Raw genomic sequence first — 115,343 nt, forward strand, 5'->3', positions numbered from 1 at the left:
ACGGGTGCAATGCTGCGCTATACCAATGTAAAGACGGTAGGCCTTTGTCACAGTGTTCAAGTATGTACAAAAGATTTATTTGATTCTCTTGGAATGGATCATGAAGGAATACAAGAGAAAATCGCAGGCATTAACCATATGGCATGGCTGCTAGAAGTAAAAAGAGATGGACAAGACTTATACCCAGAAATAAAGCGTCTGGCAAAAGAAAAACAAAGAACAAAGCATCACGATATGGTGCGTTTTGAGCTAATGGATAAGTTCGGTTATTATATTACCGAATCGTCTGAGCATAACGCAGAGTATCATCCATACTTTATTAAACATAAATATCCAAATCTTGTTGATCAGTTTAACATCCCTCTTGATGAATACCCGCGCCGATGCGAAGAGCAAATTAGCAATTGGGAATCAATGAGAGAAGAAATGGTTAACAACAGCCAGTTAACTCATACACGTTCACATGAGTACGGCTCTAGAATTATTGAAGCAATGGAGACAAACGTGCCGTTTAAATTTGCGGGTAACGTATTAAATACCGGAGGCTTAATTAGTAACCTGCCGACAAAAGCGTGCGTAGAAGTTCCATGTGTTGTAGACCGAAGCGGCATTATGCCGACTTATGTAGGAGACTTACCAGAGCAGCTTGCGGCGTTAAATCGCACGAATATTAATACGCAATTATTAACTATTGAAGCAGCTGTCACTAGAAAAAAAGAGCACATCTACCAAGCTGCGATGCTAGATCCTCATACAAATGCGGAATTATCTATGGATGACATCATTCGTATGTGCGATGATTTAATTGAAGCACACGGCGAGTGGCTGCCTGATTTTACAGGGAAAGTGAACCAATACGTGTAATAAAAGAATCCTCGGCTGAGATCAGCTGAGGATCTTTTGTACGTAGGAAAAGAAGGGAATATCATCCAAATGGATATTGACATTTAAAAATGTTCGTCATACACTGTAAGAAGCAAGTCATTTTATACTAAGAAAGGAAAGGTACCGTAGACAATGGATAAGTAATCCTATTTTTTTAGACATTCTTTTAAAACTTTATTTTAAATGAACATTTGTCTAGATAGGATTAGTCTGTACATTTTTAGGTGCCATTTCTATATGTCTTATATGAAGTGATTTCTCCCTTTTTTTACTCTATAAAAGGGTGCATATTTGCGTATGCCTAATTATGACCTCTAATCCTCTCTAGAAATCCTAGGGAGGTTTTTTTATGTTATTGTTAGAAGCTATAAATATTGAAAAAAGCTATGGAGATCGCCTGCTGTTTCAAGCAGAGAAACTTCAAGTACATCGCGGAGAGCGAATTGGAATTGTGGGAAAAAACGGAGAAGGCAAATCGACGTTGCTTCATATTTTAATGAAAAAAATGAGTCCAGATCAAGGGATTGTGCAAACATATGGCCGTGCCGCACTGATTCCGCAGATTGATGTTCAACCTACATCTGCCGTTTCTCCTGAGATGAAAAGTCAGTGGAGTGTGCCAACTGAAGCGGACTTTCTTAGCGGAGGAGAAGAAACAAGAAAGAAAATTGCAGCTGCTCTTTCATCCGGCGCAGAACTGCTTGCAGCCGATGAGCCAACCAGCCACTTAGATGTAAAAGGCGTAGAGAAATTTGAAGAAGAAATGAAGTCTTTTACAGGCAGTCTGCTGCTGATTTCACATGACCGAGAATTATTAAACCGCCTTTGTACATCTATTTGGGAAGTAGAAGGCGGCAAAATTCACTGTTATGAAGGCAATTATCAAGAATATGTGACGCAAAAAAAACACGCAGTTGAAAGACAGCAGTTTGAATATGAACAGTATGTAAAAGAAAAGCAGCGGCTTGAACTGGCGTCTGAAGAAAAAAGCCAAAAATCAAAGTCGCTTAAAAAAGCGCCGAGCCGCATGGGCAACTCTGAAGCGAGACTTCATAAGCGAGCGGTCGGAAAACAAAAAGCGAAGCTAGACAGAAGCGCAAAAGCGATTGAAACAAGAATTGAAAAGCTGGAGAAAAAAGAAAAGCCAAAAGAAATGGAAGAAATTCATTTTGATTTATCGCAGTTTCACCAAGTGCACAGCAAGCAGGTACTAAGCTTTGACAAAGTCTCAGCATCAGCTGGTAATCATATCTTGTTTCAAAACCTAAAAGGCGGTGTGAAGCCAGGAGCGAAAGTAGCGATTGTCGGCAAAAACGGCGCCGGAAAATCTACGCTGCTGAATATGATTGAGCAGCGAACAGAAGGAATCATGGTTGCGAAGCCTGTAAAACTCGGCTTTTTCCATCAGCGCCTTGAAAATCTAAATCCCGCTAAAAGCATTTTAGAAAACGTTAAAGAAGACAGTCCGTACACCGAGCAGTTTATTCGTACGGTGCTATCGCGCTTACTTTTTAAACGTGAAGACGTGTATAAAAAAGTAGAGATGCTAAGCGGAGGAGAACGAGTCAAAACGGCATTAGCAAAAGTCTTTTTAGGAAATTATAATGTTCTTCTTTTAGATGAACCGACCAACTATCTTGATCTTCATACAAAAGAAGCGCTTCAAGAAGTGTTAAAAGCTTATCCAGGGACGATTTTATTTGTGACGCACGACCGCTATTTTGTTAAAAAGCTTGCGACGCATGTTTTGACGTTAAAACAGTCTAAAGCGGAGCTCGCGGCGATTGAAGATACGGGTAAAAGCAAAAAAGCGTCACAGCAGCAAAATGAAGCGGAGAAACTTGCGCTTCAATTACAATTAACAAAAGTGATTAGCGAGCTTTCTATCACGCCAGAAGGAAAAGAAAAGCAGCTGCTTGAAAAAAGATATGAAGAGCTGTTAGAAGAAAGAAAACGATTAAATAGAAAGGAAGGGTAATATCACTTCGCCTAACAATGAATACAATGATGTTACTGAACATCAAAAGCGTATTGAAGGAAAAATAACGGATATGAATGTAAAAGGAACGCCCAAAAGAATAAAATAGATTGGCTATGGAATCATTATTTTCTTTGTGCTTCTTATTTTAACGATGATCACCGGCGTATTTATCAATTAAAACAAAAAACAGCCGCTTCAATGTTGAAGCGGCTGTTTTTTTATTTGCCTACTTTTGTAACAATGGCATCTCCGTTTTTTCCAACGCGTACAGTAGCAAAACGAGCTTCGCTTTCCACTTTGCTGCCGGTTCCTTCTGGAATAAAGTAATGTTCAATGCCGTACTGAATTCCCCAGTCGTGATAGCTGCCCGTAATGACAACGTCTTTCTTTTTAGAAGTATACGGCTTATTCCAGTCATCATCCGCTTGGTAGATTTTTGTGTATTCATACACACCTTGTTTGTTAGGGCGAAGAACGAGCTTCACTTTTTCACCGTCTTTTACATGAGGTAAGGTAACGTGCGCAATGTCGTAATTCAGCTCAACGTAATCGCCTTGCAGCAGCGAGCGTGGATCGATCGGCTGTAAAGCGAGCTTAATTTCTTTTCCGTTTTGAAGAAGCACTTCGTTTTTAGTGAAAATGCCGCCCAGCATAATAAGCTGAACAAGAATGATGATCCATACAGCGGTTCGGCTGCGGTCAAGAAACGACGGCTGGGGCTGATCAGGCGTTGACAGGTCCCATTTCCTGCTTAAGAAAAGAAAGATCAGACCTAAAATAACGAGCACAAGTGATTTATTAAATAAATCCCACACAAAGTCGTAATATTTCATCGCTAAAAAAACAAACCAGAAAATCATGCCAACAATAAAATCATATTTTGGCTCTTTTCGTACCGTCACAAATAAAAAGACGGTCGAAATTACAAAAAACACCGTGCAGTAAATAATATTTAAAAAAGAAGGTTCGCTTAATTCAGTCAGCGACAGTAAAAAGATAAAAGCAAGAAGCAGTGCTGCTTTTTTAAACGCGTGGTGTACGTTTATCGCGTACACAGCGGCATTTAATAGAAACAAAGCGAGCAGCACATAATCTATTTTGATAGTGTCATAGTAAGCAGTCGGAACCTTTATTAACAGGAGCCCTTGCACTAGCACAAAAAGCAACAGGCGAACGGGCGTATGCTTCGTGAATACTAAAAGCGCTACAAGTGCGATGACGTAGATAAAAAACGGAATGTCGTTCACAAAAAAAGAAGCGCCGCCGCTAATTAATACGCCCATCATTAAAAGCGTATATTTTACCGTTGGAATATCTGCTTTAATTAAATAACATGCCACAATCAGCAAAACGCCAATCACAAGCATTCCGTTTGTTGGGTACGTTCCTGTAATAAGTGTGACAAGTCCTCCTAAAGAGCTGCTGCCGATTACCGATGCAATGGCCGTAATCCCAATCACCGCTATACGTTTGATCACGCGGAGCGAGGTTTTTTGTGCTGAAGTGTTGGCAGTGAGCCATTTGACAAACCACACGCTTGCACCAATAAACAAAATCACGAACCCTAAAGCTAAAAACAGCGACCATTCAGCGTAGTGTTTAAAAATAAAAGAGAAAAACTGTTCAATAACAAATAAAGCAAATGCCACAATGGAAATCCCTAAAAATGACCTTTGCGGCTCCACTTTTGAAAAATAAAAAAAGGAGCTTAGTAAAAACAGCAAATAAAAAATAATAAGACCAATCCGTAAGCTAGAGCTGCCTGTGAAATCCGGCAGGGAAACAGTTAAAAAAATGTAGTGAAACAAACAAAACGCCGCATACATGATCACAGGAGACGAGCGTTGTTTCTTTTTTATGATCCAAAAGATGAGTAAGTTCACAAACGCCATTCCTGCGTAAAGTAAAAGCGTCTCGTGTTCGCCTCGCTGTGAGACTGCGCCTGTTGGTGAAATAAAAAAAGCCATGGTGAATTGAAATAAAACAAACGATAACACATAAAACGGCTGATACTTTGTAAAAAAGCTAAACAAAATAACTGGCACAAGCCAAATTAAAAACAGCCAGTACGATTCAGCGTGCGTGTTGTAAATTTGAGAAAGAAGCGCGATGCTTAATCCAAATGAAAGAGCGCCGGCCAAAAGCGTCCAGTGACTTAAAAACGCCTGCTGAGGAAGCAGCTTTCGCACCGAAAATGCACTTCCGTAAAACAGCAGCATCAGCCCCACACTCAGCGCAATTTTAGTGTAGCGGTCAAAGCCTTGCCAGTTCGATGCGAAAAAATATAAAATGCCGGACAAAACAAGAGCCAATCCCAGTAAATAACCGAGTCTTACGAGCTTTTCTCTCATACTCAACCTCCTCTTTATATTATGTATATACTAGCGCATGTTTAAATATTTGGAAATAGAAAGAATGAATGCGTTTTAACAAAAAAATTGTGTAAAAAGGCCTTTTAGTGGCATGGAAATAACAAGTGAAGTAGTCCAAAAATCTTGATAAATTGTCAATGGTAAGATAGTTTTGGTTATTTTATCCTGAAGATTGGGTATTGAACTAAAAACCTACATTATTCCCAAAAAATATAAGAAAACATGCCGATGTGCTCTCTTTCTTTATTTGATATGCTATAAAAGGGAATTACTGTTAGAAGAATCAAGAGATAGATATAAAGGAAGTGTCATCATATGAATGAGATGTTTGTTGCTCATCTGTATACCCAAGTGAAGCAGACACATGAAGATATCCAGCAGCTTACCGCTAGTAAAAACACGTTAACGGAAGTCAAAGGAGAGCTTGAACGTGCAAAGGAAAAGGTAAAAGAACCAGAGCTCACTTCCGCCACTTGGTCAGGCAGCCTTGCTGTTGGGTTTGAAGACATTCGTACGGCTATGTTAGATGAATACGATGATTTGCTGACCCGTCAGCTGACGGATGCCCTTACGACAATTGATGCAAAAATTACGGCGCTTCAATCGGATATACAAGGGATGGAACGCGCCATTAAAATGCAAGAAGACGAAGCAAAAGATAAGGTGTGATGCAATATGGCAGACGAAATTAAAGTAATAGATGGTGAAATTAATAGAACGCTTAGTGATCTAAGCGCTGCTGCGCAGCAGTTTCAGCCGCTTTTTCCGTTTCACGTAGGAAGCGGACAAGATCTAGCGGTGCTCGATGAATTAAACCAGCTGAACCAGCAGCTGCAAACGTTAATTGTGGACTACAAGCAAACGCTCCTCGATGATTTGAACGCCACCAAAAAATCCGTGCAGTCCATAAAAGAAGCAGATGAAAAAGCTGCAAACGCCGCTAAATAATGTTCATATTTTATATAAAGCTATCAAAAACAACCTTTCAAACACCATGAATTTAGCATTCAAATAAAATAAAAAGGTTTTATTTAGAGGATGATGCAAGCCTTGTAAAGAGGAGCATCCGCTTAGGTTTAGAAAAATGACGGGCGGTTGTTCGTTAACCGTTTGTTGTTTTTCTACATCGATACAGCTAGGAGGTTACAGATTATTGAAAACACTTGATGTCGATGCTTTTCACGAAAATATTCAAGCTATCTTAGACTCTATTAAAAGTCAAAAAGAACAAATTCAGAGCCTGATTTCACAGGTTCAGGCATTTTCAAGCTTAGATGATGCGTTTAAAGGAAAAGGAGGAGAAGCGATTCGGTCTTTTTACGAAACGGGACATGCTTCTTTTTTAACGCTGTATCATTCATTACTCACTTCCTATGAAGCTCGACTAACTCAAATCATACATGCCCTGCGCTCATTCGAACCGAGCGAAGAAGGCTACATCACGCAGCCCTTTCTGCAAGACACTATTCCTGCGCATTTAAATCAAACAAGAAATACAACCGTTTCGCTTGTCGATCAAGCGAATGCAGCGATTCAAAAAATCAGTCACCTTGCTTCTGTTTCAGCGCTTAACGATCAAGGTTTTTTAACAGAAGTAGAACAAGCAAAACACAAAGCGGACAAAACGATGAACGATTTAGTCCGTTTTGACGAACAGCAAACGCAAAGCCTTTCAGCCATTCAAGATCAGCTGACGTCTTTAAACTCGCTGCTTTCTAAAGTGAAAGCTGGGTTTCAAAATGGTTCCATTCAGCCGGGCAATGTAAGTGAGCTGAGTGCGTTGGCGAAAAAAGCGATGACCCATTCAGGAGGCGTCTCGGTTCTTGAAAAAGGCATTCAAACAACCTTGACAAGAAAAGAAAAACAAGAGAAAGTGATAAAGGAAGTAGGCCTTGAAAAACTGATTCAGCTTCAGGCGATGACGCCTGCTGAACAGTTAAAAGAAATTCACAAGCTTGAAAAAAACTCGCCTTACATAAGAGAAGTGCTAACGCAAATTCAGCAGGATACAGCACCTGCTAACATGAAAAAACTAGCGGAACTGTCACCTGCAGAGAAAGCAGTGGAACTTGAAAAAAGTCCATACCTGCAGGCGCTCAACGATTCTTCAACTGTGGGCATGCTAGCGTCTCAACAGATTCTTCAAAACGCTACGGGCGTTGAGGGAATGCTTATGCAGTCGGTGATGAGTCAGGGTCAGGTTAGAGATGTGACACCTGAAAAAACTGCTGAATCCTTTGACTTTACAGAAATCTGCGAGAACCCTGCGGCTAAAAAAGAAGAAACCGGTATAAAAGCTGTAGTCAAGGACGTAGGAGAAGGTGCTGTCACCTTAGCAAAAGGCACAGTTACGGGTACTAAAGGCGTAGCACAAGACGTTTGGGCCGGTATGGGGGAGAGAGCAGATAAACGGTACAACTCCTTGTATGACTTTGGAAACTATATAACGATGGGCGGATTTGATGGAGCTGTTTCCTTCAAAGAGGAGTTGAATGAACGAGGGGAAAAATCGTTTGATTCACCGTATGACTTTGTCAATCACGCAACGATGGGACTCTTAGATGTAGGGCAGCAGGCACTTAATCCGGACAAACCTCTTTCAAAAGAGCACTGGGAAAACAGCATGTTTCTGTTTGCGAGCGTCATTGGAGGAGCGAAACCCGCAGGAGCGGTAAAATCCGTTCCAAAAATAACAAACGTTCCGCGTGTACCTGCCCATAAAGCGACCAAAACATTAAGCGATATGCGAAATGTCGTCAGCCCAAAAGCAGCAAGCAATTGGTCGAAGAAGGTGTATGAACCGTTTCAAAAGCAGATCAAACCTTTACTAGATGCGGAGATGCCGACTTTACGTCCTCAACCTCAACTGGTAGGGATAGGAGAGACGTTACCTCGACAGACCTTGGGTGAAGAGTTACATGGGTTAACGACGTATAAGATGGAGAATGTTTCAAAAGGTCAGTCGAAAGCGTTGGAGAAAGTGGAAAATCCTGATAGTAAAGCGAATGTTGAAGGGGTTTATGATCAGGAAGCTGTTGCTAAGGGTACGGGAAAAGTGTATCCAACCAGACAAATAGATTCAGTTGCGGAAGCACATATAATTGATAGAGTGAAAGAGCTAAGAGGGAATTTATCAAGTAAATATAAAAAAGCTGGTAATTTTGCCCTTGCAGAGGTGGATGTTAATAGTTTAAACAAAAAGGAGTTTTATGCTTCAAGTAAAATAGATGAATTTAAAGGGAATTTAGAAGAAAAAGTTCCTGAAATTTCATTAAAACCAAATGAGCCAATTTTTGAGGCATCTCTAGCACCTGGTAAGGATGGAAAACCTTATATGCGAGATTCTGACACAGAGTATAAGATTTTGAATGAAATTGCTTTAAAACTGGGTAATGATGTAAATGCTACTGGTGAAATTAAGTTATTCACAGAACTAGATACGTGTGATAGTTGTAGCAAAGTAATAGCTGAATTTGCTGATAAATATAAGAATATTAAATTGGAAGTTATTCACAATAACGGTGAAAGACTTAAACCATAAAAGAGGAGTGACATCATGGAAGACTGGGAATATAATGAAATATTTGAGGCGATTAACGAAGACTATGATGATTATTTAAAATTAAATAGGGGACATGAATATGCAATAGCAAGAACTATTAATGAATATATAAATCTTGGAAAGGTAGAAGACTTTATTGTAGATACTGCTGTAGGTGAAATATTGTTATCCAAAAATAAGGTCTTTATTGGATATGCTGAAGGGATAACAAAGAGATTAAGTGTGTTTAAAGATTTAGATGTTACAAATGAACTAACACATGAAGAAATAGTAGACTTGACTAATAGGATAGAGAAAGTACTAGATGGTCTTAGTAAGGTTGAGATAGATTATAACCCTTATTCCGAGTAGTTATTTGCGAAATTGAACAAGAATATTTTTAAATTATAAATTAATGATGTAATTAACTAAAAAGCACTTGATTTCCTTTTAGGGAACCAGGTGCTTTCTATGTGATATTTTATGCTTTGGACAACACGAATGATGATATGCTGAAATTCAGAGCCCATGAAAGTAGTACCATCATGAAGTACAATGTGCAATGATAGAATAGAAAACAAAATACGAGCTTAGGCGAGATGACATTATACTGGGCGGTGAATATAAACACACGGAATGGATACTAAATTAACGAACTCGTACAACCCCGTAAGCTTTAAGGTAATGATTGTCACGACACATAAAGAGTGTCATATTGTTACTACAAAACTTACAAGTTTATGCTACTTAAAAACATATGAACTTAAAGCACTTGATTGTCGATTAAAGGCAACAAGTGCTTTTTATTGTAAAATAAAACTATATATTGGACTTAAAATGTTAATTTAACCGATTAAGCTGAAAAAGTAGTTCAGACAGTAGAAGTGGTGAAGACGTGTTTCAAAAGGCCAGTCGAAAACGTTGGAGAAAGTGGAAAAGCTTGATGGTAAGGGTACGGGAAATGTCAAGCAAGGAGATAAAAGCTCTCTAGCGCCAGGTGGTGGATTAGCTGTACATGAGTTAAAAGGTGAGCATTTAATAGAGAGGCATGTTAGGAAAACTGATGAACAACTTTTAGAAAGATTGAAAACTAATCCTAAAATTACTGGTTCTTCAACTTTTAAGAATAGAATGACAGCAGAAAAAGTTGCTAAAGGTTCAGCGAGACCTTGCTGCACTTTCTCATTCTAAAGCAAAATTAGAAAAAGAGTTGAAAAAGTATCCGTATCTATATGCGAATTATAAAAAGTCTGAAATTGCAAGAAGTGTATATGAAACGGAAGCCAAAAAGCAACAACAAGATGGTCTAGCAGCTGTTTCTTTTGTAGCGGATATGGTGCCTGTGGTTTCCAATGTAAAAGGTGGATAGGAAGCAAGTGTAGGATCCGATCCTAGTACTGGGAATGAACTATCTAGTTTTGACCGTTCTGTTTCTGGAGCAGGAATTGTCTTTGGCGGCTTTGCGAGAGTGCCAGGGAAAGTGGTGAAATACGGAAGCGAAGGAGCAGAATACGTACTTCGCGTAAACAAAGCAGAAAAGACCGTAACAAAGCAGAAAAGACCGTAACAAAGCATAAGGTTAAAGATGTTTCCAAGGGCGAGTCAAAAGCTGTGGAGAAGGTCGAAGGGAAAGGTAAAGAACAAGATAGAAGTATTGAGAATAAGGGTACGGCTAAAAATGCTGTTAAGGCTAATAAATTTAATTTTGTTGAAAAGGCAAAAAATCACCTAATAAATGTCGAAAATGTTAATACTAAAAAAGGTATTGTTGGTGGTCACAATATAGATGAATTTAATAAAGCGTTGAAAAGTCAAGGTTTCAATCCGGATGATTTAATTGTGTCTAAAAAATCACATCAATCGATTGAAGGAATTTATGAAGTAGAGTATAAAATACCTAGAAAAGATATGGCTGGTAATGTTGCAGACCCAGTATCATATAAAAATATCAAGGAACCTAAAACAGTTTATGACCCATTTAAGATTAGTGACGACAAAATTTATCGATTGGGACAGGAAGCAATGCAGAACGGAAAAGTAAATGGGAGACTTGTCGAAGGAACTGCTTCAAATGGTTTAAAATTTAGAGGGTATTTAAATGAGGCTGGTGAAATAACAAACTTTTTCCCTATTGTTGATTAACTAAAAATACGATGTTATTGGAGGACGAAAAATGAGTGGAGAATATCAAGTAAATGAAAGTAAAGAAGATATTGATAAATTAATGTTAACATATTTTAATTTTATAAATGGAAAATATCTAGAAAAAGCATTAAAAAGCTTTGCCGAAAGAGAAGGTTATGGACAGGAGATAGTATTTGCCTTTTTTCAGTCTGATTTAGATGAATATGACATGGCACAATTACCTAGACCTTTAGATGAAAAACATGTTTTGATAGAGCTAGGTTACCCAGCTGTTGAAATTGAACAAATAGCTTTTTTAGATTTTAAAACATTCTATGATTATTTGGATAAAAATGTAAATAAAGAAGTAGAGAATAAACCAGAGAAAACTGAGCTGATAGGTTTATTGGCAGAAGTGAAACGCAGTTTATGTGTATAATTTTTAATAATTAACTAAAAAAGGCACTCCATTATTTTAATGGGTAACTAAGTCACATAGCTTTATGACCTCCCTATAAAGTTTCAAATTACTGACAAAAATCTAGCTGTGTTGTATAAACTGGTACCGATTTCAAGGACATCAAACAAAGTCTTTATGTAACTAAGAGATAATCTCTATATTGAATGAGGATATTAGTAGATATATAGATATTGAAAAGTCATCATGTTCGTACAAAGCCTACTTCTGAGCATAATATTAGCTGTGACTTTAAAAAGGATATAGTGTAAGCTAAGAATATACGAGGATTTTGAGTAGGAATAGAGTAAGTTTATAACCTTGATTGGCTAAATGCCTTTCGAGGTTTTTTACTTTAAATTATATCGAATCAGCTGATATTTGAGTGAGACGAAGCAGTGCAAGGTGCAAAATTAAAATGGAGATGTTCACAATGTTTGAGGAAAAAGTTAGAGCAGTCTTAGGTGCACGAGTATTACTAGATGATAATGATCTAAGAATCGAGCAAAAATGGGCAGAGCTAATTGTTTCACGGACGAATTTGATAATTTAGGCAAGGTAGAAGATTTTATGGTGGATACATACTGCTATTGGAGAAATTGCAATTACCCATGAGCAAGTTTTCGTTGGGCGCATTAGAGGTATAACAGGGAGGTTAGGGAAATTTGACCTAAAAGAAGCGCAAGACGAGCTAACATTAGACGAAATAAAAGATTTATTGACGCGAATGAATAAAGTAATAGTAGGACTACAAAATGTAGAGATAGTAAAATTTTAAATTATCAAATAGATTTTGAGCGTTTAAAAGTAGAAGTGAAAGTGATGACAGAAAAAGAAAAACAAGTAAACATTCTGTTTAAAGATTTTTTGCTTTTCATTTTGAAAACCAGCTGCCTAACAGCATACTTTTAGATATAGCTGAAGGAGATGTTAATTCGTTTGCTTTAGATAATAAAACATTGTTAGATCAATCAAAAGATTATTGTTGGCCAATGGACTATGAGCATATTGAGGAACTGATTAATTATATTGAAGGAAATAATGACCATTACTACAAACTATAAGCTTCATACGGATTAAATGGATGGGTTCTTGCTAACAAGGTACTAATTGAATAATAATTCATCATGCGCAAAAGGAGTATTGTCTAGTGATAAACAAAAAACAGGGGAAGGTTTGCGACTAATTCATGAGTTTACAATTTATAACCACGGCTTAAATAGAAGACATATTGATTTTACAGAACTAAAGCAGTTGATTAATGAAATAATCAAAACGGATGATTTTGCGGAATTAGTCATTACACCTATATACCAAAATAGTAAAATTAATCTCGGTTTAATACGGGATTTGAGTTATTAGGTAACACATAGAGAACTAAAGACATTAAAAGAGCATTCTTTTGGATTGTGCTTATTTTAAATAGAGATTTATATACAAAGACAATTAGAGCTTGAATGCTATTAGCAATATATGAGTCTTGAATCAATGGTAAGCGGAAAATGGATATAACTTGAAACATAAGTAAGGTAAAATTAAATTGTTACTAAAAAATTGTCATAGGAGAAAGCTTAAATGGATAAAGAAGAATTATCAAATTTTATAAATGAACATAAGGAATTGGACGACTTTACAGGTGTAGTAGAGGAAGGTCAAATCAAATTTGTCCAAAATGAGTTAGGGGTAGAATTGCCGGAAAGTTATAAGTGGTTTTTAACTAATTATGGATCGGGTGGGCTATTTGGTGTAGACATTTCAGGAGTGGCCAAGGCAAATAAAGCACCCGTTATTGCCCATACACAGAGATATAGAAATTTAGGGATGCAAAAAAATTTAGTAGTTATTGAGGATATTGGGGAATATGCTTACTGTTTAGATACAAGTAATATAGAGAATGATGAGTGTCCAGTAATAGCGTGGAATAGAATAGGAGGACTGGATGGCTATAATACAGCAAAGAACTTTTATGAGTTTTTATCCCAAAGGTTATTGGATGCAAAAGAAGCATGGGAAGAAGATTTTTAACGAGAGAAATAACAGTGATAAGCTAGGATTCAATTAATGAACAAGTAGGAGAGGAAAAGTTTGATAACTTTTATGAGTACCTCTACTATCGAATAGATGAAATGTTAGATTAGCACAAAAATAAGTACGCTAGAAGTTGAGACATAACGAAACTACTCCAATCTCAAGACGAACAATCGATATAAACGGTAACAACCTACTCTGCCTTTTTCGCAGGAGTTTTCGCCTTGCTATTCAATTAATAATCTAGATGGAATGTCTTTAGCTGAGAATCTAAAAATGAACTTGGAGTGTAATAAAATGAATTTAAATGCTTTTGGTCAAGCAACAGAAGAATCAATAGGCAAATTAGAAGAAATTTTGGGATTTTTACTTCCCGAAGATTATAAAAAATTTTTAGGTGAATATAACGGAGGAACTTCGAAAGTAAGATATAGTAAATTTTTTGTTGAAGAATTAAATCAGGAAATTCCTTTAGATGTTTTGTATGGGATAGGTGTAACAAGAACGTTTGATTTAATTGAATGTTATGAAGAGTTTGAAGAAGATATCCTGCCGTGTAGTTTGGTAATAGGAGATGATCCTGGTTCGGGATTTATTGTACTTATTACTGATACGGAAAGGCACGGTGTGTATTACTGGGACCACTCTCTTTCATTCCCCCAATCTCGTGAAGAAGAAAATACATACAAAGTAGCTCATAATTTTAAGGATTTTTTAAACGAATTAATTCATCCGTGATAATAGGGCGTGAAGAAACAGAACTAACATATGCTGAACGATTAGAAAAAGTCTTGAGTGAAGGTAATGTTATTGGCAATGAAAGATGCTATGAGCAACTATTTTAAGGTAAGAAGAGAATATTTTGAAAAAGGTTTGGATTTCCTATTTAAAACATCCTACAACGAAAATGTTCAATCAATAATTTATCAAGGGGAAATGGATGAAGACGAAGAAATTTTATGGAACCCTGTTCAAAAAAATAATCATAGCGATATAAAACCACTTGAAGAAAGGTTTCATATTAAATTTCATTCTTCAATTGACTGCTATTTTAATTCCTACTGGTTTGCGGAGTTAGATGGTTTTATGGATGGGCATTACATTACGTTAGAGGCTGTATTACCGAATATTGAATTGGATACGTTTGAAAGGAATTTAAAGGGATATAAAAGAAATCACGATAAGCTTGATAAGGTTCCTATAGGTATAGAAGGCAATGGTTTGGTAGTTGTGATCCATAACATCAGCGGCAAAATCGAATTAGAAGATTTTGAACGAGGTTGTTTTAAAGAAATTGCAAACTCCTTAGAAGATTTAATTTCTAGCCTGCGTTTACAAAGATAACAAAAGTATGTACAAAAAAGAATTAAATCATCATCTACAGAAAGGGAAGGAATGGAATGAAGATCGAATTATTAAAAGTAGTGGACCAAGAGTTGGAAATGTACCCTGAAGCTTTTGGCGGTGCTGTTACTAGTGAGGAAGTGACACAAGCTGAAGCGAAGCTAAAAGTGAAACTTCCAGAGGACTTTAAAAAATTTCTTTTGAGGTATGGTTCGGGGGCAATTGGTGAAGCGGTTGTTTTAGGGTTAAGAGAGGCAGAATTTGTGTCTACACCGTCATTTGTAGATAAATCTCTACAGTTCAGAAATATGTTGCCTCTAGGATACGAGCATTTTGTTGTGATTGGAGTAGACAGTGCGGGAAATCCAGTAGGATTTCAATATCCTAATAAAGAAATCATCATAGTTGATTTTGACTTTGGCGGAAAAAAAGTTATAGCCGGAAGCTTTGAAGAATATCTAGAAAAATCGATTCGTGAAGAATTAAATATCCATTTCTGATTGGAGTTATGGAATAGTCCCTATTTATAAGGAGGAATTAGATGAGAAAAGATTTAGAGTGGGAATATGCTGATCGAGAAGTATCAGAAAATGAGGTTGAAGAAAGTGGAAGGCAATTAGGATTCCACTTACCTAAAGATTATATTGATTGTGTAAAAATAAATGGAGGTGCTAGCGTATTACCAGAAGAATTTAATGTAGGCAACGTAGAGCTTTGTTTTGGTAGTTTATTTAGCTTTGATAAGAAAAGCAGTGAGTACATTGTTCAAAAATATGAACTATATAGACCTATGCTTCCGAAAAAGGTTTTTCCTATTGCGAATGATCCCGCTCGAAATTTAATTTGTTTAGATTAAAAAAATAATATAGATAACCCGATTGTGGTATTTTGGGAACACGAAAATGTCCCTGAAAAAGAAGTGTTAATGGAAGAGAAAGGTTTAATTGAAGAACAAGTGGAAGAACGTGCAAGGAGCAATGTATTTTACATCGCAGATACGTTTACGGATTTCTTAAGTGAATTATATGATTAAAAAGCCTTTTGTAAGTGCACGTTGATTTGCTAAAGTCTCTAAGGGGTATTTTTGTGCAAATGCTTCATCAAAAAAATGCTCGAGCATATAAAAATATGTCACTCGTCAAAATTTGGAGAGTTTTCTTTTAAATATTCAAATATAGTTTATGTAAAAGTCAACATACATGTTAGGTTTTATAACATAAATTTCTGAATAATCATTTACTTATTCACTTATTTCATGGTATGTTATATGACATAGATATTGTAACTTGCAATATCTGTTGAGAATTAGCTGTTATAATATATACTTATTTTTCTAAATATGCATCTGGACGAGCGGGTGCTCTATACATATATGAATACATCTACGTATAACTAGTCAAAAAGAATGAAGGCATTTCTAATTATAGTGCTGTTTGTTCTTTCGAATGAGTATAGTTATAGTAGGTGAAATTTTCAAGAAAGTTATTTTGATTTTTAGCTTTAATTTTTAGAATAGTTTGTTATTTTATTAATCAATGCTTTGCCACTTAGAAGTAGGTATAAAAGTTTACTAATAAAAGAAAGTGCAGACGAAATTTAATAAGTTTTTTGGAATTTGTGGGCGGTTTTCTCACTTTTTTATCATTTTTGAATAGTTTATAATCATCAGACAATTATACTGTGATATAGTTATAAGTGAGACAGAAAAAGGTGTGTTCTTAGGTCGCACCTGAATTTTTTTACTACGTAAGCAGGAGCGCCTACATCTTTTTACAAATATAGGGGATGAGGAAGGTTATAATGAGCAACGTACAGAAAAAAACAGACGTTATCTTAATTGGTGCCGGAGTCATGAGCGCAACTTTGGGATCATTACTCAAAGAATTAGCACCTGAATGGGACATTAAAGTATTTGAAAAACTCGCAGACGCAGGGGAAGAAAGCTCGAACGAATGGAATAATGCAGGGACGGGCCATTCTGCGCTGTGCGAACTAAACTATACATCAGAAAAAGCTGATGGATCTATAGATATAACGAAAGCGATCCGAATTAACGAGCAGTTTCAGCTGTCAAGACAGTTTTGGTCTTATCTGGTAAGCAGCAAGTTGATTCGCAATCCGCAAGATTTTATCATGCCAATTCCGCATATGAGTTTGGTACAAGGGGAAAAAAATGTATCGTTTCTGAAAAAGCGTTTTGAAGCGCTGTCAAACAATCCGTTGTTTCAAGGAATGGAGTATTCCGACAGTCCTGACAAACTAAAAGAATGGATTCCGTTAATCATGAAGGGGCGCACGTCAAATGAACCGATTGCCGCAACTAAAATTGATTCGGGGACAGACGTAAACTTTGGTGCTTTAACACGCATGTTGTTTGACCACCTGAAGAATAAAGGGGTTCACGTTCATTACAAACGAAGTGTAAAAGATATTAAACGTAAAAGTGACGGTATGTGGGAAGTAAAAGTCGCAGATGTAGACAGCGGCAAAGTTGAGTACCACACGGCAAAGTTCATCTTTATCGGTGGTGGAGGCGGAAGCTTGCCTTTACTTCAAAAAACAGGTATTCCTGAATCCAAGCATATTGGAGGCTTCCCGGTAAGCGGATTATTTATGGTATGCAATAACCCTGAAGTGATTGCGCAGCACCACGGGAAAGTATACGGAAAAGCCAAAGTCGGAGCTCCGCCAATGTCAGTTCCGCACCTTGATACACGCTATATTGACAACAAAAAGACGCTGTTGTTTGGCCCGTTTGCCGGCTTTTCACCGAAGTTCTTAAAAGCAGGTTCAAACCTGGACTTAATCAGTTCTGTAAAGCCGAATAATATTTTAACCATGCTAGCAGCAGGCGTCAAAGAAATGGCGTTAACAAAATATTTAATTCAGCAGGTGCTGTTATCAAATGAAAAACGTGTGGAAGAACTGCGTGAGTTTATCCCGAACGCGAAAAGCGAAGACTGGGATATCGTTGTAGCAGGCCAGCGTGTTCAGGTAATCAAAGACACGGAAGCCGGAGGAAAAGGAACGCTTCAGTTTGGTACAGAAGTTGTAAGTGCCGCTGATGGTTCTGTTGCTGCACTTCTTGGCGCTTCTCCTGGTGCGTCAACGGCGGTTCACGTTATGCTAGAAGTATTGGAAAAATGCTTCCCAGAAAACATGAACAAGTGGGAGCCAAAAATAAAAGAAATGATTCCTTCTTATGGCATGTCGTTAGTTGATCATCCAGACTTCTTTAACGAAATTCATGCGTCTACTTCACAGACGCTTGGTTTAATTAAAAAAGAGTCTGTTTACAGCTAAAGATTTTACGCCGCAACAAACAGTACATGTGTATGTGAAGAAATCTACAGGCGTGCACAAACACCACCTTTTCTTGAGGTGGTGTTTTAATGGTCTTTATATGTAGAGTTTGATTTAAGAGCGGTATTGATTGCTTCCAGGCTGAAGTTTCAAATGCTTCCACGCCGCAATTGCATCATCGCGGCTTTTTCCTTTGTTTTTCGAATCGTTAAAAAAATCGCGAATAAAGCGGTTGTACTCAAACTGAGGCGCAATTTCTTTTTGATAAGAAGGCTGCTTTTTTCGTTTTTCTTCTTCATGCCACGCTTTTACCACATCTCGATAGGTTTTCCCTACATTTTCTTTAAAGTAGTTTTGAATATAAGTGGAAAAATGAAACGTAGGATGAATGGCTTCTTTAAAAAAAGCCCGTACTTCTTGACTGCAGCGGTGATTTTCCCCAATGACGGTATCTAATGTTAGCGGCGATTTCGTTTTAGAGGACGAGCGTCTTTTAGAAGGTGCTCCTGAGTGTTGAGTGTCACCGGTTGTTAAAAACACTTCAATTCTTTTTGAAAGTTCCATTTTAGATCCAGACGGGCTCATGTTGTTTTCTCGGCAAAATTGCTGCAGCTCGGTTTTGAGCCAGTAAAAATCGGTAAAGTCTTTGATGGGTAAATCTTTTGTAAGTTCAGGTCTCATCGTTTTTACCTCCATATATTTACTGTAGAACATTTGTTCTTGTTGGTCAATTGTTTTTAGAGAAGTACGAAGGAATGTCTTTTATGTTTCTTCCTACATAGTGAGAAGAAATAGGCTGTTTATTCACCTCTCTTGCCCAAATAGAAAGCTGGCCGATGTGATGGATTTCATGAATGATGATGTGATGCAAAATGTCGGCTTCCGTGTAAGAAGTAGAATCCCAAGGGACTGTTACGTACCTTTTGTTGGAAAAATTCAAATGACTTAGAAAGTCGGCAATTTCGGGTCTATGTGCGGAAGAGAGTGCTTGAAGCTTTTCGAGCGTATCGTGTTCTTCAAAAGAAAGAACGATATCTGGTTTACCTTGGATGGCGCGTATCCAGCTGTCTTCCACATCAATAATATGAAACAGAGTTTGTAAAATGCTGCCCGTTCCTCCAGTCCGCTTCTTCAACAGTTCTTCTCTAGAAAGTTGATAACACCAGCTAAACCATTCATCTCTCACTTGCCAATTATATTCAAAAAAATGAATCATCTACCACACCTCACATGTTTTTTTACCTCTTACTAAATTAGATTAAGGCTTGTAAATTCCTTTGTAAAAAGAAGAAAAAACGTCTAGGCAAGAGATCTCTTGCAAATTCTAAAATCAAACAATTACAATAATAGAAAGGAGCTGATCACATGACGCTACATAAAAAAGTACTTTCTACGATTCTAGGAGGAGCTGTCGGAGACGCTTTAGGCGTTCCAGTTGAGTTTAAAAAACGCGATTCATTTCGGATCACAACTATGACCGGCTACGGTACGTATAACCAGCCTGAAGGAACGTGGTCAGATGATACGTCTTTAACGATGTGCTTGATTGATAATCTACTAGAAAAACAAGATGAATATGATTTAATGCAAAAGTTTGAGAGCTATTGGGCGAATGGCTACTGGACGCCGTACGGAGAAATGTTTGATATAGGCATCGCCACAAGCGAAGCGATTCGCCGCTATAAAAGCGGACTTCCTAAAGGAGAGTGGGGAGGACAAGGTGAATACGACAACGGAAACGGAGCGCTTATGCGTATTGCTCCGCTTGCGTTTACACTATGTGATGAACCTAGTTTTACAAAAAGAAAAGAAGAAATAGAAAGAATTGCGCACGTCACGCACCGCCATGTGCGCTCTACGCTTGGCTGCATTATATACGTGGAGCTGCTTATTCGTCTTCTTGACGGCAACGAGCCTTTTGAAGCATATGAAAACGCGGTAAATCTCTGTCAAAAGCAGTTAACAGGTACGGAGTATGAAGCAGAGTTTTCTGCGTATGAACGAGTGTTAAACCTAAGCTTGCCGCACGCAGCGAGAAATGAAATCGGGTCAACTGGATACGTTGTCAGCTCGCTAGAAGCATCTCTTTGGTCTTTTCTGCAAAGTGATGACTACAAAGAAGCTGTACTTACTGCTGTGAATCTTGGAGAAGATACAGACACGATAGGCTTTATTGCAGGTACTATGGCAGGAGCATATTATGAGCTGGATGGTATCCCTAAAGAGTGGGTTTGTCAGCTTGCTAAAAAAGAAGAGTTAGAGAAGGCTTGTAAGAAGTTTGCGGATATATGTTAATGGATTATAAAAATTACTCAAAAGTTCGGAGGAGATAAAGTGAAATTTTGTATGGATTTTGGCGATACCAATTTTATCGGAGTGGCAAATGTAAAAGAGTACCAATCATTTGTAGATGAGGATTGGGAGCTAGACCAGCTTCTGAATCACTTCGGCAGTGAAATGAAAAAGAGAAATATCCTAGTATGTCAAATGACAGAAGAAGGAATTGAACACTCTTGGAACGTAGAAGTGAAGATTGGAACAGAGTCGGATATAGATACATACTTTAGGAAAGCAACAGGTTATATAAATGTAACCAATCATCAGCTTTATCTCGTAGATTATGACTGCCTTACGATGGCCGCCCAGTTTGAAGATCAGTTAGTGCCTGATAAAAACTGCTCCAAGTATAGAATTGATATTAAAAACGGTATGTACAAGCTCGAGCTTATTCAATTTTATAATGTTGACCAAGATGAGTATACAGGAAATGACCAAACGGATCTTTTATTGAACTTTATTAAGATGGAGCATGTTGAAGAAACAGTCGATGAGGTATTTTGGTGTACGTATTAAGTAGTAAACGTACCGTAGGCTACTAACTTAGAGGCGTAGTGTGCCGTTCTAAGGCATCCTATCTTGTTTATATATTCACTGAAACCCTCTGGCTTTGCGTCAGAGGGTTTTTATGGTCAAAATCATTTATAATATACTTTTACATAACATACAAACTTCACGTTAAAGAAAGGTGATCACAGTGCCAAACGCATGGGATGCAGAACAAATTGTATCAGCACCGTTTGCCAAAACGCTAATCGAGACGCAGTTTCCAGAACTTGCGCCCGCTACAATTTCACTGCTTGGCTACGGCTTTGACAATACGGTTTATCAAGTAAATGACCGCTTTGTGTTTCGGTTTCCAAGAAGAGAACTCGCAGTAGGACTATTAAAAACAGAAAATCAGCTTTTACCAAGTCTTGCTTCTCAATTGCCTCTGTCGATTGCCGAACCCATTTTTTTCGGTAAGCCGAATGGAGGCTATCCTTGGCCTTTTACGGGCTATCACTACGTGCAAGGAACTCCGCCTGCAAGATTAACAGAAGAAAAGCGCATACAATCTGCTTCTGTACTAGCAAGATTTCTTCGCATGCTGCATCACTATCCTCATTTAAAAGCGCAAAAGCTTGGCGTGCCGTTTGATGAGTTGAATCGACTTGATATGATGAAGCGAAAGCCGTCGTTAGAAAAGTATGTCAAGCAAATGAAAGAGCGTAGTCTTTATTCAAAACAAGAGATTCTTGAAGACTATGTAAATGACATACAAGAAATTCACTATCAAGAAAAACATGTACTAGTTCACGGAGATCTTCATATTAAAAACATGATTGTTGATCAAAACAATATGGTTTCAGGCATTATTGACTGGGGAGACGTTCATATTGGTCATTCGGCAGTTGACCTAGCGATTGCCTACAGCTTTTTACCTCCTAAAGGAAGAGCACGTTTTTTTAAAGAATACGGAGAAGTAGATGAAGAAACGCACAGGCTGGCAAAATGGAAAGCAGTGTTTACAACTGTAGTCTTAGTGGCACACAGCTACGATCAAGGAGACAAACAAACGTTAGAAGCGGCTCTAGAAAGCTTAAACCTCATTTTTCAAGAGTAATAAAACTGTAATAGAATTTCTGTTCAATTCCTGTATAGTTAAGAAAGGATAAAAATAAAAACAACAGGTGAAGCAAACGATGAATACAAGCCATTGGAATGAATCAGCAGCACATTTACTAGAAAGGTGGATACAGCTATATAAGGAAAAGGGATTTCTTATTGGAGAAACGGAATCTTTAAACATGCTAAAAGAAGAAGTAGACGGGATGGACAAAGAAAAATTTCTCTCCATAGTAGAACGTCATCTGCAGAAAGTGTATGACGAACTGGAAAAAGAACGTACAGAGTACAACATAAATAACATTGAATATATGATGTTAACGTTTCTTTCAAACGATTATCCGGAGTACATAAACAAGCGTCAAAGCAATATGGGACAGATTGAACAGTTAACAAGCATACATAGAAGTGTTACAGAGCTTTTAGGAAAAGAACTCATTTCTGAAGCGGATATGGTGGCGTTTAGAAACGACTTTTTTCAACTAACAGAAAAACACGCTAACGCGTCATCGTTAAAAGAAATGAAGGAAAACTGGAATACGTATTTGTCAGCGTTCGTTGACTTTCAAAAAAAGCATGAACATGTAAAACAAGCGATAGCCACATTACTCGAAGAAGACAAGAGCTTGAAGCAAGAGTGGCATCAGCTAAGCAAAAATAAAGTAGTGACCAAACAAAAAGCGACCGCCTTTCGCACAAAGCAGCATGAGCTAAATGAAAGTATTCGAAAAGCCACGACTGCACAAAAACAATTACTCGAACTTCACTGGCCTGATGTTCGTAGTCAGTTTGATGCCTTGCAAGAAAAAATGAGTAAGAGTCTTTCTACTGTGCTGAAAGAAACGCAACGCAGTATGGAAGTCATTAGCCAAAACGATGCAAATGAACACGCCAAGTTAAAGCAATCACTTAGTGATCTACACACAGTTCATCAAGTTGATATTCATCAAACGTGGTTAGCGGCTTTTATTAAAAAATCACGACCATTTTTTAACAAACTGAGTGAAGATATAAAGGCTACTCGATGTCGAGAACTGTGGAACCGAATTTACGGCATGTATAAAGGAATAGCAGTCAACGAGTTTATTGTTACATACGAAGAATTTTTAGCACTTCAGCCGCTTGGCAGTGTAAAAAGCATGGAAATACCAAAGCCATTAGCTCGGTTAAAGATAGATATAGAACCTGTTACGCTGCCATCCTACGCAGACTTTCCCGTGCTCAAAAAGCAGCAATCATCAAGACGAACTTTTCCTATTTTAATAGGAACTATTATTGGACTTCTCTTATTACTTACGATTGTATACATGAATCGTGACAATCAAACGTTAGAAACAGACTCAGACGTAAAAGCTACGGCCAGCACGAAGTCGTTAAAAAATGAAGAGACTAAACCAGCTGCTGTAAGCAAAACGGATCTTGAAAACTTTTTTATTTCTTATAAAGCTGCTTACTTTTCAAGCTTAAACAGCGGAGACTTTAGTGGGATGGCGCCTTATATTGACTCGGGTCAGCCAGTTTATAAACAGCTAAAAAGCTATATCACATCACTCGCCGGAAAAAACGTATCGTTTGCTAACGATCAGTTTCTTGTTACTAAAACAGAATCACATGACAACGGAACCTACGACATTTATACAAACGAAGTATATACGTTCACCGACTCATATGATGCAAGCACGCAGTTTAAGAAAGAACGAATTTATCATGTGAAAGCCGCTGGTAAAGACAAACTTCAAATTACTAAAATTGATACGTTAACAGATGAACAGAAGCCGGTGGAAGAGTGAATGGTTTCTGAGAGATTATGAATAACCGCTAGTTCCTTTGGAGCTAGCGGTTGTTTTGGTTGGAGGAGTTGGAAGTGGTTAGGGTGAACTCTACGCTGCCAGAGATAAACATGGCTTTGGATTATAACAGATTTAGTCTGAAAATATTGATATAACAGGCCTGGTTTTTTAGTGTATTTGATTTAGTAGGAAGTGATTGGGGACAGTTTGTTTATTTGTGTCCCCAGGTTGTCCCCAATATATAAACCATAAATTAAGTGTAAACTAATATAGAAATTAAATCTTGGATGCGCAGTCAGCCTTTTTATTTTCCATCTGAGCTATCTATTAATCTATTGAAATAGTGCTACTTTAATGTTCTTTTGATAGCTTTTTAACTGAATTAATTATCTATAACGCGCCATTAATGTTATGTGACTTGAAAATATACTGAAATTCTCCTAATTGTATCTTATTATCCAAATATTTTATCATTTTCTTTTTCGCAATTTTTACATTCGATAACACAATTATAGGATCAGCTCTTCCATGGCTATCAAACATCCCTGCGTAGATACATTGTATAATGTTTATTTTCGAATTTAACTTTGAAAACTAATTTTTATGTTATTGTTGCCACAATGAGTGATGTTGGAAACGTAACTAAATTGGGATATATGGAGCTATGGGAATTTGTCAGGGGATAGTAGCTATGAGGAGCCTAAATTAGTTTTTGCATGGAACAATAGAGTTTTAGGAGAACCGTAGTCCTTAAAAAAGTGAGAAAAAGAGTTGTGGAAAAGATGAAAGTTGTCTAATTGGTTTCTTTTATAATGTGAATCATATGATAAAATAGCTTGAAGGATAAATATTTTGGAGGCAAAAAATTTGGATACTAAGACCTATAATCAAATAGTGAGTTTTATATGGAGTATTGCCGATGACTGTTTGCGTGACGTATATGTTCGTGGTAAATATAGAGACGTTATATTGCCGATGACTGTAATTCGTCGATTGGATGCAGTTTTAGAACCGACAAAAGAAGCTGTGTTAAAAATGAAAGAGAAGTTAGATGAAGCCGGCGTAATAAACCAAACAGGGGCACTTTGTAGTGTTACGAGTCAAGCGTTTTGTAACTCATCTCCTTTTACGCTAAAGGATCTTAAATCAAGAGCAAAACAGCAACAGCTAAAGGCAGATTTTATTGCATACTTGGATGGTTTTTCACCTAACGTGCAAGGAATACTTGAAAAGTTTAAATTTAGAAATCAGATAGATACAATGGTGGAAGCAGATATTTTAGGAGCGGTTATAGAAAAATTTGTTAGTCCCACTATCAATTTGAGTGTGAACCCGGTACTTGATGATAACGGTGAAGTGAAAATTCCTGCTCTCGATAATCATACAATGGGTGTAATATTTGAAGAGCTTATCCGTAAATTCAATGAAGAAAATAATGAAGAAGCAGGAGAACATTTTACCCCCCGCGATGTTGTTGAACTTATGACGGATATTGCTTTTCTACCTGTAGTAGATAAAATTACTGATGGTTCCTATCTTATATATGATGGTGCTTGCGGTACTGGTGGCATGCTAACTATTGCAGAAAAAAGACTACAGCAACTGGCAGAAGAGTATAACAAAGAAATTTCTATAAACCTATACGGGCAGGAGATTAACCCTGAAACTTATGCAATAACTAAAGCTGATATGCTCATAAAAGGTGAAGGATTACAGGCTGAGAATATCGCTTATGGTTCTACCCTATCTAATGATGGTTTCCCAACAAAAAACTTTGAATTTATGTTGTCAAACCCTCCGTACGGTAAAAATTGGAAAACAGATTTGGAACGATTAGGGGGGAAAGGAGATATCTCAGATCCTCGTTTTAATGTATCTCACAACGATGAAGCTGATTTTAAAATAATTCCTCGTTCAAGCGATGGGCAAATGCTGTTCTTAGCAAATAAAATTAGCAAGATGAAACACGATACTGAATTTGGTAGCCGAATCGTAGAAGTGCACAACGGCTCTTCATTGTTTACAGGGGATGCAGGACAAGGTGAAAGTAATTTACGAAGATATATTATTGAAAATGATTGGCTTGAAGCTATCATAGCATTACCTGAAAATATGTTTTACAACACAGGTATTGCAACTTTTATTTGGGTTGTCACCAATAGAAAAGCAATGCATCGTAAAGGGAAAACGCAACTTATAGATGCTAGAAGTCTTAAAAGTCCACTTAGAAAAAATTTAGGTAACAAAAACTGTGAGTTCACTTCCGAAATAAGAGAACAGATTTCTAACATGCTTCTCACTTTTGAGCAAACGGATCATTCAAAAATATTTGATAATCAAGAATTTGGCTACCACAAGGTTATAATTGAAAAGCCACTACGTTTAAGTGTAGATTTATCAAAGGATAACCTGGAAAGCTTCGCAAAGGTTTGTGAAGAGCAAAAAGATAATGAGATAATGGCTGTCATTCATACTCTAGCAGAAGAATTCCATTATACAAGGTTAAGCGACTACAACCTTTTTCTAAAGGAATTAAGTAAAGTAGCAAACAAATTAAATGTAAAGCTTCCAGCTAAGAGAATAAATCTAATAAAAAATAATCTTGCAGTTGTTGATGAAAATGCTGAAAAAGTAATTAAGAAAGTACACAAGATTGGAAAAGTAGAAGTAAACTCACTTTATGGTTTATATGAGCAAAATGGAAATAGTGTAGTTGAGTATGAGCCAGACAACAGCTTAAGAGATACAGAGCAAATACCTCTTCTATATGATGGGGATATTGAGCAGTTCTTTAAAGATGAAGTGTTGCCTTTTGCACCAGATGCTTGGATTGATGAAAGCAAAACACAAATAGGTTATGAAATAAACTTTGCAAAATATTTTTATAAACCAGTACAATTACGCACTCTAGATGAAATAAAAGCAGAGATTTATAAGCTTGAGATTGAAACTGAAGGATTATTAGAGCAGATAATTGGGAGGAGAGAACTATGCTAGAGCCACTTCTCCCTTATTTGGAGTATAAAGATTCTGAGCAGCCGTGTTTTGGACAAATCCCCAAACATTGGAAAGTTCTTAGGAATGGTCAAATCTTCTCACAACGCAATCAGACAGGATTTCCTGACTTACCAATTTTGGAGGTATCTTTAAAAACAGGGGTTCGTGTGAGGGATTTTGAAAATTCGAAGCGAAAACAAGTTTTGAACGATCGTGAAAAGTACAAACGTGTAGTAAAGGGAGACATTGCCTACAACATGATGAGGATGTGGCAAGGAGCTGTCGGAGTTGCTCCTGTCGGTGGCTTGGTAAGTCCAGCATATGTAGTTGCGCGTCCCTTGTCAGAAGTGAACAGTCAATATTATTCATACCTATTTCGAACTCATACCTATATGAATGAAGTAAATAAATATTCACACGGAATTGTTACGGATCGTAATAGGTTATATTGGGATGAATTTAAACAAATACCTTCATTATTTCCACCTTATGAAGAGCAAAATCAAATCGTAAAATACCTAGATTTTCAACTTATGAAGATAAATAGGTTTATAAAGGTAAAGCAAAAGCTTATCTTAACACTGAAAGAAGAAATTGAATGTTATTTATACGGAAATCATGAAAAACTTGATACAATTATAGTTAAATCATGGGATACTGCTTTTCCAACGAATTGGCCATTTGTGAAATCTAAGAGGATATTTAAAGAAAGAAATATAAAGAACTGTATTGACAGTGAATTGTTAGCTGTAACTCAAGATAGAGGTGTAGTATACAAAAAAGATTGTGAACATAATTATGTGTCTCCAAGTGGTGAATTAAGTGGGTTGAAACTAGTTAGAAACGGAGATTTTGTTATTAGCCTAAGGTCCTTTCAAGGAGGGATTGAGTTTTCGAAAATTGAGGGAATTGTATCACCTGCTTATACTATTTTTTGTTTAAGGAACGAGTTTTCTTCCGAAGAATACAAGCTCTATTACAAGTATCTATTTAAAACAAAGGTGTTTATTTCCATGTTAAACACTTTAGTTTCAGGAATTAGAGACGGTAAGAACATAAACTACTCAGATTTCTCTAATAAATTTATACCCGTTCCACCTTTAAAAACTGTCGAACAAGTAGCTAAATTGGTAAGAAGGTACGAGATTATTAAAAAACAGTTTGAGAGTGAATTAGTATTGTTAAATGAATATCGAACTCGCCTAATATCTGATGTGGTAACAGGCAAGGTTGATGTAAGCGGCGTTATAGTTGAGGAAGTGGCAGCGGAAGATATAGTAATGGATATAGTTGATGGTGAAACAGAGAACCATCAGGAAGTTTTAGATCGTGAGGAGTGTGAGGTGTAGTGCCAACAAACACTAAGGAATCGGGACTAGAAGCCCTTATTGTAGATTATCTTGTTAGCTACAATGACTATCAGCGGGGACAAAATAGCGATTACAACAAAGCGTATGCCATCGATGAAAAACAACTATTTATGTTTTTACAGAATACTCAACTTGACAAACTTGACATGTTAGGTGTGCTTAATAGCGATATAAATAAAACTAAGTTATTAAATCGTTTGCAAGGAGAAATTGAAAAAAATGGTATCGTTAAGGTGCTCAGAAATGGCGTGAAAATTTACCCTGTCACTCTAGACTTGTTTTACCTTACACCATCAGAGCAAAATTCCAAGGCGAAAGAGTTATATGACAAAAATATATTCAGTGTAACAAGACAACTTATGTTCTCAAAAGATAACACAAAGCTTGCTCTTGATTTTGCCATATTTATAAACGGTTTACCTATTATTACTTGCGAGCTAAAAAATAGGTTGACGAAGCAAAACGTTGAAGATGCTGTATATCAATATAAGACGGATCGTGATTCCCGAGAACTTTTGTTTCATTTTGGGAGATGTATGGTTCATTTTGCGGTGGATGAAAATGAAATTAAAATGTGTACAAAACTTGAGGGTAAAAATTCTTGGTTTTTACCCTTCAATAAGGGTTATAAAAGGGGGGCTGGTAATCCCCCTAACCCGAATGGACTTAAGACCGATTATCTATGGAAGCAGATATTAAAAAAAGATGAGCTTTCTAATATTATTGAGAACTATGCACAAATAGTTGAGGAAAAAGACAAGGAAACAGGAAAAGTCAAAAGGACTCAGATATTTCCACGTTTTCATCAGCTTGCAGGAGTTAAATCTATTTTAGCGGACGTAAGACAAAGAGGTGTTGGACAAAGATATCTCATCCAGCATAGTGCAGGTAGTGGGAAGTCAAACTCTATTGCTTGGCTTGCTCATCAACTTGTGTCTATTACGAAGAATGGAAAAAATATCTTTGACTCAATTATTGTGGTTACTGATCGGATTAATCTTGATAAGCAGATTAAAAATACTATTAAAAGCTTTATGCAAGTTGCAAATACAGTTGGACATGCTGAAAGCGCTGGAGATCTTAAAAAGCTGCTTCAAGACGGTAAGAGAATAATCATAACAATTGTTCATAAATTCCCGTATATACTTAGGGATATGGGAAACGATCATAGAAAAAATAACTTTGCGATTATTATTGATGAAGCTCATTCTAGTCAAAGTGGAAATATGTCCGCCAAAATGAATATGAGTTTGTCTGAAAAATATGAAGAAAGTGAAAATGACACAACTGAGGATAAAATACTAAGCATATTAGAGGGGAGAAAAATGCTTACAAATGCAAGTTATTTTGCATTTACAGCTACACCTAAAAACAAAACATTAGAGATGTTTGGTATCCCTTATCCAGTTGATGGTAAAATAAAGCACAAACCGTTCCACGTTTACACCATGAAGCAAGCGATAGAAGAAGGGTTCATTATTGATGTGCTTAAAGATTACACACCAATCAAGAGCTACTACAAAATTTCAAAAATAGTCGAAGATGATCCTTTATTTGATAAAAAAAAGGCACAAAAAAAAATATGGAAATATGTAGAGTCAAATGAAACAGCCATAGGATTAAAAGTAGAAATTATGATTGATCATTTCCATGATCAAGTTACAGCAAAGGGTAAAATTGGAGGTCAGGCTCGTGCTATGGTAGTTACCAGCAGCATTGAGAGAGCTATTCAGTATTATTATGCTATATCATCATATTTAGAAAAAAGGAAGAGTCAGTTCAAAGCAATTGTAGCTTTTTCAGGAGAATATGAATTTAGGGGTAAGAAATTAACCGAAAGTTCTATTAATGGATTTCCAAGTAACGAAATTGAAAAGAGATTAAAAAAAGATCCCTATAGATTTTTAATCGTTGCTAACAAGTTCCAAACAGGTTATGATGAGCCGCTTCTTCATACCATGTATGTCGATAAAGTACTAACAGATATTAAAGCTGTGCAGACTTTATCAAGACTAAACAGGGCTCATCCTCAAAAATATGATACCTTTATTTTAGATTTTGCTAATGATACGGATACCATAAAAGAAGCTTTCTCAAGGTATTATACCACTACAGTTCTTTCAGATGAAACAGATCCAGATAAGCTTAATGATTTAGAAAATGATATAAAAGCCTATCATATTTTTACCGACTATCATGTGAATAAGCTAGTAGAGCTGTATTTAAATGGAGAAGACAGGGATAAACTTGATCCTATCTTGGATGTATGTGTTAAAAATTATGAAGATGAATTAGATGAAGACGGACAAATAGAACTTAAAGGCAAAGTCAAGGCTTTTACAAGGATTTATGGATTTTTAGCATCAATCCTACCGTACGGTAATGCAGAGTGGGAAAAATTATCTATATTTTTAAACATGCTAATACCTAAACTGCCTGCACCTAAAGAAGAAGACTTAGCAAAAGGTATACTTGAAGCAATAGATTTGGATAGTTATAGGGCTGAAGCACAAACAAAAATGTCTATCATACTAGAAGAATCTTCTAATTATGAAATAGGCCCTGTTCCAACCTCAGCTGATGCTGGAAGAGCAGAGCCTGAACTGGATTTGCTGAGTAACATTCTGTCGAGTTTTCATGACCTTTTTGGAAATATTCCCTGGAAAGATGAAGACCAGGTGAAAAAACATATTGCTAGCATACCTGAGATGGTTTCAAAGGATAAAGGTTATCAAAATGCTATGAAAAACTCTGACAAGCAAAATGCTAGGATTGAGAGCGAAAAAGCATTGAATAAAGCAATTATAGACTTAATGACAGATAATATGGAGATTTTTAAGCAGTTTAATGATAATCAATCCTTTAAAAAATGGCTTTCAAATATGGTGTTTAATGTTACCTATAATACAAACGGTGATGTTTATTCTGGCGATACGGCTTTATAACTCTCAATGGAATTTTTAACCAAATGAAGAGAGTGGAGTGTATTTGTGAAGATAGATGATCTAGATAATATACAAGTATAAAAGATATCATTAATCAATATTGCCATGTGTTAGCGTGTACCTGGGATCCCGATAAATCTAAAGCAACATTAATACTTCATAATCCACCAATCGCAGATCAATACTAATTAATTTTTCTTCTTGAGCTAAGTTTATAAACTTAAAAGAATAACCGCTTAATTATGAAAAAATTTCGGAAAGCTCCTGGAATCCAATTTTGGGGGTTTTTTTTCTTTTATTTTTTTATTACCATTAGCAAGAGTAACCACGGTTATCAAAATTAATTTCAATATTAGTATATAAAAATAGAAAATGTTACGAAACTAGATCAAAAAATCAGATCAATTTAATACGGGTAGCAACTCCTCCTCTATACAAATTACAACAAAATGAACAAATTTTAGAATATAACCTATGAATGGGGAGATTAAATATCAAGAAGAAATTTTTTATTTTGTATTGAGGGAATTGTACGTGGGGTTAAATCTTTAGATTAAGAGGATAGATAGGCTGTTGGCCTTCATTTTGGGAATAAAAAATAAATAATCAAGGTTTAACTTTAGTTTCACCTCCGTCTATTTATAGCAATGAACAAGATCTATCATCTAAAATATTTAAAGAAGGACAGCGCAGTGTGATATGTGCTTTATGTATTGCAAGAGAAAAAATATATAAATACAAATATTTCTCTGTATCATAAAAATTAAATTGTGATTTTAGAAAATTTATAAGGTCAGCAACTAAAGAAAGAGAGGTAATAAATGAATATTATTAAATTATTTGAGCCAGAGCTAAAAGATTTAAATACAAATTATTTTATTTTAGATACTAAAGGAAAACCAGCGGATTATGGGGATATAGATTTTGTTTCCTATGATTGGTCGCCTAGTAAATATAATAAAGTCAAAGAAGGGGACTTATTTCTCTATAGACGTCCAAGTAAAGCTTCAGAAACTCGAAAATTTTATTTTTTTGGAGCTGGAAAAATTGGAAAAATAGAGAAAATTGGTATAGATAGAGTGAGAGGGATAATTGAAAAAGCATTACCCTTTGAGAGGAAGCTTTCTCCTGAAGAACTTGACCTTTACATATGGAAATTTAAACAGAGGGGATTAAATTGGGAACACTTTTTTAATCAATATGGAATGAATCATATAGTCAAAGATGATTTTTTAGGAATTCTCGAAATAGCATTTAAACATGACTTAGAGGTACAAGATGCTAAGTTAGAGGTAAGCTTAATTCAGCAACAACAAAGAAAACACTTCTTTGTAGAAGATCAAGTAACAGAACAAAAAAGAAGAGTAGGTCACAAAGTATTTGCAGATCAAGTAAAATTAAACTATGGGTATCAATGTGCTATTACAGGAATTAGATTAAAAGAATTTCTAGTTGCTTCTCATATCATTCCTTGGTCTCAAAGTAAAAAAGATAGACTAGATCCGCAGAATGGCATTTGTTTATCGACATTAGTAGATAAGGCATTTGATAAGGGCTATCTAACAATTACATCTGAGTATAGAGTTCTTCTTTCACCGTTATTAGAAAAGGATGTTATTCTTTATAACCTATTAAAACCTTATGGGAATAAAAAGATTAAATATCCTAAATTTGCTCCACCTAAGAGAGAATTTCTCCAATGGCATGCAGAACATGTATTTAAGCATTATATTGAATAATGAAGCCAGTACATTTCTTTTTTATATTGAAATAGGTATTGACTTTAACTTTACTCGAATAAGTACAAATAGTGTAAAATATACTTTTCAATTTAATAGAGATGAAGTTGAAGATTTACAAAGCAGACGAATCAAAGAATTAATTAAAAAGACCATCAAGCTAGTCAGGAAATTTGGCGGGGAAAAATATGTTAAGCATCAGAATGATGAACTTGCTGATGCAGTTAAAGTAAGTTAGAAGAAGCAGAACGAGGTTATGGAATGAAAGCTTAGTAGTAAGATAGCAAGTCGTTTCACAATATTATGAGCCTTGTTCATTAGATTAAAGATATGCATAAAAGAGAGTATAAAATTCAATATAAAGAATCTATGAGTGGCAGCAAACTAAAATAGCAATTTAAATGTTCAGATATGTGAACGGCAGCTATTCTACCTCGTTGTATAAGCCAACTACTCAATGTGAGTGTGGGCTTTTTTATTTGTTTATAGTGTTATTAGAGATAAGATTGGCATTAAGGAGACTATAAGTTATTATTTAAGGTTCAAAATACAGCTTGACCTCATTTGGGCCAAAAATATAATAAATGACTAAATATTTAGCTTTATTTCAATTTATTAAAATGGAAGAAGGTAAATTAATTATTTACAAATCATCTAAAAAATTAAAAAGATGTATTTTATTTAATATTGTCTAGTAATTTACTCCTCGTAAAATTAAACTTAATATAGTATTTAAATAAAAAGAGGTGTAAGAAAGTGCAACATAAAGCTGATTATAGCTATTATGAATGGGAAAGGTATTGGTATAAGCGTGGTAGTCAACTTCCTTATACAAAAGGTTTTTTTAACCCAGATATTAACAAAAAGATATCTCCAAAAAATAATTTCTTTACTTTCGAAGAAATATCAGAAAACCCTTGCTTAATATTATTAGGAGAAGCAGGGCTAGGTAAGTCAAGAACAATAAAAAAAGTTATTGAAGAGCTTGAGAAAGACTTAGAGAATAAAAGTGATGAAGTTATATATTGTGATTTAGGACTTATAACTGGTGAGTATAGTTTAGATAAAAGAGTTTTTGAGAATCGTAAGTTTAATGATTGGATTAATGGTCAACATCAACTACACTTATTTTTGGACAGCTTAGATGAAGGTCTTTTACAAATTAATGTACTAGGAGAAATACTTATAGAAAAGCTACAAGGACTTGATTTTTCTCGACTAAGACTAAGAGTTGCATGTCGCACGGGTATATTTCCAATTTCATTAGAAAATCAGTTAATTAATTTATGGGGAGAAAAAAATGTATATGTAGTTCAATTAGCATCTTTAAGTTCCACTGATGTAATTACTGCATGTGAAAATCTAGACATTATTGGGAAAGAAAGAATAAAGGGTAAAGCCTTTTTAAAGAATGTAATTGATCAACAAATTCAACCATTTGCTAGTAACCCAATTACTTTGAAAATGCTCTTAAAAACGGCAGTGGCTAATCAAAAATTACTCACTACAAAAGTTCAATTGTATAAGAAAGGGTTGAGAGAACTTTGTAATGAAACAAATAAAGATAAACCGATTCGTAAAAATGTCTCTGTGGATAAGCTTTTAGAAATAGCCATGCTACTTGGAGCCATAACAATTTTTTGTAATAAAAGGACTTTTAGTAGAGATACGTTCGAAGAGGATAAAGTATCAATCGATGAACTATCAAAATTAACTTTTAGGAGCTTTTCCTATGGATATGAAGATATCGAAGAAGTATTAGGCACAGCATTATTTACCGATGGGCAACAAAATGAGTATACATGGACACACTTTTCCTATGCTGAATTTTTAGCAACACAGTTTATAAAAAATAATGGTTTCTCAACAGATCAAATTCTAAGTTTAATTTTACAATCTGAAGACAATAATGAGCGGGTAATTCCTCAATTACATCAGACAAGTGCGTGGCTTGCAAGTTCCTTATCCCCAATATTTAATGAAATTATAGAAAAAGATCCAGATGTTTTGTGTTTGAGCGATGCTACAGAATTAAATGATAAACAGCGCCAATACCTTGTCCAATCTTTACTTGAAAAGTACGATTCTTGTCCAGAATATTACCAGCACGGAGGTCCGGCTTTCTTTAAAAATTTATATCATAACGAATTAGCTAGTCAGCTTCGTCAATTTATTAATGATAAAAGTCGAACAGAGTTTTCAAAAAGGATAGCAGTAAATATAGCTTACCAATGTGAACTTTATGAGTTAGCTGAAGACATAATGAATCTTGTAATTGAATATGATTATTATCCGTTAGCTGAAGATTCTCTATATATTTTTTTGCAATTAGCTAACGATAAGCAAAAAATACATAGTTTAGATTTAATTAATAAGTTATCTAATTCCTTAGCTATTAATTTAATTAGAAACATCTACCCTAAGCATATAAGTATTAATAAAATCTTTGATTTCACACTAAAAAGTTATTTTTCTGATAATCGAATAAACAGAGAAGTAATCTCTTTATTGGAAATCTTGTCTCAAGATGACTTGATTCATTTCTTGAATTTGATGCATGTCGAAGATAAAAAAAGTAGTAAAGGAAATAATGTTCAAACAATATTAGATATAATATTAATTTATATTTGGGATTATACAGACAATGAAGAGATAAGAAAATTATGGATTGAAATTGCTATGGAAAGATTTAAACGTCTAGGAACACCTATAGTTAAAACGGATTTTGTAAACAATTATCATGGTAATTTTAAAGAAAAGTTTCAATCTGATTTTCACAATAGAATTTTGTTAATTAAGACTCTGTGGAGAGCTGATCCTAATTTAAATGCGTTAGATATCACAAACTGTACGCTAAAATTAATTCAAGCAAATGATATAAGAAGAATATTCTTATATCAAAAAAAAGAAAAAGATCTATCTTTTAAAATATGGTTAATTAAACTTATAGCGCATTTATTTGACCCTAATGAGCCAAAGCATTTAGAGATTTGTGAGCCAATGTATCAACAGAATAACTTATTAAAATCGAGCCTGAGAGAAATAAAACTCTCAAGCATAGAAGCAGAAAGGTTAAGAGAAGATTATAAGAAATATTCAACAAAAGGTATAATTTCAGTTCTTTTGGACAGAAAGTTATCTAGACTACAGTTACTTGACTCTATGAACTTATTAAAAGAAAATATTTTAGAGGGCTGGCCTCAATTTTTAAAGCAGATGTATGAAGAGTTTTTTAGTTTAATAAATGACAATGAATACAATTTGCGTAGAAGTGAAGGGTGGAAGCTATTAAAGAATGATGAACATAAAACAATAGTAGAAGCCGCTAAAAAATTTTTAGAAAGCTTTGATAATATAGATTATAAGCGTGATAGTTATAATAAATTATCTCCTATTTATGATGCGATTGAATTAATATGGGATGTTGAAAAAAGTTATATAGAAGATTTGCCTAAAATTATATGGGAAAAAATACTTGATTATATTATAAATACTTCTACCGCTAGGTATGCTAATAATAAAGCTTATTTTACACTGGCATACAATTATAATCCGCAGAAAGTGTCAGCTTTCTTAATTAAAGAGATGAAAAAAAGAAGAAAACTTGGATCTGTGGATGGGGGTAGATTGATAATAGAAGAAAGAATAAAGTATTGCATGAATCCGTTTTTTATTAATGAAATAATTAATACTTTAGATAACCAGAAAATCCGGTTAACTTCAAGAGGAGATTTATTTAAAATTCTTATCGAAGTAGGAGGGGATAAAGGGTATAGTTACGTCACTAACATAGTAGATAAAAGGAATAAAAGTATCACATCTTGGAAAAAAGCCATTGAAGCTACATGTGCCTTAATGGAAAAAGGTTCGGACAGAGGAAATGAATCAATTCTTTCCCTCTTTAAAAATAACAACTTAAAAGATGAACGGTTTCTTATTCAGGTATTAAGAAGGTTCTCTAAGGACAGAAGAGACTATTCTTTTTTTGAAGATTGGAAAAATAAAGATTTAGTTGATTTTTATATTTTTTTACACCAAATTCAAAAAGGTGTATATAAAAAGAAGGTTCCTAATCCAATAGCTTGGAAAAAAATAATTCTAGAAAATTTAGAGAAAGATGATAATGAAGAAAGTTTATCAAGTATATTTAAACTAAGCAAACTATTACCGGATTGTACATATATTCAATCATCTTGGGAAATGTTGCGAATAGCTTATTTTAGAAAAAAGTGGTTACCTCCCACTATAGAAGTTTTATTTGAAATGATTAATCATAATCAAGTAAAACCTATTACCAATGGAAGCCAGCTTTTATCTATAATAGAAGATTCATTACAGGAATTTGAAAAAGATATGAACACATCTGAAAATCCGCTTATTGAACAATTATGGAACGTATATAAAAGCAAAGAAGACTCTAAGAAAAAAGGGACAATTCGTATTCCAAAGGATGAAACAATGTTAAGTAATACTTTAAAAAGACATCTAAACAATGATTTAGAAAAACGTGGATTGATATTTAATAGAGAGGTAGAGGTCTTTCATTCTCAAGGTGGAAGTTCAGGAGAAAGAATCGATATCAAAATAGACGTACCTTTTAATAAAAATATTTGTATGCCTCTACAAGCATTTATAGAGGTTAAAGGGTGTTGGAATAAAGATTTAGAAACAGCAATGGAGAAGCAGTTAGTAGAAAGATATATGAAGAAACGAAATTGTCCTTATGGCTTATATGTTATAGGGTGGTTCAATTGTCCTCAATGGAGCTTAAATGAAGATAATCGACGAATGCCGGTGTATTCTTTAAAAGAAGCTCGAGAAAGATTCGACAAACAAGCATTATCATTATCTAAGAAATATGACGTTGAAGTTAAAGCTATTGTTATTGATCTATCATTGAAATAATAATTATTATGGGTATTTAGTAAAGACATTATTAATAACATTTGACTTACCCTTAATGATATTGAAACAGCAGTATGGGGAATAAACTCAGGAAAACCGAGATTCATACCTATACTGTGGATTGTTTATGAAGAAATTATTGAAAGTCAAAAAGAAAATCAAATTGAGGGCGTAACATTTATGGGCAGTGAACCTTTTGAATGGCCAGTTTCTTTAGCAGAATTAGGGAGACGATTAAGAGCTGTAGGGTTATCCGTTATGATTTTTAGTGGTTATACAATGGAAACCCTAGAAATGGATTAATCGCGAGGGTTGGAATGACTTGTTATCAGTCACTGATCTCTTTATCAATGGTCCATTTGTTAAAGAAAAGCTAGATTTATGCCGACCATGGTTTAGTTCTACAAATCAAAGGTATCATTTTTTAACTGATAGATATATAAATCTTAAAAATATGCTCTCGGAAATCCCAAATCGAATTGAAGTGCGCCTTGAAAACAATGGTAACATTGGCATTAACGGAATGGCGACTCAAGAGATATTACAAAAGTTTATGAAAGATAGTGCTCAAAAAATAAATAAGTAGTGTTGATAACCACAACGCACAATTTAGATAAACTCCTATAACTATTGTAGGGGTTTATTTATGCTAACTGATACAAATTAAATTATGCCGAATGGAGAAGGCGTACACCTTATAGTGTAAGCTTTTTTATTTGATAATTATTTAGTGGAAAATTAAATTCTAAAAGTTAGAACAAAACTATTATGATTATTTATCAGATATATTTTGCTATAATGGTATAAAAAGTTATTTTGATATTAAAAGGTAAAATAAATTGACGGCTGCAATAAGGGAGAATTATAGGTAATGATAAGGATAAATTGGGATAGATTTAAAGTTAAAAATAAGGATTATACAAGTGCTTTTGAATCATTATGTTATCACATATTTTGCAGAAAACTAGGATTAAGTGAAGGAGCTATTGCCGATTTTAATCAAGTAGGGCTCGAAACAGAACCGTGCTTATTTTCTGATGGTAAATATTATGGTTTTCAATCAAAATTTTTTGAAAAGATGAATTATAAAAACTTAGATCATTCAATTAGCAAAGCACTTGAAAACTTTACTGATAAAGATCCAAATAAGAATAAATTAAATTATATTATTATTTTCCTTAATTGTAATATTAAAGTTAGTAGTAACAGTGCTAAAAGTATAACTGAAAAATGTAAGAAAAAAGGGGTCAAAGTCGAATGGTTCTTAACAAATAATTTTGAATCTATTTTAAATCAACCAGATAACTTAGATTTAGCTCAATTATTTTTTGGAGAAGCTGATAAATTGGGCTTTGTCTCAGACAGTAAAGCGATTAGATTGAAAACTTTACTTCTGTCTAGGGAATACATTGAATTAAGTCTTTCAGGTGAAAGGCAAAAAAAATCAGTAGCAGATTACTCGCAAATGATTTTGGAAAATAAAAAGAAAATCAATTTATTATTAGGTAATCCTGGTTCTGGAAAAAGTGTTTGTATGAGTAAATTGTTTCAATTGTACACAGGAGCCGATAAAGAAGATAAAAGTGATCAAATAATTACATTAGGTAAAGTTGAAGCTCTGGCCATGTATGTGAATTTAAACACAGTTTCTTTAGATAGTTTAGAAAATATAATTCGTAGTCGACAAGATGATTACAGTGTGAGGGAACAGAGTAGTAGGTTTATATACCTGTTCGATGGCTTAGATGAAGTTTCAGGTAGTAGGATAGATGCCACATTGGCATATATTTACGAGCTAGCTGAAAAAATATCCACTAAGACAATAGTTATATCCTGTCGAGTATCTAGTCCAAATAAGTTTAAACTAAAAAAGAGTTACAAAGATTTAACGGAATATCGAATTGTTGAATTATCTAAATACCAAATTAAACAGTATTTCTTAAATAAAGGAGTACGTGAAAAGCAAGAACAACTTCAATTACTTGAAACTTCTAATCCAAACTATTTTGAAAATATTCAAGATATATTAACTTTGTCAATATTATGGAAGCAAATAGATAAAGTAAGTGAAAATAGTTATATAGCGGATTTAATAGAGATCAGTGTAAATGAAACTCTTAGTAATCTAGACCATATTAAATATCTTAACGAGTTGAATATACCTAATCCTAAAAGACGCACTATTGTTGAATTAAATAAACAAATTTCTTTGTATAACTTTGAAAATCAAATTGTAAGCATTAAACATGAACAAATATACTCTATACTCTGTGAGCTACTACCAAGGTGTGACTATCATTCGATAAACAGAATAATAGATTTTTTAGCAGAAAATTATTTTGATGTATACGAAAGTGATACAGCACAGTCCTATACATACAGGCATAGACGATATTCTGAATATTTTTTAATGCTAAGTGTTATTGAAAAAATAAAAAAAGATAGTATGTATATTCGTGAAAAACATTTACTAATCAATAATGACTTTTTTTACAAAATGTTAATACCTTATCTGAAAAATAAAGCAATAAAAGAAAATGACCTATCTTTATCCTTTACTTTGGGCTTATATGACGTTTACTTAGGAAAAAACAGAAGTTGGGGAGTGGAGGGCTCTGCTTATAAATGGTCTGAATATTTAACATATGCACTAACTAGTCAAAAGAGCAATACTTTTGAAACTATTATAAACGATGTTAATCTTCCGTTTAAAGACTATTTTATGGAAGTGCCATATAAGATTGTAGAGAAACTTCAGAGAGTAGATCTTAAAGATAAATCACACAATACAGACTTAAATTACTTATTTAAGATATATTTTAGGAGTATAGTTGAACTTTATAAACATAATAAAATGGATATTGTAGATGATTTTATTATGAAAGGAAAAGAAATACTACAGCTAATTCAAGATAGAAAATATGAGATATTTTTTCATGATGAAAACATAAGAGATGAATTTTGGAAAAATAAATTCTATATAGATATAGTGATTAAAAAAGAAAAAACTATGAATGAATGGAGAAAAAATATTCTTGAGACAATAACTAACCTAACTGCAGGGGATTTTATGAGTGATTACCGACCAATAAAATTAACTGTTCTAACAGCATTAACTTACACCTTAACCTTAAATTGTCCAAATCAGCTAGCCTTGTTTTTGAAAGACTTTAATGAATATCAAATGGGGAGCTATCTACTTGTAGTTTGCGAACCTGAGTGTTTAGCGTTAATTAATCAAAACTCTGTGCTAAAACATGAAATTATTAATAGAATAAATTCTCTAAGACCATCTGAAGGGTTACACCAGGCATTAATTTATGCATTTAAAAAGTATGTTGGACAACCCCTGAATGACAGCGAAATAACATGCTTAGAAAAGTATATTAGTGATTTAAGTAGAATAGAAAGCTCTGTGTTCTGGAAAAACAGACATAATCTACTTGCATTTTTATCTTTACGTGATAGTGGTAGCGTTAGTACAAATATAAAATTAAATGATGAGTTGAATGCATATAATAAATTATACCAAATGTATGTTTCGGTTTTAAAGGAAGAATGTACATTAGCTAAACTAATAAGATGGTCATGCGAGTCTGGGATATTGAAAAAACCAGAGGTTAGTTATTATGCCAGGTTATTAATAGGCAAACTTCTAGCATTCTCAAATGAAAAAATAACAACTGTTAAAGGCTGTATAAATTACTTAAACCGAAAGAAAATAGATAATCTTCTAGTAGTTTATTTGCAAATAAAGAAATTAAATAATGTTAAATATAAAGAGCTAATTAATCCAGTTGAATTATTACCGTTATGCTCAGAGGAGAATTATAGAGATATAGATTACACTAGTACAAGCGAATCAATGTTTATTATTTCTTATTTGTTAGCTGATATTGACGCAAGTATAAGTTACGACTTCTTATTAAAGGGAGTTGAAGAAGGAACAATGAGATTAAATGCAAGAAAGGATACTTTAGTTGATGAAAAATTGATTAATTCGTTTGGAATTCTACTAAAAAACAACTGGATTAAAAGGGAACAAACATATGTTTACGTGGATAAACTAATTAATATGATCATAACACTGAACAAAAACAATGTTTCTAATAATGCGTTTCACACACTTTTAGATGTCTTAATAAAAAACAATTTTGAAATTGCTAATTATTGTTATGAGAAAATTTCGAAATCTGAGGCTTTATATAATGAAATACATTTCAATTTTGCCATTGCCATGGTTGATTTGGGGATACCATTCAAAAAGATTGAACAGTGTATTGCGAATTTTATCCCATTATTTGATCATTATCACCAAAGGACAGAGTGGTTTTATTACTATGGGAAAATTAAAGTTTATTTAGCCATAGGGTTATCTGATTTATATAGTAAATTAGATCAGACTAAGGCTTTAGAGAAGCTTCAAAATGAAATAGATTCTATGGAGTTTACTGGATGGGAAAGGAAATTCCATACAGATGAATATGAAGATTACTCTAAGTTATGTACTCGTTTTTCACAGGCAATAGACGCAGAAAAAATATTAGAAATTAGCCATTTTAGAAACAATATTGAATCAAGAAAAAAAGAATGTAACGTACAGAAAATGGTTTTAGAAATTAATAATAAAGAAAAACTACTATTATTTTTCCGAGATCTCCAAAATAAGTTTACTGTAGGGACTATCGAGCAATATGAAATCTTAGTGGATAAGTGTGTGGAATTTAATGGTGATATTGATGCTCTAATTAATTATATGAAGGAGTGTAGATACCCAAGTATAGGTCACTATAATCGTAACAGTAAAAATTTATATTTAGCGGTGGCTGCTGCGTTAAGGAATGCCAATACAAAACAACAAATGACGAGTTATTTAATAAATGATGGAGGAGGTCACGATGGTTATTATGAATTAATAAAAGCGTATGAAGTTCTAGGGGATAAAGAAATGTGCCTTAATTTATTTAATACCTTCTTTAATGCAGTTATCTTACTTACCTATTAAATTTTATTTAGGAAGAGGTTAAGTAGATAGAAAACAAAGGGGTTTTTGGTTGGAAATATCCTATAAGCAGTAGTTTGTAATTTTTTTTATCAAAATTTCGATTCAAAACCTGAATTAGCGAATATGAACTTTTCTGAATTCAGGTTTTTCTTGCTACGTTTTGTTAAGGTGAAAGTTTCACTTGAAATAGCATATTCTATGGTATCCGTCTGTGTTCTTATCCAACATACCTTTTCTTTACAGCCTAGAAGTAACCAAATCCTTTCTTCTCCTTAACACAATTTCATTGCACATTCGATACCCCTTTTAAATGCCAGATCAAACCAACTATGAGTTTGAAAATAGGAAGGCCAAAGCTGTATGGGTTTCGGTATACATACCTCTTGTCACACAAAATATTACACAGTTATTAATTATGTTAATTATCTTAATATAAAACTGTAATTATTAAAAATCATAAAGTCGGGAGTGAGATCGTTATGACACGAATTGAACTTTTGATAAGAGAAGCAGGATTATCTCAAATGGAATTGGCTAAAACAATAAGGGTTAGCTCTACCGCTATTGTCCAAGTTGAAAGAGGACATAGAAAATGTTGGCTCAAATTTTGAAATCATTAGCCCAGATTTTAAAAATGGAAGAGTTAAATTAAAAAAAATTATTTTTTATAAATGGATTCTAGATTGATATATATAGATTATTAATAATTTATGAAATATACATTTTTCAGTACATAATTGGAGAAAGTAGTGCGATATGAAATATATTGAATTTGGAAATCAAATTAACAAAAATTTTCTCGTTGATTGAATAATCTTTGCTAGTTATGAATAATACATTTTAACTTTGAAAAGGAGTATATCTACATATGAATTTCTTAATTAGAGACATTATATATTCTTCTATTAAGAATCTATTTATAAATCAACCTGAAATTTTTGAGAATACCATTCATACGAATCTAACGGAATGGAATCTCAGTTATCATCTAGCTAATGAAATAAGTAAATACCTTTTATGGTTAGATGTTGATTTGGATGTGTCTAAACGTAACTATCAGAATAGGAGACCAGATATTATTTTTCATAAAAGAAGAACTAACATACTAAATTTCTTAGTTATTGAACTAAAGAAATCAAAATATGATAATCAGTCAGATATTGTAAAGATAAAGAATGATTGGATGAATGAACCATTGAACTATAGATTTGGAGCCTACATTAATATTTGGGGTTTAAATAAATACAAAGCTATGTTATTTGACCATACTAGCGTAACAATTGAGGTTGGTGATAATTGTAGTTATATAAATGAGCCAGATATTAGTAATATTATTACCAGTAAATTAAAAAAACTTGCAGAAGAAATGAAAATTAAGGAGAATGTGGATACATTTGATAAAGTAAAGCAATGTAACTTTATAGATATAAATATAATTAATCTTTTTAAAAATCCTCCTAAGTTCTAAGATGAATTAGGAGGTTTTTTTATTTTATAAAATAACATTTTGTTAAAAAATACTTAATTAAGTACTTAAGTGTGCAATTTATTGGTAAACAGGAATTATTTGGATTATTACATCTTTTTAAAATTTTTCTCCATTTTTTGAGTAATCGGTGGTAGCAAATAGATTATAAAGTAAGAATTCAACACAGTATATTGGGGCCGTATAAGATATTTAATTAGTACTTTTTTAATAAAAAAATTAGGCGCGCGTATTATGAAAGGCGGTACTTTAGAACGGATGGAAAAGTTGCTATAATAAGGAAGTGGTACTTTCGAATCGTTACTGTTGAATTAAATATATAATAGGGTGGAGGTTTATAGCTTGTGGGGGAAATTGAAAATGAAGTAATAAAGAAAGATTTATCCCAAAAAGAAAAAATGTCAGAAGGTATAAGGCATGAAATTCTTGGATTTAACGAAGTTAACAAGGTAGAAGATGATCCAAATAAGCTAAGTAAGGAAATAGATATAATTATTAATAGTTTGTTAGACGAAGAAATCTCTTCGGAAAAATTAGGAGGGTTAATAGCTCTTAGAGGATTTATATATCAGTACTATATTGCTATATACCATATGTTGAATATGTTAGAAGAGGGAGAATGGAAGAGTCTAATCTATGAATACATTGATGACATAGCTTTACTAGGAGAAGACAAAATTCGATTTATACAAGTGAAAACTGAAAGAGAAGATGGTTCTACCCATTCTTTAACTCAGTCTTCAATTACTACTAGAGATAAGAAGTTAGATAGTTGGCTTGACAAATTGTTTTTAAATAAGTATGAGTTAGAGCAAAATGAGAAATTTAAAGGTATAGTGAGTACGGGAAAGAATCAATTCTCTTATGAATTTGAACTTGCTACTAATATGACATACGATAGCGGGGGGATTCTAGCATACTATAATGATTTGGTGGGGGATAAACATGAGAAAGACAAATTAGAGGAAACTATAAGTAAAACTTTTAAAAATAATAAAGAGAAAATTGAATATAATTTTACTGATTATATCTCTGATGGTGTAGGGTGGTGTTTAGAACGTTTTAGAATAAAGCATTATGGACGAACAGAAAAAGTTTGGTTCGATATTGTAAATAAAATTATGAATTTAATTAAAGATAATGACTTTGAATTAGCAAAAAGGATCTTTCAAAAGATCCTAATAAATGTTTTACAAAGAACTCATAATGATAATTTAGAAGAGAAAGATAATAAAAAATTATTAATATTTTCCTCAAGCGAAATAAGATTGTGGATTGAGGAGTTTGAGAAAGATGCTAGGAACGCTCTAGACGAAAAGAGACAGTTTAAACTGTTGGCTGCAGAGTTTGATAGCTGTTTTGAAGAGTTACATAGTCAAATAGAAAGCACCTGGGTTAATCCTTGGAAAAATAGATTAATAGAGACATTATTATGGGTCAAAGCGAGTTTATATAAGCGAAAAGATAGTGACCCACATGTTTTTGAAAGATTTGTAAATCGTCTTTTTTTTCTCACAAATGAAAGGAAAATTAGCATAGATGTAAAAAAGAGATTAAATAGTATATATTTATTAAACTCAATAAGAAATATTGTTTATTTTATGACATTTTACGAAGAAAGGTATTTTCTATTAGATTTAGATACAAATTTTATTCTTAAAAATGGTTGGAATGAAGGGGCTAATAAACAGTTATTTTCCATATATAATACAAGAGAAGAAGAAACAATTATTGTTTGTAGAGAACTGATAGAACAAAGTATTGAAAGATGTTCACTTCTAAGTACAACTAAAGAAGATGTTTGTTTTTTTGTGGTTGATTCTAAAGAAGGAATAAAAACTAATCGTTTTGTAAAAAAGAAAGTTAGCAGTGGTGCTGAATATCCAAAAGTAACTAATAAATATTCAAATGTTAAATTGATTGATAGTGAATTTATAGGGAAATTTCTTAATGAGGTTAATGAAGCATTGAAAGATGACATGGTGAGTTATGAACAAGTATTAGACTCCTGGTTAGAGGATTTAAAAGAAAAAATAAAGAAGGGGTGATTACATTTGGAAATTAGTATGTTGAGGGGAGAATTGAAACGTAAAGAATTTGCTACGCTTAATTATTTCTCCGAATTAAGTAGAGAACTTGCAGAACATTTGTTAGATAATGGTTTAGAGATTTGGAAAGATGACAATAGATATGTCGTTGTTAAGGAATATAAAAACAATTACGACTTTCTAAACTCTGCAGAAAAAGATCAGCTTAAAATATTAGCATTATTAGAAGAAATACCAACAAAATATAAAAATAACTTATATTTTTTTCTAGTAATTAATAAATTAACATCTAAAAATGACAAAGGTGTTTTAGAGTTGGAGAATGATAAAGTTACATTAGAAATAAATAGGTTAGAAAAAGATGCTTTTATATGTAGGAAATATGTTATTAAGACAACAGAAGACTTAGCAAGAGTACCTTTTTTAACTGAAAATAATATTAATAGAAAAACATATTTTAACTATGAGGAAATGTTTAAGAATGAGCTGTTAAAGATTGAGGATATTGATTTAAACGTAGTTAGAGCCGCTGAAACATACTTTAGCAATAAAGAGTATCCTAATCTTATTAAGGTATTAAGGGGGAGGGATAAAAATGAAAATAAATAAACTAAAATTAAAAAATTTTAGATTGTTTAGAGGGGATTACGAATTTGACTTTGGTAATAAGCAATTAATAATAATTGAAGGGCAAAATGGCAATGGGAAAAGTACAATATTTGATGCTATTGAATGGTGTATTACAGGGGAACTTAGACGTTATAAAGGATCTAGAGAACCAAGTAAATTTAATTTCTTGTTAAATCATGAAGCAAACCTGTTAGATACTGCTGAAATGTTTGTAGAATTGGAGTTTGTAAACGATAATGATCAAAAATATTCTATTAAACGTTCAATATTAAAAACCAACAGTAAACCACGAGGAGAGACTAATCTAACAATAAATGAAGAAGACTATTCTGTTAAAGAAGGCAACGAAAAAATTTTTGAGTTGATATCTAATCAGATTTCAAATGAGTTTGTAAATGAAACTGAAGAAATAGAGGTTCAAGAAAATACAGGGGTCAATTTAAAAAATATGATTGATTTCTTTTCAGCTACTCAAATTCTATCTCAAGACGAGTTGTCAGATTTTGTATTAGCTAAAAAACCGCAAGATCGATTTGCAACATTAGAGCGAATTTTAGGATTAGATAAATATGGCGAAAATTTTCGTAACTATTTAAAAATAGAAGGGCAAGATAAATTTAATGAATTGTTAAAACAAATTCATTTTAAGAAAGAGAATCTAATTAACAAAAAAAGGAACACCGAACAAGAACTGTATGAAATCTCCACACAAATAAAGAGTATCAATAGTAGATATCAAATTAATGAAGGTCTGGAAGAAATAGACATCATTAATCAAGCTAGTCAGATAATTAATAATATAACTAATATTTCTTTTGATAATCACAATAGAAAAGTTGATAAGAAACTTCAAACCACAATAAATAATATGAGAAAGAAAATTATCCGAAAAATAGAAAAGGAACAAAAGAAGAGAAATTTTATAGAAAGTAATAAAAGTATTTTTACAGTTCCTCGATCAGATATTTTAAAGCAAAAGATTGAACATGAAGAGATGTTAATGCAACTTGCACAAAAGATTAGAGTTAGAAATAGAGCTTTAAATAAATATAAAAATTACGAAAAAAGATTTAATTGGTTTAAAGACATTAGAAGGGATTATATAAGAGAAAGAAATGAATATGAAAACTTTGGCAAAGAAATAAATGATTTGAGAAAAAGGGTAGAAAATTATTATGCCAATCACTTAATTAATGAGATAAATGGTTTCTTTACTAATATAACTGACTTCAAAGCTCGATATGAAGCAGAAACTAAAAGTCAGAAAACAATAAATATATGTTTAAAAATTAAACAACTCATCGAGGATATAAAAAATAACAAAAATATTATTGATAAATTGAATAAAGAAATTTTTACATTAGACTCTACTGTACAACAAAAGGAAAGAGAATTTGAACTTTTGAGTATAAAGGCGGAACAGGTTAACAAAAAGATGGAAGATCATCAAACTAGCTTTATCAACCAAATGGTGTACGATGTTCAAGATTATCTTGTAAGTAGAGTGAATGATGAAAAAGAGTGTCCTGTATGTGGGCATTTGTATGAACCTAATGATTCTTTGGTTAAAGCAATTAAGGAAAAAATGAAAGTTAATAACAGCAAACTTAACAAGCTAGAGATCACCAAAGTTCATATTACTAACCAAGTTAACCAGCTAGCGAGTGATTTATATAAGGTAAAAGAGGATTTGAAATCTAAAAATGCTCAAAAGGAAAAATTACAAGAGAAGAACAACTTACTCTTAGGTGAAAAGGAAAGATTGAGCATAGAAATATCTAATGAATGGTTAGAAAAAGACTTTGAGAATTTATCAGTAATAGAAGCTAATAACACAAAGTTTCTAAATGATTTTCATTTACACTATCAAGTAGTAATAACTCTTGTAGAAATTGAAGATAGATTACTTAGTATAATTAAAAAGTCAGATGAAAAGAGAGCACAATTAACTTCTTTAATTACTGAAGCACAAGAATTCAAGGAAATGCTTGAGAATAACGAGAGTGAGATTAACAGTAAAGAATTAAAATTTAGTAATAAAAAAGCAAAGATTCAACAAGCTATTAATGAATATGAAAAGGATATTTCTAAGATAAAAGACGCTCTATCTAACTTAATTAGTACATTGTCTCATAGAAAAAGAAAGTTTGAAGAAATAACAAAAATAGTACCTCTAGTAACAGATGCATACTCCGCAATTCAAAATCAAGTTAACAAAATTGATGAACAGCTGTTTAATTATGAAAGTCAAGATCGAGAATTAAAATTACTACAAAGTAAAATAGATAATTTCTTATCTCAACAGTATTTAATGAGTCTAAGGGAAACTGAAGAGAAATTAGAAAATAAGCTTAATAAGTACAGTGTTTTAGAAGAAAACTATGATAGAACCTATAATAGATACAACAGATATGTGAGTCAGTTTGAAAATATAAAGGTGGAAAGTAAATCAATCCAAAGTAATTTAATGTCTAAAGTTATAAAAAAATATAATGATGTGATAGATAGATTGTTTTTACAAATAAGTCCTCATGCATTTACAAAGCATGTAAACTTAATATCGAGAAATGGGAATTTATACATAATCCTGAGTGAGGAAAATAAGGGGGATTTATTAGATAATTTGTCAGACGAAGAGCTTTATTATGAAAGTAATGCTAGTTTAACACTTAGTTCAGCTCAGGCGAATGTATTAGCTATCTGTATATTTTTTGCCCTTAATATGTCGCAGAACTGGACAAAAATAAAGTTTTTAGGTATAGATGATCCTTTCCAAAACATGGACGATATTAACGTGTTTTCTTTTATTGATACACTTGGTAGTTTACAAAAGGAAAACCAAATTATTATTAGTACTCACAATGAAGAGTTTTCTAATTTAGTTAAAAGGAAATCAGAGTTAGCAAATGACAAAATCGGTTATATAAAACTAAAATCATATAGTAAAGAAAAGATTGATTATATAGTTAACTGATTAGGTTTATGGATGTTTTTGGATTATATTTACTTTTTATATAATGGTTACTGGATTAAACTAGTCTTATAGAACATAGTTAATAGATAGAGAAGAATAGCGGATTCTTCTCTATCTTTATTTTTTAGTTGAGAAGAGGGTTAAAGGCAAGTGGTTCGCCTTTTATGAATCTATGGGTAATCTTTAGGTTGTGGTAAAAGATATCAAGAACAGGGGAGGCACCACCTACTAAAGAAGAATCTAAAGAACAAAGATATTTGTTATATTTACGTACATTTTCTTCTTGTTTCATCATGTATAACTTTTCTAAATCATGTTCTGTTAAAACTCTGGTTGCAACCTCATAACAAATAAAAGCCGAATTGTCTAATACACAAGCTACTATTATATGCCCTATTATAGATTCTTTTTCAATTTGATTTAACTGTGAATCACTAAAGCTCCCTTGAATGCTAATGAGAACATTTTCTAATTGCTGTAATTCAGTTTTTGTTTTCACTTTTTTTCGTCCTTTCTATGTCTAAGTTTATTTTATTGAGTTTTACGAATACATCGTAATACTCTTCAATCCACCAGTAATTTTCAGGTGCTTTTTTTTTTATAAGGTTTAATATATTTTTTTTACTACCATCTGATTGTTCGTAAATACAGATCATTTTTTCTTCGAATTCTTTTATCTTATAATCTATTTTGTCCTTACAGTAAGAATTACTTTGTTTCTTACTAATAGCCTCTTCTATTTTTTGTAATCTAGTTTTAAGACTCAAAATTTCACCCCTTATTTTTGTTATTTAATTTCTGTTCAAGTTGCTCAATGCGATCAGCCAGATTTCCTAACTCCATGGACTTCAAAGAAGTATTAGAGAGTGTAGCAATAGTTTTAGCTTTATCAGTTGACATCTCTCCATCTTGGAGTAAGGTGTTTATAACTTTCGAAAGTAATCGTCTGATATCTTGTGGTTTATTAAGTCGAATATTTCGACCAAACTCATTCATTATTTCACTCCTTTTTTTTACAGTCTGAAAGAATATGTCTAAATTAGGAATTAAAGAACATTTAAGTGTACAAAAAGTATACAAAAAGTATTAGTATTCTATATTTTTATAAGAATCTTAACCTAATTAAATAGCTCTTTTGAATACAAGAAAGGGTAATTCTCAACAATTGTCGGTATGTCGGGCAAGGTAAATCTTAAATAATAAGGTGAAAAAGATTAAAAGAAATAAAATACCTGACAAACCGACAGTTAATAAAATTAAAAAATAACAGTTTTAAAATAATACATCTTACTTGCTAAAATAACTTGAAGAATAAACTTATTCTTCCATTCGTATTTAATTTTTCTACAAAATCTCCATGTCCGCGTTCTTTGATTTCTTGAAACAATCTCAGGACATCATTCTTTGTTTTAACACCGCTTATATTCAATCTTTGAAAATCACGAAGGTTTATTAATTTATTTGGAGCATTTTTATTAATATGGTCTATGGCCTTATTAATGTTGATGGTTAATTTGTCTTTATACAGTAAACTGTACACCTTTTTTGAATGAGATTTAAAATAGTTAGTTAACCGAATACCTGCCAATATTGTCTTATCATCAATCTCCAAATAATTTCTCTCGTGGCAAACATAATGCAATAAGTGAAGTATTAATGATAAACGAAGAAAATAGCCCGGCATCTTTGCCCATGTTCCTTTCAAAAAAGAAGGAAATTCAGGATCATTCATTTCATGCTGTAATAAATCATGCCATTTTCTAAATAGTTCTTTTGCACTTTTGTTAAAGTGGATCTTAGTAGAGGAACCATCTTTGTTGTAAGGAAGGCAATACAGTTTATAAAAAATGGTTTCATACGAATCCATAGTTTTCTGATCCATTTCGATGTCACTCCAATAAGAAGGAGTTGGTTCTGGAAAAGAAAATAGAATACGATCTATAAAGCCGTCATTTCTATCTCCATGCATTAAAGTTCCTAGTAAATCAGGTTGAATTCCTCCAACCACACTTACAAAAGGGCATTTAATATTTGTTCTTTTTCCTTTCCTATTTATATAAATAGATTCCCCGCTCCAAATAGAGAGCCAGTTTTGACGATCTGAACCTTTTGCTCTATATTGATCCATTGCTTTTACCCAACCAATCAGTTCATCCCTAAAAAAGAGGATACCTCTATTATTGTTCTCCATCATTTCTGCCAAGGCCTCCCAAGTTGCATCAGAAGTAATAATCTGTGATTGGTTGGGGAATTCAGGAGGAAGGGGTTTATCTTCATTGAATTCTAACTGGTTTTTGCGCATTCTTTTCTTCCAGGAATCAATTTCTAAGTCATATATTGCTTGTCGTGTATGATAATCTTCAAATGCAATAGAATATTTCTTATCTTCATCTTGTTGAATCTTTTGAATACCTGCCATTGCTAAATTCAGAGCAGGAGTTTTTTTACTTCCGGGTTCTGCAACTATTCCACAATAGACTCTTCCGCCTTCTATCCAGCCTTTTTTTGCTTCAATAACTGTGCTGTTACCTACAGCTACTCCTGCACATACTAAAATTGGTACTGCAATAAAGTCCACTGGACATTGAAGTGAATCTGATGCCTGTTTTAAAAAAATTTGGATTTGCTTTGGGAAAATTGATAAAGGAAATTCTCCCTTATCAATTTCTCCAGTTGTCTCACTTTGGTTGTTTGTTGTATAATTTAATAAAGATGATAATAAACTTTCTTCCGCTTCTATTACAGAAGTGGATTTTTTTTTATCTTTTTTATTGGTTTCTATATTTCTTACATTGTTGGTAAGTCTGTTCAAAGCATTGGTAGTTTTAGACTCATGCATTTTAATTAATCCTCCTTTGTCCGATGAGATAAAAATGTCTTTTTAATAAGAGTCATTTTTATCGCTATTGGCAGAATAGTAGTCTTTTTCTTGACTAATCATCCATTCTTCAATAGATTCACGACGAAATAGTAGTCTTTTTCCAATACGTAAGCAGGGAATTCGTTTTTCTTGTACCATTTTATAAATTAAATCTTTTGAAACACCTATGCACTCGGCTGCTTCCTTTACAGTGAGAGTTAACTTATTCATTTGAATCCTCATTTCTCTCTTTAGACATTTCAATTTTTATCTCTTTTATAGCATCAAGTATTTCCTTTTTATCACATTTGTTCATTTCTTTTCGAAACCTCCTAAACAATGTGTTTTCATGGATTCCTAGTTTTTCTGCAATTAGCCAGGTAGGTATTTTTCCTTTCGCCTGTCTTAATTCTTTATTTCTTATAGTCATTTTAAGGTCCCCTTTCTTTTGTGGTGGTGATGTTATATAATAAGTTTACTGTAAAAAAGGTTACCAAAAAAGGTGTAAATATAGTAACCATAAAAAGAGGTGTTTTTTTGGCTAAGGAAAATAATCAAAATGAAAAACAAATTGATTTTTCTACTAGTTGGTATAAAAATGAAGAATATCAGCTTAAAGATAATCAAGTTATTCCTAAATCAACTTCTATAGAAAGTTATGATCCTTTTGATTACTACAGGGATCCACTTCCTGGATGGATGGTAGAATATGTTTTTGGAAATGAAAAAAAAGGGCGTAAGATGTTTATTCACACTTCTTTTGCAAGTTTAGACGTTAACAATAATCAGCAGATTCTTAATTGGATTAATCTATTTGGTTTTCCCTTCTTTTCCTTTCTTTTAGAAGAAAAAGAAAAGAGAAAAAAGTTGTACGAAAATAAAGAGGGCATCTTTTTTCCAAATAGTATTATGACGTTTTCAAAGAAAATTGGGAGATTTATCCTGCATACCAATGAAAGAAAAAATAACCTTTCATTAGATGTATCTCGCTTTGAAAAAGATGGACTTTATTTAGAAGAAATAAAAGAAGAAATAAGAAGAATTAATGTAATTCTAGAATTAAGTGAAGTAAAAAAAGGAATGGATCTATTCTCGCTTTCTAATAATGCAAATGATGTGTTATCAGCTTGGAGGATTTATGTTCCACAATTTAGAGAATTAGGCGAGGAAAGAGGTGAGGAGAGTGAACTAGTTTTTGAGTTAACAGTCCAAAAATATCTTCAAGAGACATTTAACCTTGCTTTAGAAGCTGTAAGTCCTACAATATCTTTTGAAAAACAGGAGACAATATGGGGATGGCGCTTTGATTCTTTATTAGCTGCCATCTATATCATGCTTTCTTCAGACATCTCTAACAAGCTGCTTCCTAGAAGGTGTGCTTACGTCAAATGTAAAACTTATTTCAAGCCAGGTAGAGAAAAAAACATCTACTGTACACCAGAGTGTCAAGAGAAGGCTAAAACATATAGATCAAGAGAAAAGAAAAAGATGGAAGTATATGAACTATGGAAGGCTGGTAAAACATTAGAAGAAATAAATAATATTGTGAAAGGTGAGAAGTCCCGAATAAAGGGTTGGATTAATAAATTTAATAAATGGGGGAACTAAAGTGGCTGGTAGTATTGAAAAGCGAGGTAAAAATTCATGGCGTTTGGTATATAGTTTAGGTGTAGGTGCAAATGGTAAGAGGTTAAAGAAAACAAAAACTGTAAAAGGGGTTACAAAACGAGAAGCACAAAAGCTATTGGCTCAATTTGTCACAGAAATTGAAGCAGGAGAATATATTGCCCCTGAAAAAATGCTGTTTTCAGCTTTTATTGAAGAGTGGAAAAGTAAATATGCAGAAGCACACCTCAGTCCTAATACATTGGTCACGTACTTGCTACATTTAAAAAATCGTATCATTCCTTATTTCGGTGAAATGAAATTAGACCAAATTAAAGCTATGCATATTTTAAACTTTTTAAAATCTCTAGAAGCTGAGGGGCTGAGAAAAGATGGGAAGGAGGGGACTTTATCTACCTCTACCATTGAATACAACCACAGGATATTAAAAAATATTTTCAATCGAGCTGTCGAATGGCAACTCATTAAGAAAAATCCTATGGAGAATATTAAGAAGCCTAAGCGGATACAAAAGGAAACATCAGTATACGACAAGGAAGAAGCGGAATTATTAATGAGTTGTTTGCAAAAAGAAGAAACGATGTGGAGTGTTATGATTAAAATTGCTATTACAACTGGTTTAAGAAGAGGAGAGTTATTAGGACTCGAATGGAAACATGTTGACTTAGAAAAAGGTACTCTTCAAGTTAAGCAAGCTTTATCATATGTCAATCAAAAACATATTATTAGAGAACCCAAAACTAAAAATTCCATTAGAACAGTTACTCTTCCAGAAGCATTGGTCGATGAATTGAAAAAGTATAAATCAACTTGGAACAAAAAACGACTAAAAGCAAGTGATCTATGGGAAGGAGGACAATATCAGTTTTTGTTTACCTCATGGCATGGAAAGCCGCTTCACCCTTCAAGTATTACTACGTGGTGGAGAAGGTTTGTAACTAGACACAAACTACGATATATTCGGTTCCATGATTTAAGACATACATCGGCAACATTACTCATTAATAGCGGTGTCCATGCAAAAATAATAAGTTCCCGTTTAGGACATGCCGATATTAGAACGACAATGAACATATATGGCCATGCTTTACAAGAGGCAGACAGGGAAGCAACGAAACATTTCGATAAGCTATTCACTAATAATACAAGAAGAGATTTAGAAGCATAAAATTAATTCTAAATCTCTTTATAAATCCAACTGTCCCCAATGTGTCCCCAAATAATCTGTACCACTAAAAAACAAATAATCTGTTATATAGAAAAAGACTTCATTTATCAAGGTTTTCTCTGCTCCTGTTTATAGAAGCATAGGGTGATTGAACCCCAGATTTCTACGCTGCCAGCGTGGATATCTTGTTATATAAAATTTTAAATACTTCAAATAGAAACAAGAAATTAATCTAAAGTACGGTCATATTAATTCCAGTTTCTCTCTATAAATTGAAACGCAGGTCGTAAATTTGTTTTATTAGCAATTGAAACAAGAGCGGGTACCACTGAAGGATCCGTTTTAGAGAAATTAGGAATCCTCGGATTTAACCGGAAAAACTGATCGCCTAAAAGCTCAGAGCTAACCATTGATTCATAATAGCTCGATCCACCAGAGATAATCTGAAGAAACGGAAGCAACGGTTCATTAGGAGACCGGTCTAAAAGTACTCCCCAATTTGGCGGAAGGTCTTCCATATCTTCAGGTCGTATGTTATCGGCACTCACCATTCCCCATCCCTTTGTATCTCTTCTTAATTGAGTTGGTTGCTCACCTGTTCCGATGGATAATACGGCAATTTGATCTAACGGCTGCTTTGCTTTTCCCACTGCAAACGCGATACTAGCTGTACTGGTATTAGTTGCTACTGTATAACCATCTACGTAGTTTTGATAAGCTCTTTGCGTTGCGGGAGCACCGCTGCTCCTAAGTATTACGTCACTCGCTTTTTCATTAAGATAAGGGGAACCAGGAAAGTTGTGGAATAACACTGGATTCCAACGATTCAGCTCCGGTGAAAATAAGTGGAACGCAGGTACAACAATTCGTTTCTTTAAGTCTCTAAGGCGAAGGTCTCGGGGGAAAAACGTTCGTATGGCTTTAATAAAACCAGAATAGGGTACTTGTTGATTAAAAACAGGTCCGCCCGGTCGGGAAACGCTGAACGCCGGTAAGATGTGATCTTTGAAAAACTGAAACGTCTCTTCTGGTGATCTTCCGCTTGCTAGTGCAAGAGCAGTAAATGAACCAATTGAATTTCCTGAAAAAACATTGGTTTTACTAATTAACTCTGGGTTTCGGTGAGCCAATCTATTCAGAAGCTGTAAACTTAAAGCACCTAAAGTACCGCCTCCATCAAAGGTCATAATCCGATATTTTGTCAAAGGTGATTTCTCCTTTCGAATCCCATCAGAGGTATCATTCTGTATATGTTTATTTTATGTGCTGTAGAGGTATGATTATCTCTTTTGCGGATTCTTCAGGATTCAAGTTATGCAGATAAGCATACTTGTCCAGAACCCCTCCAGTAAGTTTTCTATTCTCTGTTTCCTTCCTTTAAACTGTGTGTCTTTTTTGAAGAAAATTCATAGGATATAGCATCTTATCTGTATTATGTGAGAAAGGGGTTATATCGTGGAGGAAACAAAGCTTACTGGACGAATCGTTACACCTGATGATGCGGAATATGATCAGGCTAGAACAAATAATAATTTAGGTGTGCCTAAATTTCCGAGAATAATTGTATTTTGTCAGAATACAAACGATGTAGTAAATGCATTGAAATGGGTAAAGGAAAATCATGTCCCATTTCGAATTAGGAGCGGTAGGCATAGCTATGAAAATTTTTCAATAGTAAACGGTGGATTAGTGATTGATGTTAGTGAAATGGATAGAATCACGTTCAACTCTAAAGACATGACAGCGAAAATAGAAGCAGGAGCTAATCTAGGGAAAGTATATAATGAATTATGGAAAAAAGGAACGACTATCCCTGCAGGAACGGAAAGCAGTGTAGGTCTTGTAGGCCTTGTGCTTGGCGGAGGAATTGGGATGTTATCAAGGTTGTTTGGGCTTACCTGTGATAATTTGCTTGAAGTTGAAATGGCCATAGTAAATGAACAGCGAGAAGTTGAACTCATTAAGGCAAATAAAAATCACAACAGTGATCTCTTTTGGGCTTGTTGTGGCGGTGGGGGCGGAAACTTTGGTATTGTTACGTCCCTTACATTCAAGGTGCAGCCTATCTCAAAGGTGTCAATCTTTTCAATTGCATGGGAGTGGGAAGATTTTGAAGCTGCTTTTGATGCATGGCAGCACTGGGCCACCAATACCGATAAGCGCTTAACTTCGGAGATTGAGTTAAAATCGAAAGAAGCAAATCAGATTATCGCTCAAGGTGAGTTCGTTGGTTCATCATTCAAGTTAAAGGAACTTCTGCAGCCTTTAATAGATGTTGGTTGTCCTAAAAAAGTAGTAATAAAGGAAGTTTCATATATTGAAGCTGTACAATTTTTTGACGATCCGAGCGGAAACCAACCCGCTCCTCGAAAAAGGTCAGGCTCTTTTCTTAATAAACCTTTTCCAAAAGAGGCCATTTTAACAATGAAGCATCTTTTAGAAAATGCTCCGAATGAAAAATCTAGTATTTGGCACCAATCTCTTGGAGGAGCAGTGGAGGAAGTTGGCTCTAATGAAACGGCCTTCTATTATAGAGATGCTGTTATCGCACAGGAGTACCTTGCTACATGGAGCCATCCTTCAGAAGAGAGAGCAAACATTCGCTGGATTGAAGACTTAAGGAATGCTTTATCGAGATATACAACTGGAGATTATGTGAACTGGCCGGACCGGTTCATCAGAGATTGGCCAACGGCGTATTATGGAGAGAATTTTAAAAAGCTTCGAGAAGTGAAACGAGCATATGACCCGTGCAATCTATTTCATTTCCCTCAAAGCATCCCGCCGTTTATTAACTGGTTTTAAAGATCATCTTTCAAGTTGGAGGGCCAAACAATACCCATCTTAAAGGAGATGGGTTTTTGTGTCTATTTCATCTTCTTTTCCTAAGAACGTGAAAAAGGCAGAAAATATTATAGCGCACAGTGGCAAGCAGTTATTTTATCAATAGACGCTTGCATTATACGAGAAACATACATAAATTTCATAAACATTGACATTCCCTTCCAAACCGCATACAATAGCTACTAATAAAAGCACACAAATTCGTTGAAGAGAATCAGTACGCTGCAAGTTTGTTCCACAGAGAGCTGGTGATAGCTGAAAGCCAGTGTTCAAGCGGCAGGGGAATATCCTCTCTGAGAAGTCAAACTGAACTATAAGTAAGTTTGAACGGTAGTCTACCGTTAAAAAGAACGCGTATGATTGTACGTTGCTGAGTGCTATTGATGAACGGATCAATAGAAGCCAGGGTGGTACCGCGGTTAAAACCCGTCCCTAGTCATAGGGACGGGTTTCTTTGTGTGCTTTTAACTTTAAAAGGAGTGGTATCACATGAAAGAAGTGAATGTAAGGGAGTCTTCGCAAGAGCGCGAACAGCGTATCCAGCAGCAGTGGCAAAAGGGAAATGTGTTTCAGCAGTCGGTTCAAAACCGAGAAGGGCATCCTTCGTTTGTATTTTATGAAGGGCCTCCGACAGCAAACGGTCTTCCTCATGTCGGGCACGCGCTTGGCCGTACCATTAAAGACGTTGTGGCTCGTTATAAGACGATGACAGGGCATCAAGTGATCCGAAAAGCAGGCTGGGATACGCACGGACTTCCGGTTGAGCTCGGTGTTGAAAAGCAGCTCGGAATTTCAGGAAAGCATGATATTGAAAAATACGGCGTAGAAGCTTTTATTAACAAGTGTAAGGAAAGTGTGTTTGTGTATGAAAAGCAGTGGCGCACGTTCACGGAGCAGCTTGGCTATTGGGTTGATATGGAAGACCCTTACATCACCTTGGAGAATTCATACATTGAAAGCGTATGGAACGTGCTTGGCACGATTCATGACAAAGGACTTCTTTATAAAGGCCACCGCGTATCACCTTACTGCCCGAGCTGTCAAACGTCATTAAGTTCGCATGAAGTAGCGCAAGGGTATAAAGATGTAAAAGATTTAACGGTAACGGTGAAATTTAAAGTGAAAAACCGCGATAATGAGTATTTTTTAGGTTGGACGACAACGCCTTGGACGCTTCCATCAAACGTGGCGCTTGCGGTGCATGAAGAAATGAACTACGTGCGCGCCGAGCAAGGCGGCAGCGTGTATATAGTGGCAGAAGCGCTCGCAGACAAAGTGTTAAAAGGAGAATATAGCGTTTTATCTCATCATAAAGGAAATGAGTTAAAAGGGATGTCGTATGAGCCGCCGTTTGATTTTGTGAACGTTGAAAAAGGTCATGAAGTCGTGACGGCTGATTATGTAACGGACCAAAGCGGAACGGGCGTTGTTCATTTAGCACCTGCTTACGGTGAAGATGATTACAGAGTTGTAAAAGAAAACGGCTTTTCATTTGTGAACGTAGTGGATGAAAAAGGGCAGTACACATCTGAAGTGCCGCCGTTTCAAGGGCGTTTTGTAAAAGACTGCGACGTTGATATCGTTCGCTACTTAGCAAATCAAGACGTGCTGTATCATAAAGAAAAGCATGAGCATAGCTATCCGTTTTGCTGGAGATGTGACTCGCCGCTTCTTTATTACGCAAATGAAAGCTGGTTTATCCAAACGACGGCGTCAAAAGAACAATTTTTGAAAAATAATGAAAGCGTGAAGTGGTACCCGGATCATATCAAGCACGGTCGATTTGGCAACTTTTTGGAAAATATGGTGGACTGGAACATCAGCAGAAAGCGCTACTGGGGAACGCCGCTGAACGTATGGGAATGCGAAGAATGTCAGCATCAAGTAGCTCCAAAAAGCATCAAAGAGCTTCAGAAACATGCGTCTCATTCCGTGGATGACAGCATTGAACTGCATAAGCCTTATGTAGATGACGTGCAGCTAACGTGTCCGGTCTGCAGCGGAGAAATGAAGCGAACGCCGGAAGTGATTGACGTTTGGTTTGACAGCGGGTCGATGCCGTTTGCGCAGTATCACTATCCGTTTGAAAATAATGAACTGTTTCAAAAGCAGTTTCCGGCAGACGTTATCGCAGAAGGAATTGATCAAACGCGCGGCTGGTTTTACAGCTTGATGGCAGTTTCAACGCTCTTTACTGGAAAAGCGCCTTATAAGCGCGTTTTGTCTCTTGGCCACGTGTTAGATGAAAACGGTCAAAAGATGTCTAAAAGTAAAGGAAATGCGCTAGACCCTGTTGATCTTATTCATACATTTGGTGCGGATGCGCTTAGATGGGCGCTTTTAGCAGACAGTGCACCTTGGAATCCGAAGAAATTTTCAGAGCGGGTCGTGCAAGAAGCGAAATCAAAAGTTATTGATACGCTTGTGAACGTGTACGGCTTTTACGTTCTGTACGCCAAGCTTGACGGCTATAACCCTGAGCAAACGTATGAATTGAAAAAAACAAAATTGGATAAGTGGATTCTTTCACGTTTGCATAGTACGGTTAAGCGAGCAACAGCATATCTTGAAGATTACGGGTTTACAAGCGCCGCTCGTGAAATCGCAGCATTTATTGAAGAACTAAGCAACTGGTATGTGCGACGTTCCCGCGATCGTTTTTGGTCAGAAGGAATGGACGGCGAAAAAGCAGCAGCTTACGATACGCTTCATGAAGTACTAGTGACATTAAGTCAACTATTAGCACCGTTTACGCCGTTTGTTGCGGATGATGTTCATGAAAATCTAACAGGGAAAAGCGTTCATTTGGCAGACTATCCTGTGTATGATCAAACGAAAGTGAACGAAAAGCTGGAAAAAGAAATGGCAGCGGTGCTGCAAGTAGTTGAACTAGGCCGAAGCATCCGAAATACGCATTCGTTAAAAGTAAAGCAGCCTCTGCAAAGTCTTTCGCTTGTGGTAACGGAAGAAGATGTAGAGTGGGAAGCGTACCATGATGTCATCAAAGATGAGCTTAATGTGAAGAACTTTAACGTGGAGCAAGACGATGACAAACTGGTTTCATACGTATTAAAACTTGATTTTAAACAGGCGGGACCGAAGTTTGGAAAACAAGTAAATGAGGTCAATCAAGCATTAAAGAACCTTTCAGAAGAGCAAGGAAAAGAGTTTGTTGAACAAGGCAAGCTGAGTGTTACGCTTGCTTCAGGAGAAAACTTAACGCTTGAAACGGCAGACGTACTTGTTGAAAAAGTGCCAAAAGAAGGTTTTGCAGTTGCATCAAACGGCATGTATACTGCGGTGTTGGATACGGCGTTAACCGAAGAACTCGTGCAGGAAGGAGTCGCTCGTGAAGTAATTCGAGCGGTTCAAGACTATCGTAAAAAGCTGGATTTACCCGTGAATTTACGTATTGATTTGGAGCTTAGCGGAGACGAAGAAGTGAAGGAAGCCGTTGCGAAGTTTGAAACGCTGCTTCAAGAAAATCTTCTGCTGCACAGTCTCAGTGTGAAAGAAACTATCAAAAACGGAGAGACGGTAAAAGTCGGAACAAAGCAAGTTGTGCTTCGTGTTTTAAATCAGAGCCGATAAAGAGAGGCAAAGATAAGTTGAAGTAATGTACGAACGGTTTATTTGTTAACCGTTCGTTTTTTCTGTTTTTATAGTGAACGTAGCTGCTTCTAGCTGTGGATTGGAGGGCAAGACGAAGACTCCTGCGGGAGAAGCGGAACAGGTGAGGCCCCGCAGGAGCGAAAGCGACGAGGAGGCTCAGCACCCGCCCGCGGAAAGCGAAGTCTTGCACGGAAATCAACAGCGGGGTAACAAGCAATTCATACTAATCATTCACCCGATTTGTTCGTCTTTAGGTGAGATGAATTTCGGTATTTCTAAATCTCTCTTTTTACCTTTAATCAAACTGTCCGAGAACATTTTTAAGACTCGGCCAAACGATTTCAAAAGGAGCCGCTAGTACATACTCTTTTCCGTTTTCATCTTTAAAGTGCTGTACAAAACGGTATTTTCCTACTTTGTAGTTAGGAGTTGCGATATCTTGTTTGAATGATTTCCCTGGCTTTAGCGTGACAGTTTTATCAGGAAACTCCAATCCGTTTAGCACAACTTTGTACCACTTGCCGTCTTTTAAGTGATCCGCCGTATTTTCATAAGGAATTGTTAAGGTATGCGTCGAATTGTTTTGGATAACAAAAAAGCCAAACTGCGTTTTATCGTATTTTTCGCTTACAGCAGATAGCGTAATGACACCTCCGTCAGTGTTAATGGAAGAAGGAATGTTTTTTTCTTGTTTGGCTCCAAGTTCCATTTTTTGACCGTTATAATCGATATAGCCAAAAATACAAAACAAGATAATAAAAATGCCTAGTATTAGTATAAGTGTTCGTACTATTTTCAAAAGCTTTGCACCACCTTTTTCACTCTTCCATTATACGGAAAACTTCTTGTTTGAAATAGTATGAATTTACATTTTCTATATCACTTTTTTGAAAGGAATGATTGAAATGAGACAAATTATAGCCATGGGCGGCGGAGGTTTTTCGATGGAGCCGGATAACTTGCTGCTGGATCAATACATACTTTCACAAGCTCATACAGATGTGCCGAAAATCTGTTTTATCCCTACAGCCAGCGGAGATGCGGATAATTATATAGAAAGGTTTTATGAAGCGTTTGAGAAGTTGATATGCACACCGTCTCATTTATCGCTGTTTTCTCAAAACTTTATGAATTTAAAAGCATATGTGATGCAGCACGACATTTTGTATGTAGGCGGCGGTAATACAAGGAATATGCTTTCTTTATGGAAAGAGTGGGGACTTGATACAATTTTAAAGGAAGCTTATAAAAAAGGAATAATTTTAGCAGGAATAAGCGCAGGTTCGATTTGCTGGTTTGAAGAAGGCGTCACTGATTCAATGAACAACAACCTGTCTAAAATCGACTGTTTAGGGTTTTTAACCGGCAGCAACTGTCCTCACTACGACGGAGAAAGCAATCGAAGACCTTCGTATCATGAGTTAATGGCAAGCGGAGAAATGAAAGAAGGCTATGCTGTAGATGATGGAGTCGCGCTGCATTTTAAAGATGAGAAGCTATCGGCATCAGTTAGCTCAAGACCAACAGCAAAAGCGTATGCTGTTAATCGAAAAGCGAGTAAAGTCATTGAGCATGAACTCCTGGTGACGTATTTAGGTGATGACAAGCAATAAATGGCCGCTTCCCATGTTTCTCTGTATAAAATGGAGATTATTCGTACATATATAAGCAGAGACTCTATATAGGAGGTTACTTCAGTGAGTTATGAACGATACTGGGGAAACATACATGAACAAAGCGATAAGCTGCAGAAGTTATTATCGTCGTATTGGCATCAGTATTCAGATTTTGGAAACTGGCAGTTTTGGGTGGTACTCGCTTCACTCGTTCTTCCTCTTGTGTTGTTGTATTTTACCGTAGACCGGACGAGGATCTTTGAGGTGTTTTTCTTCGGTTACACAGTGCATATGCTTTGGGCATATATTGATATTGCACTTGGGAGAAGCGGTCATTTAACGCACACGTTTTTCTTAACGCCGCTGCTTCCCAACGCAACGAATATTACCGCTTCTATTTTGCCAGTAGGCTTTCTGCTGCTTTATCAATATTGTACAAATCATCAAAAGAATTTTTATCTGTATACGATTCTGCTGAGCGCTGTTTTTTCGTTTGGACTGGCGCCTCTTGAACATCATTTTAAATTTATTGATTCAAGAAAAGGAATGAGTTTGTTTTATATTTTTCTTATTGATATAGGAATAACGCTAGTGGCGTACTGGGTTACAAGGCTGCTTGTAAAAGCAAAAGCCGCAGCCTATCGTAAAGCGGAAAAAGAAAGCTGAAAAAATGTTTCAAAATGAGTAGTTAAGGGTATACATACACTTAAGACAAATCGAGGTGAAAAAATTGTATTACTATCGCATTTCAGAAGGACAAGACGAAATGTACTCTGAGACAATTGTTGTCCATGAAGAACAGTTTGATCAAGGTACATTCGAAGAAATGGTAAAAGAAGCGATGATCGATAAGCCCGGCAAAATCGACCAGGTGGACATTGTGAAATATTTAATTGGACATTATCATTTCCAAGTTGCATATATTGAAGCAGCCTTTCATAGCACGTATATAGAAGAACAATAATGTTATGTATTCGTTAAGAAACCCCGTTGCATTGGCAGCGGGGTTTCTTGTCTCTACCAAGATCGATAGTGATAAGGGTTTTGAGGTTGATAATAAGAATTCTGAGACGGAGGATACGTATAAGGAGGAGTCTGGTGGTGAACGGGGCCTCCTTGTTTTTTCTTTTTATAGTGTTCTTTTTCTCCGCATTCGTCTGTTGGTCCAATTACGATGGTTTGATTTTTTAACGGAGCCAGCGTTTTCTTTAGCTGCTCTGGATCTAAGCAGTACGTGTGAGCAAGCACTTCAATAGGCGTCTTATTTAAAATATCAGATCCAAAAATGTATTCCGGATACGGAGCGTCAAAAATAGCGAGTAAATGTGTATTGTCTTCAGACGCAATCTCCCAGTGCCACCAGCCTTGAGGGATATTGGCTACTTGACCGGGAGTAATCGGAATATTTGTGACTTCGTTGTTAAACGGATTGATTAATGAAACGACGGCTGAGCCTGAAATACAGTAAACAAGCTCAGCGGCATTTTGATGATAGTGCGGTTCGACCACGCGGCTTTTGCTTAAGTAAATATCGAGTAACGATACGTTTCCAAGAGTATTTAGCACATCTCTTCCTAGCCGGTTAATATAGTTTTCATCATTGCGCGTATTGAGTCTGTTTTTGTTCACATCAGAAAAGTATTGTACGTTTGGATTATTGTAATCCATATAGGATGTTGGCATAAACATTCAGCTCCTATTTACAATTTTTAAGGTGATGTATCGTATGTAAGGAAGAAAAAATTGTGACAATAGCCCAGTAAAAAGAGAGGAAACCATCATTTTTTACCAAATTGTACAAACTCTTCTTTGTTTGTTTCATACACTGTAACAGGTTCTTTTTTTACAGAGCCATGATCAATGTCAGACGCATGAGACGGATCATTTTAAGGAAAGTGAGTTGCAGAGCTGTTGCTTGATCAATATGAAAAAATAAAGAGTACGTATGAAAAGCTGGATGAACTTCAGCTGCCGTTTGATAAGCCCATTTTAGTAGGAGTCGAGTGGAACGGAGTGCTGTTTGAGTTTTTGGTGAGATTAAAAAAAGAGTCTTCTCATTTGCTTGTGTTTGGTTCAGGAGGAGGAGCAAGTCAAGAAATGCCGGCAGGACCTCCGTATTTTCAGCGCCATTCGTGGATGAATGAATTTCAAGATTCAATTATTTACTATAACGATCCTACGCTTTATTTAGGAAAGGTGTCGCTTGCGTGGGGACAAGGGACAAGCGATCGTTTTTATTTAAAAGACATTGCGGTTTTAATTGAAAAGTTCATGAAAAAAGCACAGGTGAATTCGTCTAACGTATTGTTTTACGGATCTTCAGGCGGCGGCTTTATGTCAATGTTTTTAGCGGGGTACGTAAAAGGAGCAAAAGCGCTTGTCAATAATCCGCAGACGTGCTTGACCAAGTGGCTAAAAACACCGGTTCAACAGGTGTTTAATTTATCTTATCCTAACCTGACGGAAGAGGAAGTGATCGCCTCATACGGTGAGAGAATCAACGTAGTGAAGTTTTTTCGCCATATTAACTATGTGCCAAAGGTGTATTACTTGCAAAACGGGGCGTTTGAATACGATATGAACAATCACTTGCTGCCGTTTTTAACGGATTTGCAGGACATGCCAGACGACTGTGAAATCAATAATATAAAAGTGGAGCTCTATTATGACCCAAAGCTGAAGCATGCAGCTGTTAGTAAGCAAGAAACGATTGATTATGTGAATATGGCGAAGAAGATATAAGAAAAAAGGCAAGAGTTTATCCTTTAAGGAGCTCTTGCTTTTTTATGTCGAATTTTCTACCTCAATAGATACAAGTAGGAAGTTATGTTGCTTTTTCTTTTGAATATGATAGTGAAGATGAGGTGTAAGGAGGGGAAGTATGGCCGATCAAGATGAGAGAAAAAGATACTTGATGGAAGTTCAGACCTGGCTTGAACAAGTATGTGATCCTGTATTTGAAGAAGCCATTACAGAAGTAGATATAACGTCATATATAACGCGCACGCAAGAAGACGTTCTTGAATATTTAAGCGAAGAAGATGTCAACGAATATACGTTAGAAGAAATCAATAATGCAGTGCGGCATATTGATAAAGTTTTAAAAGAGCGGCTTGGAGACGATGGCAGGGAGCGAGAATCGATAGCGCCAGGACAGCACGAGCTGCCGCCGCTTGGCTATAGCTATTCAGCTCTTGAACCGTATATTAACCGGGAAATTATGCGTCTTCATCACAGCAAGCATCACCAAAGCTATGTCGATGGATTAAATAAAGCAGAGCTCATGCTTCAGCAAGCCCGTAACACAAACAATTTTGACCTCATAAAACATTGGGAACGGGAAGCTTCTTTTCATGGCTCCGGTCATTACTTACACACAATCTTTTGGGAGATTATGAGTCCAGAAGGAGGAGGACGACCGAGACGACAGCTGCTGCAGCAGCTTCAAAAAGACTTTGGCAGCTATGAGAAGTTTATGATGCACTTTTCTCAAGCTGCTAAAAAAGTAGAAGGTGTTGGCTGGGCAATCTTAGTATGGTCGCCGCGTTCGCGAAAGCTTGAAGTTCTGCAAGCTGAGCGCCATCAGCTTCTCACGCAGTGGGATACGATTCCGCTGCTCGTATTAGACGTATGGGAACACGCATATTATTTACAGTACAAAAATGAACGTGATCCATACGTTGATAATTGGTGGAAAATCGTTTACTGGCCGAATGTAGAAAAAAGGTTTGAGGCAGCTCGAATGCTTCAGTGGCAGCCGTATTAACAAGTATTGCAGGTATTTTAATTTTAAATAAAAAGGCTATGATAAAAGCATTTTAGTTGAAGGGAAATCCGAACGATGAATTGAGATTCTTGATGGAGAATCCAACGCGTTCGGATTTTTTATTGTTATGGCGGTTGATATATGTATACGCTTCTAGCAGTTGATTGGAGAGCAAGACGAAGACTCCTGCGGAAATAGTGGAATAGATGAGACCCCGCAGGAGCGCAAGCGACGAGGAGGCTCATCGGCCACCCGCGGAAAGCGAAGTCTTGCACGGAAATCAACTGCGGTGTACAAAGTGATTTATATTAAGATCCTTTAACGCATTCATTTATTTTTAAATAAACTATGTTCTAAATAATTAATATAAAAATAAAATATAAGCCTCTAGAACCAGTGGAATGTTACAAATGAAATAATCCAATATAAATGTGCGTAAAAGCACCTTTATATGCCTAAATATGTATGTTTTTAAAATGTTAAGGTGATTAATTTACTAGTTTAAAAGGAAGAATTTTTATTTTTGCTGTAACTAAACTATCAAACTATTGACATGTTACTGAAATATAACTGTAATATTCATGTGTTATTTTTTATGTATTGGTAGATAAAGGGGAAATCAATTACATGAAAAAGACAATGATTACGTTCAGTTTAGTTCTAATGTCACTGTTCGGAGTGGCAAGTGGTGCATCAGCTGCAACAAATACATATACGGTAAAAAGCGGAGATTCGCTATACAAAATTGCAAAGACATATAAAATATCGGTTAGTCAGCTGAAACAGTGGAATAACTTAAAGTCAGACAGCATTCATCCGAAACAAGTATTAAAAGTATCTCAAGTAAAATCAAGCACGCCTGCTAAAGCAGCGCCTGCGAAGTCTTCAAACGTTGTGAAAGAATTTAAGGTAACAGCAACAGCGTACACAGCGAACTGCAAAGGCTGCAGCGGAAAAACGGCGATTGGAATCGATTTAAAAAAGAATCCAAATCAAAAAGTTATTTCTGTTGATCCAAAAGTGATTAAGCTTGGTTCAAAAGTATACGTAGAAGGTTATGGCACGGCAATCGCAGCTGATACAGGCGGCGCGATTAAAGGAAATAAAATTGATGTTCTTCTTCCTTCTCAAAAAGAAGCGTTAAAATGGGGAAGAAAAACGGTAAAAGTTCAAATCCTAAAATAAGTATTTCTTAAGGAAATGAGAGCCTTCGTTGAAAGGCTCTCATTTTTTTCTTCATTAAAGGGCATGCTACTTTATACATACTGATGGAAAAGTTTTACGAAAATGATCATATTTGTTGACAAATATTTCGGAAACGGATATATTTATCCGGTATATAATTAAGTTCATTAAATATTCGTGACATAAATTAATAGAATGAACACATAAAATATATTCTTAACCTGTTTGTCATCTGAAGATTTACATACAGATAATTTTAAAAGGGAAAGGTCTTGTTAAAATGAATACACAAACACAACAGTCCGATCAAGCCCGAACTCGGTCTATTTTTGGCGTAATGATAATGGGAGCGCTCGTCGCTTTTTTAAATCAAACGCTGATTAACATCGCGCTTCCGCAAATGATGGATCACTTCCATGTAACGGCGGCTACGGGCAACTGGTTAACGACCATCTTTATGTTAGTAAACGGAATCGTTATTCCAATTACAGCGTTTTTAATGAATCGATTTACGACAAGGCAGCTGTATATTACAGCAATGGGGCTGTTTACAGTAGGAACACTGCTTTGCGGTATCGCACCGACATTTTCCGTTATTTTAGTGGGACGCGTCGTGCAAGCAGCAGGAGCGGGAATTTTATTTCCGTTAATTACAAACGTTATTTTTACGTTATTCCCGCCTGACCGCCGCGGCTTTGCGATGGGGATTTTTGGGGTAGCAATGAACTTTGCACCGGCAGTAGGTCCGACGCTTTCTGGTTTAATTGTTGAGCACTACTCATGGCGCGTTTTATTCTTTATGATGTTTCCAATTGCACTTATTAACGTAATTGCGGCAATTATTTTAGTGAAAAACGTCACAGAAACAAGCCGACCAAAGCTAGATGTGCTTGGCGTTATTTTATCAACAATTGGATTTGGCGGCTTGCTGTATGCATTCGCTACGGGCGGTACAAAGGGCTGGACCAGCACTGAAGTATTAGCCATGTTCATTGTAGGCGGTATTTCGATTCTGTTCTTTATTTTCCGCCAGTTAAAAATCGATCAGCCGCTTCTTGAATTTCGTATTTTCCGTTACCGTATGTTCACGCTGACAACAATTATTAACGTAATTGTGACAATGGCAATGTTTTCAGGTATGATTTTAATGCCAATTTATATGCAAAACGTACGCGGCTTTTCACCATTTCTTTCAGGCTTGCTGCTACTTCCTGGGGGAATTGTAATGGGGATTATGTCTCCGATTACAGGACGGCTGTTTGATAAGTTCGGCGCAAGATGGCTTGCTGTTATTGGTTTAGCAATTACCGTTGTGACAACATATGAATTAACAAAGCTTGAAACAACCACAACATTTATGTATGTAATGATTGTCTATACTGTTCGTATGTTTGGGATGTCACTGCTTATGATGCCGATCTTTACAGCTGGATTAAATGAGCTTGCGCTTAGCTTAAATAAATACGGTACCGCGATGGTTAATACGCTTCGAATGGTTGCCGGAGCTGTAGGAATGGCGTTCTTTGTATCCATTATGATGAATCAAGGTGAAAAACACGTGAAAAATATCGTAACGAATCAGCAAATTTTGCCAACAGATAAAGGCAGTATGGCTGAAGCTGTGAATCAAGGTACAGCAATGGGTATTAACGATGCATTTATGATCGCAACGATTTTAAGTGTAATCGCGTTTGTTTTAGCCTTCTTTATTCGCAAAACATCACCAAAAGAAGATACCATTACAAATCGTGTGAAAAAAGCAAGCTAATAAAAAATCCGTGCCTTATATGGTACGGATTTTTTTTATGAGTTAAATTTATCTTTTTTACGGAAACGTCAATTCCACGCATGTGATGGGAACAAAAATGATGAACGGGATCGGAGGTTCAGGGGATTTTGCCCGAAATGCGCGCCTTGGTATTTTTGTAACAAAATCCATTGCTAAAAACGGTGATATTTCAAGCGTAGTGCCGTTTGTTTCACACGTTGATCATACGGAACACGATGTGGATGTCATTGTAACAGAGCAAGGATATGCGGACTTACGCGGACTCGCTCCAAGAGAACGAGCAAAACGCATTATTGAAAATTGTGCCACCCAATGTATCGCGATCAGCTTATGGCGTATTACGAAGAAGCGCTCACGCGAGGCGGCCAAACACCGCACGTTCTTGAAAAAGCCTTTTCTTTTCATACGTCTTATCAAAAAAATGGAACAATGCGAGAAATTGTAGCGCAAACAAATTAAAAAAACGCTTTGTCTTCTTATGAGACAAAGCGTTTTTTTTGCTGAGTAAGAAACTTGTGTTTGTTATCTCGTTGAATTACGATGAAAGGGAATACATAAAGAAAACGAGGTAACTTATCTATGAAAGCATTAGTATTTGAAAGATTTGGAGGACCTGACGTTCTTCACTATCAAGATATACCGAACCCCTCTATTGGCCCAACAGACGTATTGGTAAGAACAAAAGCAATTGGACTTAACTTTGCGGATGTGTACCGAAGAAAAGGGAACTACCACTTAACCGGTACACCTCCGTATATTTTAGGATATGAAGGAGCAGGTGTGATAGAAGAAGTAGGAGCAGAAGTAAGTCATGTTAACGTAGGAGACCGTATTGCGTTTGCTGACGTTCCTTTTGCAAATGCAGAGCTTGTTGCCGTGCCACAAGATAAAATAATTGCTGTACCTGACGATATTTCGTTTGATGCAGCTGCTTCTGTACTTTTGCAAGGGTTAACGGCTCACTATTTAACACAAGACAGCTACAGCATTCAGCCCGGCGATTATGTGCTTGTTCACGCAGCTGCTGGAGGTGTAGGTCAGCTTTTAGTTCAAATTGCCAAGCTATTAGGCGGACAGGTCATTGGCTTAACGTCATCTTCTGAAAAAGCAAGAGCAGCGGCTCAGGCAGGCGCTGACTATGTTTTTTTATACGAAGATAACTGGGTGGAACAAGTGAAAGAAGTAACGAAGCGAGGAGCAGATGTTGCTTACGAATCTGTAGGGGTTACGCTAGAAAAAAGCTTTGAAGCCGTAAAAACAGGAGGAACCGTGGTGTTTTACGGAATGGCAGGAGGCGATCCGGCTCCAGTCGACCCGCGTATGCTGATGGATACCTCTAAAACGCTTACAGGCGGAGACTTATGGAACGTGCTTGTGTCATATGAAGAACGTAAAGTACGTTCACAGCAGCTGTTTGAGTGGATCAGTAAAGGTCAGCTTGTGCTAACCGATCCCGTGGTGTTTGATTTAAAAGACGGAGCAAAAGCACATGAGCTGCTTGAAAGCCGGAAAAGTACAGGGAAAATTTTGTTAAGACCGTAAAAGAAAAGCCCTTTCGTCAAGGGCTTTTTTCCGTTAGTAAAGGAGAAATCAAGGAGCTGTCTAATATATATAGTAGAGAAGTAGAGTAAAAGAGGTGAAGGTAGATGAAACATGCATTGATTACAGCGGGTCATAAAGGTATTGGCAAGAAGGTAACAGAACAGTTTTTAAAAAAGCAGTATTCCGTTACCGTCCATTTTCGAAGTGATAAAAATAAAGTGCGAGAACTGCAAGAAGAATGGCATCAATATAAAGACAACGTACAGTTTGTAGAAGGAGATATAACAAATAAAGCAGATATTGAACATGTCGTTACGCAGGCCAGGGAGCGGTTTGGACGTATTGACGTTTTAATTAATAATGCAGGTCCGTATGTATTTGAAAGAAAAAAATTAATAGAATACGCAGACAGTGAATGGTATGAAATACTGGAAGGGAATTTAAGCTCCGTTTTTCATTTTGTAAAAGCTGTTGTTCCTATTATGAAAAAGCAGCAGTTTGGAAGAATTATTACATACGGTTTTCAAGATGTAGAGCATACCCCTGGATGGATGCACCGCGCGGCTTTTAGTGCCGCTAAGTCAGGGCTGGCTTCTCTGACCAAATCGCTTGCTCTAGAAGTAGCCGAATACGGGATTACGGCCAATATGGTCTGTCCCGGAGATATTGTAGGAGACATGAAAGAAAATGATATCATAAAAGCAAGATTACTAGAAGACAAGGAAACGCCTGTGGGCCGATCAGGGACAGGAGAAGACATTGCGCGTATTATTGAGTTTCTTTGTGATGAAAACTCAGATATGATTACAGGCAGTATTATATCCGCTTCAGGCGGAGTAGACGTTGTTCATAAAAGCAAAAAACAAGCCCCTGGCAGGTAATGCAGGGGCTTGTACGTTACAGCAGCGATTCTCCGCCGTCAATAAACATTTCACTTCCGGTAATATGTTTGGACGCGTCAGAAGCTAAAAAGAAAATTAAGTCTGCTACTTCTTCGGGCTTAGCCGAGCGTTTAGCAAGCGGCTGATTGCCATTTGGATATTCAATTGGAATCGCGACTTCTTTTAATTTGTCTTCTTGGCGGAATGTATTGCTTTCAATATTTGTATCAACTGCTCCTGGACAAATAACGTTAACGCGTATTCCGTATGTAGAAAGTTCAAGAGCTGCCATTTTGCCGAAGGCCATTTGGCCAGCCTTTGAGGAACTGTATGCGCTCATGCCGATGTTTGAAAATGTACGGTTGCCGTTAATCGAGCTAGTAATAATAACGCTTCCTCCCTGAGCTTTTAAATAAGGAATAGAATGCTTCACGGTTAAAAAAGTACTCGTTAAATTTGTATCAATCGTTTTTGTCCAATCTTCTGGTGATAGTTCTTCAATAGAAGAAAACGTACCGTTGATGCCTGCGTTAATAGAAACAATATGTAATTGACTCCATAAGCTGCTAATCGTTTCGATACTCTCTTTTATACTTTCAGAGTCAGATACGTCTGTTTTAACGGCTATACACTCTCCGCCGCTCGCCATAATGGTCTCTTTTACTTCTTGTAATTTTTCTTCCTCTAAGTCTAAAAGAGCAACGCGCGCTCCTTGTTCAGCTAATGTGATGGCTGCGGCGCGCCCAATTCCAGATGCCGCTCCCGTCACAAGCGCAACTTTTCCAGTTAATGCAATCATTTGTAACCCCTCCATATAAAAATGTTGTTTCCTTTCTTTAACCTATAAGAAGGAAATAAAAACCTCTTTTAAACTATTTGTGTTTAAATTTGCTAAAAGATGCCAAAAGGAAAAGAGAAAACAGCGGCGAATTATTAATATGACGCCAGAACACGAAAAAGGCTAAGGTCAAATGAGCTTACTTGAGTAGCTAAAGATATACTCTGTCTTTTCAGAAGAATATTTATATAAAATTTTACATCAGAGGGACTTGCAAATCGTTCCTTGAAAGCTTACACTAGTAAAGCACAGAAAAAGGACGGTGTTTTATGAAGAAGAAAGATAATGTGATTCCATTCCCGCAAAGAAGGGAAGCAGCTGCTTATGTTCCCGCTTCTATTAGCTTAGATAAGGATATTGTGGAGTTTTTAGAAATTATGAATTTTGAAGATCGAAATGATTTTTTAAATGAAATGATTGATTCATTTTTTAAATATGTAAAAGGTGAAGAAGACGAAGTAAGATAAAAAGTAACGTAAAGACATCCAAAGAGATGTTTTTTATTTTGTGACCAATTGCTTAAAATGCATGCTTAAGCCTCGTATAGTTATTTATGGTATAGTATACATTAGATACTATCTAGCAGGTGCAAATGCGAGGAGTGATAAGATGAGTGGATTTAAAAAAGACATTCGTGCCGGATTTGAAGAACCACACTCACTAGAACAATTAAAGCATGAAATGGAGCAAAGCCTGTGGAATTTAAGAAAAGATTTGCGAAATGAAAATCGTTCGGAAACGGAAATGGAAATGATTAAAATTTCGCTGCTGTCACTATTTGAGGAGCAGGCCAATAATTTGAGCAAAACGGAGCTCTCTGATTACCTTGCAGACTATCACAAAAGAGTCGAGCAATTATTCGACAGGTATAGCTATAAATAAGACAAGCATCCTTGCGGGGATGCTTGTTTTTATTTGAGCAAAATTCGCTTGTATTCGTTGCGTTTCAGAGGTTTGGATACATATCCGTCAGCTTCTAGCTGATAAATAATGGTGGCAGCTGCATATACGCTAAAGGCATGATCAAGACCAAAGTAGTCTTGCAAGGCGGCGACGCTCACTTCCTCTTGAAAGATTTTACTGCGGTTCGATAAGACAATAGGGTAGACGTTTTTAACGATTTGTTTTGAAATTTCGAGTGTTAACATATTGAATCCCTCCTGTGTGAGTGTACATAACTAAAGGTATTCAGCGCATTGTACATTCATGAAAAAGGGAGCGATTACATTTTTAAAAGATAAAGAAAAGAGGAGTAAATGCCCATAAAATCAGATATTTTATCACTTTGTGGAACTTGTTTGAGAAGCTCAGTATTTTAGTGTATGACAAACATTTTCAAAAGTTCTATGGAATTATTAGGAGCAATTTAACTAAATCCACATATCTTAAAGTATAGCAAATGGAGGTGAAACACATGGGATACTACGGAGGTTACGGATACGGTTGTGGTTATGGCGGCGGTGGCTGCGGCGGCGGTTTCGCTTTAATCATTGTACTTTTCATCTTATTAATCATCATCGGCGCTTCTTGCTTCGGCGGCGGCTGGTGCTAATTATTAAAAAGTGAGGACGATGCAACATCCACACTTTATTTCTTCAACTATTTCTTCCACAAAAGGTCTCTTCGGAATGAAGAGACTCTTTTAGTTTACTATTTATAATAACGTGTACAAACTACATGTTAAAAAAATTTATGCGTAGCTCTACATAAAAAAAAAGACTCTGACTGAAATCAGAGTCTTTTTACTACTTATGCTTTTTGAACGTTAGCAGCTTGAGGTCCGCGTTGACCTTCTTCAACGTCGAATGTTACAGCTTGACCTTCGTCTAAAGATTTGAATCCTTCGCTTTGGATTGCTGAGAAATGTACGAATACATCGTCGCCGTTTTCGCGCTCGATAAATCCGAAACCTTTTTCTGCATTAAACCATTTTACTGTACCTTTTTCCATGAATGTTGCCTCCTCGTGTGCTATGCACACATTGTATTACTATCCTTGCTCATGATCAAAATCTTTAAGACGAAAGTATTCACCTATCGATTGTTGCCGAACAAAAATAATTCTTCTTATAGAATAGCAAAAGATAATGATAATTGCAAGGAATGAAGAAAATTTAACGAAGATGTTGCCTTCCTTTAACGAAAGAAAACGAAAATTATACGGCTGAAAATAAGTAAGAAAGAGCGTATCAGGTCACACTATCTCTATATATAAGAAGAAAGGGGTAGTCATATGTTTAAACAAAAAGCTGGAGAAAAACTGATTGAACTGCTAATTGAATGGGGAGTTGATCATATTTACGGCATGCCAGGAGACTCCATTAATTCAATTATTGAACCGCTTCGCAAAGCCCAGGATAAAATTAAATTTATTCAAGTAAGGCATGAAGAAGCGGGAGCTCTCGCAGCAGCTGCATATGCGAAGCTAACGGGTAAAATCGGTGTATGTACGGCTATTGCCGGACCGGGAGCAATTCATTTACTAAATGGCTTATATGATGCCAAATTAGACAAAGCGCCCGTTTTAGCACTTACGGGGCAAGTAGAATCAGATCTCATCGGCAGCGATGCGTTTCAAGAAATTAATTTAGAGAGAATGTTCGATGATGTGGCTGTATATAACCAGCGAGTCATGTCCGCTGAGCAGCTTCCGACTGTTGTCAATCAAGCGATTCGAACAGCGTATGCTAAAAAAGGTGTGGCTGTGTTAACCATTCCCGATGATATTCCTCGTTTTGAAGTTGGATCAGAAGCACGAGAAACATCAAGCATAATTGTCAAACAAGACATTTTTCCCCATAGAGAAGATCTTGAAAAAGCAAAAGATTTGATTGGTAAAGCGGAAAGTCCGGTTATCCTAGCCGGTCGAGGCACACATGAAATGAGAGAAGAGCTGCTTGCATTTGCAGAAAAAATCGCAGCACCTATTGTCCTTACGCTTCCTGGAAAAGGCGCAATACCGGATGAACATCCATATTGCCTCGGAGGACTTGGATTAATCGGGACAAAGCCAGCGTATGAAGCGATGCAAGAAGCGGATACGCTCATCATGATTGGGACGTCCTATCCGTTTACAGGCTTTTTGCCAGACCATGCGAAAACGATTCATATTGATATTGATCCTGCACAAATTGGCAAAAGATATCCTGTAGATGCAGGGCTTGCAGGAGAAGCGAAAGCAACGATTCAGTGGTTTTTAGAAAACGTTGGCCGCTCAGAGCATCGCCAGTTTTTAGAGCAAAGTCAAGAACGTATGAAAAAGTGGTGGAATCAGCTTGATAGCCAAGAAGCCAAAGAAAGTGTACCTATCAAGCCTCAGCGAGTGATTCGAGCGCTTCAGCACGTAGCGGATGATAACGCGGTCTTGTCTGTAGATGTAGGAAACGTCACAGTATGGATGGCGCGTCATTTTCGTATGACAAATCAGCAGTTTGTGATTTCAAGCTGGCTAGCGACTCTCGGCTGCGGGCTGCCGGGCGCACTTGCTGGAAAAATTGCTTATCCCGAGAAGCAGGTGTTTGCGGTATGTGGAGACGGCGGCTTTGCGATGACAATGGCAGATTTTATTACAGCCGTTAAATACAATCTTCCGCTAGTCGTAGTGCTATTTAACAATCATAAAATCGGCATGATTAAATTTGAACAAGAAGTAATGGGAAATGCTGAATTTGGGACAGATTTAACAAATCCGAATTTTGCTAGGTATGCAGATATCTGCGGAGGTGTTGGCTACCGAGTAGAAAAGGAAGACGAGCTGCTGCCGGCTTTTGAAAGTGCAGTTAGACAGAATAAACCGTGCATTATCGATGTAATCGTCGATGCAAATGAAGCGCCTATGCCAGCAAAGATTACGCTAGGGCAAGCAACAGGGTATGCCAAGCACATGGTGAAAGAATTGTTTCAAGAAGGCAAGCTAGATTTACCTCCTCTATAAAAAAGAGGCTGTGACTTAGTAAAGATCCGAACGATGAATCGAGACTCTTAATGGAGAATCAACTTCGTTCGGATTTTTTATTGTGCTGGTGAATATAATTTAATTAACTATAAAATTATTATGTAAACTTAAATACTAACAAATGAAAAGTAGTGATATCATATTTTTGTAAAGTGGATGAGCAAAAAAATGCCGAATTGGATGGTCTTTTTTTATAAAACTTCTTTAAGATAAGAGAGATAAAGGATAAACTACTAATAAGAAAGTTTAAATGTAAGGACTGACGCCGCATGAACTGGAGACCAGATCGCGCTAGCAAAAAAGCGATTTATAAACAAATTGCAGAATATATTGAAAGCTGTATTTCATCGGGAGCTTTTCCGCCGGATTCTATGCTGCCATCAGAACGAACGCTTGCCGCTGAGCTCAACGTGAACAGAAGCACGGTAGTAGCTGCTTATGAAGAGCTGCAGGCACTTGGAATCGTAGAACGTAAAAAAGGAAGCGGCACGCGAGTTAGTTCGAGCATCTGGGGAATTTCCCGAAAACGTATTCCAAACTGGGGGAGATATGTAGAAGACGGTTCATTTTTGCCTAATTTACCGCTCGTACAGCGAATCAGAAGCGAGGCTTTGCGAACAGATTTTGTGAACTTAGCCAGCGGAGAGTTAGCTCCTAGCTTATTTCCAAGCGAAGATTTTCAGCAAATATTAGCGGGCATGCCTTTTAATGAACATTTAGGCTATGATCATCCCCACGGCAATGAACGTTTGCGTGATGCTATTGCTGCTCATGTTCATGAGTACCGGAAAATCTCCACTGACTCCAATTCTATTCTAATTACATCAGGTGCACAGCAAGCACTTCATTTGATTGTGCAGTGTTTGTTAAAACCAGGGGATGCAGTAGCGATTGAAGATCCGTCCTATAGCTATTCACTGCCGCTCTTTCAATCAGCAGGTCTACGAACGTTTTTGCTGCCTGTAGATAAAAATGGAGCCAACCCGGACGACTTAGTAGAATTACATAAAAAGCATCGCATTCGAATGGTTTTTTTAAATCCATATTATCAAAACCCGACCGGTATTGTGTTATCAGAAGCGCGCCGAAAGCGGTTTTTAGAGCTTTCTTCAGAATATGGTATTCCGCTTATTGAAGATGATCCTTATTCACTCACGGCATTTGACGGCAATGTACATCAAACGCTGAAATCGATGGACGAGAACGGAAATGTCCTCTATATCAGCTCGCTTTCTAAAATTGTGGCATCAGGCCTTCGAATCGGCTGGATAGTGGGGCCGGAGCAAGTAATTCAGCGCCTGGCAGACGCTAAGCAGCAAATTGATTTTGGCCACAGCATCTTTCCGCAGTGGATTGCTTATCAATTCTTAGATTCTCCTACATTTTCTTCTCATATTGAAAAGCTTAGACAAGAGCTCAAAAAGCAAGAGTATGCCCTGTCGTCGAGTCTGAACGAATTGCTTGGATCAAAAGTATCTTTTGATTCGCCTCAAGGCGGGATTCACTTATGGTGCAAAGTGAATCAGCCGGTCGATGACTATCGTCTATTGGAAGAATCGCTTAAAAAAGGAGTAGCCTTTGTCCCAGGAAGCGTGCTGAGTTCTCAAAGCGGAGCTATTCGCTTTACGTTTGGCAGAGGGGAAGAAGAGGTTATTCGAGAAGGAATTAAACGATTTGCGAGCGCTCTAGAGAGTCTGGAATAGCTATAAACATAGCTAAACGTGCCGGATGAAAGTTTTATTTTATTATTTCGTATAGATTGTTATGATCTTGTGCTATACTAAGAGTACCATTAACTTTACTTCTGTATTTGTACCGACTGGCCCTGTTGAAAAACAGGGCTTTTTTATGTTTGTACACAAAAAAACAGATCCTTTAAAGGATCTGTTTCTGATATGTTGTGTTTCTTATGCTTTTTGAACGTTAGCAGCTTGAGGTCCGCGTTGACCTTGTTCTACGTCAAATGTTACAGCTTGACCTTCGTCTAAAGATTTGAAGCCTTCGCTTTGGATTGCTGAGAAGTGTACGAATACATCGTCTCCACCTTCGCGCTCGATGAATCCAAAACCTTTTTCTGCGTTAAACCATTTTACTTTACCTTGTTCCATAATTGTTGCCTCCTCGTGCGGACTCGCACATTGTGGTACTATTCTTGCTCAAATCTAAAGACGAAAAGTGACAATACTCATACATCCCCACCGAACAAAAATAATTCTCTTATATCTTAGCAGAAATTTCCTATGTTTGCAAGCGCTTTATTTAAAAACCATTCGTATTTTTTAGACAAGTTTTTTATAAATTATGTCTAAAAAATGTCACATTTTGAACATTTTAGAAAGGCTATTCTTTGTATTCGCTTTTACTGTAGTTATATAATAATGAAAATATGGTTTTTCTAAAGGTAGAAAACAAGTATAAATGTACATACTGAGTGCTGAAATGGAGTGGTAAAGATGAAAGTGGGTTTAATTGGTTTAGGAAATATGGGATTACCGATGGCGGAAAATATGATAAAAGCGGGTCATGAACTTGTGATTTATAACCGCACTGCTTCAAAGGCGGAAAGTCTTGTGAAAAAAGGAGCAAAGGTTGTGGAGACACCTGCTCAAGCAGCACAAGAAGCGAATCTTGTCTTTACGATTCTTTCAAATGATGAGGCTTTAGAAGAAGTAACGCTTTCAGAAGTCGGTGTACTTGCAGGCCTTCAAGAAGGCGGTATTCACGTTTCTGTGAGTACTATTAGCGTAGATTTATCGGAAAAATTAACAAGCACACATGCTGCATCAGGACAGCATTTTGTTGCAGCGACCGTTTTAGGTCGCCCCGACGCAGCAGCTGCCGCGGCTCTCAAAGTAATAGTTGCAGGTAATAAAGAAGCAAGAGAGCATGTTTGGCCGCTGTTTGAAGCGATTGGTCAAACTATTTTCACTGTAGGAGACGAGCCTTACTTATCAAATGTAGCTAAGCTTGGCAATAATTTTTTATTAGTATCGATGTTAGAAGCTGTTTCTGAAGCAGTAGTCATGGTAGAACAGTATGGCATGCAAGCGGAGCAGTTTCTTGAAGTGGTTAATAGCTTATTTGCATCTCCTGTGTATAAAAATTACGGCAATTTAATTGCTAAAAGAGACTTTGATCCAGCCGGATTTAAGCTGGAGCTTGGACTAAAAGATGTAAACTTGGCTATTGATGCAGCCAAAAAAGTGTCCGCTCCGCTTCCGTTAGGAGAGCTTGTGAAAGGTCATTATGAACAAGGAATTGAAAATGGCTGGGGTCATTTAGACTGGTCGGCGTTACTAAAAACAGTTGAAGCTCTAAAAAAAGATAACTAAAAAGACGAAAAGGAGTGCAGCCAGTGAAAGCGAAAGGAAAGTGGGTATGGATTGTATCCCTTATTTCGATTATTTCGTGTCTGCTGTTTGCAGCAGGGCTTGGAATGTCTATTTATGATTATGTTACCGCCTCAAAAGCTAGCGTAAAAGAAATGCCAAAGCCGAAGCAAGAAACAAGCAGCAGTAACAAAAGCACCAAGAATTATACGATTGTCGCTTTAGGAGATTCACTGACAAGAGGAACAGGAGACGCAGCGGGAAAAGGATACGTTGGGTATTTAAAAGATAATCTTGAAGAAAAAACGAAGAAAAAAATTCTCTTAAGTAACTTTGGTATAAAAGGTCAAACGTCTTCGCAGCTGGCAAGTCAAGTAAAGCAGCAGCAGATTCAGCGGCAGATTAAGTCTGCAGATACCGTTTTGATTACCATTGGCGGAAATGACTTATTTCAAGGTGGGCAAACGCTGCAGAACTTAAATAAAAACAATATTCAAAAGCTAGAAAATGACTATTTAAAAAACGTAGACAGCATCTTAAAAAGCATCCGTTCGGCAAATAAAGACGCGACGATTTTTTTAATTGGTTTATATAATCCGTTTAGTAACCTGCAAGATGCAAAAACGACAACGGCTATTGTACGAGAATGGAATTATAAAAGCAGTGAATTAAGTGCTAATTATAAGCAAACTGTTTTTGTTCCGACCTTTGATTTGTTTCAGCTAAAGGTAGATGACTACTTATATACTGATAAGTTTCATCCGAATGCAAAAGGCTACAAGCTGATCGCAGAACGTGTAGCATCGCTTATTACGTGGTAAGGGAGGGAATGATATGAGTGAAGTAACGCTTTCAGTAAAAGGACTGAGAAAAGTAATAGGAAAACGTGAAATCATCAAAAATATTGATTTTGAATTAAAAAGAGGCGAAGTGTTCGGTTTTTTAGGACCCAATGGAGCCGGTAAAACGACAACGATTCGAATGCTTGTCGGCTTGATTCGCCCGACGGCTGGTTCCATTTCTATCTGTGGATACAGCGTATCGAAGCAGTTTACAAAAGCGATGGAGCATATCGGCTGTATTGTTGAAAATCCTGAGCTGTATCCATACTTAAGCGGCTGGGAAAATCTGCAGCATTTTTCACGTATGATTCCTTCTATGACGGAAGAACGCATTTATGAAGTGGTGGCATTAGTTGGCTTGCAAGAGCGTATCCACGATTTAGTTCGCACGTATTCCTTAGGTATGAGGCAGCGTTTAGGAATTGCGCAAGCGCTTCTCGGAAAACCAAAAGTGCTCATTTTAGACGAGCCAACGAATGGACTAGACCCTTCTGGGATTCGGGACATGCGTAAATTTATTCGCTTTTTAGCTGAAAGTGAAGGTCTAAGCGTCTTAGTATCCAGTCATTTACTGAGCGAGATTCAGCTGATGTGTGACCGAGTAGCGATTATTGCAAAAGGAGAAGTTATTCACACAGAATCGGTGAAGACCCTGTTAACTCAGCAGGAGCGCTTACTGTGGAAGCTAGATCCGCAGCCTGCGGGAATAGACGTCTTAAAACAAGTGACGGACTTTGTGCAAGTGCAGGGAGAATATGTCACGACGTTTTATGAGGAAGCTGAAGTGGGAGAGTGGAACAAACAGCTCATTCAAGCAGGAGTAACGGTAAAAGAAATGAACCGAAAGCTTCCAACTCTTGAAGATTTATTTATCGAAATGACAGGAGGCGAATCGATTGATTAGTTTGGTTCAAAATGAAATGATCAAGCTCGTTCGAAAAAAGCGCCTGTTAATCGTTACCCTTATTATGGGTGTTTTGATTTCCATGTTCACCTATGCTCAGCTTCGCGAAACGCAGCGCCTTCAAGAAAAGCTAGGAACGACCGATTGGCGCAGTACGCTGCAGCAAGAAATTATCGATACGCAAAATCGGCTGAGCGGAAGCCAAATTTCAGATGATTGGCGCAAGCAGCTTGAAATTCGCGTGGCGCAGCAGCAGTATTACTTAGATAACGATATCAATCCTTCAGAACCGGGAGCGCCAACGTTTGTGCGAGGGTTCATTGAAAACGCTATTCAGCTTTTGCTGCCGCTGATGATTATGATTATTGCAGCGGATTTAGTGTCTTCAGAATACAGCTTGGGATCCATCAAGGTACTGTTGACGAGGCCTGTGAAACGGTGGAAAATCCTGCTTAGTAAATATATCACGCTCGTCATGTCCGTCTCGTTTTTAATTTTAATGTTTGGCGTGTTGTCGTATCTCATTTCGGGCATTGTATTTGGATTTAAAGGATGGACAGCCCCGATTCTTACGGGGTTTAGCGTGCAGGGCAATGATTTGAATACAGCGGACGTTCATTTAATTTCGCAGTGGAGATATATTTTAATGGAGTTTGGCCTTGCTTGGTTTGTATCTCTGGTGGTTGGAACGCTTGCTTTTATGCTGTCCGTTTTAATTAAAAGTACGGCTGCTGGTATGGGTGTGATGCTTGCTTGTTTGATTGCAGGTACGATTTTAAGCAGTATGGTTTCTTCGTGGAATTCAGCTAAGTACTTGTTTATGGTCAATTTAAATTTAACTTCTTACCTGCAAGGCACAGCTCCTCCGACTGAAGGAATGACACTAGGGTTTTCCTTGGGTGTTTTAACCATTTGGGGACTTGCCGGGCTGCTCGTGTCGTTTCTGGTATTTACCAAAAAAGATGTGTACTAATTCCATATAAGTTGACGATAATCAGGAACGTACGTTATGATTGTGTTAACAAAAAATGCTGTTTTGCTCAAAGGGGAGTAGCTCTTGCAGTAAAGTCGTCATTTCGAGATTATTATCTCCGGCTTTATTGACAATGCAAATTGTTAGCGAGACCTTTGCCAATGTTGCCATTGGTAAAGGTCTGGATACAAACACCTTTACCACATGTGGTAAAGGTGTTTTTTGTTATTTTAAAAGAAGAGAGGAGCTTAAAAATGTCAAAACTATCGAGACTGTTAAAAAGCCCCGCTGTAAAAAAAGGAATAAAAAAAGCTGTACCCATTATTATGAAAGAGTTAAAGAAACGAAAATCGAAAAGAAGATAGCAGAAAAGAAATAAGAAAGGTTGAGTGCTAAGTGAAAAAGTGGATGCTAGTCATATCAACTGCTGTTCTTTTTATGGTCGGCGGCTGTTCTTTTCTTGAAGATACAAGCAGTACGTTGAACTACGCAAACGATGCGAAAGATTACGTGAGTGAAGCACAAAAGTTTGCTGAAGAAATACCGCCTCTAGCGGAAAAAGCTGTTAATGACGATGAGGCAATAAAAAAGCTAGAGCAAAAGCTGCAGGAAATGAAAGGGAAAGCTGAAGATTTTAATCAAACCAAAGCTCCTGACATCGCTTCTGATGTGCACGATCAGCTTGTTCAACAAAACGAAAAAATCATTAGTGGAATTGAAGCCTATGAAGCCAATATAAAGGATGGCAGCTTCAATCCGGAAGCGCTAAAAAACAGTGAATTGTTTCAATCAATTCAAGATGTATCAAGTATTATGAAACAAATTAAAGAATTAGGTCAGTAAAAAAGCGAGCCTGGGACAAAAGTATGTAGTTGAAGAAAATCCGAACGATGAATCAAGATTCTTGATGGAGAATCAACTTCGTTCGGATTTTTTTATTTGTAGGGTGAACGTAGGTTTCATGTGTATAGATGCTTTAGATTGGATTGATATAGTAGGTATGTCTTATAACTCAACCTCGTTTCCATGTTATAAATGTAAAATTATATAAATATATCTATTTGTTAGAAGACAAAAACCTCCTCTTTCTTTTTTATATCTACGAAATTTTGTTAGAAGCTGTGACAAACTTAATGTCTGCTTTTCATATCCTATGTATAGTACATATATACACACCGCTTGAAATAAAATTTTTTCGAATGAAAAGAGGGCGTGGGAATGTTGATTTATTAGGTAATAAGACTCATTTAAAAAGGAGGGTTCATCCAATTAATAAAAACTATAGTCCTTTGTTTTAAAGAGAGAAACTAAAAAAAATTTTTCGGTTTACAAAAAGTTAATAAAACGCATACAAATGGTTTACTAAAAAATCAAAAAATTTACATCCTTTATAAATCTTTTCTGCTATACTATTTTTGAACAGTTGCTAGATTTATAGCGATGATAACTTACTTGAAAGGTGAATGGTAGATGAAAAAGAATACTCGCAGTAAAACGAAGAAAATCCTATCCACATCACTGGCACTTTCTCTATTATCGATGCCTCTTTTAACTACACAGGCAGGAGCGGAAGAACGTCATCCTGGACAAAGCTCACAGCAAAGCAAGCATCAAGGCCATAATAAAAAAGATGCGCTTGTGAACATACGCCTGATGGAAACAACCGATGTTCATACGAATCTATTAAACTATGATTATTTCAAAGACGCCCCTTATGAAAAAGTAGGTTTAGCTAAAACCGCTACCTTAATCAAAAATGCTCGAAAAGAAGTAAAAAACAGCTTATTAGTGGATAACGGAGACCTCATTCAAGGAACGCCTCTAGGCACGTATAAAGCCAAGATTAACCCGCTGAAAAAAGGTGAAGTTCATCCTGTATTTAAAGCAATGAATCAGCTGGATTACGATATTGCAACGCTTGGAAATCATGAGTTCAACTATGGATTAGACTTCTTAGCAGAAGCGTACAACGATGCAAATTTCCCTTACATAAATGCCAATGTCTACGTTGATGATCATGACAACAACCCAAAAAATGATAAAAATAAATTTACGCCATATAAAATTATGAATAAAAAAGTCGTCGATGAAAATGGAAAGAAACGAACGATTAAAGTTGGTTTTATTGGCTTTGTACCGCCTCAAATTAACGATTGGGATAAAGCAAACCTTGATGGGAAAGTCATTACAAAAGGCATTGTGGAAACAGCCAATAAGTACATTCCAGAAATGAAGAAAAAAGGCGCGGACGTAGTTGTCGCGATGGCTCACTCTGGGTTTAGCAGCAATAAGCAAAACACGGAAGATGTCATTTACTCATTAAGTGAAGTAAAAGGCATTGATGCTATTACGTTTTCGCATACGCATAAAGTCTTCCCTGCTAAAACGGAAGCTTCACTAGACGGTTTGTTCCTTGGAGCAGATAAAAAACCTCTTCCTGGCGTTGATAATGCAAAAGGAACAATCAACGGCGTTCCCGCTGTCCAAGCAGGTTACGGCGGAGGGTCACTTGGTTTAATTGACTTAACGTTAAAAGAAGAAAAAGGAAAATGGAAAGTAGTAAGCTCTCAATCGTCTACGCGTGAAACGTATAAAGATGTAAAAGACGCGTCAGGGAAAACGGTTACGCAAAGTACGGTAGAACCGGATAAAGGTGTTGTTAAAGCAGTTCAAAAAGATCACGATGCAACGGTTAAATACGTGAACACACCAATCGGTAAAACGACGGATGATATTCACAGCTATTTTTCTCTTGTAAAAGATGATCCATCTATTCAAGTGGTAACAAATGCACAAAAAGATTACGTAGAAAAGTACGTTTCTCAAAACAAGCCGGAATATAAAGACCTTCCGATTTTATCAGTGGGAGCGCCTTTTAAAGCAGGAAGAAACGGCGTTGATGAATATACGGAAATTAAAAAAGGTGACTTAACGATCCGAAGCGCAGGCGACCTGTATCTATATGACAACACGTTAAAAGCTGTCAAAGTAAAAGGTTCTGTGGTAAAAGACTGGATTGATATGTCTGCAGGTAAGTTTAATCAAATTACACCGAATAAAACAGAAGAGCAGGAATTATTAAACCCAAGCTTCCCTGTTTATAACTTTGACGTCATTGATGGCGTTCAATACCAAATCGACGTGACAAAACCAGCAAAATACGATGTGAATGGAAACGTGATTCACGCAGATTCAAGCCGAGTTGTTAACTTAACGTATAACGGTAAACCAGTTGACCCGAATCAAGAGTTTATCGTTGTGACAAATAACTACCGAGCTGGCGGAGGCGGAAACTTCCCAGGTCTCAAAGGAAGCGAGCTTGTGGTGGATTCAGCGGATGAAAACCGTCAAATTCTAATGGACTACATCACCGAACAAAAAGAAATTACGCCGACAGCTGACGATAACTGGTCCATTGCACCAATTAACGGAACGGCTAACGTGACGTTCACAAGCTCACCGCGCGGAGAAAGCTATTTAACTGAAGGAAGCAACATTACGTATACAAATAAAACGGATGACAAAGGATTTGGCATTTACAAAATTAATTTAAACGGTGAATCAAAAGATAATACAAAGATTCAGCTGTTAGGTATGAACGACCTGCACGGTCAGCTCGATACAGATACAAAAATCAATTCAAATGGCCAAACGCTGTTAGCTGGAAATATGAAATATACAGCAGCAGCTATTCGTAAACAAGAAGCTGAAAATCCGAATACGCTTTTAGTTCATGCTGGAGATATGATTGGCGGAAGCCCGTTAGTCTCAGCGCTGTTTCAAGATGAGCCAACGGTTGAAGTGATGGAATCACTTGGATTTGATCTAGGTACGCTTGGAAATCATGAGTTTGATGAAGGCATTGCTGAGCTTCACCGTATGATTGAAGGCGGAGACCATCCAAAAGGCACAAAAGGATACGACGGCATGAATTTCCCGGTGGTAGCGGCAAATGCTTATGATACTTCAACTAATAAATTAATTACGGAGCCTTATGCAATAAAAGAAGTAGGCGGCAAGAAAATCGGCTTTATCGGCGTTGTAACACAAGAAACGCCAAGCATGATTGTACGTAAAGGAAATGAAAACTTAGAAATTACGGACGAAGCAGCAGCGATCGATAAATATACGGCAGAATTGAAAAAGCAAGGTGTTAAAGCCATTGTGGTACTTGCTCATAATCCTTCTTATCAAAACGGAGCGCCTACTGAGTTCGATGCAGCGGATATCGCTAAAAAAGTTGACGATGAAGTTGACGTGATCTTTTCAGCTCACAATCACGTATACAACAACAAAGTAGTAGATAACAAACTAATTGTTCAAGCTTATTCATACGGTTCAGCGTTTTCTGATGTAGATGTTGAAATTGATAATACGGGTGACATCGTGAAAAAAGATGCAAAAATTGTGACCGTATATCAAAAAGACTATACGCCAGATCCTGAAGTTTCAAAAATCATGCAAAAATATGAAGACCTAGCAGGACCTATTAAAGCAGAAGTTATTGGGAATTCATCTACCACTCTAGCAAAAAGCTATCCGTCTAGTGGAGCAACAGGAGATACGGCGCTTGGTAACTTAATAGCTGACGGAATGAAAGCAGAAATGAACGCTGACTTTGCTTTAATGAATGGCGGAGGCGTTCGTTCACAGCTTGATGCAGGTGATGTGACATACGGCGATTTATTTGCGATTCAGCCGTTTGGCAACGTCTTAAATAAAGTAAAGCTAAGCGGAGCGGATTTAGAAACGGTGCTGAATAACCAAATTACCTCATCCGGACTAGACTTTCATATTGCAGGCTTTAACTATACGTGGGACAGTAGTACTAATAAAGTCGTCGATATCACGCTTCCAGATGGAAGTAAAATTGACAAAGAAAAAGAATACACGGTAGTAGTGAATAACTATATGTACGGAAATGAAAAATATGGTATTGGTGCACTTTCGTCAGATATGGAAGTGGGACCAGAAGATTTACAAGCAACGGTGAAATATATTAAAACACTTGAGAGCCCGTTTGAATACAAAGCCGAAGGCCGTATTCGAAACGTGGCAGATGCTAAAACAGCTGAACAGCAAGAACCGACTTTAAAAATAGCTCAATAAGCCAAAAAAGGCTGTCTCATAACTCGGATTTCCGGTTTAGAGACAGCCTTTTTTTAATAGTTTAACTTAAATTTTAAACTCTCAGTCAATGAATTTACGTTAGAAAAGACAGCTTAATTTTTGAAACAACCACCAAATTGTGGTATTCTTTCCATAAGAAGACTTACGTAAACGTTAAAAATAGTATCAAAGATTTCACTATTTTTTCATTTATCTACGCTATTATGTAAAGTTATATAGAACCTGTAAAAGAACGTGTTCGCTATAGTAAAGGAGTAAATAAAAGTGGCTATTAATCTACAAAAAGGGCAGAAAATTGATTTAACAAAAGGAAGAGAAGGGTTATCTTCTATTACGGTTGGATTAGGATGGGATCCTGTAAAAAAACGCAGCTTTTTTGGTTTTGGAGGAAGCGGACCAGAGATTGACTGCGATGCGTCTGTTCTTATGCTCAATTCGAACGATAGGCTTGTAAGTAACTCAGCCGTTGTGTATTTTGGGAATCGTCATAGTAACTGTGGAAGCGTCAAACATTCAGGCGATAATCTTACCGGAGCAGGTGAAGGGGACGATGAACAAATTTTTGTTGATTTAAAAAATGTTCCTGGAAACGTACATAAACTTGTTTTTGTAGTCAACATCTATCAGTGTGTTGAGCGAAACCAAGATTTCGGTATGATTAAAAATGCTTTTATTCGTGTTGTGGACAGCGCTAAAAACGAAGAGCTTGTACACTTTAATTTATCTGAAGATCATTCAGGAGCAACAGCTTTATTTGCGGGTGAAATTTATCGAGACGGAAAAGAGTGGAAGTTTTCAGCAACTGGAGATGCAACGAGAGATACTGGATTGGCTGAAATTGCAAACAAATATACAAAATAAACAACTAGAAAAGAGGGGAACGAAATGGCTATTAATCTTTCAAAAGGACAAAAAGTAGATTTAACAAAAACAAATCCAGGATTAACAAACGTAGTAGTAGGTCTTGGGTGGGATGTAAATAAGTATGACGGTGGAAACGATTTTGATTTAGATTCATCGGTCTTTTTATTAAACGGAGCAGGAAAATGCGCTTCAGAATCTGATTTTATTTTTTACAATAATACGACGGGTGCAAACGGAGCGGTTGAGCATACCGGAGATAACCGTACGGGCGTAGGTGAAGGAGACGATGAGCAGGTTCAAGTAGATTTGAAAAATGTGCCTCAATCTATTGAACGTATTGCGTTTACCATTACGATCCATGAAGGGGAAGCACGCGGTCAAAACTTTGGCCAAGTAAGCAACGCCTACGTTCGTATTTTAAATGCAACAAATGACGAAGAGTTAATTCGTTATGATTTAGGTGAAGACTTCTCGATCGAAACAGCGGTCGTGGTAGGCGAGCTGTATCGACACGGTGGAGAATGGAAGTTCAATGCTATTGGCAGCGGCTATCAAGGCGGCTTAGCGGCACTTGTAAACGACTTTGGTTTAAACGCCTAATCATTAAAGTAAGAAAATGTACGGAGGATGTTTTTATGTCAATTTCTTTATCAAAAGGTCAGCGCATTGACCTAACCAAAACGAACCCAGGCTTAACAAAAGTAATAGTAGGTCTTGGGTGGGATACAAATAGATATGCTGGGTCTCAAGATTTCGATTTAGATGCATGTGCATTTTTAGCCAATAAATCAAGCCAAGTTGTAAATGACGAAGAGTTTGTTTTTTACAACAATTTAAAAAGTCCAAACGGAGCTGTGGAGCATACCGGTGACAACCGTACAGGTGCAGGAGACGGAGACGATGAGCAAATCGCCGTTGATTTTTCTCTTCTTCCTGACCACGTTGAAAAAATCGGAATTAGCGTCACCATTCACGACGCAGATGCTCGCGGACAAAACTTTGGACAAGTATCCAACGCGTTTGTTCGTCTGATTGATGCCGAAACAAATGAAGAAGTGCTTCGTTACGATTTAGGTGAAGATTTTTCAATCGAAACAGCTGTCGTTGTATGCGAGCTATACAAGCACGGAAACGACTGGAAGTTTAATGCCATTGGCAGCGGATTTTCCGGTGGCTTGGCCGACCTTTGCCGCAACTATGGATTATCCGTATAAAAAAGGCATGCGATAAATGAAAAAGAAAGGGTGCTTTAACGAGTACCCTTTCTTTTTAGCATGTATATGTCTGAAAAGAAAGGAGCTGTAAGGCGTGAGTAAACTAATTGATCCTCATATGATTAATCTTAACGAGCAGGATGGAATTTCTCTTTTTTCTAAAGATGTTTCTCTGCGAGGTGACTTTGTACAAAATGAGCAGCAAACTTCTTATAAACAAGTGGCGGGAAGATATGTAGGCACCCATCTTGATGCGGACGAGTACGCAGCCTTTCTTTATGAACTTGCACATTCATCATCATCGATCCTTGTCCTGCACGATAAGCTTGATAAGTCCATTTCAAATGATAGATTAAAAGAAGTACAAACGATTCTTAAAATTAATCAAGAAGAACGCGGCCTTTCTGTCAATCGATTGTTTGCTTTTTTAGAAGGAAAAAAGCTGATCGTGAAGTCAGAAAATCCCGCTATACATAGAAGAGTACGTGAAAAATTTATTGAAACGTTAACGTGCTTTAAAGAACAGCACGCAGATGGCTTTATGGACGGACATTTTCAACGCGTATTAATCGATTTAATAAAGTGGCAGTGGAATCATCTAACACCTTGGCTGGTCGATAAAACATTTCCTGAGCACGCGCCTCGTATCATGTGGTACGGAGATGCAAATAAAAGCGAGCAGTATTTTCTCTATTATTTAATTTTACTAGGTTTTGACGTCCTTACCTTTCATCCAGAAGGAAAAGATAATTTAAAAGAAGTAGATAAGAATCAGCATTTAACAACGGTTTATACGTTTCCTTCTACTAGCTCGCTTGTACCTTTTCCAACGGATAAACCGGTTCGAAAAGGTACAGTAGCATTTCGAGCGTCTCAAGAAATTGAGCAAGTGCTTCATTCAGAGGAGTCCATGCTGTATAAACCATGGCAATTTCGCTCTTACTTTCCTACTTCAGTTACTCTCAAAACAACGTATGATGAAATTTTTTTATTAATGAGAGAACGCGCGTTTATCCGCCCTAATTTTGAAGTGTCAAAGCCGTATGTACACGTGCCGGTTCTGTTTTCAAAAGTACTTGGTATTTCTAAAAACCGAAAAGAGTACTGGAGTAAAGTGCATGAGCTCATGCAAACGGAAAATGAGTTAGCTCTGACGATTGATTCTGTTCCTTTTGCCAAAAAGATAGAGGGAAATAATCACTTTCACTATCAAGGAGCTCTCGGAAGTGATGGCACGCTCAGTCCTGATAAAATGATTGAAAGCAACTGGTGGCGCTATAAAGAGCTGCCTATCGGGCTTCAGCAAGGGCTCGCTGCAGCTATTTCTAGGTACTGTGCACATTCAAAGCTTCTTCGGTTAGATCATGAAGATGCGTATCAGCATCAAATGTATTTGTTTAATCAGTCGTTGAAGCTTCCAAACAACGTGCTTCGCATGCTTCAAAAGTTTGATTATACGCAGCATGTACCCCGTCTCATTATTTATCATGGAAATGAACGAGAAGCGTTTACGCGTGAAGATGCAGCTTTACTGCTTCTATTAAATGAATTCGGCGTTGATATTGTTCTCTTTAATCCGACGGGTCAACTGGATATAGAAGCGTTCGTCGAAGAAAAGTATTTCGATATGCACTGGCTAGAAGATATTAGCTTTAATGAAGAATTCAAAGAGCCGTCGCTCATTCAAAAATGGTTAAAACGAATCTTTTAAAGAAAGAAGGGTTTTTAAATGGCAACAAACGAATTACAGCCTTTAGATGTAAACGAAGCCGAAGAGGTTTTAGAAACAAAGCCTAACGAAGTAAAAGCAAAACTGCGAGAAGAGCCGGAAGTACGTCGCTTAGCAGAACAAATTGATTATAAAAATCAGCTGGCTTTACTTGAGTATGGGAAAGAAACAGCCAATGAAATTTCCTCTTTTTCCGGAAAAGTGCTTAGTACAATTAAATCGTCTAGCATGGAAGAGTCAAGTCAATTATTAAAGCAGCTTGGAAAGATTATGGACAAATTTGATGCAAAGGATTTTGTTGAAGATAAAGGGTTTTTCTCTAAGCTTTTTAAACGCGGTCAAAAAATAGTGGACAAGCTGTTTCAAAAATATGAGACGATGGGCTCTGAAATTGATAAAGTGTATGTTGAAATCACAAAATATGAAACCGAAATGAAGCATTCAACCACAACGCTTGAACAGCTTTACGAGCAAAACTATCAGTATTATATGGAGCTTGAAAAATACATTGTAGCGGGCGAAGTGAAAGTAGAAGAGTTAAAACAAGAGCTAAAGGTGCTTGAAGAAAGAGCGTCGAGTGGAAATCAGCTGGCGGCAATGGAGCTTCAAACCTTAAAAAATGCGGTTGAGCTGATGGAGCAGCGATTATATGATTTAGAAATGGCAAAACAAGTATCTTATCAATCCGCTCCTCAAATTCGCATGCTGCAGCGAGGAAATACAAAGCTGATCGGAAAAATCAATTCTGCGTTTATTACAACGATTCCCATTTTTAAAAATGGACTCATTAATGCCATTGCAGCGAAGCGTCAAAATTTAGTAGCTGAGTCGATGAACGAATTAGACAAACGTACAAATGAACTGCTCATTCGAAATGCAGAAAATATTTCACAGCAAAGCGTTAAAATCGCCAAAATGTCCGGTGCCCCTAGCGTAAAAGTAGAAACGATGGAGCAAACGTGGAATATTATTATGAAAGGAATGCAGGAAACAAAAGCAATTGAAGAGGAAAATAAACGCCTTCGTGAAGAAGGACTTGTTCGCTTGGAGCAATTTCAAGAAAACTTCAAGGCGCTTGAACATAAGATGTAACGAAAAAGCGGGAATCTTTACGATTCCCGCTTTTTTTGCATATACGTTTGCTAGAAGTCTGATCTACAAGCGATTAGTGAAAAGCGTGAAAGGGTATCAGATATAAAAGAAGTATTATCCAAAATAAGATAGTTATTTCCAAAAGGCGTTCGTGTACGTTTATAATTTAAGTTAAAAATGCAAAAAACTTAATTATTTTAAGTTTTTTGCTGGTTTTTAACTTTTCTTTGCGCTACAATTAGTTCATATCAAAGTAAAAAAGGAGGGTATTCGGGTGTATCAAGAGCAGCGCATGAGTGCGATTATTGAATACCTTCACACACACCGCACGATTACATTAGACGAAATTTGCGATATGTTTACCGTTTCAAAAGATACGGCGAGGCGTGATTTAGTTAAGCTTGAAGAAAACGGCGAGGTTATGAGAGTTAAAGGCGGAGCAACGCTATCGTCAAGTCATATCATTGATTACAGTGAACGGACGCCTACCAAAGCGAAAGAACAAATTGCTAAAGAAGCAGCTGCGTTAATGTCGGAGGGGTATGACGTGCTTTTAGATACGTCTTCTACCATCGCACTGATGGCGAAGTACATGGATGTAAAGCATGTAACCGTTATTACGAATTCCATCGATAATGTGAATTTGCTCGATCAATATACAGCGTGTGATACGTTTTTGCTGCCGGGCAAGTTTAACGGAAAAAACCGTAACGTCACCGGGCCAAGAACGATTTCTACGTTGCAGGAATACAAAGTAGATCAGCTGTTTTTAGGTACGTGCGGCGTTGATGCAGATGGTATTACATCTCCAAGTGAAGAAGAAGCGTTTTTAAAAAGACAGATGATTCAATGCGCAAGACAAGTGATTATGCTTGCGGATCATACGAAGTTTGAACGTGAATTTTTACACCGAGTATGTGATATGAGCGACATTGATATCTTAATTACAAATCAAGACCCAGAAGCGGATGTAAAAGAAAAAATAGAACAAAATCAAGTGCGGCTTATCGTAACAGATTTTGATAAAGGAGAGGAAATACAATGAAGAAAATAAAAGTAGGATTAGTAGGATACGGATTTTCAGCAACAGTGTTTCACACGCCGCTTTTAAGCGTGTTAGACGAATTTCATATTTCAAAAGTAATGAGTTCAAATCCTGAAAAGGTGAAGAGTGACTTAGAAGACGTTGAAGTAGTGAGTACTTTATCTGAACTTCTAGAAGATGACAGCATTGATTTAGTTATTATTACAACGCCTAGCGGCATGCATTATGGAATGGTGAAAGACGCACTTCGCGCAGGCAAGCATGTAATTGTTGAAAAGCCGATGGTCGTATCGGAAAAAGAAGCAAATGAATTAATTCAATTAGCAAAAGAACAAGGTGTTCAACTAAGCGTCTATCATAACCGTAGATGGGATAATGATTATTTGACAGTGAAACAGCTGATTGAAGAAGGGAAATTAGGCGACGTTAAAATGTATGAAGCTCATTTTGACCGCTATCGTCCAGCTGTTCGAGACCGCTGGAGAGAAAATGAAGGACCTGGATCAGGAGCGCTTTACGATTTAGGATCTCATTTAATTGACCAGGCCTTACACCTTTTTGGAATGCCTGAATTTATTCAAGCAGATGTATTTGGTCAGCGAGATCATGCACGTACAGATGATTACTTCCACGTAGTGCTTGGATACGGTTCTCTTCGCGTTATTTTACATTCAAGTGCCATTGTGCCAAACAACGGGCCGCGCTTTCAAGTTCACGGAACAAAAGCAAGCTATATTAAATACGGCATTGACGGCCAAGAAGATATGTTAAGAGCCGGTAAGAAGCCTCTGGATGATACGTGGGGAGCCGACAGCCCTGAACACTACGGTAAGCTGACAACGGGCGAAGGCGAAACGGAAGAAATTGAAACGCTGCACGGTTCTTACGTAACGTATTATCAAAAAATCGCCGACAGCCTGCTTCGAGGAGAAAAACTTCCGGTTTCAGCAGAAGAAGCTCGTGACGTGGTTAAAGTCATTGAAGCGGCATTTGAAAGCAGCAAAGAAAAACGAGCGGTTTATTTTAACTAAGGAGCGAGAAACAATGAGTAATCATTCGACAGAGACGCTGCTTGAAAAAGTAGTTCAACAGGAAAAAGAACTAATCTTTCATCAATTTACAAATGATCAGGCGTTACAGATCGGCACGGCGATTATTAATGAAGCAAAAAGAAAAGGTAAGGCAGTAACTGTAAGTATTAAACGAAATGGTCAAACACTTTTTCATCATGCGATGGAAGGGGCGATTCCGGATCACGAAGAATGGATTAAACGAAAATCACATACCGTTCTTCGCCACCATCACAGCTCGTATTATATGAAGCTGTACTGCGAGTTAAAAGATCGTTCTTACGCGCAGTTTTATGCAGCGAACCCTGAGGAATTCGAAGCGGTAGGCGGGTCATTTCCGATTTCGGTTAAAAACGTCGGTGTAATTGGAACCATCACCGTATCAGGCATGTCACAAGAAGAAGATCATGCACTGGTGACCGATACGATTCGTAGCTTTTTGCAATAAAAATAAGCGGACTTCGTTGGAAGTCCGCTTATTTAATTAAAAGATGAGTGGCGATAAGGCGTGTGTTTTTTCTACATAAATAAAAGCATCATATCGTTTTGACAAGCGAGAAGGAACATAATTTCCGTATTGTTCAATCTCTGGGTCATATACAACACCAATGGCACGGTGGCCTATCGTTGAATGAAAAAAATTTCGGTTTTCCTCTGTGAACATGAGATATTGATCAAAAGCACCTGCTCGGTGAATGGTATCTTCCCAGCTTCCTTCTATAGCTGGAGGAACGGTTAACTCCTGCTGAGGATTACCCCAGCTATCAGAAGCAATGACCGTGCCGTGATGAGTTCCGAATCCGACGGCGTAAACATGCTTCGGTCCGTATTCTTCACGGGTAAGCTGACCTACATTCACCATGCCGCTGCTTTTCATGTCCGTTGCTCTTGCATCTCCGATGTGAGTATTATGCTCCCATACAATTCCTTTAGCGCTATCTTTGTAATAAGCTTGAATATATTTTAAAGCTTCTACCATATGACGATCGCGAATATTCCACGATTCATTGTCGTTAGTAATCATCGTATGATAATAAGCTTCAGCATTGCTTGCTACCAGCGCATTTACCTGCATACTAAGCGCAGCTTCAGGCTCGTGAGTGTAGGTATCTTTTTTTTGCTGAATGGTTTGTAAAAGCTCTAAGATCTCTACCATGCAGTTTTTTCCGTAAAGAGCAGAAGAGATTCCGTACATCTGTGCTTCGCGATGAAAAGGTTCAAAGCATTCAAAGGCTTTTTTCGCTTTCTTTGCATCAGGAGCGTGGTTGTTTTCTAAGTACTCAATAATAGCTTCCATCGATTCCCACAGGCTGTATACATCTAAGCCGTAAAAACCTACTTTCGGCTGATGTGCTGGTAAGTTGTTGTTATAATCCCGAAGCCATTCAATTAATTCTTTGATCTCTTGATTAGCCCACATCCATGAAGGCCAGCGGTTAAAAGTTTTTAAGACATCTTCGGCATTCGCGTATTGATTTGTATATCCTTTAATATAGCGATTAACTTCAAAACACGAAGGCCAGTCTCCTTCCACTGCTATAAAAGAAAAATCATGATGCTGAATTAATTCTTTCGTAATAGCTGCTCGAATTTTGTAAAATTCAGATGTACCGTGAGATGCTTCACCGAGAAGTACGTATTGAGCGCGGCTTGATTTGTTAATAAGCGGCAGTAAGTCATCGAAATTAGCAAAAGGCATAGAATGTTTTTTAATGGCTTCTATCATTTGAATGGTTTTTAGCATATGATCACCTTGTTTTTAAGAAATGGATAGCAAGAGCTTCGTACAACAAGTCTTGCTACCAGTTAACGGGTTTTTATTTTTATGAATTACCTGCTAAAGTGCTTAATAGCAGAATCATTTAAAGAAAAATCTTCTTTAGTAAGCGCTGTTTGATTCTGTGTTGCGCATTCTTTAGTAGGGTGCTCTTCTTTTTTAGAAACAGCAGAAACTTTTTCGTTATTTTCATATGTGTTGTTTGTTGACATTATGTTTCACCTCTTATATCTAGTGTTTGAGGTACAGAAAATAAAATAAGAAGAAATATCAGGAATACCTTAAAAAGAAGTGTATCCTTTAAATTATTTGAACTCATGCAAAAAATTGTCTACACTAAACACTGATACATAAATGAAGTGAGGAGAACGTGAAGAGTTTATGAAGTTGATTTCGTGGAACGTAAATGGCATTCGTGCGTGTGTGCGAAAAGGATTTTTAGATTATTTTCAAGAAGTGAATGCGGATGTATTTTGTATTCAAGAAACGAAGCTGCAGGAAGGCCAAATTGATTTGCAGCTAGAAGGATATTATCAGTACTGGAATTACGCCGTGAAAAAAGGCTATTCCGGAACAGCTGTTTTTACAAAGCAAAAGCCTTTATCGGTTTCATACGGTGTGGATAAAGAATCGGAAGACGAAGGACGTATCATTACGCTTGAATTTGAACAATGCTATGTAGTAAATGTGTATACACCAAATTCTAAAAGAGACTTAGCAAGGCTTGAAGAAAGGCTTCAATGGGAAGACGATCTGCTCGTGTACTTAAACAAATTAAATAGCCGTAAAGCAGTGATTTTATGCGGAGACTTAAACGTAGCACACGCAGAGATTGATTTGCGTAATCCAAAGCCAAACCGAGGAAATTCTGGTTTTACCGTAGAAGAGCGAGGGAAAATGACGACGCTTCTTGCTAGCGGATTTCTTGATACATTTCGTTATTTGTATCCGAATCAAGAAGGAGCCTATACGTGGTGGTCGTATATGAACAAAGTGAGAGAACGAAATATCGGATGGCGCATTGATTATTTTATCGTATCGGAGAGAATCAAAGACGTTATTCAAGAAGCTGCTATTCATCCGCATGTAATGGGAAGCGACCACTGTCCTGTGATGCTAGAATTAAATGTACCCCATCTATGATATCTTTCTATATAATAGAAGAAAAACGGAAAAAGGTTGGTTCACGCGAACGGTTGCGGTATAGTAAACATATCGAAAAGTACAGAATGTCCTAGGAGATAAAGGGGGAGACAGAGGTGAAGCGAGACTCGCTGCAAACCATTGAGCACGAAATTGCGCTGCTTGTTCGTCTAACAACGACGCACAGCCCCAAGCTTGGAAGCTTGGACCGGTCTGAATATTTACTGTTAAGCGAGCTAGATCAGCGCAGTCCGCTCGGGATTAATGCATTAGCTGAAAATTTAAAGCTGAGCTTATCTACAGCTAGCCGGCAAGTATCTGCGCTTGAGAATAAACAGTTTGTTCGTCGTTTTCCAAGTCCAGAAAATGGGCGGATTAGTTTAATTGAAATGACGGATGCAGGGAAAGATATTTTGCAGCATGTACAAAGCAAGCGTAAACAAGCCTATGCTGAAGTGTTAGAAGATTGGTCGGAAGAAGAGATTTTAGTACTGGAAAAAAGCTTATCCCGCTTGAATCATAATTTTAAAAAATGGCGCAGCAATGGATGTTAAAGCGAATACATATAGATAAACAAAAAGGCTATTGAAAAATAGTCTTTTTAAGTTGAAACAAAGAAGTTGATTTCTTCATTAAAAGATGTATAATATGTAGTGCTGCTATAACTTGCATTATACAACTTGTACAATAAAATATGTAAGGAATTGTTAGTCATATGAAAAGAATTTAATAAAAGGAGGAATAAATATGAGTCAGAATAATCCAGCAGTAGCCTCCGACAAACAAGGTTTAAGCGTACCTAAATACTTAATTATGGCGATTTTAACGCTATTTTCAATTGGCCCTCAATATTTTTTGAATTTATCTTACACGGTCAATCAAGTATTGATTCAAAATCGATTTGATGCGAGTACACAAAGCTTACTATTGCCATCTATTATTTCTAACTTGGCATTTGGACTTGGGGTACCAATTGGTCCGATGCTGACGAAAAAATATGGCGTACGTAAAGCATACTTAACGTTCGTTTTAGTCTTTTTAGCAGGTTCGATTATCAACGTTTTTTCTGAAAATGTGGCGTTTTTATCCCTTGGTCGTCTGATTCAAGGCTTAAGCTCAGGAATGCTGTTTTTAACCATTATTCCAGCTGCGCTGATCTCGTTTCCGAATAAAATTCGAAACTTCTTTTTAGTGTTAGCGATCGGCGGGCTCTTCGGTTCAACGGCAATTGGAGCCTTTTTAGGCGCTGTATCTCTTAGCATGGATAACTGGCGCTGGGTTTTTGTTTTAGGAATAATAGCTTCTCTTGTCTGTCTGTTTATCGGATATAAGGTATTGCCTGCTCATGATCCAACTCAGCAAGAAGACCGTCCAGTAGATAAGAAAAGTATCTTTATTCTTAGTCTTATTATGATTTTATTAGTGTATCCACTGTATGAACTAAGATATGAAGGATTTGCTTCTATTCAAGTGTGGCCGTTCTTACTAGCTGCAGCAGGGTTAGTTGTCATTTTTGTCTTAGTTGATTTAGCGGCTGAAAATCCGCTAGTACCATTAAAATCGCTGCTAGCCGTAAAACCAGTTGCGGGTACAATTATGGCCATTGGCGGTCATATGGCATACATCTTAGCAATCGCAGGTATTAATGGCGTCATGCAAAATGTGCAAAATGCATCGTACACTACGCTTTCTTATTTTTATTTGTACTTCTTTATTGGGGTACTGATTTCAGCATTTGCGACGACATTCTTGTATGACAAGTTTGGCCCAGGCTACCTTGGAGCGATTGGATCACTTCTTATTGTCATTGTGGGATTTAGCTGGGTGAACGTATCAGTTGATACATCACTAGTAAGTTTATATGTTCACATTATGCTCTTTGGTATGGGTGTTAGTATGGCACTGGTATCCGGTGCATTAGGAGCGGCACTAGCCGGAGATTTACATCAAGCTTCCATGCGTTCGATTTCCCTGCACTCCATTCGAAATTTACTAGGAGCCATTATAGCACCTGTGATTGGGTGGTTTGTTGTTCGACAAAACGCGATTTATTATGAAGATTTCCGAGGTCAAATTAGCTCAGTAGATCCTCAGGTGAAGCTGCAGCTATCTGAAATGATTAAACGCTATATGGGTATGGGAATGAGTCAAGCGGATGCAAAAACATCGGCTGTGACGGCTGTTGTAGCAGGCGCTAAAAAAGCGTCGATTTTACATGCGTATCACAACTTATTTTTCATGCTTGGTATTTTAGGCGTAATCATGCTCATTGCTTCACTAAGTAAAGCGTGGAGCGGTAAAAATAGAATTCTTGTTCAAAAAGAAGAGGTGCAAGAAAAAGCTGAGCCGCAAGAAGAAAGAAAAATGCTGCCGGCACCTCAAACAGAAGAAACATCTGTATAATAGACTAACTATAGAAAGAAGGAATTCCGATGAGTAAAAGTCGTTTATTGGTTACTAACATTGTTGGAATCATTGTGATTTTATTACTAGTAGGCTTTGGTGGATATTATTTCTACGAAAAAGCAAATTACGTTAAAACAGATGAAGCGCAGGTAGAAGCACCGCTTTCACAAGTTATGGCTTCAGCTAACGGTCAGTTGAGCGAATGGAATGCAAAAGAAGGAGATAGCGTTTCTCAAGGTGACTCTGTTGGAAGCTTAAAAGAAGGCGACAAATCAACAGACGTAACGTCTATGATTGACGGAACAATCATTAAAAACAACGCATCTCAAAATCAATTAGTAAAAGCTGGCGATGTATTAGCACAAACAGCTGATTTATCTAAAATCTATATCACGGCAAACATTAAAGAAACAGACCTAGGTGATATTGAAGAAGGAGACAGCGTTGACATTACAGTGGACGGAGATTCAGGTAAAGTCTTTAAAGGTCATGTTGAAGCAATCGGTCGCGCAACAAACTCAGTGTCTTCTATGCTTCCGGCTCAAAACACAGGAAACTATACAAAAGTAACGCAAAAAGTACCGGTGAAAATTTCAATTGATGATGCATCAGATAAAGTTCTTCCAGGTATGAACGCAGAAGTGAAAATTTCAATTTAATAACGGAAAAAAAGCTGCTTCCTTCAAGGAAGCGGCTTTTTTTATGCCTAAACAAATAAAATAAAAAATGTGCTAAAAAGGGGATGTATACAAAGGGAATGTGTGGTAAGATACTTCTTGTTTGAAATTGGATATCGGTAAAGAAGGTGATGGGATGACCGCGGTCGAAACAAAAAAAGGGCCAAAAGAAAAGCTGAATTTGTTTTTCTTAACGTGGCCGATCTTTTTAGAAGTGTTTCTTTTTATGTTAATGGGGATTGCTGATACCTTTATGCTAAGTGCGCTGTCGGATGATGCCGTATCAGGAGTCGGAGCAGCCAATCAATACCTTCACATTGCGATTTTAGTGTTAGAGGTTATTGGTAACGGGGCCGCAATTGTTGTCTCTCAGTATTTAGGATCAAAACGGTATATGGAAGCGTCAAAGATTTCTGCTTTGGCCGTTACGTTAAATTTAGGAGTCGGGCTAGGCATTAGCGCGGGTTTTCTTTTGTTTTCAAGGCATATGATGGAAGCGATGAACTTACAAGGTGACGTGCTGATGTATGCACAAAGCTATTTATCCATCGTTGGAGGAGCTATTTTTCTTCAAGCGATTATTAACTCTCTTGCAGCAATTATTCGCGTACATGGCTTTACGAAGCAGGCGATGTTTGTATCACTTGGAATGAACATTTTTCATATTGCAGGAAACTATGCTTTAATCTTCGGGAAGTTCGGCTTTCCGGAAATGGGCGTGCAAGGAGCAGCGATTTCATCTGCGTTCAGCCGATTTGTTGCCCTTATTGTGTTCTTTTGGCTGCTGTATCAAGTGATGGAATATAGAGTGAAATTTCAATACTACATTACGCTTTCAAAAGAATATATCGGTAAAATTTTAAAAATCGGTATTCCGTCGGCTTTTGAACAAGTGATGTATCAAGGCTGTCAAATTGTCTTTTTATACTATGCGACGTACTTAGGAGCAGAATCACTTGCTGCGAGACAGTACGCGATGAATATTTCAATGTTCATTTACTTATTTGCCATTGCGATTGGAATGGGCACAGCGATTATTGTCGGCCGCTTAGTAGGCGGAAACGAAAAAGATGAAGCGTACCATCGCGTATGGAAAAGCGTCAAGTGGGCCAGTGCCGTAACGATGATGATGGTTGTTCTTGTGATGACATTCAGAACACAGCTGATCAGCGTGTTCACAGACAATCCGCACATTATTAAGCTTGGGGCGACGGTGCTGCTTCTGAGCATTGTGCTTGAAACGGGAAGAACGATGAACATTGTGCTGATTAACTCGCTGCGGGCAGCGGGAGATGCCAAATATCCGGTGTTAATTGGTGCGATGTCGATGGTCATGATGAGCTTGCCGCTCGGTTATTTCTTCGTTTTCCATTTAGACATGGGGCTCGCTGGCATTTGGCTTGCCATCGCAGCCGATGAATGGACGCGCGCAGTTATTATGTTTTTCCGCTGGAAAAGCCGAGCATGGGAAAACTACGGACTTATACAGCACGAACAAACAGCTGAAGAACCAACGCCGGTTCAAGTATAAAACAAAACCTCTGCAGGATGTGCAGAGGTTTTTTGCTGTGTAAAAAAACGAAGTGAAGTTGGTCTTTTTACGCAAAAAGCTTTAATTTGTGGGAAAAAACGGGTATGGGTACAAAGAAATGGTTTTATTCTACTTATTCTTTGTTTTAGATAACGGTATATGGTTGGATAACGTATTTAGACATGAGTCTTTTTCCTCTTATTTTTCATTTTTATCTCAATTCATGAAACTAGAAGCATAAAAAAGAGAGTTTTTTCCTATTTAGCTATAATGAGACAAATTTTATACTTATAATTATTGGATTAAACTCGAAATGTGCGGAACAGGAGGAACGATATGGGGTTAGGAAGCGTATTAGACGGACTGCTGGGTGAAGTATCTGGAAGAGTCTCAGATGTAGAAGGGAAAATTTCTAAGCTAAGAACGGCTAAAAGTAAAATTGAGCATGAACAAGCTGTTTCATTAAAAGAAATTGAACACATCAAAAAGCCTGAGCTGGGAGACAAATGGACGGGTACGTTATCGGATGATTTTGACGAAAAACGTACGGCAGCCTACGACAACATAAAAGGCATTTTAGACGGTGATTACGATGGATACATTCGTGAAATTGAAACAAAGATATGGGCGCTAGAAGCTGAAAAAGGAGCTTTGAGCGGCTTGAACGCCGTTATTGGAGAAGCGGATTCTTTATTAGCTAAAGGTGAAGAAGCCTATGACGCAGTAGAAAACAAGATTAGTGAAATTAGAAAGGGGCTGTTTTCATGACAATTAAGCTTGATCACGCTGACGTTATCAAAAAGCTTGAAGCAGTCAGCACAGCGATTGGAAATTTATCCATTAGCAAAATGCCTGACCTTGGAAAAAACAGCCTTGATACTACAGAGAAATGGGCAGCGCGCGAAGAAGAAATTCAAACGCTTATTTCTACTTATATAAAAGCACTAAACAAAAACGTAAAAGATACAAAATCTAATGTAGACTTACTAAAAGAACAAGACGAATCTATTATCCATTCGTAGCAGCAAAGGGGGATGACTGTGGGAAAGGTATACGATGCAAAAGCGCTGTTTGATGTAGCAAAAGACAGGGAAAAAGCCTACGATGAGTTACTCAGCCAGCTGGGTGAACTGAAAAAAGCGCTGCAGGGCGTAGCGGACTTAGATGGCAGCTTAGAAGGAAAAGGCGCTGACAATATAAAATCTTTTTATAAGCAGCACGCCGATACGGCCGGACAGTGGGAAAACTTAATTAAAATGCAGCAAAGCTATTTTTCAACGCTTCACGTTAAAGCTGAAAAAGCAAAGCTATCAGGAAGCACGATTGTAGATGAATCATTTTTAGAAACAGAGCTAAAAAACGCCAACAGCAATGCTAAAGAAATGGTTGCGCAGCAGCACGACGATCTGCAGAGTATTTTAAACGGCATTGACGATATCGTCTCTATTTCAGCGTTTTCAACGAGTGAGTTTAACGATAAAATAGAAGAAGCAGAGAAAAAACGCACCGATACAATTGAAGCAGTGAACCAGCTTGACGCTGAATGGTCAAAAGAATACAGCGAAATGGACGATTTCTATGCGGTAGTGGATACGCTAGTAAGCGGCTTAGAGCTTGCTACGAGTCAAGGAGGAAGTGTCTATCAGCTTGCCTTTGACGAAAAAGCCTATCACGACAGCGAGCTGTATAAAGTTCAAACAAAACTAAACGACTATGCCACTTCATATGTTGACTACAACAAGCAGCAAGAAGAAGTATACGAGCTGGAAAAAAAGCAAGAAGAAGAAGCAAACAAGCCGTGGTATGAAAAAACGTGGGACGCGGTTTCTACCTTTACAGGAGAGGTCAGCGGATATTATGATTATAAACGAGCAGCAGAAGGCGTGGACCCTGTTACGGGTGAAAAACTTTCCACCTCACAGCGCGTCGCAGCGGGAGCCATGGCAGCAGCCGGCTTCATTCCGGTTGTCGGCTGGGTAGGAAGAGCTGCAAAAGGCGGAAAAGCCATCTACAAAACGGCTAAAGGCCTAAGCGCAGCGGATCACGCCTTAGACGCCTACAAATCCGCCAAATCCTTCAAAGTCCTGGAGCAAACCGAAAAAGGCCTCTACGGTCTTGTGGCTGCAAACGGCTTAGGAGAATACATGACCGGACGCGACATGTTCGGGAATAAAATCAGTGAAGAGCAGCGTAAAGCAAGTCTTCTGCAAGCATTAGGAATTGCTGGAGCTGGGGCGCTTTCTACGAAGGTAGCGGGGAAAACAGCGAAAGCAGGCGCTAATGCCGTGGCAAACGGAGCGAAGAAACTTAGTGATATGCGGAATGTGTTGAGAGAAAATGTAATTGGATCAAAATTCAATAAAGCATACGAAGGTGTGAAAAAATCACCTAATTTACTTGCTGAACATGTGAAAAAAGGATATGAAAATTTAAGAAACGTATCTTTACCGCAGCCACATTATCAACTGGAAAGTGGTTATTTGCCTCCTGCTAAATTAGGTGATGTAATAGATACGGCCAAAGACCACATTGTGAAATTTGCAGCAACAAGAGATAGTGTAGAGACAGTTCAAGTGGCAACATCTACAGGTAGGACAGTAAATAAAGTTCAATATGGTAAGCATTATACAAGAGTAAATCGTAAAAAAGTATTAAAACCAGACATTCAATATACATCTAAATCTGGGCATACTTACACTACTGATGAAAAAGGACGAATTACAAGTTGTGAAGGAACATTAACCTTAGGAAAAGCAAGAAGAAATAAATACGCACAAAGAGTTGTAGGACATAATGATCGTTTGTCAGATGATGACGGAGGTCATTTAATTGCCAGTATTTTCAAAGGGTCTGGAAACCTCGATAATTTGGTTCCTATGAATAGTAATTTAAATAGGGGCGAATGGAAGAAACTTGAGAATACATGGGCCGATGCCTTGGAACTTGATGAAAAAGTACAAGTGAAAATAACACCAAATTATAAAGGCGATTCTATACGTCCAAGTAGTTTTAATATTAGGTATAAAATTGGTGAAGAAGATTGGGATTTTAGGCGATTTGATAATGTACCAGGAGGAATATTAGATGAATGAAGAAAAATTGAATAATTTATACCAAGACATAGCGAATATCGTAATAGAGACCATTCCCAAAGAGTGGTCTGAAGTTTACCTTTATGGTGAGGTAGTTGAAGGTGCGCAAACAGCTTACTTCTATTATCATCCTAATGATAGTGATGAGATTATCTACAGCCACGACATTCCTGAAATTTTTCCAGTAAGTGAAGAAGAATATTCTAAACAATGGAATGAGTTATTAGATTGCATACAAGAACTATGGAAAGTGTTTATTGAGAATGAAATGCAAGAGCCATGGACCAATTTCACTTTAGTTTTTGACAATAAAGGAAAGTTCAACATCCAATTTAATTATGATGATCTTTCAACAGCAGATTCCTATGCTAGGAAGACAATATGGAAATATGAATATCTTGGTGTCTTACCAAAGAGTAAATTAGGGAAAAAACATCTAGAGAGATATCTTGAGGCTGTAAAAGATAACTAAAAGGTTAATACGAAAGCGAAAATTAAAAGGGTTTTTTATGAAGTAAGCTGTCTTAGTGAATATTCTACTCTTTAAGATAATGTGAGCTAAATGGAAACCATAGAGGGTTTCTATTCTATGAACTTGATAAGTTAAGACTTATCAAGTTTTTTATTATGATGGCAAGGATAATAAGTCGTTTAACCAACCAATTATATGATAATTGTAAATTAAAGGTAAATTTTAACGTGGAGTATGAATGAGAATTTATTCTTGATATTAATATCTTTCACTTAAATATTTGTCGCTGGCGTAAAACTATCTACGTCACAGCAGCCGGCTTCATTCCGGTTGTCGGCTGGTTAGGAAGAGCCGCAAAAGGCGGAAAAGCCATCTACAAAACGGCTAAAGGCCTAAGCGCAGCAGATCACGCCTTAGACGCCTACAAATCCGCCAAATCCTTCAAAGTCCTGGAGCAAACCGAAAAAGGCCTCTACGGTCTTGTGGCCGCAAACGGGCTAGGAGAATACATGACCGGACGCGACATGTTCGGGAATAAAATCAGTGAAGAGCAGCGTAAAGCAAGCCTTCTGCAAGCATTAGGAATTGCTGGAGCTGGGGCGCTTTCTACGAAGGTAGCGGGGAAAATGGGACAGAGCCTTGCGACCAAAGGAACCGAAAAGCTTAACAACATGCGCAACACGCTTCGCACAAGCGCCGTTGCCAACGTCACAAAGCAAGCCTACCAAAGCGTCAAAAACGCACCAGCATCTTGGACGCAGTCGCTACATAAAACGTATAACAACATCCTAGACAGCAGTATGCCAAGACTCATGCCAGCACTTGCCCAGCAGACGGTGAGGGAGACCTTGCAGAATGTGAAGAAACAGACGATGCAGATGATTGAAAAGCCTGTAAAAGTAGAGCGTGTGAGTGAACGTCAAATTCAAAAAGGTACTAAGGGTACGGGAAAAGTATATCCAACGAGACAAATAGATTCAGTAACAGAAGCACATATAATTGGTAGAGTGAAAGAACTAAGAGGGAATTTAACAAGTAGGTATAAGAAATCTGGTAATTTTGCTGTTGCAGAAGTGGATGTCAGTGGGCTAAGTAAATCTGAATTTTATGCTCAAAGCAGCATAAATGAACTCAAAGGAAATCTTGAGCATAAGGTGCCTGATATTTCTTTACAACCTGAAAATCCAATGTTTAAAGCTACAGAAGCAGTTGGTAAAGAGGGAGAGAGTTATTTAAGGAATACAGATACGGAGTATAAAATACTAAATGATATTGCTTCTAAGCTTGGAGAGAATACACAAGCTACTGGTAAAATCAAGTTATTTACAGAATTAGATACTTGCGACAGTTGCAGTAAAGTCATAGCAGAGTTTGCTGCTAAATATAAAAATATTGAATTAGAAGTCATACACAACAATGGTAATAGAATTATTCCTTAAACTTAATTTCTTTGGAGGGGAAGACTGATGAAAGACTGGGAGTATAATGAATTATTTGGTGCGATTCAGGAGACATATGAAGAGTTGTTAGATGAAGACAGGGGATATAGGTATGCTATAGCAAAACTAGCGGATGAATTTGATAACTTAGGTAAGATAGAAGATGTTATTGTTGATACTGCTATTGGAGAAATTGCAATTGGCCATGAGAAAGTTTTTATTGGGCGCATTGAAGGTATAATAAAGAGATTAAGCATGTTTAATCCACAAGAAGCAGGAGATGAATTAACATTAGAAGAAATAAAAGACTTATCGAGAAGAATAAATAAAGTAATAGAAGGACTAAAAAATGTAGAGGTGGATTATAATCCTTCAGCAGAATAAAGGTTAGTGTTTTAGAAAAAGAAATAAGTGTTTGAAAGTAAGTACTTCATGATGGTTGTACCAGCATAGAGTATTATGTGCAATGATAGAATAGGAAATGAAGTACGAGCTTAGGCGAGATGACATTTTACTGGGCGATGAATATAAACACATGGAATGTATATTAAACTAACAAACTCGTAAGTTTTAATGTAGTATTTGTTGTGAAATGTAAAAAGTGTAATATTGTTACTACAAAACTTACAAATTTATGCTACTTAAAAAAAGATGAACTTAAAGCACTTGATTGTCACTTATGGCAACGAGTGCTTTTTTACGTTTTAACCCAGAAATATGCTGGTACGCGTATAATTTTATAAGTGTGCTAAGTGTTAAATTTATAGATTATAATTGGTTTTGTACAGTGTGAGACACTACTAGAGAAAAAAACGATATAAAAAATTAAGTAGTGATTACCGAATTTATGGATAAAGGAAAATCATTTGATGAAGCAGAGGAAGAGGCGGAAAAATGGCTGAAAACCCAAGCGGCACTTCATAATCCAGATCAGGTTGCGGGAGGATGGCCCGAAATAATAGGAGATAAGAGGGTTAATTTCTCTATAGGTAGTCAATGGAGGTCTAGAATTAAAATTGTTGATAAACAAATAGAGGAAATATCAAAAAATATGACACTAGAACAACTGAAAAATACTTATTTGAATGTAAAGTTAACACATTAAAGGAGGAGTTTGAATGGAACAATATTTAAAAGATTTTAAGTTGCATAATAAAGTTCCCAGTGAACTGATTGAAAAGTATAAAAATATGGTCCCTAAAGAAATAATAGATTTATGGCAGGATTATGGATTTGGAACATTTATGGCAGGTTATTTTAAAAGTGTCAATCCAGAGGAGTACATTGATATCTTACAAGAGAGTAGCCAAAGATACACTGATTCTTTAGTATTATTTGCAACAAGTATGGGGGATTTAGTCATATGGGCTGATGGTTATGTAAGGTTGCTTAATTTTAGGTACGGGTTACTTAAAACACTTATGCCAAACTTTCTATACTTTTTAAAAGTTTAGATTCGGAAAAATTTCGAGACGAATATTTAAAGTGGAAGCCATATCTAAAAGCAGTAGAAATATGGGGCGAAATATCTTATGACGAATGTTTTGGATACACCCCTCTATTAGGGCTTGGTGGAGCAGAAAAAGTAGAGAATCTAAAAAAAGTCAAATTGAAGGAACATATTCTCATTATTACTGAATTCATGGGACCAGTACAGTAATGTTCAAAGCTATATTACAAAATGAACTATAAGCACTTGACTGCCTTTTAGGCAACAAGTGTTTTTTGTGAGCCATTTTTAAATTTCTTAGATACCTAATGTGAATGTGAAAAATATTAGAAAGTTAAAGAGAAATGAGGTTGAATTTTGAAAAAACATTTCAAAAAAACAGGTGTTGACGTTAAAAACATTTATACTGAGAGTAATATGCAAACAAAGAAATTTATAGTTAAAAATATTATTGATGGTAAGCATGGCCTTACAGCATTTTATTATTGTTAAAGAAGTAAAAGTAGTATGAAAGAGCTTGAAGATTTATTCAGTGAATTGAAGGCTGATATTATATCTAGTATGGAAGGAGGATATAAATGAAACCTAATTATTTTACGATTGCAATGTATCCTACAGTATCTATTAATCAGGAAGAGATACTAGGTCGTCTTTTGGATGTGTTTGAGTCAAATGAAAAATTTGCTCCTACCCATTGGGGTAACTCTGAAACAGTAAAGGTAGAATATAATCGTCGGGAAATTCTAGAAAAAGTGATTTCAGAGCGTAGAGTATCTGAAGTTCACCTGTATCGTGATAAAGCGCTGCACTATAAAGGGAGTTTTAAAGTTAACTGGAGTCATAGTTCATATTTGGAGTTTGAGTTCCATAAATCAATACCTAAAAAATTATGGTCTGCTTTTTTTGAGTTATCTGATCAAATCGCAGAAATTGTAAAGCCGCGTTATGGAGTGTCGCAAATTTTTTGGAAAGCATCTTATCCATGGAATACTGAATATGAACGCTTACATATGTGGGTGAATATGTCTTCACTACCTATACCGGTCAGGTTTCTTCCTAACGGTCCCTTGGGGGTAGGAGCTAGAACATATTTTAGTGGTCATATTTTAGAAATGTTTGATAAGGAATTCCTACTAAATAGTCCCGCTGTCGTATCAGAATTGGAATGGGGTGGGGTTTGTATGGATCTTCTACAAAATCCATTAGAAGTTGATAGGGATACATTGCTAGATCGATGGTTACATGTAATGAAATACTTAGAACCAGCTCAAGTAATAGCTGTGCCAAGTTTTCATGAAAGTCGAATGGTTGTCACGTATTCGCCCAATGTTGCTTGGAAGAAGTATCTAGAAAATTAAAGGAAAGGAATTTGTAATCATGGATGAGAAAAGTAATGACCGAATAAGAGTCATGGAAATAGTAAATAGAGCTCAATATAATGATGAGGTTATGGATCAGGTAGATATGAGTGATTTAGACCTTAGTTTTTCAGACCTGTCAGAAGTAATGGCAAGGCGTATTATGGCAAAACGTGTTGTGTTGAGAGCCTCTTCACTAATGAGAGCAGCGTTTCATGACTGCGATTTTGAGTTAGCTGATTTCAGAAGTTGTAATTTAGAGGAAATTAACATGGCAGATTGTAGGTTTGGCGAAGCGGATTTTTCTAAAGCAAATATGAAATATGCAAAGATAAATATAAGTAGTTGCTTTGAAACTCGTTTTGACGAAGTTGATTTTTCACATGGAGAATTAGTTGGAACAATTTTAAACCATGCTACATTTCGCCATGCAAATTTGTCAGGAATTGATGCGGAACAGGCCGACTGTACGGGAGCGGATTTCAGCGGTGCCAATCTGACAAATGGTAAATTTGAAAAAGCGCATTTGGAAAATGTAAATTTATCAGCGGTAGATGCTAGAAATGCTAATTTCACAGAAGCGGATTTTACCGGAGCAATCCTTTTAAATGGGGATTTCACAGAAGCGGATTTTACCGGTGTTAAACTCGACAATGTAGTTTGGACAGGAGCAAATGTAGAAGGAGCTAAGTTTGACGAAAATGTGAAAGAACAAGTGTTGAAAATGATATAGAAGTTGATTTTAAATTGTATGTAAAATTGGCACCTACGTTTTAATGTATGATTTGTCACAGCATGTAAAGGGTGTCACACTCTCACTATAGAACTTGAAACTAAAAGAAAGAATCTCTAGGGAGGATATGGGTTGCAAAGTTATGGACTGAGATAATTTATAGAGGGAGGTTAATATTTATTTATGAATATAGAGATTAAAAATAATAGTATGCCTGCAAATTTGCAAGAGATTCAATCATTTGAAGAAGAGTGGAATATTGAATTGCCCGATGATTATAAAGAGTTTTTACTTAAAACCAATGGCGGCAACCCTACTATACGAAGGTTTCAAACCTTAGACAAAAAAATCACGTCATCTTTAACATCCATACTTCCATTCACTAAAGAAGTGCATAAAAATGTACAGAATGTATTTTTGGCTTTTCATAGTAACCATGTAATACCTGATAATTTTCTAATTATTGGCGAAGATCCAATTGATAACAAAATTTGCTTGTCATTATCAGGAGAAAATTCTGGAGCGGTTTATTATTGGAGCTTAGACATGGAAGACATCTACGAAGAAGAATATGAACCTTCTAACACGCACTTTAGCCTTATTTCTTATAGCTTTGAAGCTTTTATAAAAAGCCTCAAAGACAAATAACCCTAGAGGGCTGCTAAACTTATTTGTTTGTTAATTTTATTGGGAAACTTATAAAGCCTAAGTTCGTAAATAGGTATAAATTCTTTTATTGCTGAATTAATGAGATTAATTTGGCAATAAAAAATTTGCAAGAGTAAGTGGGAGCACCGATTGAATTTTCTAGGCAATCGGTGCTTTTATTAAACGCATTTGCGCATTGCAGTATTTATTTTCTATTTTATAAAATTTATAAAAGTTACGGCTTATAAAATAGAATAGCGCCAAAATAGCTTATCCCAATCGCTAGTCATTGCAAGTATCTAAACAAATAAGGTGGGTCACTCTATGATGACTAAAGGAACGAAAAGATTTTTTAGGTAAGGTTAACTGGAATTCTTGAGAGTTAATCTAAGGAGTGAAAACAGCAAAATGAAAGAATATGAAGATAAGTTTAGTGAATTACAAGCTGATATGATATCTATATGTATGGAGTACGTTGAAGATAGAGCTGATAAAGTATATGTTTATGCTTCACGTGAAGGAGGAGTTACCTCAAGTGACTTTTTTTATTTGATTAATGGTAAATACGTAGAACCCCGTAAATTGAATGATGCTTTGGAAGAGGGGGAGGAAGGCTATAATGCATCCGCAGCACGAAATTTTATGGTATTAGATATTTTAAATGAGGATATCGGGAAAATTAAAGTATTGTGTCAAGAGCATCAAAGAGATATGCCTACTGAGATGAAATTAATCTATGATGTAAGAAGCGGAAAATTTAAAGCTGAATACAAGTATGACTTAGTTTATACGCATGACGATATTAAAACAGCCAGTCATATTGCTGATGAGTGGTTTGAAGAAGTGAAAAATAATAAGCTTTAATTTAGTATTGATATGCGAGCTTAGTAGAATTCATTTTGTCTTGAAACGATAGATCATCATATTTGACATTATTTTTAAATTTTTTGGTATATAACGACTATAAAAGTGCAAGTATCTCTGTAAAAATACGGATGGTGCTTGCATTTTTTATATGAGTATGAAATTGTGAAACAAATTAACTCAATCTATGGAAACCGAAAAAGGAATCTACGATATTGTTACCATAAATGGCTTGAAAGAATACATAACCAGACGCGACATGTTGAGGAACAACATTAGTGCAGGTAAAATAGATAACAATCGTTCTAATGGAATTTGGTTTATTATGGAGAAAGATAAAGGTTGGGCAAATGCTTTGAAGGAAGCTTTTCTAAAAAAGTATCGGTAAAAATATTTTCCTGTTAAAAATGGCATTCAATACGCCCTATTAAATTTAGAATATAGTATCAAATTGAAGGTGAAGAATTAGAGAGAGTAACAATTAAAAATCAGGCGGGAGGATAAATTTTATGCAAATGGAAATTCAGGTAAAGGAATTGTATCAAGAGATAGCAGAAACAGTTAACAATATGATTCCAGGAAAATGGGAGAAATTTCATAAGATGCAACTTGTGGTATCTAAAACGCATAAAGTAAATCATTTAGGTGGAAATAAATTATGGGAGATGCTATCAGATGAGTAATATAAATTGGAGATCATGGGATGAACCAGTCACTAAGAATGAAGTGGAGAATGTTGGAGAAAAATTAGGGGTGAAATTTCCCTTAGATTATATAGAGGTTGCTATGGATTATAATGGTGCCCATGTTAGTCCTGAATTATTTCAAGTTGAAGGAAAAGAAAAGGTATTTGGAACATTATTAACATATGACGTTGAAGATGAGGAGTATATTCTAGAAATCTTTAATGATTATCAGGATACACTTCCAAAAAAGTTAATCCCTTTTGCCTTTGATCCGTCTGGAAACTTAATATGCTTTGATTATAAAGATTATGAAGATGATCCAATAGTGGTTTTTTGGGAACATGAAAATGCTTTGGAAAAAGAAATGTTAATCCAAGAAGAGGGTTTAACGGAAGAGCAGGCGGAAGAGCGTGCAAGAGAAAATGTATTTTACGTTGCACCAACATTTACTGAATTTCTCAATAAGTTATATGACTAAGGAGTAAGAGAAAATAAACACTTAGTTTATGAAAGTTGTATGGTTGTTGAAAAGAATTTGGATAACGTACCGAGAGGGGAATTAGATGAAGGATGAAAAGTTAAGTAAGTTATATAGTGAAATAGCAGAGAATGTGATTGATACAATTCCTACCAAGTGGTTTAAGATATATCTTTATGGTGAGGTTAGAGAAGGTGTGCAAGAGTTATATTTTTATTACTATCCAGAAGAGCATGCTACGCCTATTTACAGTCATAATATTGTTGAACTTTTTAATGTATCAGAAGAAGAATATTTTAAGAAGTGGCATTGTTTGTTAGGTTGTATTAAGACAATGAAGAAAGAGTTTATTGATAACAATCAAGAAGCTTGGACAAACTTCACTATGATTTTTGATAATACAGGAAAGTTTAAAATTGATTTTAATTATGATGACCTTTCGGATAAAAATTCTCATGAGAGAATGATTATTTGGGAATATGAGCATCTTCGTATTATGCCTAAAAGTAATTCAGGGAAAAAATACTTAGAAAAGTATCTTAAAACTCTTGAAGATGCGAAGAATTAAGTGCGTTAGGTAATATTGTTACGGCGGTGTAATGAAACTTACAAACTTTGAACGAACATAGAAACTTCGAAAACATATAAACTTAAAGCACTTGATTGTCTATGGAATGGCAACAAATGCTTTTTGTTTTTGTTATTTCAAGAAGAAAAGGAAACAATAAAAGGCCATCAGAATTTATAGTTGAATATGAGATAGACGGAAGATATGAGGGAATAAATATACTAAACTAGGAGTGAACATATTGGGGAAAGTATTTGAGGATTACTTTAGTGAATTTCA

The 115,343-nt window shown here is 36.4% G+C and carries 101 protein-coding genes, 7 pseudogenes and 1 other annotated feature (1 of these 109 only partly in view); of the genes and pseudogenes, 90 read left to right on the top strand and 18 right to left on the bottom strand.

Going from position 1 to position 115,343, the window contains the following annotated elements:
- Both ACOZIR_RS10660 and abc-f read left to right on the top strand, forming a co-directional pair.
- A protein-coding gene (locus tag ACOZIR_RS10660) for an alpha-glucosidase/alpha-galactosidase (protein WP_045292224.1) crosses the window boundary here: on the top strand, positions 1–864 show its 3' portion. It extends 459 nt beyond the left edge of the window; only the last 864 of its 1,323 coding nucleotides appear in the window; its start codon lies beyond the left edge, outside the window; the stop codon is at positions 862–864.
- 370 nt (positions 865–1,234) lie between these two features.
- Complete coding sequence (gene abc-f, locus ACOZIR_RS10665; RefSeq protein WP_045292222.1) at positions 1,235–2,863, top strand: ribosomal protection-like ABC-F family protein; 1,629 nt, start codon at positions 1,235–1,237, stop codon at positions 2,861–2,863.
- Positions 2,864–3,084: 221 nt separating this feature from the next.
- Here abc-f and ACOZIR_RS10670 read toward each other — a convergent pair whose 3' ends face one another.
- A complete protein-coding gene (locus tag ACOZIR_RS10670) occupies positions 3,085–5,217 on the bottom strand; it encodes a GDYXXLXY domain-containing protein (protein WP_421535571.1) in 2,133 nt (710 codons plus the stop codon).
- A 336-nt stretch (positions 5,218–5,553) separates the two neighbouring features.
- Here ACOZIR_RS10670 and ACOZIR_RS10675 point away from each other — a divergent pair, with 336 nt between their 5' ends.
- The 17 genes and pseudogenes from ACOZIR_RS10675 (at position 5,554) to ACOZIR_RS10755 (ending at position 18,035) form a co-directional block, all read left to right on the top strand.
- Positions 5,554–5,907, top strand: coding sequence for a YwqH-like family protein (locus tag ACOZIR_RS10675; protein WP_045292219.1), 354 nt, complete (start codon positions 5,554–5,556; stop codon positions 5,905–5,907).
- Positions 5,908–5,913: 6 nt separating this feature from the next.
- Positions 5,914–6,186 carry a DUF5344 family protein gene (locus tag ACOZIR_RS10680; RefSeq protein ID WP_045292218.1) on the top strand — a complete coding sequence of 91 codons (273 nt, stop codon included), beginning with the start codon at positions 5,914–5,916 and terminating at the stop codon, positions 6,184–6,186.
- Positions 6,187–6,391: 205 nt separating this feature from the next.
- Positions 6,392–8,779 carry a T7SS effector LXG polymorphic toxin gene (locus ACOZIR_RS10685; RefSeq protein ID WP_160297356.1) on the top strand — a complete coding sequence of 796 codons (2,388 nt, stop codon included), beginning with the start codon at positions 6,392–6,394 and terminating at the stop codon, positions 8,777–8,779.
- Positions 8,780–8,794: 15 nt separating this feature from the next.
- Positions 8,795–9,151 carry an Imm3 family immunity protein gene (locus ACOZIR_RS10690; protein ID WP_025751570.1) on the top strand — a complete coding sequence of 119 codons (357 nt, stop codon included), beginning with the start codon at positions 8,795–8,797 and terminating at the stop codon, positions 9,149–9,151.
- A 264-nt stretch (positions 9,152–9,415) separates the two neighbouring features.
- Complete coding sequence (locus ACOZIR_RS10695; RefSeq protein ID WP_080890172.1) at positions 9,416–9,628, top strand: hypothetical protein; 213 nt, start codon at positions 9,416–9,418, stop codon at positions 9,626–9,628.
- Between the two features lie 81 nt (positions 9,629–9,709).
- Complete coding sequence (locus ACOZIR_RS10700; protein ID WP_237758447.1) at positions 9,710–9,970, top strand: RNase A-like domain-containing protein; 261 nt, start codon at positions 9,710–9,712, stop codon at positions 9,968–9,970.
- Positions 9,927–10,148 carry a hypothetical protein gene (locus ACOZIR_RS10705; protein ID WP_045292217.1) on the top strand — a complete coding sequence of 74 codons (222 nt, stop codon included), beginning with the start codon at positions 9,927–9,929 and terminating at the stop codon, positions 10,146–10,148. Before ACOZIR_RS10700 ends, ACOZIR_RS10705 begins: the two co-directional genes overlap by 44 nt.
- 12 nt (positions 10,149–10,160) lie before the next feature.
- Positions 10,161–10,346: pseudogene (locus ACOZIR_RS10710) on the top strand (pre-toxin TG domain-containing protein); the annotation flags it as partial.
- Between the two features lie 44 nt (positions 10,347–10,390).
- The gene (locus ACOZIR_RS10715; RefSeq protein ID WP_045292356.1) at positions 10,391–10,921 is read left to right on the top strand and encodes a CdiA family toxin C-terminal domain-containing protein; all 531 of its coding nucleotides are present in this window, start codon (positions 10,391–10,393) and stop codon (positions 10,919–10,921) included.
- A 31-nt stretch (positions 10,922–10,952) separates the two neighbouring features.
- A complete protein-coding gene (locus tag ACOZIR_RS10720; protein WP_045292216.1) occupies positions 10,953–11,342 on the top strand; it encodes a hypothetical protein in 390 nt (129 codons plus the stop codon).
- Between the two features lie 552 nt (positions 11,343–11,894).
- A pseudogene (locus tag ACOZIR_RS10725) lies at positions 11,895–12,138 on the top strand (Imm3 family immunity protein); the annotation flags it as partial.
- A 797-nt stretch (positions 12,139–12,935) separates the two neighbouring features.
- Entirely contained in the window at positions 12,936–13,385 is a 450-nt protein-coding gene (locus ACOZIR_RS10730; RefSeq protein WP_045292214.1) for an SMI1/KNR4 family protein, read from the top strand.
- Between the two features lie 300 nt (positions 13,386–13,685).
- Positions 13,686–14,126, top strand: a complete 441-nt coding sequence (locus ACOZIR_RS10735; RefSeq protein ID WP_045292213.1) for an SMI1/KNR4 family protein — start codon at positions 13,686–13,688, stop codon at positions 14,124–14,126.
- A 90-nt stretch (positions 14,127–14,216) separates the two neighbouring features.
- Positions 14,217–14,732 carry a SecY-interacting protein Syd gene (locus ACOZIR_RS10740; protein ID WP_193377153.1) on the top strand — a complete coding sequence of 172 codons (516 nt, stop codon included), beginning with the start codon at positions 14,217–14,219 and terminating at the stop codon, positions 14,730–14,732.
- A 56-nt stretch (positions 14,733–14,788) separates the two neighbouring features.
- Positions 14,789–15,232: an SMI1/KNR4 family protein gene (locus ACOZIR_RS10745; protein ID WP_045292212.1), complete on the top strand. Its 444-nt coding sequence runs from the start codon at positions 14,789–14,791 to the stop codon at positions 15,230–15,232.
- 41 nt (positions 15,233–15,273) lie between these two features.
- Positions 15,274–15,765 (top strand): annotated as a pseudogene (locus ACOZIR_RS10750) (SMI1/KNR4 family protein).
- 767 nt (positions 15,766–16,532) lie between these two features.
- Positions 16,533–18,035 carry a malate:quinone oxidoreductase gene (locus ACOZIR_RS10755; protein ID WP_045292211.1) on the top strand — a complete coding sequence of 501 codons (1,503 nt, stop codon included), beginning with the start codon at positions 16,533–16,535 and terminating at the stop codon, positions 18,033–18,035.
- 114 nt (positions 18,036–18,149) lie between these two features.
- Here the strand turns inward: ACOZIR_RS10755 and ACOZIR_RS10760 are convergent, their stop codons facing one another.
- On the bottom strand, positions 18,150–18,716 hold the full coding sequence (locus ACOZIR_RS10760; RefSeq protein ID WP_045292210.1) for a DUF6434 domain-containing protein: 567 nt from the start codon (positions 18,714–18,716) through the stop codon (positions 18,150–18,152).
- Between the two features lie 46 nt (positions 18,717–18,762).
- Positions 18,763–19,251 carry a DinB family protein gene (locus ACOZIR_RS10765; protein ID WP_014459715.1) on the bottom strand — a complete coding sequence of 163 codons (489 nt, stop codon included), beginning with the start codon at positions 19,249–19,251 and terminating at the stop codon, positions 18,763–18,765.
- A gap of 149 nt (positions 19,252–19,400) precedes the next feature.
- Between ACOZIR_RS10765 and ACOZIR_RS10770 the strand changes: the two genes are divergently transcribed.
- From ACOZIR_RS10770 to ACOZIR_RS10845, 16 genes are all read left to right on the top strand, one after another.
- Positions 19,401–20,330, top strand: coding sequence for an ADP-ribosylglycohydrolase family protein (locus ACOZIR_RS10770; RefSeq protein WP_421535572.1), 930 nt, complete (start codon positions 19,401–19,403; stop codon positions 20,328–20,330).
- 51 nt (positions 20,331–20,381) lie between these two features.
- A complete protein-coding gene (locus ACOZIR_RS10775; RefSeq protein ID WP_328241275.1) occupies positions 20,382–20,888 on the top strand; it encodes a hypothetical protein in 507 nt (168 codons plus the stop codon).
- A gap of 181 nt (positions 20,889–21,069) precedes the next feature.
- Positions 21,070–21,978 (top strand): phosphotransferase, encoded by a 909-nt coding sequence (locus ACOZIR_RS10780; protein WP_421535573.1) that lies wholly within the window; start codon positions 21,070–21,072, stop codon positions 21,976–21,978.
- Positions 21,979–22,057: 79 nt separating this feature from the next.
- Complete coding sequence (locus ACOZIR_RS10785) at positions 22,058–23,770, top strand: TcaA NTF2-like domain-containing protein (protein ID WP_421535574.1); 1,713 nt, start codon at positions 22,058–22,060, stop codon at positions 23,768–23,770.
- 867 nt (positions 23,771–24,637) lie between these two features.
- On the top strand, positions 24,638–26,767 hold the full coding sequence (locus ACOZIR_RS10790; RefSeq protein WP_421535575.1) for a type I restriction-modification system subunit M: 2,130 nt from the start codon (positions 24,638–24,640) through the stop codon (positions 26,765–26,767).
- Positions 26,761–28,116, top strand: coding sequence for a hypothetical protein (locus tag ACOZIR_RS10795; RefSeq protein WP_421535576.1), 1,356 nt, complete (start codon positions 26,761–26,763; stop codon positions 28,114–28,116). The genes ACOZIR_RS10790 and ACOZIR_RS10795 overlap by 7 nt, the downstream gene beginning before the upstream one ends.
- Positions 28,116–31,082, top strand: coding sequence for a type I restriction endonuclease subunit R (locus ACOZIR_RS10800; protein WP_421535577.1), 2,967 nt, complete (start codon positions 28,116–28,118; stop codon positions 31,080–31,082). The genes ACOZIR_RS10795 and ACOZIR_RS10800 overlap by 1 nt, the downstream gene beginning before the upstream one ends.
- An 821-nt stretch (positions 31,083–31,903) precedes the next feature.
- Positions 31,904–32,821, top strand: coding sequence for an HNH endonuclease (locus ACOZIR_RS10805; protein WP_421535578.1), 918 nt, complete (start codon positions 31,904–31,906; stop codon positions 32,819–32,821).
- 756 nt (positions 32,822–33,577) lie between these two features.
- Positions 33,578–37,726, top strand: a complete 4,149-nt coding sequence (locus ACOZIR_RS10810) for an NACHT domain-containing protein (protein WP_421535579.1) — start codon at positions 33,578–33,580, stop codon at positions 37,724–37,726.
- Between the two features lie 138 nt (positions 37,727–37,864).
- Positions 37,865–38,029, top strand: a complete 165-nt coding sequence (locus ACOZIR_RS10815; protein ID WP_421535623.1) for a 4Fe-4S cluster-binding domain-containing protein — start codon at positions 37,865–37,867, stop codon at positions 38,027–38,029.
- Positions 38,030–38,048: 19 nt separating this feature from the next.
- Positions 38,049–38,312: a hypothetical protein gene (locus ACOZIR_RS10820; protein WP_421535580.1), complete on the top strand. Its 264-nt coding sequence runs from the start codon at positions 38,049–38,051 to the stop codon at positions 38,310–38,312.
- Between the two features lie 285 nt (positions 38,313–38,597).
- Positions 38,598–42,731 carry an NACHT domain-containing protein gene (locus ACOZIR_RS10825; protein WP_421535581.1) on the top strand — a complete coding sequence of 1,378 codons (4,134 nt, stop codon included), beginning with the start codon at positions 38,598–38,600 and terminating at the stop codon, positions 42,729–42,731.
- 868 nt (positions 42,732–43,599) lie between these two features.
- Positions 43,600–44,199: a hypothetical protein gene (locus ACOZIR_RS10830; RefSeq protein WP_421535582.1), complete on the top strand. Its 600-nt coding sequence runs from the start codon at positions 43,600–43,602 to the stop codon at positions 44,197–44,199.
- 362 nt (positions 44,200–44,561) lie between these two features.
- On the top strand, positions 44,562–46,265 hold the full coding sequence (locus ACOZIR_RS10835; protein WP_421535583.1) for a dsDNA nuclease domain-containing protein: 1,704 nt from the start codon (positions 44,562–44,564) through the stop codon (positions 46,263–46,265).
- A gap of 6 nt (positions 46,266–46,271) precedes the next feature.
- On the top strand, positions 46,272–46,874 hold the full coding sequence (locus ACOZIR_RS10840) for an ABC-three component system middle component 1 (RefSeq protein WP_421535584.1): 603 nt from the start codon (positions 46,272–46,274) through the stop codon (positions 46,872–46,874).
- Positions 46,861–49,869, top strand: coding sequence for an AAA family ATPase (locus ACOZIR_RS10845; protein ID WP_421535585.1), 3,009 nt, complete (start codon positions 46,861–46,863; stop codon positions 49,867–49,869). The genes ACOZIR_RS10840 and ACOZIR_RS10845 overlap by 14 nt, the downstream gene beginning before the upstream one ends.
- 124 nt (positions 49,870–49,993) lie before the next feature.
- Here the strand turns inward: ACOZIR_RS10845 and ACOZIR_RS10850 are convergent, their stop codons facing one another.
- The 6 genes from ACOZIR_RS10850 to ACOZIR_RS10875 form a co-directional block, all read right to left on the bottom strand.
- On the bottom strand, positions 49,994–50,368 hold the full coding sequence (locus ACOZIR_RS10850) for a hypothetical protein (RefSeq protein WP_421535586.1): 375 nt from the start codon (positions 50,366–50,368) through the stop codon (positions 49,994–49,996).
- Positions 50,352–50,636, bottom strand: a complete 285-nt coding sequence (locus ACOZIR_RS10855; protein WP_421535587.1) for a hypothetical protein — start codon at positions 50,634–50,636, stop codon at positions 50,352–50,354. Before ACOZIR_RS10855 ends, ACOZIR_RS10850 begins: the two co-directional genes overlap by 17 nt.
- Before the next feature lie 4 nt (positions 50,637–50,640).
- Positions 50,641–50,865, bottom strand: a complete 225-nt coding sequence (locus ACOZIR_RS10860; RefSeq protein WP_421535588.1) for a hypothetical protein — start codon at positions 50,863–50,865, stop codon at positions 50,641–50,643.
- A 298-nt stretch (positions 50,866–51,163) separates the two neighbouring features.
- Positions 51,164–52,708, bottom strand: a complete 1,545-nt coding sequence (locus ACOZIR_RS10865; RefSeq protein WP_421535589.1) for a YfjI family protein — start codon at positions 52,706–52,708, stop codon at positions 51,164–51,166.
- Positions 52,709–52,750: 42 nt separating this feature from the next.
- Positions 52,751–52,960 carry a helix-turn-helix domain-containing protein gene (locus ACOZIR_RS10870; RefSeq protein ID WP_421535590.1) on the bottom strand — a complete coding sequence of 70 codons (210 nt, stop codon included), beginning with the start codon at positions 52,958–52,960 and terminating at the stop codon, positions 52,751–52,753.
- Positions 52,953–53,159 (bottom strand): hypothetical protein, encoded by a 207-nt coding sequence (locus ACOZIR_RS10875; RefSeq protein WP_421535591.1) that lies wholly within the window; start codon positions 53,157–53,159, stop codon positions 52,953–52,955. Before ACOZIR_RS10875 ends, ACOZIR_RS10870 begins: the two co-directional genes overlap by 8 nt.
- A gap of 107 nt (positions 53,160–53,266) precedes the next feature.
- Between ACOZIR_RS10875 and ACOZIR_RS10880 the strand changes: the two genes are divergently transcribed.
- Both ACOZIR_RS10880 and ACOZIR_RS10885 read left to right on the top strand, forming a co-directional pair.
- The gene (locus ACOZIR_RS10880; RefSeq protein WP_421535592.1) at positions 53,267–54,337 is read left to right on the top strand and encodes a hypothetical protein; all 1,071 of its coding nucleotides are present in this window, start codon (positions 53,267–53,269) and stop codon (positions 54,335–54,337) included.
- A gap of 1 nt (position 54,338) precedes the next feature.
- Entirely contained in the window at positions 54,339–55,523 is a 1,185-nt protein-coding gene (locus ACOZIR_RS10885) for a site-specific integrase (RefSeq protein ID WP_421535593.1), read from the top strand.
- 248 nt (positions 55,524–55,771) lie between these two features.
- On the opposite strand, the gene ACOZIR_RS10890 is transcribed toward ACOZIR_RS10885, so the two are convergent.
- Positions 55,772–56,728 (bottom strand): patatin-like phospholipase family protein, encoded by a 957-nt coding sequence (locus ACOZIR_RS10890; RefSeq protein ID WP_421535594.1) that lies wholly within the window; start codon positions 56,726–56,728, stop codon positions 55,772–55,774.
- 250 nt (positions 56,729–56,978) lie between these two features.
- Between ACOZIR_RS10890 and ACOZIR_RS10895 the strand changes: the two genes are divergently transcribed.
- Positions 56,979–58,328 carry an FAD-binding oxidoreductase gene (locus ACOZIR_RS10895; RefSeq protein WP_421535595.1) on the top strand — a complete coding sequence of 450 codons (1,350 nt, stop codon included), beginning with the start codon at positions 56,979–56,981 and terminating at the stop codon, positions 58,326–58,328.
- 234 nt (positions 58,329–58,562) lie between these two features.
- Positions 58,563–58,804 (top strand) — a binding site (T-box leader).
- Between the two features lie 52 nt (positions 58,805–58,856).
- Entirely contained in the window at positions 58,857–61,958 is a 3,102-nt protein-coding gene (gene ileS, locus ACOZIR_RS10900; protein WP_421535596.1) for an isoleucine--tRNA ligase, read from the top strand.
- A 316-nt stretch (positions 61,959–62,274) separates the two neighbouring features.
- On the opposite strand, the gene ACOZIR_RS10905 is transcribed toward ileS, so the two are convergent.
- Positions 62,275–62,778 carry an immunoglobulin-like domain-containing protein gene (locus ACOZIR_RS10905; RefSeq protein WP_045292198.1) on the bottom strand — a complete coding sequence of 168 codons (504 nt, stop codon included), beginning with the start codon at positions 62,776–62,778 and terminating at the stop codon, positions 62,275–62,277.
- Positions 62,779–62,884: 106 nt separating this feature from the next.
- Between ACOZIR_RS10905 and ACOZIR_RS10910 the strand changes: the two genes are divergently transcribed.
- From ACOZIR_RS10910 to ACOZIR_RS10920, 3 genes are all read left to right on the top strand, one after another.
- The gene (locus ACOZIR_RS10910) at positions 62,885–63,592 is read left to right on the top strand and encodes a peptidase E (protein WP_310878594.1); all 708 of its coding nucleotides are present in this window, start codon (positions 62,885–62,887) and stop codon (positions 63,590–63,592) included.
- A gap of 84 nt (positions 63,593–63,676) precedes the next feature.
- Positions 63,677–64,261, top strand: a complete 585-nt coding sequence (locus ACOZIR_RS10915; protein ID WP_045292195.1) for a hypothetical protein — start codon at positions 63,677–63,679, stop codon at positions 64,259–64,261.
- Positions 64,262–64,316: 55 nt separating this feature from the next.
- Positions 64,317–64,559, top strand: coding sequence for a hypothetical protein (locus tag ACOZIR_RS10920; RefSeq protein ID WP_303527864.1), 243 nt, complete (start codon positions 64,317–64,319; stop codon positions 64,557–64,559).
- A gap of 53 nt (positions 64,560–64,612) precedes the next feature.
- Here ACOZIR_RS10920 and ACOZIR_RS10925 read toward each other — a convergent pair whose 3' ends face one another.
- Positions 64,613–65,278 carry a cupin domain-containing protein gene (locus ACOZIR_RS10925; RefSeq protein ID WP_045292192.1) on the bottom strand — a complete coding sequence of 222 codons (666 nt, stop codon included), beginning with the start codon at positions 65,276–65,278 and terminating at the stop codon, positions 64,613–64,615.
- A gap of 228 nt (positions 65,279–65,506) precedes the next feature.
- On the opposite strand from ACOZIR_RS10925, the gene ACOZIR_RS10930 reads away from it, so the two are divergent.
- The 8 genes and pseudogenes from ACOZIR_RS10930 (at position 65,507) to ACOZIR_RS10965 (ending at position 72,758) form a co-directional block, all read left to right on the top strand.
- The gene (locus ACOZIR_RS10930) at positions 65,507–66,337 is read left to right on the top strand and encodes a hypothetical protein (protein ID WP_045292190.1); all 831 of its coding nucleotides are present in this window, start codon (positions 65,507–65,509) and stop codon (positions 66,335–66,337) included.
- A gap of 139 nt (positions 66,338–66,476) precedes the next feature.
- Complete coding sequence (locus ACOZIR_RS10935) at positions 66,477–67,361, top strand: superoxide dismutase (RefSeq protein ID WP_016764472.1); 885 nt, start codon at positions 66,477–66,479, stop codon at positions 67,359–67,361.
- A 160-nt stretch (positions 67,362–67,521) separates the two neighbouring features.
- Positions 67,522–67,683, top strand: a complete 162-nt coding sequence (locus ACOZIR_RS10940; protein ID WP_230932773.1) for a hypothetical protein — start codon at positions 67,522–67,524, stop codon at positions 67,681–67,683.
- Between the two features lie 305 nt (positions 67,684–67,988).
- On the top strand, positions 67,989–68,546 hold the full coding sequence (locus ACOZIR_RS10945; protein WP_045292183.1) for a 3D domain-containing protein: 558 nt from the start codon (positions 67,989–67,991) through the stop codon (positions 68,544–68,546).
- 280 nt (positions 68,547–68,826) lie between these two features.
- A complete protein-coding gene (locus tag ACOZIR_RS10950) occupies positions 68,827–70,314 on the top strand; it encodes a DHA2 family efflux MFS transporter permease subunit (protein WP_028413037.1) in 1,488 nt (495 codons plus the stop codon).
- 58 nt (positions 70,315–70,372) lie between these two features.
- Positions 70,373–70,794 (top strand): annotated as a pseudogene (locus ACOZIR_RS10955) (acetyl-CoA hydrolase/transferase C-terminal domain-containing protein); the annotation flags it as partial.
- A 120-nt stretch (positions 70,795–70,914) separates the two neighbouring features.
- The gene (locus tag ACOZIR_RS10960) at positions 70,915–71,877 is read left to right on the top strand and encodes a quinone oxidoreductase family protein (protein ID WP_421535597.1); all 963 of its coding nucleotides are present in this window, start codon (positions 70,915–70,917) and stop codon (positions 71,875–71,877) included.
- Positions 71,878–71,981: 104 nt separating this feature from the next.
- On the top strand, positions 71,982–72,758 hold the full coding sequence (locus tag ACOZIR_RS10965; protein ID WP_421535598.1) for an SDR family oxidoreductase: 777 nt from the start codon (positions 71,982–71,984) through the stop codon (positions 72,756–72,758).
- A gap of 16 nt (positions 72,759–72,774) precedes the next feature.
- Here the strand turns inward: ACOZIR_RS10965 and ACOZIR_RS10970 are convergent, their stop codons facing one another.
- Positions 72,775–73,557, bottom strand: a complete 783-nt coding sequence (locus ACOZIR_RS10970) for an SDR family oxidoreductase (protein ID WP_421535599.1) — start codon at positions 73,555–73,557, stop codon at positions 72,775–72,777.
- 308 nt (positions 73,558–73,865) lie between these two features.
- On the opposite strand from ACOZIR_RS10970, the gene ACOZIR_RS10975 reads away from it, so the two are divergent.
- Both ACOZIR_RS10975 and ACOZIR_RS10980 read left to right on the top strand, forming a co-directional pair.
- Positions 73,866–74,063 carry a hypothetical protein gene (locus ACOZIR_RS10975; RefSeq protein ID WP_014459743.1) on the top strand — a complete coding sequence of 66 codons (198 nt, stop codon included), beginning with the start codon at positions 73,866–73,868 and terminating at the stop codon, positions 74,061–74,063.
- Between the two features lie 142 nt (positions 74,064–74,205).
- Positions 74,206–74,478, top strand: coding sequence for a hypothetical protein (locus tag ACOZIR_RS10980; RefSeq protein WP_045292176.1), 273 nt, complete (start codon positions 74,206–74,208; stop codon positions 74,476–74,478).
- Positions 74,479–74,507: 29 nt separating this feature from the next.
- On the opposite strand, the gene ACOZIR_RS10985 is transcribed toward ACOZIR_RS10980, so the two are convergent.
- On the bottom strand, positions 74,508–74,744 hold the full coding sequence (locus ACOZIR_RS10985; RefSeq protein ID WP_013057410.1) for a hypothetical protein: 237 nt from the start codon (positions 74,742–74,744) through the stop codon (positions 74,508–74,510).
- Between the two features lie 266 nt (positions 74,745–75,010).
- Here ACOZIR_RS10985 and yjcZ point away from each other — a divergent pair, with 266 nt between their 5' ends.
- Positions 75,011–75,148: a sporulation protein YjcZ gene (yjcZ, locus tag ACOZIR_RS10990; RefSeq protein ID WP_013057409.1), complete on the top strand. Its 138-nt coding sequence runs from the start codon at positions 75,011–75,013 to the stop codon at positions 75,146–75,148.
- 197 nt (positions 75,149–75,345) lie between these two features.
- On the opposite strand, the gene ACOZIR_RS10995 is transcribed toward yjcZ, so the two are convergent.
- Positions 75,346–75,546: a cold-shock protein gene (locus ACOZIR_RS10995; protein ID WP_013057408.1), complete on the bottom strand. Its 201-nt coding sequence runs from the start codon at positions 75,544–75,546 to the stop codon at positions 75,346–75,348.
- A gap of 282 nt (positions 75,547–75,828) precedes the next feature.
- On the opposite strand from ACOZIR_RS10995, the gene ACOZIR_RS11000 reads away from it, so the two are divergent.
- Together ACOZIR_RS11000 and ACOZIR_RS11005 are read left to right on the top strand one after the other, a co-directional pair.
- Positions 75,829–77,529: a pyruvate oxidase gene (locus ACOZIR_RS11000; protein ID WP_045291815.1), complete on the top strand. Its 1,701-nt coding sequence runs from the start codon at positions 75,829–75,831 to the stop codon at positions 77,527–77,529.
- A gap of 290 nt (positions 77,530–77,819) precedes the next feature.
- Positions 77,820–79,253 (top strand): PLP-dependent aminotransferase family protein, encoded by a 1,434-nt coding sequence (locus ACOZIR_RS11005; RefSeq protein WP_045291814.1) that lies wholly within the window; start codon positions 77,820–77,822, stop codon positions 79,251–79,253.
- Between the two features lie 204 nt (positions 79,254–79,457).
- Here the strand turns inward: ACOZIR_RS11005 and ACOZIR_RS11010 are convergent, their stop codons facing one another.
- Entirely contained in the window at positions 79,458–79,658 is a 201-nt protein-coding gene (locus ACOZIR_RS11010; RefSeq protein ID WP_013057405.1) for a cold-shock protein, read from the bottom strand.
- A gap of 345 nt (positions 79,659–80,003) precedes the next feature.
- Between ACOZIR_RS11010 and ACOZIR_RS11015 the strand changes: the two genes are divergently transcribed.
- The 14 genes from ACOZIR_RS11015 (at position 80,004) to ACOZIR_RS11080 (ending at position 96,190) form a co-directional block, all read left to right on the top strand.
- Entirely contained in the window at positions 80,004–80,882 is an 879-nt protein-coding gene (locus ACOZIR_RS11015; protein ID WP_045291813.1) for an NAD(P)-dependent oxidoreductase, read from the top strand.
- Between the two features lie 23 nt (positions 80,883–80,905).
- Positions 80,906–81,700 carry a GDSL-type esterase/lipase family protein gene (locus ACOZIR_RS11020; RefSeq protein ID WP_045291812.1) on the top strand — a complete coding sequence of 265 codons (795 nt, stop codon included), beginning with the start codon at positions 80,906–80,908 and terminating at the stop codon, positions 81,698–81,700.
- 13 nt (positions 81,701–81,713) lie between these two features.
- Positions 81,714–82,625: an ABC transporter ATP-binding protein gene (locus ACOZIR_RS11025; protein WP_045291811.1), complete on the top strand. Its 912-nt coding sequence runs from the start codon at positions 81,714–81,716 to the stop codon at positions 82,623–82,625.
- Positions 82,618–83,598, top strand: a complete 981-nt coding sequence (locus tag ACOZIR_RS11030; RefSeq protein WP_045291810.1) for an ABC transporter permease — start codon at positions 82,618–82,620, stop codon at positions 83,596–83,598. The genes ACOZIR_RS11025 and ACOZIR_RS11030 overlap by 8 nt, the downstream gene beginning before the upstream one ends.
- 396 nt (positions 83,599–83,994) lie before the next feature.
- Entirely contained in the window at positions 83,995–84,441 is a 447-nt protein-coding gene (locus ACOZIR_RS11035; protein WP_052942383.1) for a DUF6376 family protein, read from the top strand.
- Between the two features lie 627 nt (positions 84,442–85,068).
- Positions 85,069–88,707 carry a multifunctional 2',3'-cyclic-nucleotide 2'-phosphodiesterase/3'-nucleotidase/5'-nucleotidase gene (locus ACOZIR_RS11040; RefSeq protein ID WP_045291808.1) on the top strand — a complete coding sequence of 1,213 codons (3,639 nt, stop codon included), beginning with the start codon at positions 85,069–85,071 and terminating at the stop codon, positions 88,705–88,707.
- 285 nt (positions 88,708–88,992) lie between these two features.
- Positions 88,993–89,589 carry a TerD family protein gene (locus ACOZIR_RS11045; RefSeq protein WP_045291807.1) on the top strand — a complete coding sequence of 199 codons (597 nt, stop codon included), beginning with the start codon at positions 88,993–88,995 and terminating at the stop codon, positions 89,587–89,589.
- 24 nt (positions 89,590–89,613) lie between these two features.
- On the top strand, positions 89,614–90,192 hold the full coding sequence (locus ACOZIR_RS11050) for a TerD family protein (RefSeq protein ID WP_025751616.1): 579 nt from the start codon (positions 89,614–89,616) through the stop codon (positions 90,190–90,192).
- Positions 90,193–90,227: 35 nt separating this feature from the next.
- Complete coding sequence (locus tag ACOZIR_RS11055) at positions 90,228–90,806, top strand: TerD family protein (RefSeq protein ID WP_045291806.1); 579 nt, start codon at positions 90,228–90,230, stop codon at positions 90,804–90,806.
- A 94-nt stretch (positions 90,807–90,900) separates the two neighbouring features.
- The gene (locus tag ACOZIR_RS11060; protein ID WP_328121103.1) at positions 90,901–92,517 is read left to right on the top strand and encodes a YceG family protein; all 1,617 of its coding nucleotides are present in this window, start codon (positions 90,901–90,903) and stop codon (positions 92,515–92,517) included.
- An 18-nt stretch (positions 92,518–92,535) separates the two neighbouring features.
- The gene (locus ACOZIR_RS11065; RefSeq protein WP_028413052.1) at positions 92,536–93,627 is read left to right on the top strand and encodes a toxic anion resistance protein; all 1,092 of its coding nucleotides are present in this window, start codon (positions 92,536–92,538) and stop codon (positions 93,625–93,627) included.
- 274 nt (positions 93,628–93,901) lie between these two features.
- Positions 93,902–94,672: a DeoR/GlpR family DNA-binding transcription regulator gene (locus ACOZIR_RS11070; protein ID WP_045291804.1), complete on the top strand. Its 771-nt coding sequence runs from the start codon at positions 93,902–93,904 to the stop codon at positions 94,670–94,672.
- Entirely contained in the window at positions 94,669–95,703 is a 1,035-nt protein-coding gene (locus ACOZIR_RS11075; RefSeq protein WP_045291803.1) for an oxidoreductase, read from the top strand. The genes ACOZIR_RS11070 and ACOZIR_RS11075 overlap by 4 nt, the downstream gene beginning before the upstream one ends.
- A 13-nt stretch (positions 95,704–95,716) precedes the next feature.
- Entirely contained in the window at positions 95,717–96,190 is a 474-nt protein-coding gene (locus ACOZIR_RS11080) for a heme-degrading domain-containing protein (RefSeq protein ID WP_328121106.1), read from the top strand.
- Positions 96,191–96,226: 36 nt separating this feature from the next.
- Here ACOZIR_RS11080 and ACOZIR_RS11085 read toward each other — a convergent pair whose 3' ends face one another.
- Both ACOZIR_RS11085 and ACOZIR_RS11090 read right to left on the bottom strand, forming a co-directional pair.
- Positions 96,227–97,486 carry an erythromycin esterase family protein gene (locus ACOZIR_RS11085; RefSeq protein WP_048019158.1) on the bottom strand — a complete coding sequence of 420 codons (1,260 nt, stop codon included), beginning with the start codon at positions 97,484–97,486 and terminating at the stop codon, positions 96,227–96,229.
- Positions 97,487–97,572: 86 nt separating this feature from the next.
- On the bottom strand, positions 97,573–97,731 hold the full coding sequence (locus tag ACOZIR_RS11090; protein WP_169746660.1) for a hypothetical protein: 159 nt from the start codon (positions 97,729–97,731) through the stop codon (positions 97,573–97,575).
- Between the two features lie 169 nt (positions 97,732–97,900).
- Between ACOZIR_RS11090 and ACOZIR_RS11095 the strand changes: the two genes are divergently transcribed.
- The 21 genes and pseudogenes from ACOZIR_RS11095 (at position 97,901) to ACOZIR_RS11195 (ending at position 115,064) form a co-directional block, all read left to right on the top strand.
- Positions 97,901–98,662 (top strand): exodeoxyribonuclease III, encoded by a 762-nt coding sequence (locus ACOZIR_RS11095; RefSeq protein WP_045291800.1) that lies wholly within the window; start codon positions 97,901–97,903, stop codon positions 98,660–98,662.
- 116 nt (positions 98,663–98,778) lie between these two features.
- Positions 98,779–99,216, top strand: coding sequence for a MarR family winged helix-turn-helix transcriptional regulator (locus ACOZIR_RS11100; protein WP_045291799.1), 438 nt, complete (start codon positions 98,779–98,781; stop codon positions 99,214–99,216).
- Positions 99,217–99,409: 193 nt separating this feature from the next.
- The gene (locus ACOZIR_RS11105; protein ID WP_045291798.1) at positions 99,410–101,065 is read left to right on the top strand and encodes an MFS transporter; all 1,656 of its coding nucleotides are present in this window, start codon (positions 99,410–99,412) and stop codon (positions 101,063–101,065) included.
- Positions 101,066–101,094: 29 nt separating this feature from the next.
- On the top strand, positions 101,095–101,727 hold the full coding sequence (locus ACOZIR_RS11110; protein WP_013083477.1) for an HlyD family secretion protein: 633 nt from the start codon (positions 101,095–101,097) through the stop codon (positions 101,725–101,727).
- Positions 101,728–101,881: 154 nt separating this feature from the next.
- Entirely contained in the window at positions 101,882–103,276 is a 1,395-nt protein-coding gene (locus ACOZIR_RS11115; RefSeq protein ID WP_045291797.1) for an MATE family efflux transporter, read from the top strand.
- A 336-nt stretch (positions 103,277–103,612) separates the two neighbouring features.
- A complete protein-coding gene (locus ACOZIR_RS11120; RefSeq protein ID WP_045291796.1) occupies positions 103,613–104,044 on the top strand; it encodes a YwqH-like family protein in 432 nt (143 codons plus the stop codon).
- Positions 104,041–104,298, top strand: coding sequence for a YwqI/YxiC family protein (locus tag ACOZIR_RS11125; protein WP_045291795.1), 258 nt, complete (start codon positions 104,041–104,043; stop codon positions 104,296–104,298). Before ACOZIR_RS11120 ends, ACOZIR_RS11125 begins: the two co-directional genes overlap by 4 nt.
- A gap of 18 nt (positions 104,299–104,316) precedes the next feature.
- A complete protein-coding gene (locus ACOZIR_RS11130; RefSeq protein ID WP_080890165.1) occupies positions 104,317–106,368 on the top strand; it encodes a T7SS effector LXG polymorphic toxin in 2,052 nt (683 codons plus the stop codon).
- Positions 106,361–106,840 (top strand): antitoxin YezG family protein, encoded by a 480-nt coding sequence (locus ACOZIR_RS11135; RefSeq protein WP_045291794.1) that lies wholly within the window; start codon positions 106,361–106,363, stop codon positions 106,838–106,840. Before ACOZIR_RS11130 ends, ACOZIR_RS11135 begins: the two co-directional genes overlap by 8 nt.
- A 305-nt stretch (positions 106,841–107,145) precedes the next feature.
- Positions 107,146–107,484 (top strand): annotated as a pseudogene (locus ACOZIR_RS11140) (T7SS effector LXG polymorphic toxin); the annotation flags it as partial.
- A 234-nt stretch (positions 107,485–107,718) separates the two neighbouring features.
- Complete coding sequence (locus ACOZIR_RS11145; protein WP_045291824.1) at positions 107,719–108,279, top strand: deaminase domain-containing protein; 561 nt, start codon at positions 107,719–107,721, stop codon at positions 108,277–108,279.
- A 27-nt stretch (positions 108,280–108,306) separates the two neighbouring features.
- Positions 108,307–108,663: an Imm3 family immunity protein gene (locus ACOZIR_RS11150; protein WP_045291793.1), complete on the top strand. Its 357-nt coding sequence runs from the start codon at positions 108,307–108,309 to the stop codon at positions 108,661–108,663.
- Between the two features lie 451 nt (positions 108,664–109,114).
- Positions 109,115–109,384: pseudogene (locus tag ACOZIR_RS11155) on the top strand (polymorphic toxin type 15 domain-containing protein); the annotation flags it as partial.
- 13 nt (positions 109,385–109,397) lie between these two features.
- A pseudogene (locus ACOZIR_RS11160) lies at positions 109,398–109,939 on the top strand (T6SS immunity protein Tdi1 domain-containing protein).
- Positions 109,940–110,307: 368 nt separating this feature from the next.
- Positions 110,308–111,087, top strand: coding sequence for a hypothetical protein (locus ACOZIR_RS11165; RefSeq protein ID WP_045291791.1), 780 nt, complete (start codon positions 110,308–110,310; stop codon positions 111,085–111,087).
- Between the two features lie 19 nt (positions 111,088–111,106).
- The gene (locus tag ACOZIR_RS11170) at positions 111,107–111,820 is read left to right on the top strand and encodes a pentapeptide repeat-containing protein (RefSeq protein WP_045291790.1); all 714 of its coding nucleotides are present in this window, start codon (positions 111,107–111,109) and stop codon (positions 111,818–111,820) included.
- A 183-nt stretch (positions 111,821–112,003) separates the two neighbouring features.
- On the top strand, positions 112,004–112,468 hold the full coding sequence (locus ACOZIR_RS11175) for an SMI1/KNR4 family protein (RefSeq protein WP_045291789.1): 465 nt from the start codon (positions 112,004–112,006) through the stop codon (positions 112,466–112,468).
- A gap of 408 nt (positions 112,469–112,876) precedes the next feature.
- A complete protein-coding gene (locus tag ACOZIR_RS11180) occupies positions 112,877–113,332 on the top strand; it encodes an immunity protein YezG family protein (protein ID WP_328121119.1) in 456 nt (151 codons plus the stop codon).
- A gap of 509 nt (positions 113,333–113,841) precedes the next feature.
- Positions 113,842–114,015, top strand: coding sequence for an immunity protein YezG family protein (locus ACOZIR_RS11185; RefSeq protein ID WP_421535600.1), 174 nt, complete (start codon positions 113,842–113,844; stop codon positions 114,013–114,015).
- A complete protein-coding gene (locus ACOZIR_RS11190; protein ID WP_328121121.1) occupies positions 114,008–114,496 on the top strand; it encodes an SMI1/KNR4 family protein in 489 nt (162 codons plus the stop codon). Before ACOZIR_RS11185 ends, ACOZIR_RS11190 begins: the two co-directional genes overlap by 8 nt.
- A gap of 85 nt (positions 114,497–114,581) precedes the next feature.
- Positions 114,582–115,064 carry an antitoxin YezG family protein gene (locus ACOZIR_RS11195; protein ID WP_328121122.1) on the top strand — a complete coding sequence of 161 codons (483 nt, stop codon included), beginning with the start codon at positions 114,582–114,584 and terminating at the stop codon, positions 115,062–115,064.
- Positions 115,065–115,343: the final 279 nt, after the last annotated feature.

This window comes from Priestia sp. D3YE.R1, from assembly GCF_049199565.1.
Taxonomy (GTDB): Bacteria; Bacillota; Bacilli; order Bacillales; family Bacillaceae_H; genus Priestia; species Priestia aryabhattai.

Coding starts and splice junctions, on each gene's coding strand:
- abc-f (WP_045292222.1), top strand. CDS start 1,235: ATGTTATTGTTAGAAGCTATAAATATTGAAAAAAGCTATGGAGATCGC.
- ACOZIR_RS10670 (WP_421535571.1), bottom strand. CDS start 5,217: ATGAGAGAAAAGCTCGTAAGACTCGGTTATTTACTGGGATTGGCTCTT.
- ACOZIR_RS10675 (WP_045292219.1), top strand. CDS start 5,554: ATGAATGAGATGTTTGTTGCTCATCTGTATACCCAAGTGAAGCAGACA.
- ACOZIR_RS10680 (WP_045292218.1), top strand. CDS start 5,914: ATGGCAGACGAAATTAAAGTAATAGATGGTGAAATTAATAGAACGCTT.
- ACOZIR_RS10690 (WP_025751570.1), top strand. CDS start 8,795: ATGGAAGACTGGGAATATAATGAAATATTTGAGGCGATTAACGAAGAC.
- ACOZIR_RS10695 (WP_080890172.1), top strand. CDS start 9,416: ATGGATACTAAATTAACGAACTCGTACAACCCCGTAAGCTTTAAGGTA.
- ACOZIR_RS10720 (WP_045292216.1), top strand. CDS start 10,953: ATGAGTGGAGAATATCAAGTAAATGAAAGTAAAGAAGATATTGATAAA.
- ACOZIR_RS10730 (WP_045292214.1), top strand. CDS start 12,936: ATGGATAAAGAAGAATTATCAAATTTTATAAATGAACATAAGGAATTG.
- ACOZIR_RS10735 (WP_045292213.1), top strand. CDS start 13,686: ATGAATTTAAATGCTTTTGGTCAAGCAACAGAAGAATCAATAGGCAAA.
- ACOZIR_RS10740 (WP_193377153.1), top strand. CDS start 14,217: ATGAGCAACTATTTTAAGGTAAGAAGAGAATATTTTGAAAAAGGTTTG.
- ACOZIR_RS10745 (WP_045292212.1), top strand. CDS start 14,789: ATGAAGATCGAATTATTAAAAGTAGTGGACCAAGAGTTGGAAATGTAC.
- ACOZIR_RS10755 (WP_045292211.1), top strand. CDS start 16,533: ATGAGCAACGTACAGAAAAAAACAGACGTTATCTTAATTGGTGCCGGA.
- ACOZIR_RS10760 (WP_045292210.1), bottom strand. CDS start 18,716: ATGAGACCTGAACTTACAAAAGATTTACCCATCAAAGACTTTACCGAT.
- ACOZIR_RS10765 (WP_014459715.1), bottom strand. CDS start 19,251: ATGATTCATTTTTTTGAATATAATTGGCAAGTGAGAGATGAATGGTTT.
- ACOZIR_RS10770 (WP_421535572.1), top strand. CDS start 19,401: ATGACGCTACATAAAAAAGTACTTTCTACGATTCTAGGAGGAGCTGTC.
- ACOZIR_RS10775 (WP_328241275.1), top strand. CDS start 20,382: ATGGATTTTGGCGATACCAATTTTATCGGAGTGGCAAATGTAAAAGAG.
- ACOZIR_RS10785 (WP_421535574.1), top strand. CDS start 22,058: ATGAATACAAGCCATTGGAATGAATCAGCAGCACATTTACTAGAAAGG.
- ACOZIR_RS10795 (WP_421535576.1), top strand. CDS start 26,761: ATGCTAGAGCCACTTCTCCCTTATTTGGAGTATAAAGATTCTGAGCAG.
- ACOZIR_RS10805 (WP_421535578.1), top strand. CDS start 31,904: ATGAATATTATTAAATTATTTGAGCCAGAGCTAAAAGATTTAAATACA.
- ACOZIR_RS10825 (WP_421535581.1), top strand. CDS start 38,598: ATGATAAGGATAAATTGGGATAGATTTAAAGTTAAAAATAAGGATTAT.
- ACOZIR_RS10830 (WP_421535582.1), top strand. CDS start 43,600: ATGAATTTCTTAATTAGAGACATTATATATTCTTCTATTAAGAATCTA.
- ACOZIR_RS10845 (WP_421535585.1), top strand. CDS start 46,861: ATGAAAATAAATAAACTAAAATTAAAAAATTTTAGATTGTTTAGAGGG.
- ACOZIR_RS10860 (WP_421535588.1), bottom strand. CDS start 50,865: ATGAATGAGTTTGGTCGAAATATTCGACTTAATAAACCACAAGATATC.
- ACOZIR_RS10865 (WP_421535589.1), bottom strand. CDS start 52,708: ATGCATGAGTCTAAAACTACCAATGCTTTGAACAGACTTACCAACAAT.
- ACOZIR_RS10870 (WP_421535590.1), bottom strand. CDS start 52,960: ATGAATAAGTTAACTCTCACTGTAAAGGAAGCAGCCGAGTGCATAGGT.
- ACOZIR_RS10875 (WP_421535591.1), bottom strand. CDS start 53,159: ATGACTATAAGAAATAAAGAATTAAGACAGGCGAAAGGAAAAATACCT.
- ileS (WP_421535596.1), top strand. CDS start 58,857: ATGAAAGAAGTGAATGTAAGGGAGTCTTCGCAAGAGCGCGAACAGCGT.
- ACOZIR_RS10910 (WP_310878594.1), top strand. CDS start 62,885: ATGAGACAAATTATAGCCATGGGCGGCGGAGGTTTTTCGATGGAGCCG.
- ACOZIR_RS10925 (WP_045292192.1), bottom strand. CDS start 65,278: ATGCCAACATCCTATATGGATTACAATAATCCAAACGTACAATACTTT.
- ACOZIR_RS10935 (WP_016764472.1), top strand. CDS start 66,477: ATGGCCGATCAAGATGAGAGAAAAAGATACTTGATGGAAGTTCAGACC.
- ACOZIR_RS10945 (WP_045292183.1), top strand. CDS start 67,989: ATGAAAAAGACAATGATTACGTTCAGTTTAGTTCTAATGTCACTGTTC.
- ACOZIR_RS10950 (WP_028413037.1), top strand. CDS start 68,827: ATGAATACACAAACACAACAGTCCGATCAAGCCCGAACTCGGTCTATT.
- ACOZIR_RS10960 (WP_421535597.1), top strand. CDS start 70,915: ATGAAAGCATTAGTATTTGAAAGATTTGGAGGACCTGACGTTCTTCAC.
- ACOZIR_RS10965 (WP_421535598.1), top strand. CDS start 71,982: ATGAAACATGCATTGATTACAGCGGGTCATAAAGGTATTGGCAAGAAG.
- ACOZIR_RS10970 (WP_421535599.1), bottom strand. CDS start 73,557: ATGATTGCATTAACTGGAAAAGTTGCGCTTGTGACGGGAGCGGCATCT.
- ACOZIR_RS10975 (WP_014459743.1), top strand. CDS start 73,866: ATGAAGAAGAAAGATAATGTGATTCCATTCCCGCAAAGAAGGGAAGCA.
- ACOZIR_RS10980 (WP_045292176.1), top strand. CDS start 74,206: ATGAGTGGATTTAAAAAAGACATTCGTGCCGGATTTGAAGAACCACAC.
- ACOZIR_RS10985 (WP_013057410.1), bottom strand. CDS start 74,744: ATGTTAACACTCGAAATTTCAAAACAAATCGTTAAAAACGTCTACCCT.
- yjcZ (WP_013057409.1), top strand. CDS start 75,011: ATGGGATACTACGGAGGTTACGGATACGGTTGTGGTTATGGCGGCGGT.
- ACOZIR_RS10995 (WP_013057408.1), bottom strand. CDS start 75,546: ATGGAAAAAGGTACAGTAAAATGGTTTAATGCAGAAAAAGGTTTCGGA.
- ACOZIR_RS11000 (WP_045291815.1), top strand. CDS start 75,829: ATGTTTAAACAAAAAGCTGGAGAAAAACTGATTGAACTGCTAATTGAA.
- ACOZIR_RS11005 (WP_045291814.1), top strand. CDS start 77,820: ATGAACTGGAGACCAGATCGCGCTAGCAAAAAAGCGATTTATAAACAA.
- ACOZIR_RS11010 (WP_013057405.1), bottom strand. CDS start 79,658: ATGGAACAAGGTAAAGTAAAATGGTTTAACGCAGAAAAAGGTTTTGGA.
- ACOZIR_RS11015 (WP_045291813.1), top strand. CDS start 80,004: ATGAAAGTGGGTTTAATTGGTTTAGGAAATATGGGATTACCGATGGCG.
- ACOZIR_RS11025 (WP_045291811.1), top strand. CDS start 81,714: ATGAGTGAAGTAACGCTTTCAGTAAAAGGACTGAGAAAAGTAATAGGA.
- ACOZIR_RS11040 (WP_045291808.1), top strand. CDS start 85,069: ATGAAAAAGAATACTCGCAGTAAAACGAAGAAAATCCTATCCACATCA.
- ACOZIR_RS11050 (WP_025751616.1), top strand. CDS start 89,614: ATGGCTATTAATCTTTCAAAAGGACAAAAAGTAGATTTAACAAAAACA.
- ACOZIR_RS11055 (WP_045291806.1), top strand. CDS start 90,228: ATGTCAATTTCTTTATCAAAAGGTCAGCGCATTGACCTAACCAAAACG.
- ACOZIR_RS11065 (WP_028413052.1), top strand. CDS start 92,536: ATGGCAACAAACGAATTACAGCCTTTAGATGTAAACGAAGCCGAAGAG.
- ACOZIR_RS11075 (WP_045291803.1), top strand. CDS start 94,669: ATGAAGAAAATAAAAGTAGGATTAGTAGGATACGGATTTTCAGCAACA.
- ACOZIR_RS11080 (WP_328121106.1), top strand. CDS start 95,717: ATGAGTAATCATTCGACAGAGACGCTGCTTGAAAAAGTAGTTCAACAG.
- ACOZIR_RS11085 (WP_048019158.1), bottom strand. CDS start 97,486: ATGCTAAAAACCATTCAAATGATAGAAGCCATTAAAAAACATTCTATG.
- ACOZIR_RS11090 (WP_169746660.1), bottom strand. CDS start 97,731: ATGTCAACAAACAACACATATGAAAATAACGAAAAAGTTTCTGCTGTT.
- ACOZIR_RS11095 (WP_045291800.1), top strand. CDS start 97,901: ATGAAGTTGATTTCGTGGAACGTAAATGGCATTCGTGCGTGTGTGCGA.
- ACOZIR_RS11105 (WP_045291798.1), top strand. CDS start 99,410: ATGAGTCAGAATAATCCAGCAGTAGCCTCCGACAAACAAGGTTTAAGC.
- ACOZIR_RS11110 (WP_013083477.1), top strand. CDS start 101,095: ATGAGTAAAAGTCGTTTATTGGTTACTAACATTGTTGGAATCATTGTG.
- ACOZIR_RS11115 (WP_045291797.1), top strand. CDS start 101,882: ATGACCGCGGTCGAAACAAAAAAAGGGCCAAAAGAAAAGCTGAATTTG.
- ACOZIR_RS11120 (WP_045291796.1), top strand. CDS start 103,613: ATGGGGTTAGGAAGCGTATTAGACGGACTGCTGGGTGAAGTATCTGGA.
- ACOZIR_RS11125 (WP_045291795.1), top strand. CDS start 104,041: ATGACAATTAAGCTTGATCACGCTGACGTTATCAAAAAGCTTGAAGCA.
- ACOZIR_RS11135 (WP_045291794.1), top strand. CDS start 106,361: ATGAATGAAGAAAAATTGAATAATTTATACCAAGACATAGCGAATATC.
- ACOZIR_RS11145 (WP_045291824.1), top strand. CDS start 107,719: ATGATTGAAAAGCCTGTAAAAGTAGAGCGTGTGAGTGAACGTCAAATT.
- ACOZIR_RS11150 (WP_045291793.1), top strand. CDS start 108,307: ATGAAAGACTGGGAGTATAATGAATTATTTGGTGCGATTCAGGAGACA.
- ACOZIR_RS11165 (WP_045291791.1), top strand. CDS start 110,308: ATGAAACCTAATTATTTTACGATTGCAATGTATCCTACAGTATCTATT.
- ACOZIR_RS11170 (WP_045291790.1), top strand. CDS start 111,107: ATGGATGAGAAAAGTAATGACCGAATAAGAGTCATGGAAATAGTAAAT.
- ACOZIR_RS11175 (WP_045291789.1), top strand. CDS start 112,004: ATGAATATAGAGATTAAAAATAATAGTATGCCTGCAAATTTGCAAGAG.
- ACOZIR_RS11180 (WP_328121119.1), top strand. CDS start 112,877: ATGAAAGAATATGAAGATAAGTTTAGTGAATTACAAGCTGATATGATA.
- ACOZIR_RS11185 (WP_421535600.1), top strand. CDS start 113,842: ATGCAAATGGAAATTCAGGTAAAGGAATTGTATCAAGAGATAGCAGAA.
- ACOZIR_RS11190 (WP_328121121.1), top strand. CDS start 114,008: ATGAGTAATATAAATTGGAGATCATGGGATGAACCAGTCACTAAGAAT.
- ACOZIR_RS11195 (WP_328121122.1), top strand. CDS start 114,582: ATGAAGGATGAAAAGTTAAGTAAGTTATATAGTGAAATAGCAGAGAAT.